The organism is Sphaerisporangium sp. NPDC049457 (genome assembly GCF_055586705.1).
Genome location: NZ_JBVJHR010000010.1, coordinates 55,009 through 170,351, shown reverse-complemented (window position 1 = coordinate 170,351; position 115,343 = coordinate 55,009). Strand labels below are relative to the sequence as shown.

At 70.7% G+C, this 115,343-nt stretch carries 99 protein-coding genes and 1 pseudogene (2 of these 100 only partly in view); 38 read left to right on the top strand and 62 right to left on the bottom strand.

Features of this window, described 5'->3' with window-relative positions:
- Nucleotides 1–334 carry the start of a helix-turn-helix domain-containing protein gene (locus tag ACZ6QO_RS17700; RefSeq protein WP_465851832.1) on the bottom strand. The gene continues 944 nt to the left of window position 1, outside the view, so the window shows 334 of its 1,278 coding nt (coding positions 1–334); the start codon lies at nt 332–334; the stop codon falls past the left edge of the window.
- Between the two features lie 388 nt (nt 335–722).
- Between ACZ6QO_RS17700 and ACZ6QO_RS17695 the strand changes: the two genes are divergently transcribed.
- The 3 genes from ACZ6QO_RS17695 (at nt 723) to ACZ6QO_RS17685 (ending at nt 2,146) form a co-directional block, all read left to right on the top strand.
- Nucleotides 723–986 carry a hypothetical protein gene (locus ACZ6QO_RS17695; protein WP_465851831.1) on the top strand — a complete coding sequence of 88 codons (264 nt, stop codon included), beginning with the start codon at nt 723–725 and terminating at the stop codon, nt 984–986.
- Nucleotides 983–1,654, top strand: a complete 672-nt coding sequence (locus tag ACZ6QO_RS17690; RefSeq protein WP_465851829.1) for a DUF397 domain-containing protein — start codon at nt 983–985, stop codon at nt 1,652–1,654. Before ACZ6QO_RS17695 ends, ACZ6QO_RS17690 begins: the two co-directional genes overlap by 4 nt.
- A 72-nt stretch (nt 1,655–1,726) precedes the next feature.
- The gene (locus tag ACZ6QO_RS17685) at nt 1,727–2,146 is read left to right on the top strand and encodes a hypothetical protein (protein WP_465851828.1); all 420 of its coding nucleotides are present in this window, start codon (nt 1,727–1,729) and stop codon (nt 2,144–2,146) included.
- Nucleotides 2,147–2,640: 494 nt separating this feature from the next.
- On the opposite strand, the gene ACZ6QO_RS17680 is transcribed toward ACZ6QO_RS17685, so the two are convergent.
- The 3 genes from ACZ6QO_RS17680 to ACZ6QO_RS17670 all read right to left on the bottom strand — a co-directional run bounded on the left by ACZ6QO_RS17680 (nt 2,641) and on the right by ACZ6QO_RS17670 (nt 11,915).
- A complete protein-coding gene (locus ACZ6QO_RS17680; protein ID WP_465851826.1) occupies nt 2,641–2,811 on the bottom strand; it encodes a hypothetical protein in 171 nt (56 codons plus the stop codon).
- A 438-nt stretch (nt 2,812–3,249) separates the two neighbouring features.
- Nucleotides 3,250–3,741, bottom strand: coding sequence for a DUF4265 domain-containing protein (locus ACZ6QO_RS17675; RefSeq protein WP_465851825.1), 492 nt, complete (start codon nt 3,739–3,741; stop codon nt 3,250–3,252).
- Between the two features lie 32 nt (nt 3,742–3,773).
- Entirely contained in the window at nt 3,774–11,915 is an 8,142-nt protein-coding gene (locus ACZ6QO_RS17670; RefSeq protein WP_465851823.1) for a LamG-like jellyroll fold domain-containing protein, read from the bottom strand.
- Nucleotides 11,916–12,457: 542 nt separating this feature from the next.
- On the opposite strand from ACZ6QO_RS17670, the gene ACZ6QO_RS17665 reads away from it, so the two are divergent.
- Both ACZ6QO_RS17665 and ACZ6QO_RS17660 read left to right on the top strand, forming a co-directional pair.
- Nucleotides 12,458–13,261, top strand: coding sequence for a purine-nucleoside phosphorylase (locus ACZ6QO_RS17665; RefSeq protein WP_465851821.1), 804 nt, complete (start codon nt 12,458–12,460; stop codon nt 13,259–13,261).
- Between the two features lie 95 nt (nt 13,262–13,356).
- Nucleotides 13,357–15,000 (top strand): phospho-sugar mutase, encoded by a 1,644-nt coding sequence (locus ACZ6QO_RS17660; RefSeq protein WP_465851820.1) that lies wholly within the window; start codon nt 13,357–13,359, stop codon nt 14,998–15,000.
- Nucleotides 15,001–15,016: 16 nt separating this feature from the next.
- On the opposite strand, the gene ACZ6QO_RS17655 is transcribed toward ACZ6QO_RS17660, so the two are convergent.
- The 5 genes from ACZ6QO_RS17655 to ACZ6QO_RS17635 form a co-directional block, all read right to left on the bottom strand.
- Entirely contained in the window at nt 15,017–15,637 is a 621-nt protein-coding gene (locus ACZ6QO_RS17655) for a PH domain-containing protein (RefSeq protein WP_465851819.1), read from the bottom strand.
- Nucleotides 15,638–15,702: 65 nt separating this feature from the next.
- Nucleotides 15,703–16,782 (bottom strand): adenosine deaminase, encoded by a 1,080-nt coding sequence (locus ACZ6QO_RS17650; protein WP_465851817.1) that lies wholly within the window; start codon nt 16,780–16,782, stop codon nt 15,703–15,705.
- A 37-nt stretch (nt 16,783–16,819) separates the two neighbouring features.
- Nucleotides 16,820–17,173: a cupin domain-containing protein gene (locus ACZ6QO_RS17645; RefSeq protein WP_465851816.1), complete on the bottom strand. Its 354-nt coding sequence runs from the start codon at nt 17,171–17,173 to the stop codon at nt 16,820–16,822.
- Between the two features lie 113 nt (nt 17,174–17,286).
- Nucleotides 17,287–17,961, bottom strand: a complete 675-nt coding sequence (locus ACZ6QO_RS17640; RefSeq protein ID WP_465851814.1) for an AMIN-like domain-containing (lipo)protein — start codon at nt 17,959–17,961, stop codon at nt 17,287–17,289.
- A 289-nt stretch (nt 17,962–18,250) separates the two neighbouring features.
- A complete protein-coding gene (locus tag ACZ6QO_RS17635) occupies nt 18,251–19,705 on the bottom strand; it encodes an MFS transporter (RefSeq protein ID WP_465851813.1) in 1,455 nt (484 codons plus the stop codon).
- An 86-nt stretch (nt 19,706–19,791) separates the two neighbouring features.
- Here ACZ6QO_RS17635 and ACZ6QO_RS17630 point away from each other — a divergent pair, with 86 nt between their 5' ends.
- Complete coding sequence (locus tag ACZ6QO_RS17630; RefSeq protein ID WP_465851811.1) at nt 19,792–20,196, top strand: MarR family winged helix-turn-helix transcriptional regulator; 405 nt, start codon at nt 19,792–19,794, stop codon at nt 20,194–20,196.
- Between the two features lie 286 nt (nt 20,197–20,482).
- On the opposite strand, the gene ACZ6QO_RS17625 is transcribed toward ACZ6QO_RS17630, so the two are convergent.
- From ACZ6QO_RS17625 to ACZ6QO_RS17585, 9 genes are all read right to left on the bottom strand, one after another.
- Nucleotides 20,483–21,760 (bottom strand): thymidine phosphorylase, encoded by a 1,278-nt coding sequence (locus ACZ6QO_RS17625; RefSeq protein WP_465851809.1) that lies wholly within the window; start codon nt 21,758–21,760, stop codon nt 20,483–20,485.
- Between the two features lie 5 nt (nt 21,761–21,765).
- On the bottom strand, nt 21,766–22,185 hold the full coding sequence (locus tag ACZ6QO_RS17620; protein ID WP_465851808.1) for a cytidine deaminase: 420 nt from the start codon (nt 22,183–22,185) through the stop codon (nt 21,766–21,768).
- Nucleotides 22,186–22,234: 49 nt separating this feature from the next.
- Nucleotides 22,235–23,506 (bottom strand): ABC transporter permease, encoded by a 1,272-nt coding sequence (locus ACZ6QO_RS17615; protein WP_465851806.1) that lies wholly within the window; start codon nt 23,504–23,506, stop codon nt 22,235–22,237.
- Nucleotides 23,503–24,639 (bottom strand): ABC transporter permease, encoded by a 1,137-nt coding sequence (locus ACZ6QO_RS17610; protein ID WP_465851804.1) that lies wholly within the window; start codon nt 24,637–24,639, stop codon nt 23,503–23,505. Before ACZ6QO_RS17610 ends, ACZ6QO_RS17615 begins: the two co-directional genes overlap by 4 nt.
- Nucleotides 24,636–26,261 (bottom strand): ABC transporter ATP-binding protein, encoded by a 1,626-nt coding sequence (locus ACZ6QO_RS17605; protein WP_465851802.1) that lies wholly within the window; start codon nt 26,259–26,261, stop codon nt 24,636–24,638. The genes ACZ6QO_RS17610 and ACZ6QO_RS17605 overlap by 4 nt, the downstream gene beginning before the upstream one ends.
- A 233-nt stretch (nt 26,262–26,494) precedes the next feature.
- Nucleotides 26,495–27,571 carry a BMP family lipoprotein gene (locus ACZ6QO_RS17600; RefSeq protein WP_465851801.1) on the bottom strand — a complete coding sequence of 359 codons (1,077 nt, stop codon included), beginning with the start codon at nt 27,569–27,571 and terminating at the stop codon, nt 26,495–26,497.
- A 224-nt stretch (nt 27,572–27,795) separates the two neighbouring features.
- Nucleotides 27,796–29,037, bottom strand: coding sequence for an amidohydrolase (locus tag ACZ6QO_RS17595; RefSeq protein WP_465851799.1), 1,242 nt, complete (start codon nt 29,035–29,037; stop codon nt 27,796–27,798).
- Nucleotides 29,024–30,205 carry a glutamate--cysteine ligase gene (locus tag ACZ6QO_RS17590; protein ID WP_465851797.1) on the bottom strand — a complete coding sequence of 394 codons (1,182 nt, stop codon included), beginning with the start codon at nt 30,203–30,205 and terminating at the stop codon, nt 29,024–29,026. The genes ACZ6QO_RS17595 and ACZ6QO_RS17590 overlap by 14 nt, the downstream gene beginning before the upstream one ends.
- Nucleotides 30,206–30,418: 213 nt before the next feature.
- On the bottom strand, nt 30,419–30,628 hold the full coding sequence (locus ACZ6QO_RS17585; protein WP_465852021.1) for an SCO4848 family membrane protein: 210 nt from the start codon (nt 30,626–30,628) through the stop codon (nt 30,419–30,421).
- A gap of 111 nt (nt 30,629–30,739) precedes the next feature.
- On the opposite strand from ACZ6QO_RS17585, the gene ACZ6QO_RS17580 reads away from it, so the two are divergent.
- Nucleotides 30,740–31,867 (top strand): D-alanyl-D-alanine carboxypeptidase family protein, encoded by a 1,128-nt coding sequence (locus ACZ6QO_RS17580; RefSeq protein ID WP_465851796.1) that lies wholly within the window; start codon nt 30,740–30,742, stop codon nt 31,865–31,867.
- Nucleotides 31,868–31,890: 23 nt separating this feature from the next.
- Here ACZ6QO_RS17580 and ACZ6QO_RS17575 read toward each other — a convergent pair whose 3' ends face one another.
- From ACZ6QO_RS17575 to ACZ6QO_RS17565, 3 genes are all read right to left on the bottom strand, one after another.
- Nucleotides 31,891–32,832, bottom strand: coding sequence for a YihY/virulence factor BrkB family protein (locus ACZ6QO_RS17575; RefSeq protein ID WP_465851795.1), 942 nt, complete (start codon nt 32,830–32,832; stop codon nt 31,891–31,893).
- An 85-nt stretch (nt 32,833–32,917) separates the two neighbouring features.
- On the bottom strand, nt 32,918–33,922 hold the full coding sequence (gene trpS, locus ACZ6QO_RS17570; protein WP_465851794.1) for a tryptophan--tRNA ligase: 1,005 nt from the start codon (nt 33,920–33,922) through the stop codon (nt 32,918–32,920).
- A 65-nt stretch (nt 33,923–33,987) separates the two neighbouring features.
- Entirely contained in the window at nt 33,988–35,340 is a 1,353-nt protein-coding gene (locus ACZ6QO_RS17565; RefSeq protein WP_465851792.1) for a hemolysin family protein, read from the bottom strand.
- Between the two features lie 121 nt (nt 35,341–35,461).
- Between ACZ6QO_RS17565 and galE the strand changes: the two genes are divergently transcribed.
- A complete protein-coding gene (gene galE, locus ACZ6QO_RS17560; RefSeq protein ID WP_465851790.1) occupies nt 35,462–36,424 on the top strand; it encodes a UDP-glucose 4-epimerase GalE in 963 nt (320 codons plus the stop codon).
- Between the two features lie 110 nt (nt 36,425–36,534).
- Nucleotides 36,535–36,666, top strand: coding sequence for a hypothetical protein (locus tag ACZ6QO_RS17555; protein ID WP_465851788.1), 132 nt, complete (start codon nt 36,535–36,537; stop codon nt 36,664–36,666).
- A 15-nt stretch (nt 36,667–36,681) separates the two neighbouring features.
- Here the strand turns inward: ACZ6QO_RS17555 and ACZ6QO_RS17550 are convergent, their stop codons facing one another.
- Both ACZ6QO_RS17550 and ACZ6QO_RS17545 read right to left on the bottom strand, forming a co-directional pair.
- Complete coding sequence (locus ACZ6QO_RS17550; protein WP_465851786.1) at nt 36,682–37,530, bottom strand: COG1361 family protein; 849 nt, start codon at nt 37,528–37,530, stop codon at nt 36,682–36,684.
- Nucleotides 37,531–37,694: 164 nt separating this feature from the next.
- The gene (locus ACZ6QO_RS17545) at nt 37,695–39,158 is read right to left on the bottom strand and encodes an MDR family MFS transporter (RefSeq protein WP_465851784.1); all 1,464 of its coding nucleotides are present in this window, start codon (nt 39,156–39,158) and stop codon (nt 37,695–37,697) included.
- Between the two features lie 128 nt (nt 39,159–39,286).
- Between ACZ6QO_RS17545 and ACZ6QO_RS17540 the strand changes: the two genes are divergently transcribed.
- Nucleotides 39,287–39,814, top strand: a complete 528-nt coding sequence (locus ACZ6QO_RS17540) for a PadR family transcriptional regulator (protein ID WP_465851783.1) — start codon at nt 39,287–39,289, stop codon at nt 39,812–39,814.
- Here the strand turns inward: ACZ6QO_RS17540 and ACZ6QO_RS17535 are convergent.
- The 4 genes from ACZ6QO_RS17535 to ACZ6QO_RS17520 all read right to left on the bottom strand — a co-directional run bounded on the left by ACZ6QO_RS17535 (nt 39,811) and on the right by ACZ6QO_RS17520 (nt 44,830).
- The gene (locus ACZ6QO_RS17535) at nt 39,811–41,895 is read right to left on the bottom strand and encodes a serine/threonine-protein kinase (protein ID WP_465851782.1); all 2,085 of its coding nucleotides are present in this window, start codon (nt 41,893–41,895) and stop codon (nt 39,811–39,813) included. The two genes, ACZ6QO_RS17540 and ACZ6QO_RS17535, sit on opposite strands and share 4 nt — an antisense overlap.
- A 224-nt stretch (nt 41,896–42,119) precedes the next feature.
- Entirely contained in the window at nt 42,120–43,337 is a 1,218-nt protein-coding gene (locus ACZ6QO_RS17530) for an NADP-dependent isocitrate dehydrogenase (RefSeq protein WP_465851780.1), read from the bottom strand.
- Between the two features lie 103 nt (nt 43,338–43,440).
- Nucleotides 43,441–43,722, bottom strand: a complete 282-nt coding sequence (locus ACZ6QO_RS17525) for a DUF3017 domain-containing protein (protein ID WP_465851779.1) — start codon at nt 43,720–43,722, stop codon at nt 43,441–43,443.
- On the bottom strand, nt 43,709–44,830 hold the full coding sequence (locus ACZ6QO_RS17520) for a citrate/2-methylcitrate synthase (protein ID WP_465851778.1): 1,122 nt from the start codon (nt 44,828–44,830) through the stop codon (nt 43,709–43,711). The genes ACZ6QO_RS17525 and ACZ6QO_RS17520 overlap by 14 nt, the downstream gene beginning before the upstream one ends.
- Nucleotides 44,831–45,012: 182 nt before the next feature.
- Here ACZ6QO_RS17520 and ACZ6QO_RS17515 point away from each other — a divergent pair, with 182 nt between their 5' ends.
- From ACZ6QO_RS17515 to ACZ6QO_RS17505, 3 genes are all read left to right on the top strand, one after another.
- Nucleotides 45,013–45,663, top strand: coding sequence for an FHA domain-containing protein (locus ACZ6QO_RS17515; RefSeq protein WP_380839982.1), 651 nt, complete (start codon nt 45,013–45,015; stop codon nt 45,661–45,663).
- 201 nt (nt 45,664–45,864) lie between these two features.
- Nucleotides 45,865–46,443 (top strand): Uma2 family endonuclease, encoded by a 579-nt coding sequence (locus ACZ6QO_RS17510; RefSeq protein WP_465852020.1) that lies wholly within the window; start codon nt 45,865–45,867, stop codon nt 46,441–46,443.
- Between the two features lie 143 nt (nt 46,444–46,586).
- Entirely contained in the window at nt 46,587–47,942 is a 1,356-nt protein-coding gene (locus ACZ6QO_RS17505; protein WP_465851776.1) for a mycothione reductase, read from the top strand.
- A gap of 125 nt (nt 47,943–48,067) precedes the next feature.
- Here ACZ6QO_RS17505 and ACZ6QO_RS17500 read toward each other — a convergent pair whose 3' ends face one another.
- The 4 genes from ACZ6QO_RS17500 to purN form a co-directional block, all read right to left on the bottom strand.
- Nucleotides 48,068–48,919: a bifunctional methylenetetrahydrofolate dehydrogenase/methenyltetrahydrofolate cyclohydrolase gene (locus tag ACZ6QO_RS17500; RefSeq protein WP_465851774.1), complete on the bottom strand. Its 852-nt coding sequence runs from the start codon at nt 48,917–48,919 to the stop codon at nt 48,068–48,070.
- A gap of 64 nt (nt 48,920–48,983) precedes the next feature.
- Nucleotides 48,984–49,721: a DUF899 domain-containing protein gene (locus ACZ6QO_RS17495; RefSeq protein WP_465851773.1), complete on the bottom strand. Its 738-nt coding sequence runs from the start codon at nt 49,719–49,721 to the stop codon at nt 48,984–48,986.
- A 138-nt stretch (nt 49,722–49,859) separates the two neighbouring features.
- Complete coding sequence (gene purH / locus ACZ6QO_RS17490) at nt 49,860–51,407, bottom strand: bifunctional phosphoribosylaminoimidazolecarboxamide formyltransferase/IMP cyclohydrolase (RefSeq protein ID WP_465851771.1); 1,548 nt, start codon at nt 51,405–51,407, stop codon at nt 49,860–49,862.
- A complete protein-coding gene (gene purN, locus ACZ6QO_RS17485) occupies nt 51,404–52,084 on the bottom strand; it encodes a phosphoribosylglycinamide formyltransferase (protein ID WP_465852018.1) in 681 nt (226 codons plus the stop codon). The genes purH and purN overlap by 4 nt, the downstream gene beginning before the upstream one ends.
- An 80-nt stretch (nt 52,085–52,164) precedes the next feature.
- On the opposite strand from purN, the gene ACZ6QO_RS17480 reads away from it, so the two are divergent.
- A complete protein-coding gene (locus ACZ6QO_RS17480) occupies nt 52,165–52,572 on the top strand; it encodes a hypothetical protein (RefSeq protein ID WP_465851770.1) in 408 nt (135 codons plus the stop codon).
- Nucleotides 52,573–52,705: 133 nt separating this feature from the next.
- The gene (locus ACZ6QO_RS17475) at nt 52,706–53,017 is read left to right on the top strand and encodes a UBP-type zinc finger domain-containing protein (protein ID WP_465851769.1); all 312 of its coding nucleotides are present in this window, start codon (nt 52,706–52,708) and stop codon (nt 53,015–53,017) included.
- A 39-nt stretch (nt 53,018–53,056) separates the two neighbouring features.
- On the opposite strand, the gene ACZ6QO_RS17470 is transcribed toward ACZ6QO_RS17475, so the two are convergent.
- The 3 genes from ACZ6QO_RS17470 to sucC all read right to left on the bottom strand — a co-directional run bounded on the left by ACZ6QO_RS17470 (nt 53,057) and on the right by sucC (nt 57,236).
- Nucleotides 53,057–54,805, bottom strand: coding sequence for a cell division protein PerM (locus ACZ6QO_RS17470; protein WP_465851768.1), 1,749 nt, complete (start codon nt 54,803–54,805; stop codon nt 53,057–53,059).
- A gap of 365 nt (nt 54,806–55,170) precedes the next feature.
- Nucleotides 55,171–56,058, bottom strand: coding sequence for a succinate--CoA ligase subunit alpha (gene sucD / locus ACZ6QO_RS17465; RefSeq protein WP_465851767.1), 888 nt, complete (start codon nt 56,056–56,058; stop codon nt 55,171–55,173).
- A complete protein-coding gene (sucC, locus tag ACZ6QO_RS17460) occupies nt 56,058–57,236 on the bottom strand; it encodes an ADP-forming succinate--CoA ligase subunit beta (protein ID WP_465851765.1) in 1,179 nt (392 codons plus the stop codon). Before sucC ends, sucD begins: the two co-directional genes overlap by 1 nt.
- 326 nt (nt 57,237–57,562) lie before the next feature.
- Between sucC and ACZ6QO_RS17455 the strand changes: the two genes are divergently transcribed.
- Nucleotides 57,563–58,453, top strand: coding sequence for a hypothetical protein (locus tag ACZ6QO_RS17455; protein ID WP_465851764.1), 891 nt, complete (start codon nt 57,563–57,565; stop codon nt 58,451–58,453).
- A gap of 206 nt (nt 58,454–58,659) precedes the next feature.
- Here ACZ6QO_RS17455 and pcrA read toward each other — a convergent pair whose 3' ends face one another.
- Nucleotides 58,660–60,888 carry a DNA helicase PcrA gene (gene pcrA / locus ACZ6QO_RS17450; RefSeq protein WP_465852016.1) on the bottom strand — a complete coding sequence of 743 codons (2,229 nt, stop codon included), beginning with the start codon at nt 60,886–60,888 and terminating at the stop codon, nt 58,660–58,662.
- A gap of 201 nt (nt 60,889–61,089) precedes the next feature.
- Here pcrA and ACZ6QO_RS17445 point away from each other — a divergent pair, with 201 nt between their 5' ends.
- Nucleotides 61,090–61,818 (top strand): PIG-L deacetylase family protein, encoded by a 729-nt coding sequence (locus ACZ6QO_RS17445; RefSeq protein ID WP_465851762.1) that lies wholly within the window; start codon nt 61,090–61,092, stop codon nt 61,816–61,818.
- A gap of 213 nt (nt 61,819–62,031) precedes the next feature.
- Here ACZ6QO_RS17445 and ACZ6QO_RS17440 read toward each other — a convergent pair whose 3' ends face one another.
- The 5 genes from ACZ6QO_RS17440 to ACZ6QO_RS17420 all read right to left on the bottom strand — a co-directional run bounded on the left by ACZ6QO_RS17440 (nt 62,032) and on the right by ACZ6QO_RS17420 (nt 66,014).
- On the bottom strand, nt 62,032–62,790 hold the full coding sequence (locus ACZ6QO_RS17440) for a lysostaphin resistance A-like protein (RefSeq protein WP_465851760.1): 759 nt from the start codon (nt 62,788–62,790) through the stop codon (nt 62,032–62,034).
- 119 nt (nt 62,791–62,909) lie between these two features.
- Nucleotides 62,910–63,176: a WhiB family transcriptional regulator gene (locus ACZ6QO_RS17435; protein ID WP_465851758.1), complete on the bottom strand. Its 267-nt coding sequence runs from the start codon at nt 63,174–63,176 to the stop codon at nt 62,910–62,912.
- Between the two features lie 116 nt (nt 63,177–63,292).
- On the bottom strand, nt 63,293–63,976 hold the full coding sequence (locus tag ACZ6QO_RS17430) for a neutral zinc metallopeptidase (protein ID WP_465851757.1): 684 nt from the start codon (nt 63,974–63,976) through the stop codon (nt 63,293–63,295).
- Between the two features lie 162 nt (nt 63,977–64,138).
- Nucleotides 64,139–64,771, bottom strand: a complete 633-nt coding sequence (locus tag ACZ6QO_RS17425; protein ID WP_465851756.1) for a response regulator — start codon at nt 64,769–64,771, stop codon at nt 64,139–64,141.
- A gap of 55 nt (nt 64,772–64,826) precedes the next feature.
- Complete coding sequence (locus tag ACZ6QO_RS17420) at nt 64,827–66,014, bottom strand: ATP-binding protein (RefSeq protein WP_465851754.1); 1,188 nt, start codon at nt 66,012–66,014, stop codon at nt 64,827–64,829.
- 185 nt (nt 66,015–66,199) lie between these two features.
- On the opposite strand from ACZ6QO_RS17420, the gene ACZ6QO_RS17415 reads away from it, so the two are divergent.
- The 8 genes from ACZ6QO_RS17415 (at nt 66,200) to ACZ6QO_RS17380 (ending at nt 74,663) form a co-directional block, all read left to right on the top strand.
- Nucleotides 66,200–68,131, top strand: coding sequence for a PspC domain-containing protein (locus tag ACZ6QO_RS17415; RefSeq protein ID WP_465851753.1), 1,932 nt, complete (start codon nt 66,200–66,202; stop codon nt 68,129–68,131).
- A complete protein-coding gene (locus ACZ6QO_RS17410) occupies nt 68,118–68,297 on the top strand; it encodes a hypothetical protein (RefSeq protein ID WP_465851752.1) in 180 nt (59 codons plus the stop codon). Before ACZ6QO_RS17415 ends, ACZ6QO_RS17410 begins: the two co-directional genes overlap by 14 nt.
- A gap of 247 nt (nt 68,298–68,544) precedes the next feature.
- Nucleotides 68,545–68,988: a VOC family protein gene (locus tag ACZ6QO_RS17405; protein ID WP_465851750.1), complete on the top strand. Its 444-nt coding sequence runs from the start codon at nt 68,545–68,547 to the stop codon at nt 68,986–68,988.
- Nucleotides 68,988–69,908: a pyridoxamine 5'-phosphate oxidase family protein gene (locus tag ACZ6QO_RS17400; protein WP_465851749.1), complete on the top strand. Its 921-nt coding sequence runs from the start codon at nt 68,988–68,990 to the stop codon at nt 69,906–69,908. Before ACZ6QO_RS17405 ends, ACZ6QO_RS17400 begins: the two co-directional genes overlap by 1 nt.
- The gene (locus tag ACZ6QO_RS17395) at nt 69,905–70,357 is read left to right on the top strand and encodes a nuclear transport factor 2 family protein (protein ID WP_465851748.1); all 453 of its coding nucleotides are present in this window, start codon (nt 69,905–69,907) and stop codon (nt 70,355–70,357) included. The genes ACZ6QO_RS17400 and ACZ6QO_RS17395 overlap by 4 nt, the downstream gene beginning before the upstream one ends.
- 352 nt (nt 70,358–70,709) lie before the next feature.
- Nucleotides 70,710–71,198 carry a (2Fe-2S)-binding protein gene (locus tag ACZ6QO_RS17390; protein ID WP_465851747.1) on the top strand — a complete coding sequence of 163 codons (489 nt, stop codon included), beginning with the start codon at nt 70,710–70,712 and terminating at the stop codon, nt 71,196–71,198.
- Nucleotides 71,199–71,248: 50 nt separating this feature from the next.
- On the top strand, nt 71,249–73,600 hold the full coding sequence (locus ACZ6QO_RS17385; RefSeq protein WP_465852015.1) for a xanthine dehydrogenase family protein molybdopterin-binding subunit: 2,352 nt from the start codon (nt 71,249–71,251) through the stop codon (nt 73,598–73,600).
- 73 nt (nt 73,601–73,673) lie between these two features.
- Nucleotides 73,674–74,663, top strand: coding sequence for an FAD binding domain-containing protein (locus ACZ6QO_RS17380; protein ID WP_465851745.1), 990 nt, complete (start codon nt 73,674–73,676; stop codon nt 74,661–74,663).
- A 147-nt stretch (nt 74,664–74,810) separates the two neighbouring features.
- On the opposite strand, the gene ACZ6QO_RS17375 is transcribed toward ACZ6QO_RS17380, so the two are convergent.
- Nucleotides 74,811–75,704: an RpnC/YadD family protein gene (locus tag ACZ6QO_RS17375; RefSeq protein ID WP_465851743.1), complete on the bottom strand. Its 894-nt coding sequence runs from the start codon at nt 75,702–75,704 to the stop codon at nt 74,811–74,813.
- A 103-nt stretch (nt 75,705–75,807) separates the two neighbouring features.
- Here ACZ6QO_RS17375 and ACZ6QO_RS17370 point away from each other — a divergent pair.
- The 5 genes and pseudogenes from ACZ6QO_RS17370 to ACZ6QO_RS17350 form a co-directional block, all read left to right on the top strand.
- Nucleotides 75,808–76,164 (top strand): annotated as a pseudogene (locus tag ACZ6QO_RS17370) (NAD(P)-binding protein); the annotation flags it as partial.
- Between the two features lie 52 nt (nt 76,165–76,216).
- On the top strand, nt 76,217–76,762 hold the full coding sequence (locus ACZ6QO_RS17365; RefSeq protein WP_465851742.1) for a sigma factor-like helix-turn-helix DNA-binding protein: 546 nt from the start codon (nt 76,217–76,219) through the stop codon (nt 76,760–76,762).
- A gap of 190 nt (nt 76,763–76,952) precedes the next feature.
- The gene (locus ACZ6QO_RS17360; RefSeq protein ID WP_465851740.1) at nt 76,953–77,900 is read left to right on the top strand and encodes an SRPBCC family protein; all 948 of its coding nucleotides are present in this window, start codon (nt 76,953–76,955) and stop codon (nt 77,898–77,900) included.
- A 508-nt stretch (nt 77,901–78,408) separates the two neighbouring features.
- The gene (locus tag ACZ6QO_RS17355; RefSeq protein WP_465851738.1) at nt 78,409–81,132 is read left to right on the top strand and encodes a bifunctional glycosyltransferase/CDP-glycerol:glycerophosphate glycerophosphotransferase; all 2,724 of its coding nucleotides are present in this window, start codon (nt 78,409–78,411) and stop codon (nt 81,130–81,132) included.
- On the top strand, nt 81,129–82,205 hold the full coding sequence (locus tag ACZ6QO_RS17350; protein WP_465851736.1) for a glycosyltransferase: 1,077 nt from the start codon (nt 81,129–81,131) through the stop codon (nt 82,203–82,205). The genes ACZ6QO_RS17355 and ACZ6QO_RS17350 overlap by 4 nt, the downstream gene beginning before the upstream one ends.
- Nucleotides 82,206–82,307: 102 nt before the next feature.
- On the opposite strand, the gene ACZ6QO_RS17345 is transcribed toward ACZ6QO_RS17350, so the two are convergent.
- Nucleotides 82,308–83,354: a sulfotransferase family protein gene (locus ACZ6QO_RS17345; protein WP_465851734.1), complete on the bottom strand. Its 1,047-nt coding sequence runs from the start codon at nt 83,352–83,354 to the stop codon at nt 82,308–82,310.
- Nucleotides 83,355–83,358: 4 nt separating this feature from the next.
- Entirely contained in the window at nt 83,359–84,687 is a 1,329-nt protein-coding gene (locus tag ACZ6QO_RS17340) for a CDP-alcohol phosphatidyltransferase family protein (RefSeq protein WP_465851733.1), read from the bottom strand.
- A gap of 260 nt (nt 84,688–84,947) precedes the next feature.
- Between ACZ6QO_RS17340 and ACZ6QO_RS17335 the strand changes: the two genes are divergently transcribed.
- Both ACZ6QO_RS17335 and ACZ6QO_RS17330 read left to right on the top strand, forming a co-directional pair.
- Complete coding sequence (locus ACZ6QO_RS17335; protein ID WP_465851731.1) at nt 84,948–85,784, top strand: polysaccharide deacetylase family protein; 837 nt, start codon at nt 84,948–84,950, stop codon at nt 85,782–85,784.
- Nucleotides 85,785–85,850: 66 nt separating this feature from the next.
- Entirely contained in the window at nt 85,851–86,117 is a 267-nt protein-coding gene (locus ACZ6QO_RS17330) for a DUF397 domain-containing protein (RefSeq protein WP_465851729.1), read from the top strand.
- A 394-nt stretch (nt 86,118–86,511) separates the two neighbouring features.
- On the opposite strand, the gene ACZ6QO_RS17325 is transcribed toward ACZ6QO_RS17330, so the two are convergent.
- From ACZ6QO_RS17325 to guaA, 4 genes are all read right to left on the bottom strand, one after another.
- The gene (locus ACZ6QO_RS17325) at nt 86,512–87,063 is read right to left on the bottom strand and encodes a GDYXXLXY domain-containing protein (RefSeq protein WP_465851728.1); all 552 of its coding nucleotides are present in this window, start codon (nt 87,061–87,063) and stop codon (nt 86,512–86,514) included.
- The gene (locus ACZ6QO_RS17320; RefSeq protein ID WP_465851726.1) at nt 87,060–88,340 is read right to left on the bottom strand and encodes a DUF2157 domain-containing protein; all 1,281 of its coding nucleotides are present in this window, start codon (nt 88,338–88,340) and stop codon (nt 87,060–87,062) included. The genes ACZ6QO_RS17325 and ACZ6QO_RS17320 overlap by 4 nt, the downstream gene beginning before the upstream one ends.
- 28 nt (nt 88,341–88,368) lie before the next feature.
- Nucleotides 88,369–89,544 carry an acyltransferase family protein gene (locus ACZ6QO_RS17315; protein ID WP_465851724.1) on the bottom strand — a complete coding sequence of 392 codons (1,176 nt, stop codon included), beginning with the start codon at nt 89,542–89,544 and terminating at the stop codon, nt 88,369–88,371.
- Between the two features lie 168 nt (nt 89,545–89,712).
- Entirely contained in the window at nt 89,713–91,299 is a 1,587-nt protein-coding gene (gene guaA, locus ACZ6QO_RS17310) for a glutamine-hydrolyzing GMP synthase (RefSeq protein ID WP_465851722.1), read from the bottom strand.
- A 186-nt stretch (nt 91,300–91,485) separates the two neighbouring features.
- Here guaA and ACZ6QO_RS17305 point away from each other — a divergent pair, with 186 nt between their 5' ends.
- Nucleotides 91,486–93,663, top strand: coding sequence for a beta-propeller domain-containing protein (locus ACZ6QO_RS17305; protein ID WP_465851720.1), 2,178 nt, complete (start codon nt 91,486–91,488; stop codon nt 93,661–93,663).
- A 50-nt stretch (nt 93,664–93,713) separates the two neighbouring features.
- On the opposite strand, the gene ACZ6QO_RS17300 is transcribed toward ACZ6QO_RS17305, so the two are convergent.
- Nucleotides 93,714–95,450, bottom strand: a complete 1,737-nt coding sequence (locus ACZ6QO_RS17300; RefSeq protein WP_465852013.1) for a glycerol-3-phosphate dehydrogenase/oxidase — start codon at nt 95,448–95,450, stop codon at nt 93,714–93,716.
- A gap of 594 nt (nt 95,451–96,044) precedes the next feature.
- Nucleotides 96,045–96,815 (bottom strand): DeoR/GlpR family DNA-binding transcription regulator, encoded by a 771-nt coding sequence (locus ACZ6QO_RS17295; RefSeq protein ID WP_465851718.1) that lies wholly within the window; start codon nt 96,813–96,815, stop codon nt 96,045–96,047.
- A gap of 118 nt (nt 96,816–96,933) precedes the next feature.
- Between ACZ6QO_RS17295 and ACZ6QO_RS17290 the strand changes: the two genes are divergently transcribed.
- Both ACZ6QO_RS17290 and nagA read left to right on the top strand, forming a co-directional pair.
- Entirely contained in the window at nt 96,934–98,013 is a 1,080-nt protein-coding gene (locus ACZ6QO_RS17290) for an SIS domain-containing protein (RefSeq protein ID WP_465851716.1), read from the top strand.
- Nucleotides 98,010–99,140 carry an N-acetylglucosamine-6-phosphate deacetylase gene (gene nagA, locus ACZ6QO_RS17285; protein ID WP_465851714.1) on the top strand — a complete coding sequence of 377 codons (1,131 nt, stop codon included), beginning with the start codon at nt 98,010–98,012 and terminating at the stop codon, nt 99,138–99,140. The genes ACZ6QO_RS17290 and nagA overlap by 4 nt, the downstream gene beginning before the upstream one ends.
- Before the next feature lie 374 nt (nt 99,141–99,514).
- Here nagA and ACZ6QO_RS17280 read toward each other — a convergent pair whose 3' ends face one another.
- Both ACZ6QO_RS17280 and guaB read right to left on the bottom strand, forming a co-directional pair.
- On the bottom strand, nt 99,515–100,633 hold the full coding sequence (locus ACZ6QO_RS17280; protein WP_465851712.1) for a GuaB3 family IMP dehydrogenase-related protein: 1,119 nt from the start codon (nt 100,631–100,633) through the stop codon (nt 99,515–99,517).
- A gap of 349 nt (nt 100,634–100,982) precedes the next feature.
- Nucleotides 100,983–102,461: an IMP dehydrogenase gene (gene guaB / locus ACZ6QO_RS17275; protein ID WP_465851711.1), complete on the bottom strand. Its 1,479-nt coding sequence runs from the start codon at nt 102,459–102,461 to the stop codon at nt 100,983–100,985.
- A gap of 648 nt (nt 102,462–103,109) precedes the next feature.
- Between guaB and ACZ6QO_RS17270 the strand changes: the two genes are divergently transcribed.
- Nucleotides 103,110–103,487, top strand: coding sequence for a DUF5319 domain-containing protein (locus tag ACZ6QO_RS17270; protein WP_465851709.1), 378 nt, complete (start codon nt 103,110–103,112; stop codon nt 103,485–103,487).
- Here ACZ6QO_RS17270 and ACZ6QO_RS17265 read toward each other — a convergent pair.
- The 4 genes from ACZ6QO_RS17265 to groES all read right to left on the bottom strand — a co-directional run bounded on the left by ACZ6QO_RS17265 (nt 103,448) and on the right by groES (nt 106,628).
- Nucleotides 103,448–103,657 carry a hypothetical protein gene (locus tag ACZ6QO_RS17265; protein WP_465851707.1) on the bottom strand — a complete coding sequence of 70 codons (210 nt, stop codon included), beginning with the start codon at nt 103,655–103,657 and terminating at the stop codon, nt 103,448–103,450. The two genes, ACZ6QO_RS17270 and ACZ6QO_RS17265, sit on opposite strands and share 40 nt — an antisense overlap.
- The gene (locus tag ACZ6QO_RS17260; protein ID WP_465852011.1) at nt 103,654–104,280 is read right to left on the bottom strand and encodes a sigma-70 family RNA polymerase sigma factor; all 627 of its coding nucleotides are present in this window, start codon (nt 104,278–104,280) and stop codon (nt 103,654–103,656) included. Before ACZ6QO_RS17260 ends, ACZ6QO_RS17265 begins: the two co-directional genes overlap by 4 nt.
- Nucleotides 104,281–104,587: 307 nt before the next feature.
- Nucleotides 104,588–106,210 carry a chaperonin GroEL gene (gene groL / locus ACZ6QO_RS17255; RefSeq protein WP_465851706.1) on the bottom strand — a complete coding sequence of 541 codons (1,623 nt, stop codon included), beginning with the start codon at nt 106,208–106,210 and terminating at the stop codon, nt 104,588–104,590.
- Between the two features lie 106 nt (nt 106,211–106,316).
- Nucleotides 106,317–106,628, bottom strand: a complete 312-nt coding sequence (gene groES, locus ACZ6QO_RS17250; RefSeq protein ID WP_055482820.1) for a co-chaperone GroES — start codon at nt 106,626–106,628, stop codon at nt 106,317–106,319.
- A 293-nt stretch (nt 106,629–106,921) separates the two neighbouring features.
- Between groES and ACZ6QO_RS17245 the strand changes: the two genes are divergently transcribed.
- Together ACZ6QO_RS17245 and ACZ6QO_RS17240 are read left to right on the top strand one after the other, a co-directional pair.
- A complete protein-coding gene (locus tag ACZ6QO_RS17245) occupies nt 106,922–108,124 on the top strand; it encodes a class I SAM-dependent methyltransferase (RefSeq protein ID WP_465851703.1) in 1,203 nt (400 codons plus the stop codon).
- 217 nt (nt 108,125–108,341) lie between these two features.
- Nucleotides 108,342–110,081 (top strand): hypothetical protein, encoded by a 1,740-nt coding sequence (locus tag ACZ6QO_RS17240; protein WP_465851701.1) that lies wholly within the window; start codon nt 108,342–108,344, stop codon nt 110,079–110,081.
- 23 nt (nt 110,082–110,104) lie between these two features.
- On the opposite strand, the gene tsaD is transcribed toward ACZ6QO_RS17240, so the two are convergent.
- The 7 genes from tsaD to ACZ6QO_RS17205 form a co-directional block, all read right to left on the bottom strand.
- On the bottom strand, nt 110,105–111,136 hold the full coding sequence (gene tsaD, locus ACZ6QO_RS17235; RefSeq protein ID WP_465851700.1) for a tRNA (adenosine(37)-N6)-threonylcarbamoyltransferase complex transferase subunit TsaD: 1,032 nt from the start codon (nt 111,134–111,136) through the stop codon (nt 110,105–110,107).
- A complete protein-coding gene (gene rimI / locus ACZ6QO_RS17230; RefSeq protein WP_465851698.1) occupies nt 111,129–111,575 on the bottom strand; it encodes a ribosomal protein S18-alanine N-acetyltransferase in 447 nt (148 codons plus the stop codon). The genes tsaD and rimI overlap by 8 nt, the downstream gene beginning before the upstream one ends.
- A gap of 20 nt (nt 111,576–111,595) precedes the next feature.
- The gene (tsaB, locus tag ACZ6QO_RS17225; protein WP_465852009.1) at nt 111,596–112,264 is read right to left on the bottom strand and encodes a tRNA (adenosine(37)-N6)-threonylcarbamoyltransferase complex dimerization subunit type 1 TsaB; all 669 of its coding nucleotides are present in this window, start codon (nt 112,262–112,264) and stop codon (nt 111,596–111,598) included.
- A 169-nt stretch (nt 112,265–112,433) separates the two neighbouring features.
- Entirely contained in the window at nt 112,434–113,045 is a 612-nt protein-coding gene (locus ACZ6QO_RS17220) for a class F sortase (protein WP_465851697.1), read from the bottom strand.
- Between the two features lie 22 nt (nt 113,046–113,067).
- Nucleotides 113,068–113,673: a hypothetical protein gene (locus ACZ6QO_RS17215; RefSeq protein WP_465851695.1), complete on the bottom strand. Its 606-nt coding sequence runs from the start codon at nt 113,671–113,673 to the stop codon at nt 113,068–113,070.
- A 228-nt stretch (nt 113,674–113,901) separates the two neighbouring features.
- Nucleotides 113,902–114,357: a tRNA (adenosine(37)-N6)-threonylcarbamoyltransferase complex ATPase subunit type 1 TsaE gene (tsaE, locus tag ACZ6QO_RS17210; protein ID WP_465851693.1), complete on the bottom strand. Its 456-nt coding sequence runs from the start codon at nt 114,355–114,357 to the stop codon at nt 113,902–113,904.
- A gap of 49 nt (nt 114,358–114,406) precedes the next feature.
- A protein-coding gene (locus ACZ6QO_RS17205; RefSeq protein WP_465851691.1) for an alpha/beta fold hydrolase crosses the window boundary here: on the bottom strand, nt 114,407–115,343 show its 3' portion. The gene runs 233 nt beyond the window's last position; the window shows 937 of its 1,170 coding nt (coding positions 234–1,170); its start codon lies off the right edge, out of view; the stop codon is at nt 114,407–114,409.

Here is a 115,343-nt window from a genome sequence, read left to right as displayed (position 1 = left end):
ATCGCAGAAGCTGTCGGCGTTCCGTGGCGGCCTCCTCGTCGGAATTCCCCTTTGTTGCGAGTGTACGTAGCCGCTCGATTTCCACAACCAACCCATGAAGCGTTACAAGTCGCCCCTCAGCCCCCAGAGCATCATCAATCCCTTTGATGTGATCGGCGTGCGGACGGGCGAGCCCACGCTCCCATCTGGACAGCTCACCTTGATCGACGAAGGCGGCTCTGGCCAGCTCACGCTGCGAAATATTGCGAACTTCCTCCCGCCAATAGCGCATAAAAGCACCCAGTAGATGCCATGGCGACTCGTCGAGGGCGACCGGCTCGCACGCGCGCGGCATGAACAACTCCCCGTGATGGATTGATGGGAATGCGCACCCCATCAACGTTCGTCTTGGACCGCTCCCAAAGCTCTTCCACTATGACATCGACCAGGCAGAAACACCTGCGGAAAAGCGGACCCGCCCGACGCTGCAACGTCCGGGCGGGTCCTTGATCAGGAAGCGAGTCCTGACCCATGCGAAAGATTAAAGCCACCCCGGCAATCGGTGTCGGCTGGAGCCCTCACCGACCCTCCACTCAACCGGACCACACCCCCAGCGGCAGCCCGCCATCCTCTGCCCGAAACCGGCCGTACCGGCTCGGGGCAACGTCATGAATCGGCGACCAGGACGACTCATGAGCCGGAGATCGGGGCGACCGGCGAGCCGGCGACCGGGACGGCACAGAGTGGGCGGCACACGTCCCGGCCCCGTCCTGCCCAGGCGCTGGGACCTGCCCGAACAGGCTGCCGCCGCGCAGCTCGACCAACTCGAACCGGCCTGGTTCATCTCCTACGGCGTAGGCAGCAGGCGGTTCCTCGCCATCGCCTCCTGGCACACCACCCCGCTGATGGTCGAGGCGACCACGGTCCACGAGCTACGAGAACTGATGCGCGACGCCGAACTGGAGGCCGCCCTGTCTCCGGTCCCCTTGCCCGTGGGCGCACGATGACGCCCGTCGAGCCCTCCTCCGACCACGGCCTCAACGACCCATACGGCATGTCCCCGAACGCACGCCTCTCCGTCGGCGGCCACATGCCCACCCCCACCGGCGACGCCCCACCCCGGCCCCTACCGCGGGAGATCCACGACCTGATCAACCGGCAGACCGCAACCCTGGAGCAGACCTACCCCGGCTGGCGGATCCGCCGCGTCTTCCGCGCCGACGGCACGCCGGGCGGCTGGTGCGCCACCCGGCACGCGCAACTGACCCACGCCCAGCGCTGCGCCGGCCTGCTGCCCGGCATCGCCCGTCCCGACGCCCCGTCCCTGGTGATGGCCCTGGCCGTCCAGGACGAGATCGCCCACCAGAACGGCTACTCGGGTGACCGGACACAGACTCCGGCCGTGAATCGTCCGGCGGACCCGCCGGGCAGTCCCACCTCCATCAGAAAGGAAGACCAGCACATGGACAACCTGTACGACCGCGACCTCACCGGCGCCGCATTCACCCGGTTGTGCGGCGGGAACACCGGCGAGGAGGGCGAGGCGTGCGTCGAGTTGGCCCCGATTCCGGGCGTGGACGACGCGTTCGCCCTGCGTGACAGCAAGAACCCGGATGCCGGGACGCTCCGCTTCAGCGGTTCCGAGCTGCGCACCGCCGGCATGACCACCATCTAGCGACACCACCACCCCGGGTGGCTCCCGCCCGCCGCAGACAGGCGGGAGCCACCCTCACCGTACGGGGCGCCCATGCACTTTCACTGCTACTCGTGGACGGGAATCGGCGACGAACAACGCCGAGAAGGCGAACGCCGCCCACCACTACCCCCCAGCGACCTCGCCGCCTTCCGCGCCTCGCCGCTCCCCCCGATGCGCACCTGCGACTGGCTCCTCAAGCCCGCCAACCGGATCGACGCCTCCCCCAAGACCGTCGCCGACGCACTGACCTGGCTGGCCGAACGCTACCGAGCCGCCGAGCCGTCCTTCCTCCACCCATCCGACGAGGCCCGCATCGGCCTGGACACCCGCCTGGCCAACGCCGAGGAATCACTCACCGGCGGCGTAGACGTCCAATGGGGCATCTGGCTCACAGCAGGCAGATTCCTCACCCTCAACGTCACCTGCTGCACCCCCAACCGCCACGCCCCCTACCCCTGCCCCGAAGTTTGATTCGGCCAGCTATGCGCGACAATCACGGCACGACGTCTCGCCAGAAATATGGCAAGAACTGCTCGACAAGTGGCGGCACGGTTGACCGCAACGACTCACCTTGGCCTACGGGAACCATGAATCAGACTCACCTCAAATACTTCCCGAAGCCGTTACAAGCGCACGTACTTCTACCTTAACATTCAGGCCTTGAATGTGTGCCGATATTGCACACATCAACAGGTGACCCGCTTCTCTGAAAACAGGTGCGGACGACTCGATCTCATCGAACCCAGCTCTATCAACCATCAGCAGGCCAGAGGGATATCGACTTACCCTATAATCGCGGATGCCCTCCATCGCCGCTGACGCCAAATTATCTGGCAAGCCTGCACTGCATGGGCGATGCCATATCCTACTTTTGCAATCTCCAGCTATGTCGACCCGATCAGAAGGCAAGAAATCACGACTCGGCGCGGCTTGGCTCGCACACCCATCAACTCTGTACGGCCCACCTACTTCGTGATCTTGAAGACTGTGTCGAGATCTATCCAGGCCGGCACTGGCCCGAGCAGATCCAACGCGCCCTGCGCGGTCTGATCCACGAGGCCAACCTCGCCAGGAAGGCCGGCGCCGCGCAGTTCGACCCGCAGGTCAAGGCCAGCTTGATCAAGGAGTTCCGGCACGGAGTCCTCATCGGCCTGTCAGAAGTCCACCGCATCCCGGCAATAAGAAGGTCAAGCAGTCGATCGGCCGCCTACTGCTGGAACTCCTGCGCACCACGAGAACGACACGTTGCGCTTCGCCCACGATCTGAACGTCCCGCCCACCTCCAACCAGGCAGAACGCGACGTCCGCCCGGCCAAGACCCAACAGATATCTCCGGGCGGCTCCGCTCGGAACGCACCACCGAACATCGGTACGCCATCCGCGGCTACCTGTCCACCGCCGTCAAACACGGCCGCAACGCGGTCACTGTCATCCATGGCCCTCTACCCGGCCGCCCATGGATGCCACCCGGCCCGGCACGCCGTAATCCCGCACACCCACTCGCGATCACACATCGTGATCACTAAACTTCGAAATGCGCTGCGGCTGAATGCGTACGACGGAGATTCTATACCTTAACTCCGCAACTGCGCTCGATGATGGCTAGAAAGACAGCTCTCTTCAAAGTCGAAAACGCTTTCCGCCCTGTTCGATAGCAGCCATCGGCGAACATCCCAATATTCAACGCCGACTGGAACATCGACGGCGATATACGTGGATATATTGCTTCCCTCCCACGTACATCCAAGTCTGCCAATATTTTCCTGTACGACTCCCAAGCTGCACTCATCGGCCAAGGAGATTCGAACCGTTGAATGCCCCGATCCGCTAACGAAACGCGAGAACACCAACTCTCTACGATCATGGTCCGGCACTGCGGCGACAATGTCCCCATAGGCCAAGTTTGGAACATAGAAGGGAATACTACATACCTCCGCAAACCCTTTGACGCTGGTTTTCTTCACCCATAGACGCTCCACCGAGAATGGCGGCCACGTAGCGCTCTCACTTTCAAGGTCGAAAGCAACCTTAAAAAGCCGCTCGGAACCAGGCGCAGGCTCATGCATAAGACCCCGATTCATGCAATGGGACGTTCAGTCTACTCTAACCACTCGCGAAGTTCATCATCCCAATCAGAGAGAGGCTTGGTCGACTTATCTCGATTGCAAGTTCGGCAGGCCACGCAACCATTGTGAGCAGCACCACACCCTCCTTTTGATTTAGGATCGATGTGATCTATCTGCGCATCGTCCGGCGATCCCTGTTGCCCGCGAGGCCGCCGATACACGTCGCGCCCACAGTAGTCACACTTCAGCTTACCACCATTCTTTGCCAGATTATCTTTGTATACACTTTCCCTCCCCGAATCAAGAAAATCCAATCCTCTTCGGTTGCAATTATGCACCAGCAGATAATCGGTGTCTGCGCCCACATAATATGTCGGCGTACCAGCGATTGTCAGGTTGTGGACGCGTTGCCGTGTGGTCCACTTTGCGATGGCAGTGACTTGAACGTGGGTGCCGGCGCTGGCTTGCAGAAGGGTGCCGACGCGGAGTTCGCCGGCGGTTAGCCATTTATGTAGTTCAGGAGCCCAGAAGGGGTGGCGGTCGGTGGCGATCACTACGCCGGTTGCGTTGCCACGTTTGCCATCGGTGTCGGCCGTGATCTCTACGAGACTCTTTTCTCCGTCGCTCCTGATGAGGTCGAGGACCAGGCGTGGCCCCGTTTCACCTGTCACGGGATCGGTTGCCTGAACGAAGTCGCCGACCCGGACCTCTTCGATGGGTTTGTGGGTGCCGTCGGCCATCAGGACCATAGTGCCGGGGACGAAGCTGCTGCGCAGGCATTTCTCGACCGGTTTGAACAGTTTGGGCAGCTTACTGCCGAGCTTGATACCTCCTCCGAGAAGCTTGCCGCCCCCCGGGATGACGCTGACACCCGCCGCTATACAGTCGATCCAGTTGGGATCCGCTATGCAATTGACCGCGTCACCGAGCGTCAGATCACAGATGATGTTGTCGCTGCAGAACTGCGCGAGTTCTTGCAGATTCTGAGGTTCTCCCTCGGATGGGCATGGGGTATACCACGTGCCGAAGAATCCGCCGCTGCCCGAGTTACCGCAGTTGGCCAGAGATCCGCACGTCCCCATGCAAGAAACGAGATCAGGGTTTGGTACAGGACAATCTGCATCGGGGGACCAAAGGTCACAGTTCGAAATCAAGTCCTCATCGGCATAATTATAAGGCTCGTAACCGCATTTCTTTCCACAACCATGAGTCTGGTGGGGGTCGCGCGGAGTGCAGTACCCCTGCTGCTCGCCTTTGCGACAATCAATGACGGGCTCTCGGGGGGCAGGTCTCCTACCACCGCCACCGCCACCGCCACCGCCGTCAAGGTCGCGATAGCCGTCGTCGTCATCAAGGTCGCGATAGCCGTCGCCATCGCCGTTGCCGTTGCCGTTGCCGTTGCCGCCACCATTTGGCGCTTTGCAGTTTTTGTTGCCGAGGTTGCAGTAGTCCTTCTCCTGCGGTTTCTTGTAGAGCTTCGAACTTGGCGGATCGTGGGGGATGAATATATGACACGCATCCATAGGCCCCTGCAGAGGAGTTAAGAAGAGTGGATCGCAAGGGTCAACTGCATGTCCGGTTGTATCGATATGGCTAAGCGGACTCGCGTTCCCGTAGCCGTATCGGTTGGATTGAACCGACGGGTCCGGGCTTAGGGTCCAGGTGTCGCGGCTGGCGAAGGTGCCGGTATCGGGTTGGTACCAGCGGGCGTGCATGTTGACTTTGCCGGTGGTGGGGTCGGTGAGTTCGCCTTGGTAGCCGAGGTCGTGGCGGGTGCCGGTTCTGGCGGTTTCTTCGCCGAAGGGGTTGTAGGCGACCGAGTCGGCCAGTGAGGTGGCGTTGGCCGCGAAGGTGCCGACCACGTCGCCGTGTTGGTCGGCGAAGGCGAAGCGAGGGCCGGTGCCGTCAGAGATGCCGATCGGTTCCCCGTCGAGGCCTCGGCTGTAGCGGCTTTGCACGGTGCCCGCGTCGCTGGTCATCGCGACGATGTCGTTGGCCAGGTCACCGTATACGTAGCGGCTCAGTACCCCGCCCTGGCTGCGGCTGACGACGCGGTCCAGGGCGTCGTAGGCGTAGGTCGCTTCTCCGTCGCTGGTCATCCGGTCGAAGGCGTCGAACTTCAGCAGTTTGGTGACACCGCTCTTGGTCTCGCTGGCGGCGGTGCCGCGGGCGGTGTAGGTGTACGTCGCCCCGTCCCCGGAGGTGAGGCGGTTGCGCTCGTCGTAAGTGAAGCTCTTGGCGCCGGCCTGGATGCGGTTGCCGGAGTCGTCCCAGGCGTAGTCGGTGACGGCGCCGCCGGGGGCGGTCCAGGAGGTCAGCCGGTTGCTGTGGTCGTAGGTGTAGGTGTTGGTGCCCGCGCCGGCGGTTCCCGCAGTGCTCTTGGTGGTGAGGTTGTCGTCGCGGTCGTAGCCGTAGGTGATGGAGGCTATGGCCGCGCCAGTGGAGGTCTTCAGGGTGTCGCCGGTGAGGCGGTCCATCGGGTCGTAGGCGTAGGCCCGCTTGGGGCCGCCGGTGCCGTAGTCGATGCCAATGAGCCGGTCGGCGTTGTCGTAGCCGTAGGTGAGGGTGGTGGCGGTCACCGGGTCGCTGAACGTCTTCAGGCGGTCGGCGTTGTCATAGGTGAACGTCGCCGAGCCGGAGGCGTCGGTGCGCTGGGCGAGCCGATCGTTGGCGTCGTAGCCGAACGACGACAGGTCGCCCGACGTCCCCGTTTTGGCGGTCTTCAGCAGCAGGCCGCGGTCGTTGAAGGTGAAGTTGAGATCGTTCGCGCTGGTACGGCGGCCTGCGAGGTCGTATCCGAATGTGTTGCTCTGGGTGGCTGCCTCCGCCCCGGATCCCGCCTCGGTCACCAGGCGGTTAAGGTTGTCGTAGGTGTCGCTGATCCGGACCCCGCCGGGTTGCAGCACGTCGACCTGGTTGCCCGCCGCGTCGTAGGACATGGTCCAGGTACGGTCGGCCAGGCCGGGGTGGGCCTGGGTCGAGGGTTCGATGCGCGACTCCACCCGGCCGAGGGTGTTGTAGGTCGTCAGGAAGGCGTTGCCCCGCCCGTCGGTGGTGCGGGTCTGTGCTCCCGCCGCGTCGTAACCGAAGCTCGTGGTGATGTTCTTGGTGGCCGAGACGGGTTCGACGAGCTGGGTGAGCTGGTCGGCGGCGTCGTAGGACCGGCGGGTGACGTGGCCTTCGGGGCTGGTCTGGGCGGTCAGGTTGGACGCCTCGTCGTACTCGAAGCCGTAGGTGCGCAGCACAGTGCCGGAGGAGTTCAGGTCCTTGGCTGCGATCTTCCGTCCGGCGAGGTCGTACTCGGCGGTCGTGGCGTTGCCCAGGGCGTCAGTGACCTTGGCGGGACGTCCCATCAGGTCGTAGGCGAACGCGGTGGAATGGCTGAGGGGGTCAGTCTCGGACTCCACCTCGCCGGCGGCGTTGACGACGGCGGTGCTGCGGTTACCGGCCGGCCGCCTGACGGCGACCAGATTGCCCGCGTTGTCGTACTCGCCGACGGTGGTGAGCGCGACGGCGGTGGGCTTGCGCTCGATCTGCGTCAGCGTGACCTGGCGGCCGAGACCGTCGTAGGTGGCCTCGATGCGCGCGCCGGTCGGGTCGGTGGAGGAGAGACGCTCGCCGTTCAGGGTGTAGGTGTAGTCCCAGTTGCCGCGGGCGGCCCCTGTGGTGGCGGGCGGGTCGGTGATGCGCACCGTCCTGCCCAGGACGTCGTAAGTGGCGTTGGAGATGTTGCCGCGCGGGTCGGTGACCGAGGTGACGCGGCCGGCGTTGTCGTAGCCGTAGGACGTCCGAGGTGTCAGGGCCGTCCCGCCGGGCGGGGTGTACGCGGTGCCGGTGACCGATGTGACCCTTCCCGCCTTGTCGTAGCTTGTGACGCTGGTCCGGTCTTCGGGTGCGGTCTCGTGCGTCTGCTCGCCCGCGGTGTTGTAGCCGAACTGCGAGGTCGGGCGCTCGGTGGTCGCGGCGCCGCCGTTCCGTTCGACCTTGACCGGCGGGCCCTCCAGCTTGATCGTCCTGCCGAGCGCGTCGTAGCCGATCGTGGTCGTGTAGTCCGAGCGGGTCGCGCCCGTGACGTTGCCTCGCGGATCGATGACCTCGGTGACCAGGCCGCGGTCGTCCACCGTCCAAGACGTGGTCAGGTCCGTGGCGCCGTTCTCGACGGTCTTCTCGATGAGCCGGTCGGCGACGTCGTAGCGGTAGGACTCCATCTCCGTGCGGGTGGTCCCGGCGGCGGTCCAGCTCATACGGGTGACGTTGGTGTTGGCGTCGTAGACGTAGGCGGACTTCCTGGCCAGTCTCGCCGGGTCGAGCGTGGAGGAGGTCAGCCGTCCGGCCGCGTCGTAGACGTAGTCGACGCGGGTCTTGCCCCCTCCGGCGTCCTGCCGGGTGAGGTTGCCCGCGGCGTCGTAGGTGGAGGAGGTCAGTTCCACGTCGACCGTGGTCGTGGACGCGTTGAGTTTGACGTCGTCCGCGACCTCCGTGGCGAGCAGGTCATCGCCGAAGTAGGTGTACCGGGTGGTCCGCCCCATCGCGTCCGTCTGCGAGGCCAACCGGCCGCCGGGGTCGTACGCGGAGGACTTCATGACCACGTCGCGCGCGGCTTCAGGGCTGGTCGGGCTGCCGGTCCACCCCTTGAGCGTGGTCGTGGCGGGCTCGCCGCGCACGGTGTAGCCGTAGGCGTACGTCGCCCCGGCCGCGTCGGTCGTGCTGACGACCTTGCCCATGTGATCGTAGGCGGTCAGCGCGGTGCCGCCCTCGGGTCCGACGACCTTCTCGACGCGGCCGTAGGTGTCGTACTCGTAGGTCGTCGTACGAGCCGGGTCGCCGCCGGTGAGGTCGGCCAGCGTCTCGGTCAGCTTGTTGCCGTCGTCGTCGTAGGTGTAACGCGTCTCGGCGGTGTGGGTCACACCGCTGACCTCGTTCTTCACACCCGAGCCTGTGACCTTGTCCGTACGGCCGTAAGTGTCGTAGGAGTAGGTGGTGGTGACCGCGGCACGATCGGCGGAGGTCTCCGTACGGGTGACCGTACGTCCGATCGCGTCGTAGCCGTACTTCGTGGTCAAGCCCGTCGGCTCTGTCACCTGGGCGAGGTCACCTGCCGAAGTGAAGGCGTACTCCCGTTTGTTCCCCTTCGGGTCGGTCTGGCTCTTCAGCAGGCCCGCAGGTGTGCTGCCGCCGCCGTTCGCCGTCTCCGTCCCGTCGGTGTAGACGTAGGTGGTCGAGCGGCCGTTGGGGAAGTCGGCGGTGGCCGGCGTGGTCTCCTTAGATTTCTCGCCGAAGGTCGTGTACTCCCACTTGGTGGCGTAGGTCTCGCTGGTGCCGCTGGTCGACCGCGCGTCCCGGTAGGCGATCATCTGGTCGTTGCGCGGGTCGAACTTGTCCGCGGTGTTGAGGTAGTAGTCGGCGTAGGAGGTCTGGCAGGCGTCGGCCGACCGGCATCTGGTGATGCTGAGTTCGTTGCCGCGCTCGTCGTGGGTGACCTCGGCGGTGTTGCCGTTGCGGTCGGTGATCTTGCCGAGGAAGCCGCCGGTGTCGTACTCGTAGCTCGTCGTCTTGCCGAGCTGGTCGGTCTGGCTGGTGGCCCTCAGGACGCGCAGCGGGTCGTGCGCCGACTTCAGCGTGCCGTTGTGCGGGTCGGTGATGGTGACGGTCGCCTGCGGAAACCCTTCGGGATCCTCGCCGTACTGGAGAGCGCTCAGCTTCCACGCACCGCCGTTGGCGTCGGTGTGGGTCTGCAGGCGGCCGCCGTCAGAGCCGTACGCGTTCTGCGCCCATACCCGCCCGGACGGCAGGGTGGACGTGGTCATCTGCGGCACCGCCGCACCGGCCCGGTAGTGGGCCTGGATCTCCGACACCGGCAGCGCCCGGCCGTAGATCGCGACTTCGTCGATATCGCCCGCGAAGGGGAACATCCGCGTGGTGGTGACCGAGGACGGCCAGGTCGGTGCGGCGTAGCCCGAGCCCAGGCGGGTGAGGTACTGGTCGCGGTGGTCGATGGTGCCGCTGCGCGTGCCCACCGCCTGACCGTCCAGGTACAGCGTCTGAGCCGCGCCATCACCGCTCAGCGCCACGTGGTGCCACTGGCCGTTGTTCACCGTGCCCGCGGAGGTGATCGGATTGACTGATCCATTCCAGAACTGGCCGCGTAGCTTGCCATCGGTGCCCACGTACACCGTCGGCGTGAAGTTGGTCGGTGTGGAAGACGATGCGTTGTTGTGGCCGAGCACGACCCCGGAGCCGGTGGTCTTGAACCAGGCCTCCACGGTGAGGTGGGCGCCGCGGTCGCTGATCGCCGACTGCGGAAGCGAGACATAGGAGCTGGAGGTCGATGAGCCGGCGAACCTGACCGCGGTGTTGGCCGATCCGCCCAGCGCTCCGGTCACCCCGACGGTGGCGTCATAGGTGCCGCCGCTGAAATACGCGTCGTCATAGGGCTTCCAGCCCAAGGAACCGACCAGCTTGGAATCCGCGGCGCCGCTGGCCTCGCCCAGTCGCCAATAGCTCTCAGGCATCGAGTTCAGCACGCTGGTGCTGTAGCGCGAGGCGTCGGTGTAGGCGTAGGTGTTGCACGCCGTGTCCGAACCGGGGCCGCACACCTTCACCAGCTTGTCGCCGTCGTAGGTGTAGGACCAGCTCAGCGGGACCCCGTTCACCGGATCGGTGGACACGCCGGTCGCGTGGCCGCCGCTCCAGGTGAAGTACAGCGACCGGCCACCGGTGGCGGTGACCTTGGAGAGTTCGCCGTCGGTGCCGTAGACCATGTCCTGGGTGCGGCCCCGGTTGTCGGACACCTTGGTGACACGCCCTTGCGCGTCGAACGAGTAAGACGTCGAGGACTTGTCCATCAATCGCCAGCCGCCACCGGCCACTGTCGCCAGCGTGGCGTAGGTGCCCAGAGGAGGCACGTAGCTGCCGTCCCCCATCGCCCCGAACCGTGCCTGTCGCCCATCCGGATAGGTGACCAGGACGGTCTTGGTCTGCGGCTCGTCCGTCAGCCGCATGTCCCACCGGGTGCTCCAGCCCGTCCCGAACATCCCGTCGGTGCGCGGATCCAGGCTGTTGTAGGTGCGCGTGGCGGCGAGCGGCGGGCCCACCGTGGCGACCGAGGCGTCGGTCACCGTGGAGGTGTAGTTGCCCACCACCTGGTTGAACTCCCGGCCGCCGATACCGCTGCCGAGCAGGAAGTTGATCGAGGGCTGCTCGGGCTGCGCGGCGAACGTCATCCAATCGGACCGATTGATCAGCCCATTGGAATCGTCCTCGGCACTGACCGACCACCAATACGTCTTGCCCCACTTGAGCTTGCCTCCTGGCACCTCCCAGGTGTTCCGGCTCAGCCACCCGCTGCCCTCACACCAGTCCCAGTCGCCCGTGGGATCCGAACCGGAACAGACCGTGAAGTAGTACGAGACAGGGCTGGCCGTCAGCGAATACGCGTACGCGTCCAAGGTCGGAGACAACGACCCGACCAGCGCGTTATCGCGCGGCCAGAAGTATGCGAGAACGGGAGGCTGCGGCGTCGGCTGCACGTAACACCGGCCCAGGTCCTGCCACGCCGTCGTGCTCATCGGTGGAAGCCCTTGCGGGTCACGCGTCGCCCGGAAGTCGTGCGGCTCGGTCATCCCCTGAGCGGCGTTGAAGTACGACACGGTGACGCCGGCCGAGTAATGGGCCGCCGCCGACCACATCGGGTAATAGCAAGTACCGGCGGCCGTGATGGCGCCGTCCGCGGACGTGGGCGCCGCGGACACCCGTCCAGCAGGATCGGTGGACGGTGACGACCCGGACGAGGCCCGAGCACTGGGGGATGGCGAAGAGGCGGCAGCCTTTCCGTGGGCGCGCTGATACGGGGATGGTGGAAGCTTCAACCCGCCCGTGTCAGGTCGCTCGGAGGGCTTGTGCCGGACTTCAAGCGGTAGAGCGCCCTTCGGCGGCTTGCGATCGGGTGCCCGGTCGCCGGAGGGTTCGACCTTCGCCGTCGTCGCCTCGGCCGGAACGAGATGCGGCAGTCCGGCGGCCGAACCGGCCTGCTGCACCGGACTGTCCACATGGGCCGCCGACAATTCGATCGCCGCTTGCTCAGCGGTATTCGCGGCCGCCCGCGGAGAAAAGTCGTCCGGTACGCCGACGCCTGAGAGGAAAACCATCGCGGCGGACAGAACTATCGTCGTCATGCCCAGCCATCGATGCGACCCAGCTCGCCTCATACACCGGCCCCTTCGTACGTGAGCATGCGGAATAAACCCCTCGTCACGCGACGAACGGCCGTGCTTGCAGGCCTTACCGAACCCCGTTGAGATCGATTGGAACGTATGTAAATATGATTCGCGATGCAATGGTGACGCGTGTCACAATACGTTCCGTTAGTCTGCCGTCGCTTAAGGGCGCCACGCCGGCACATGAATCGGCTAATGCAATACGGGTGATTTCAGGTAGGACCGAAAATGTTCTGCGATAGGCGCCCATGGAGGGCTTAGTGCTCGATTCCATGGCATTGACAGGTTTCCGCAGGGGCTGAATCCCGCGGAGGTGGCACCGGTCGGGCGCGATAGAGAGGGCGGGTTCGACGTAGCCTGGTGCTGGGGGTACGGGTCGGCAGGTGGTCAGCTCCGTTGGGCGGCCATGTCCGCCTGTGGGTAGGTTCGGGCCGTCAGTGGTGGTATGCACGCCCAGGCCATGTGCTGACAGGGGGCGTCCGGCTGTAGCCTCGGGGAGCGTGAGCAATGACGGTTATTCACTGGCCGCGGAGGCCGCGGGGGTGCTGAAGGCCCTCACTGGTGTGGACTCCTTCGATGTCGCGCTGGTCATGGGGTCGGGGTGGGTTCCGGCCGCCGACGCCATCGGGACGACGATCGCCGAGCACGCGGTGACCGAGCTGCCGGGGTTCGCCGCACCGGCCGTGGCCGGGCACTCGGGGAAGATCCGGGCGGTCGAGACAGAGTCGGGCAGGAAGGCCCTCATCTTCCTGGGCCGCACCCACTTGTACGAGGGCCGGGGCGTCGACCCGGTCGTGCACGGGGTGCGGACGGCCGTCGCCGCCGGGGCGAGCACGGTCGTGCTGACCAACGCGGCCGGCGGGCTGCGGCCCGAGGCGCAGAACGTCGGCGACCCGGTGCTGATCAGCGACCACATCAACCTGACCGGCGCCAACCCCATCACGGGCGCGACCTTCATCGACCTCACCGAGGTCTACTCCAGGCGGCTGCGCGCGCTGGCCCGCGAGGCGGACCCGTCGCTGGCCGAGGGGGTCTACGTCGCATTCCGCGGGCCGACGTACGAGACGCCGGCGGAGATCCGCATGCTTCGCACGCTGGGCGGCGACCTGGTGGGCATGTCCACCGTCCTTGAGGCCATCGCCGCCCGGGAGGCGGGGGCCGAGGTGCTGGGCATCTCACTGGTGACCAACCCGGGAGCCGGGCTGGTCGGCGAGCCGCTGAACCACCAGGAGGTCCTGGAGGTGGGCAAGGCCACGGCGGCCCGCATGGGCGTCCTGCTGGCCAAGGTCGTCAACAAGCTTTAGGGCCTGGGGGCCGGCCCAGTGGTGGCGTCATCGCCATGGGTTGAGTACGGCTCCGCGTTGCAGGTATCTAAGCAGGATGCGAACAAAGGGCTGTGATGTCTGATCTCGTGCGGCTGGCGGAAGAGTGGCTGGCCCAAGATCCCGATCCTGAGACCCGGGACGAGCTGGCCAGAATTCTCCACGACGGCGACGTAGCGGCGCTTGAGCACCGGTTCGGGGCCAAGCTGGAGTTCGGCACGGCCGGGCTGCGCGGCGAGCTGGGCGCGGGGCCCAACCGCATGAACCGCGTGACCGTCATGCGGGCGGCGGCAGGGCTGGCCAGGCGGCTCGGGCCCGGTAAGCACGTCGTGATCGGCTACGACGCCCGGCGCAACTCCGACGTGTTCGCCCGCGACTCGGCGGCGGTGCTGAACGGCGCCGGCCTGCGCGTCTCGCTGATGGGGCACCACTGGCCGACGCCGGTGCTGGCCTTCGCCGTACGGCACCTCGGGGCCGACGCGGGGGTCATGGTCACGGCTTCGCACAACCCGCCCCGGGACAACGGCTACAAGGTCTACTGGGGAGATGGCGCGCAGATCGTCCCGCCGCTGGACGTGGAGATCTCGGCGGCGATCGACGCGACCGGGCCGGTGGACCGGCTGCCGCTCGGCGACGAGTGGGAGACGCTGAGCGACGCGGCCATCGTCGAGCCGTACCTGGCGGCCGTGACCGCCCTGCCGACCGGGGACGACCGCGACCTGCGGGTCGTCTACACGCCGATGCACGGTGTGGGCGGGGAGATCCTGCTGCGGGCCTTCGCCGCCGCCGGGTTCGAGCCGCCCGCCGTGGTCGAGGCCCAGTTCGCCCCGGACCCCGATTTTCCGACGGTGGCGTTCCCGAACCCGGAGGAACCGGGCGCGATGGATCTGGCGTTGCGGCTCGCCGAGAAGATCGGCGCCGACCTGGTGATCGCGAACGATCCGGACGCCGACCGCTGCGCCGTGGGCGTCCCCATGCGGGACGGCGGCTTCCGCATGCTGACCGGCGACGAGGTCGGCGGCCTGCTCGGCGAATACATCATCGAGCGCACCTCCGCGCCCGACCGCCTGGTGGCCGAGTCGATCGTGTCCTCGTCCCTGCTCGGCAAGATCGCCAAGGCGCACGGGGTACGGCACGCCGAGACGCTGACCGGCTTCAAGTGGATCGTCAAGGCCGGGAACGGGGACGGGGCCGGGCTGGTCTACGGGTACGAGGAGGCGCTCGGTCACAGCGTCGGCTCCGACCTGGGGCTGCCTGTGCGGGACAAGGACGGCATCGGGGCGGCCCTCGCCGTCGCCGGGATGGCGGCGGCCGCCAAACGGGCAGGCAAGACGCTGCTGGACCTGCTCGACGAGCAGGCGGAGCGTTACGGCCTGCACGCGACCGCGCAACTGTCGTTCCGGGTCGCCGATCTCTCGCTGATCAGCGCCGCGATGGACCGGCTGCGCTCGCGTCCGCCGCAAACGCTCGGCGGTCGCGCCGTCGGGTCGGTGGACGACCTGAGCGCCGGTGTGGACGGCCTGCCGCCGACGGACGGGCTGCGATACCGCCTGGCGGGCGGCGCCCGCGTGGTCGTCCGCCCGTCCGGCACTGAACCGAAGCTCAAGTGCTACCTGGAGGTGGTCATCCCGGTCACCGGCACCGTGACCGACGCCAGGGCGCGGGCCGCGGACGACCTCGACGCCCTCAAAGCCGACCTCACCACCGCCCTCGGCCTCTGAACGGGGTCGGCGAGGGTCAGGAGAGGATCAGGGCGGCTATTACCAGGATCAGGGCGGCGGCCAGGGCGCCTAGGGCTGAGGGGGACCAGGTGGCGGTGAGGGGGTGGTTCTCCGCGGTGGTGCGGGACTTCTTCTCTGCCAGGTCGGTGAGTTGCTGGGCCACCCAGTCGGCGTGCGTGCGGCCCGCCATGGCCTCCGCGGCCGCCTGCTCGGCCTTGGAGACCTGGGGCTGGGTGGTCGGGTAGCGCCCCGCTTTGGCGGGCACGCCGGCGGAGCCGCGCCGTACGGCCTTGGCCCGCTCGCGCGCCGACGCCTGGGGCGTCCAGCAGCGCACGCTGTCGTCGCCCGTCTCGATGATGATCGCGTGGGAGACGTGGATGCCGTCCACGGCCTTCCAGGGCACGAAGTGGTTGCGCAGCGGGTTGCGCACGAGGATGCCGTCCTCACGGGCGAGGACGGCGGGGCGCAGGCAGCCGACGAAGACGGCGGCGGTGAGCACCGCGAGCACCGCGCCCGCGACCAGCGCGGACGGGATCGTGCCGTGGGCGACCAGGTCGATCGTGTTGAGCGCGGCGAAAACCATCCACACCCAGCCGAGCACCCAGGCGATCTTGGACCGGAAGATCTGTGGCTTCACCGCTCGCTCACCGCTACCTCTCCGTTCAGCAGGCGGTCACCACGCTAACGCCTCCCGCGCACTGCTCACGCCTGCCACTTGAGCTGCGCGAAGCCCGGCTTGATGACGCCGTTGATCAGCGCCAGCCGTTCGTCGAACGGGATGAACGCCGACTTCATGGCGTTGACCGTGAACCACTGCAGATCGTCCCACCCGTAGTCGAAGGTTTCGACGAGGTTGGCGAATTCCTGGGACACACTGGTGTCACTCATCAACCGGTTGTCGGTGTTGACGGTGACCCGGAAGTACAGGCGGCGCAGCAGGCCGATGGGGTGCTCGGCGAGCGACGACGCCGCTCCGGTCTGCAGGTTCGACGTCGGGCACATCTCCAGGGGGATGCGCTTGTCGCGCACGTACGCGGCCAGGCGGCCGAGCTTGGCCGTGCCGTCCGAGGCGACCTGGACGTCGTCGATGATGCGCACCCCGTGCCCGAGCCGGTCGGCGCCGCACCACTGGATGGCCTGCCAGATGGACGGCAGCCCGAACGCCTCGCCGGCGTGGATGGTGAAGTGGGCGTTCTCCCGCTGGAGGTACTCGAAGGCGTCCAGGTGGCGGGTGGGCGGGTAGCCGGCCTCGGCGCCCGCGATGTCGAAGCCGGCCACGCCCACGTCGCGGTAGCGCACGGCCAGCTCGGCGATCTCCATGGACCGGGCCTGGTGCCGCATCGCGGTGAGCAGCGTGCCGACGCGGATGCCGCGCCCCTCGGACCCGAGCCGGAACCCCGCAAGGACGGCCTCGACCACCTCGTCCATGCTGAGCCCGTTGGAGGTGTGCTGTTCCGGCGCGAAGCGGACCTCGGCGTAGACGACGCCGTCGTCGGCCAGGTCCTCGGCGCACTCGGCGGCGACCCGCGTCAGCGACTCGCGCGTCTGCATGACGCCGACGGTGTGGTCGAAGGTCTCCAGGTAGCGTTCCAGCGATCCGGAGTCGGACGCCTCGCGGAACCAGGTGCGCAGGTTGTCGGCGTCCGTGCTCGGCAGCCTGTCGTATCCGGTATCGCGGGCCAGGTCGATGATCGTCTGCGGCCGCAGGCCACCGTCGAGGTGGTCGTGGAGGAGGACCTTCGGGGCCTTGCGGATGCCGTCGCGTGTGGGCTGCTGAGTCATCACAACATCCTAGGGATCGGTGCGCCGGAGCCCTGGCTCATTCGTCGCGGTTCACGGTTTCGGGTGAGAAGGCGGGCAGGCAGACGGCGACGTACTCCGCGCCCTCGGGACCCACGGTGTAGCGGATCTTCTCTCCGGGGTGGGTGACGACGGCCTCGCCGGCGTGCACCTCGGTCGCGCCCTCCTCGTGCTCGACGACGACGGTGCCGCGCAGCACGAGGGTGTACTCGGTGAACTCGGGCGTCTGGGCCGGTTCCTCCCAGCCCGCGGGGGCCACCATGTGGGCGATGGACACCTGGTCGTCACCGGTGTTCACCCGCCCGACGTACTCGTCGATGACCTTCCCACCAGGGACAGGGATGCGGGTCGCGCCCGCTATTTTACGTACCACGCCGGCCAGTCTAGGAGCCGGCCGCGCGAGGTATGTCCAGATCCTCCCGAATCCCGCCCGCATCGGAATTCTTCGGACGAGCCGAGGACGCCGTGGCGGAGCCGGCCCGCGGATCAGTGGGCGATGTCGACGATCAGGCGGGTGGGGTTCGACTGCTCGATGACGCGGAAGCCGGCGCGCTCGCGCAGCACCAGGGCCACGGTCACGACGCCCTCGAAGTCGCCGGTGCGCACGACGCCGATGAGGTTCGGCAGCGCCGGCCGCAGCATGGGCGTCCTGGGGAAGGTCGGCTCGCCGTCCTCGGTGTGGGCGTTGGCGGGCTTGAGCATCACCTGCAGGAACGCCCCGCCCTTGACGTCCACGAGCTTGCCCGAGCCGTCTTCGTACAGTTTGCGCACCCAGTCGACGCTGTAGCCGGTCTTTCCGCCCTGCAGGTCGATGACCACGCGGTCGTATCCGGGGTGGGCGGCGAACCGTGCTCCCTTGACGATCGGCGGGCGCTCCGGCGTCCGGGTCACGGTGACCCGCCTGGTGCTCGTCGGCGGGGGCAGGTCGCTGTCGCGGGTGGTCGGCATCGGGCTGACCGGCGGGACGGTGCCCGTCTCGTCCGGCGTGGCGGTGGCGGGGCCGGGAGAGGCCAGGGTGGGGGCGGGGCTGGGCGGCGAGGAAGCCGAGGACGACCCGGTGGGCGTGGCGCTCGCGGAGGTGCCGGGGCCGGGCGCCGCGCCGCAGGCGGCGGTGAACAGGGTCAGGAGGGCGAGGACGGCTGCGACGGCGATTCTTCTCATGGCCTCGGCTCCTCCGCTGGTTCCGCCTACTCCTTTGACCCCGACAATGCCTCACAGGTTCGCCGGGAAACTCCGTAACCCTAAAAGGTGTCCGATGTGCCCCTTGAGCACGCCGGCTGTGCCCCTTGGGCGCACCGGCTGTGCCGCTTGAGCGCACCTGCGGGACGGCCGGCGGTGGTCCCGGCCGCGTCCTCCGCCGTCGCGTGTCTCGTGTTCGAACGCCGAGGACCCCCGGCGCGCGCACGCGCCGGGGGCCTGAACGTCGAAAAGCGGGGATAGGAGGTACCGGTCAGGCGGTCTCCAGGACCGGCAGGTCGTCCTCCTCGCGGGCCGACCCGGCGGCGACCGGGGGTGCGGCGGCGCGGCGGGCGAACAGGCCGGTCACGGCGATGCCCAGCCCGACCAGGGCGATGATGGCGCAGACCACGAACGAGGACCGGATCGCGGGCATGGAGACCGCGCCCCCGCCGGCGGTCACCACGGCGGTCACGATGGCGAGCACGAGGGCCCCGCCGACCTGGCCGGAGGTGTTCAGCAGGCCCGAGGCCAGCCCCTGCTCGTCGTCGGGGACGCCGGCGGTGGCCTGGATGTTCAGCGAGGGGAACATGAGCGCGAACGCGACCCCCAGCAGCAGCATGCCCGGGATGATCATCGTGGCCAGGCTCGGGCGCTCGCCGGCGCCGAGGAAGAGGCCGTATCCGCCGACGAGCGCGACCGACCCGATGGCGATCAGCCGGGCGGTGCCGAACCGGTCGGCGAAGCCGCCCATCTTGGTGGAGGTGAGCGCGACCAGCAGGCCCGCGGGCAGGAAGGCCAGCGCGGTGTGCAGGGCGGACCAGCCCAGCAGGTTCTGGAAGTACTGCATGGCGACGAACTGGAAGCTGACGTAGGAGCCGAACAGGATCACCAGGCCGAGATTGGCCCGCACGAGCGGCGCCGAGCGCAGGATGGACAGCCGGACCAGCGGGTGCCTCACCCGCAGTTCGGTGACGACGAACAGCGCGAGCAGGGCGACGGCTCCGGCGAGGCTGCCCAGCGTCCGCGCCGAGGCCCAGCCGGCCTCGGGGGCCTGGACGACGGCGAACACGAACAGCAGCATGGAGAAGGTGATGGTGGCGGCGCCGAGGAGGTCGTGGCCTCCGGTGGCGCGCTCGGCGCCCGAGGGACGCGGCAGGAGCTTCAGGCCCGCCACGAGCACGATGATCGCGACCGGCACCGGCATCAGGAACGTCCAGCGCCAGCCCAGCTCGGTCAGGAACCCGGACAGGACCAGGCCGAGGGAGAAGCCGCTCGCGCCGCAGGCGGTGAAGATGCTCAGCGCCCTGTTGCGCGCCGGGCCCTCGGCGAAGGTGGTGGTGATGATCGAGAGCGCGGCGGGCGCGGTGAAGGCCGCGCTGATGCCCTTGACGAACCGGGCGACGATGAGCAGGGAGCCGTTGTCCACCACGCCGCCGAGCAGCGAGGCCACGGCGAAGACGGCGAGCGCGATCAGGAAGACCTTGCGGCGGCCGAGCAGGTCGGCGGTGCGCCCGCCGAGCAGCAGCAGTCCGCCGTAGCCGAGGACGTACCCGCTGACGATCCACTGCAGGCTGGAGGTGGACAGGCCGAGGTCGGCCTGGATGGACGGCAGGGCCACTCCCACCATCGAGACATCGAGGGCATCGAGAAAGACGACGGCGCTGAGCACGGCCAGCGCTCCCCAGAGGCGCGCATCCCAACGCTGGTCATGTGAGGTGAGGGACATGAGAGTGGACAGTACATGCACATGCATTCAATGCACAAGCATTTAATTCGCGTGCATATATTGCCGTCGCATGCTATGGTCTGGCCATGGACGACGGCGTCAACGACGATGTCGTGAGCTCATGGCGTGGGCTGCTGGCCTGCCATGCCGCGACATGGTGTGCGCTTGAGCGCGAGCTCGGCGACAAGCACGGGCTGGGCGTCAGCGATTTCGAGGTTCTCGATCGCATGGCGGAGTCCGACCACGGCAAGTACCGCGTCCAGGAGCTCGCCGACGCCGTCCATCTGAGCCAGAGCGCGCTCTCCCGGCTGATCTCCCGCCTGGAGAAGGCCGGTCTCGTCTGCCGCAACATGTGCGAGGACGACCGGCGCGGGGTGTACGTCAAGATCACCGAGGCCGGCGTCGAGCGCCACCGCGAGGCGCTGCCCACCCACCGCGCCGTCCTCAGCCACTCCATCCCTCAGCACACCGAGATCCGCCGAGGCGGCTGACGGCACAGCCCTTCCCCGGCACGCTCCGGGCGGACGAATTCGGCCTGAGCGCCGTACGGCGGCGCCGGATTCGCCGACCACCTTCCCACCGCTTCGGCGCCGTCAAGAAGCCCTCTGTGGGCGAGAGGACCGGGGCACCGTCGCACGAGACGAGTGCCCGCATGCCGGCGGAGGAACACGCCCACCACTTCGGCGCCATCAAGAAAACCACAGGCGCGGGGCACTGTCGCGCGGGGCGGTGCCCCGGGCCGGCGGAGGGACGTGCCGTCTGTGGCGGGGAGGGCGGTCAGGCGGTGATGCGGTCGATGACCAGGGGAAGGAGCGTCTCCGCCGGGGTCTCGGCGATGGTGTAGGCGCCGCTCAGGGCTTCCAGGGCGCGTTCGAAGCGGCCGGGGTCGTCGGCGTGCAGGGTCATCAGAGTCTGGCCCTCGCGGACGGTGTCACCGGGCTTGGCGTGCAGGGTGACACCCGCGCCGAAGGACACCGCGTCCTCCTTGCGCGCCCTGCCCGCGCCCAGCCGCCAGGCCGCGAGCCCGACCCCGTAAGCGTCCAGGGCGGCCAGCACGCCGGACGCCGGCGCCGTCACCCGCAGGGTCTCGGCGGCCGTGGGGAGAGCGGCGTCGGGGTCGCCGCCCTGCGCGCTGATCATGCGCCGCCAGGCGTCCATGGCCGAGCCGTCCTTGAGCGCGTCCGCCGGGTCCTTGCCGGTCACCCCGGCGGCGGCCAGCATCTCGCGGGCCAGGAGCACGGTCAGCTCCACGACGTCGGACGGGCCGCCGCCGCCGAGGACCTCGACGGCCTCCGCCACCTCCAGGGCGTTGCCGACCGTGCGGCCGAGCGGACGGTCCATCGCGGTCAGCAGCGCCACCGTGGTGACGCCGTGGTCGGTGCCGAGGTCGACCATCGTGCGGGCCAGCTCGCGGGCCGTCTCGACGTTCTTCATGAACGCGCCAGAGCCGACCTTGACGTCGAGCACGAGCGCGCCCGTCCCCTCGGCGATCTTCTTCGACATGATCGAGGACGCGATGAGCGGGATGGACTCGACGGTGCCGGTGACGTCGCGCAGCGCGTACAGCTTCTTGTCGGCGGGCGCGAGCCCGTCGCCGGCCGCGCAGACGACCGCGCCGGCCTGCCGCAGGACGGCGAGCATCTCGTCGTTGGACAGGGACGCCCGCCAGCCGGGGATCGACTCCAGCTTGTCCAGGGTGCCGCCGGTGTGGCCCAGCCCGCGCCCCGACAGCTGCGGGACGTACGCCCCGCAGGCGGCCACCAGCGGCGCCAGCGGCAGGGTGATCTTGTCGCCCACGCCGCCCGTCGAGTGCTTGTCCGTGGTGGGCCGGTCGAGACCCGACCAGTCCATGCGCGACCCCGAGCGGATCATCGCCTCGGTCCACCGGCCGATCTCGCGCCGGTTCATCCCGTTGAGCAGGATCGCCATGGCGAGCGCGGACATCTGCTCGTCGGCGACCTCGGCGCGCGTGTAGGCGTCGACCACCCAGGCGATCTGCCCGTCGGAGAGCTCGCGGCCCTCTCGCTTGGTGACGATGACGTCGATCGCGTCCATGAAGGTCAGGCCCCCCGGGACAGGTCGCCGGGGCCGAAGGCGTGCGGCAGCACCTCCGCCATCCGCCATGGCCCGTCGGGGGTCTCCACCAGCAGCTCGGGGCCGCCGTGCTCGAACAGCAGCTGACGGCACCGCCCGCACGGCATCAGCAGCTCGCCGTGGCCGTCCACGCAGGTGAACGCCACGAGCCGGCCGCCGCCCGAGGCGTGCAGCGCGGACACCAGGCCGCACTCGGCGCACAGTCCGAGCCCGTAGGAGGCGTTCTCGACGTTGCACCCGGTGACGACGCGGCCGTCGTCCACGAGCGCGGCGGCGCCCACGGGGAACTTCGAGTAGGGCGCGTACGCGTTGGCCATCGCCTCGGCGGCCGCCTCGCGCAGCGCGTCCCAGTCGACGTGTTCTGTGGTGGTGCCGGTGTCGCTCACTTGCTCGTCCCCCTGTGGTGCTGATTGCGTCGATCGTGGTACGGCCGCCTCACGTGGCCTGGCCCTTGCGGTACGGCAGGCCGTCGGCCGCCGGCATCCGCAGCCGCTGGGAGGCCAGCGACAAGACCAGCAGCGTCGTGAGGTGCGGCGTGAAGGAGGTGAACTGCTCGGGCACGGTGTCGGTGGCGGCGAACACCGCGAACACCAGGACGGCGAACACGCCGCTGATCAGCGCCGCGCGGTTGCGTCGCTGCCGCACGAGCTGGTACACGGCGAAGGCGGCGAGCAGCATCGCGACGACGAGCAGCAGCGCGTGGACGGAGGTCCCGCCCTGGCGGAGCTGGAGGGCGTCGGTGTACCCGAACAGCAGCGCGCCGCCCGCGAGGCCGCCGGGCCGCCAGTTGCCGAAGATCATGGCCGCGAGGCCGATGAAGCCGCGACCGCCGGTCTGGCCCTCGCGGTAGATGCCGGCGGCCACGATCGACAGGAAGGCCCCGCCGAGCCCGGCCAGCGCGCCGGAGATCACGACGGCGAGGTACTTGTACAGGTACACGTTCACGCCGAGCGACTCGGCCGCGACCGGGCTCTCGCCGCACGAGCGCAGGCGCAGCCCGAAGGCCGTGCGCCAGAGCAGGTAGAAGCTGAGCGGCACGAGCAGGATGGCCAGGATGGTGAACAGCGACACGTTCTGCGTGATGCCGTAGAGCACGCCCGCCAGGTCCGACAGCAGGAACACGTGCGTGTTCGCCAGGTCACGCAGCGGCGCGCCGATGCCGGGGACGCTGACGGCCTCGATGGCCGGGATGCGCGGAGACTGGGTCTCGCCGCCGCCCTTCATCCCGACGAACACCAGCTTGGACAGGTACTGGGTGACGCCCTGGCCGAGGAGGGTGATCGCGACACCGGAGATGATGTGGTCGACGCCGAAGGTGACGGTGGCGAGGGCGTGCAGCAGCCCGCCCAGCGCCCCGCCGATGGCCCCGGCGACGACTCCGGCCCACGGCGTGCCGAAGGTGAGCGCGCCCCAGGCGCCGCACCAGGTGCCGAGGATCATCATGCCTTCGAGGCCGATGTTGACCACGCCGGAGCGCTCGGACCACAGTCCGCCGAGCGCGGCGAGGCCGATGGGCACGGCGAGGCCGATGGCCGCGCCGATGGTGCCGCCCGAGGTGATGTCGTTGGCGCCGGTGACGACGCGGGCGAGCGACATCATGACGAGCAGGGCGAGGACGCCCAGCAGGGCCACCTGCCAGTTCAGCGTGAACCGGCGGGCGGCCGGGGGCGCGGGCGGCGCCTTGGCCGACAGGTCGGCGAGCGTCATACGGCCGCTCCTTGGGGCTGCGCGGGGGTTCCCGTGGAGAGCTGCCGGCTCACCCGGCGCTGCTCGGCCACCGCGCGGTACCGGTGGACCAGCTCGTAGGCGATGATCACCGAGAGCACGATGGTGCCCTGCATGATGACGACGATCTCCTTGGGGATGCCGTTGAAGTCGAGGATGTCGTTGGAGTTGTCCAGGAAGCTCCACAGCAGGGCGCCGATGCCGATGCCGATCGGGTTGTTGCGTCCCATGAGGGCGATCGCGATGCCGGTGAAGCCGAGTCCCGCCGGGAAGTCCAGGCTGTAGGAGTACGAGGCGCCGAGCAGCTGCGGCATGCCGACCAGGCCGGCCACCGCGCCGGACAGGATCATCGTGTACAGCACCATCTTCTTGACGTTGACGCCGCTGGCAACGGCCGCCGTCTCCGACCGGCCGGTGGCCCGCAGGTCGAAGCCGAAGCGGGTGCGGTTCAGCACGACGTAGTAGGCCACGCCGAGCAGGGCCGCCACGATGATCGTCCCGAACACCTTGGCCTGGGTGCCGGGGATGAGCGCGATGCCGGGGAACTGCCCGGAGGGGCCGATCGGCTTGGTGCCGATGTTGTTGCCGCTCAGCACGGCGAGCCGCTCGGGGGTGAGCAGCCAGGCGCCGAAGCCGGTGGCGATGGCGTTCAGCATGATCGTGGAGATGACCTCGCTGACGCCGCGCGCGTTCTTCAGCACGGCGGCGATCGAGGCCCACAGGCCGCCGATGAGCACGGCGACGACCATGATGACGGCGATGTGCAGCGGGGCGGGCAGGGTCAGCGCGCCGCCGACCGCCGCCGCGATGAGCGCGGCCAGGCGGTACTGGCCGTCCACGCCGATGTTGAACAGGTTCATCCGGAACCCGATCGCGACGGCGAGCGCGGAGATGTAGTAGGTGGTGGCCCCGTTGAGGATGGTCACCTGCACCTGGGGGGTGGTGCTGAAGTCCAGCAGCAGCCCGAACGTCTGCAGCGGCTGGTTGCCGTTCAGCAGCAGGATGATCGAGGTGACGATGCCGGCGAAAACAATGGCCAGGACGGGGGCGGCGAGCGCGAGCAGGCCGCCGAGCCTGACCCGGCCGAGCAGCCGGTCGGTGAAGGACGAACTCATGCTTCCTCCCCCGCCTCGGCCGCTGCCGAGCCGGGTCGCTCATGGGGCGTGTCGACGGGGCCGGGCTCGCCGGCGGCGGCGCCGGTCATCGCCGAGCCGAGCCGTTCGGGCGTCACGGTGGCCGGGTCCACGTCGGCCACCATGCGGCCGCGCAGGATGACCTTCAGGGAGTCCGACAGGCCGATCAGCTCGTCCAGGTCGGCCGAGATCAGCAGCACGGCCAGGCCCGCCGCGCGCGCGGCGCGCAGGTGGTCCCAGATGGCCGCCTGCGCGCCCACGTCCACGCCGCGCGTGGGGTGGGAGGCGATCAGGACGACCGGGTCGCCGCTCATCTCGCGGCCGACGATGAGTTTCTGCTGGTTGCCGCCGGACAGGGCCAGGGCGTCGACGTCGATGCCGGGCGTGCGCACGTCGTACTCCCTGACGATGCGCTCGGTGTCGGCGCGGGCGCCGGCCCGGTCGATCCACGGCCCCTTGACGTTCGGCCTGCGGGTCTGGTGGCCGAGAATGCGGTTCTCCCAGAGCGGCGCGCCCAGCAGCAGGCCGTGCCGGTGACGGTCCTCGGGGATGTACCCGATGCCGCCCTCGCGCCGGCGCAGGGTCGTCCAGCCGGAGATGTCGGCGCCGCCGAGGGCGATCGCGCCGTCGGCCGGGCGCATGCCCATGATGGCCTCGACGAGCTCGGCCTGCCCGTTGCCCTCGACGCCCGCGATGCCGAGCACCTCGCCCTTGTGGATGTCGAACGAGACGTCCTCCACGACCGCCCGTCCGTCGGCGCTGCGCACCGTCAGGCCGCGCACGGCCAGCGCCACCTCGTCGGTGACCGTCGACTCGCGCGTCTCGGGGCTCGGCAGTTCGCTGCCCACCATGAGTTCCGCCAGCCGCCTGGCCGTGACGTCCTTGGGGTCGACGCCGGCCACGGTGGTGCCGCGCCGGATGACCGTGATGGCGTCGGCGACCCGGAGCACCTCGTCCAGCTTGTGGGAGATGAAGATGATGGTCAGGCCCTCGCGGACCAGCCCGCGCAGGTTGTCGAACAGCTCGTCGACCTCCTGCGGCACCAGCACGGCGGTCGGCTCGTCCAGGATGAGGATGCGCGCGCCCCGGTAGAGCACCTTGAGGATCTCGACGCGCTGCCGCGCGCCCACGCCCAGGTCCTCGACGAGGACGTCGGGCGAGACGCCGAGGCCGTAGGCGTCGGAGATCTCCTTGATCCGGCGGCGGGCGGCGGCGAAGTCGATGCCGATGCCGCCCTTGCGCGGCTCGCTGCCGAGGACGATGTTCTCAAGGACGGTGAGGTTGTCCGCGAGCATGAAGTGCTGGTGGACCATGCCGATGCCGGCGGCGATGGCGTCCGCCGGCGTGCGGAACGAGACGGGCGATCCGTTGACGCGGATCACGCCTTCGTCCGGCCGCTGCATGCCGTATAGGATCTTCATGAGCGTGGACTTGCCCGCGCCGTTCTCGCCGACGACGGCGTGTACGTGCCCACGCAGCACGCTCAGGCGGATGTCACGGTTGGCGACGACGCCGGGGAATCTCTTGGTGATCCCCTCCAGCTCGACGGCGGACTCGGGGGCGGTAGCCGAAGAAGTCGAGGTGCTGATGGCGGCCTCCTCCATGCGGACGGCCTCGGTGGCGCGCCGGCGCGCCCGATGGGCGCGGCGGCTCGCCTTGTCGGCGGATCTGACGGGCTCTCGTACTCGCGGCGCGCCGGGGCGGCGGAGAGCCTGGCCGGCGCGCTGGCCGGCCCCGGGCGGAGCCGTGGTGGGCCTTGCGGGGCGGAGCGGGTGAACCAGACAGTAGCCCAAGGGGCCCGGTGCTATGGCCGCCGGGCCCCTCGCGCTTCAGCGGATCACTCGGAGGGAACCTTGATCTCGCCGTTGATGATCTTCTGCTTGTACTCGTCCAGCTTGTTCTTGATGTCGTCGACCTGGCCACCGGTGGTGGAGAAGTCGACGCCGCCGGCCTTGAGGTCGTAGGTCGTCGGACCGGCCTTGACCGTGCCGTCCACGAAGCTCTTGAGGAAGTCGAACACCGCGACGTCGACCTTCTTGAGCATGGAGGTCATGATGACGCCGCGCACGCTCTCGTCGGCCGTGAGCGCCTGGTCGGAGTCCACGCCGATGGCCATGGCCTTGGACTCCTTGGCCGCCTCGAAGACGCCGCCGCCGGAGCCGCCCGCCGCCTGGTAGACGATGTCGGCGCCGGCGTCGTACATGCCCTGCGCCGCCGTCTTGCCCTTGGCGGGGTCGTTGAACCCGGCGAAGTCCGGCGGCTGGGTGAGGTACTTCACGTCGATCTTGATGTCCGGCTTCACGGACTGCGCGCCCTTGGCGTAGCCGACCTCGAACTTCTTGATGAGGGGCACCTGGACGCCGCCGACGAAGCCGATGTGGTCCTTCTTCGACTTCAGCGCCGCCGCGGCGCCCACGAGGAAGGAGCCTTCGTTCTCGGCGAAGACCAGGTTGGAGATGTTCGGACCCTGGGCGGCGTCGTCGACGATGGCGAACTTGGTGTCGGGGAACTCGCCCGCGACCTTCTTGATCGCCTCGGAGTAGGCGAAGCCGACCGCGATGACCGGGTTGTACCCGCTCTGGGCGAGCAGGCGAAGCCGCTGCTCCTTCTGGGCGCCGGTCTCGCCGGACCCGGCCTCGAGCTCCTTGGTCTCGCCCAGCTTGAGCTCCGACTTGGCCTTCTCCAGGCCGGCGGCGGCGGCGTCGTTGAACGACTGGTCGCCCCGGCCGCCGATGTCGTAGGCCAGGCCGACCTTGGCGCCGCTCGGCGCCGCGGCGGAGGACGCGCTCGACGCCTCGGGCGCCGCCGTGTCCGTGCCGCCGGAGCCGCTGCTGCCCCCACATGCCGCGACCGCCATGAGCATGGCGCTCACCGCGGTCGTGGCGGCCAACTTGCTTGCGTGATTGCGGAGCAAGATGACTCCTTCCGTGTTCTTCGCCGTCCAACATGTGTGCACGCGCGAAGCAGACCGCACGGCAACCCTGCACGGAAGATAGTTGTTTGACCGGTGTTGGCCAAACCGCCGCCCGGCTCCGAAATAGGTCCGTTATGCAGCTCACGCCGCCCTGTGACCTGCGGAACCGCGAGAGAGGGGGACGGCGGGCCGCCTTTCGGACGTCCCCGCCGGGCCTCGCGCCCTCAGGCGGTCACGGGCTGGGCGTCGGATCGCTCGGCCGAGACGGTGCAGCCGTCCCACAGCGCGGTCAGCGCCGTGGCCGCCATGACGCGCACGCCGACGCCGATGCAGCGCTCGTCCACGTCGAAGGTGCCCTGGTGGATGTCCATCTGGCGGGTCTCACCCGGCGCGCGCACGCCGAGCCGGGCGTACGCCCCGGGGACCGACTCCAGGTACCACCCGAAGTCCTCGCCGCCCAGCGACTGCGGCGTGGGGACGGTGGACTCCATGCCGAGCACCTGGTGGGCGGCCTCGCGCAGCATGTGCACGCTCTTGGCCTCGTTGATGGTCGGCGGGACGCCGCGCAGGTAGTTCATCTCGGCCTCGACGCCGTAGGCGATCGCGACCGAGTCCAGCAGCGACTTGAACAGGTCGGGGGCCTCGTGCCAGGCCTGCTCGTCCAGGCAGCGGATCGTGCCCTCGGCCACGCCGTCGTCGGGGATGGCGTTGGCGACCGAGCCCGCCTGGACCCGGCCCCAGACCAGCGACAGCGACGAGCGGGGGTCGACGCGCCTGCTGAGGGCGGCGGGCAGCTCGGTGACGATCTTGGCGAGCGCGAAGACGAGGTCGGCGGTCAGGTGGGGGCGCGCGGTGTGGCCGCCGGGGCCCGCGACGCGGACGCTGACCTTGTCGCAGGCGCCGGTGATCGGGCCGACGCGCAGGCCGAGCTTGCCGACCTCCACGCGGGGGTCGCAGTGCAGGCCGAAGATGCGGTCGACGCCGCTGATGCCGCCGGCCTCCAGGACCTTCAGCGCGCCGCCGGGCATGACCTCCTCGGCGGGCTGGAAGATCAGCCGCACCCGCCCGGGCAGCAGCCCGGCCGCCGCCTGCTCGGCCAGGAACAGCCCGGTGCCGAGGACGATCGCGGTGTGCACGTCGTGGCCGCAGGCGTGGCAGACGCCGGGGACGGTCGAGCGGTAGGGCACGTCCTTCTCGTCGGGCAGCGGCAGAGCGTCGATGTCGGCGCGCAGAGCGACGGTGGTGCCGTCCCCGCTGCCGATGTCGCAGATCAGGCCGGTGCCCCGGGGAAGCGGGATCGGGGCGAGCCCGGCGGCGGCGAGCCGGCCGGCGATGCGCTCGGTCGTCCGGTGCTCGACGAACCCCAGCTCGGGGTTGGCGTGCAGGTCACGCCGGAACCCGATCAGAGAGTCGTTGTGAGCGCCCAGGAACGCGTCGAGCTCGCCCCTTAGATCACTTGCCGGCATGGCCCATCGCCCCGTTCGACGTTCGCAGGTTGGTGGTGACGAAGCGGTCCTCGGCGTGTTCGACGATCGTCGCGTCGACGATGTCGTCGAGGGTGCCGCCTCCGTTGAGGATCGCGCGCTGGCGCTCGCAGGAGTTGCCCTGCTCCACCACGTCGGTGATGGTGGCGAGTTCCTCGGGGCAGCCGAGCCGCTCGGCCACCGGCGCGAGCTCGCGCGTCAGTTCGTACAGCATGTCGCGCATCGGCGCGGTCGATCCGTGGTCGTCGGTGATGACGAAGGCGTCCAGCCCGTAGCGGGTGGCCCGCCACTTGTTGTCGCGCACGACCCACGGCGCCGGGTGCGGGAGGCGGTACCCGCGGTCCAGCTGCTGGTCGAACTGCTGTATGAGGCACTGCGACAACGCCGTCACCATCCCGACCTCCCGAAGGGTCGGTATACCGTCGAACATTCGAATCTCAATCGTGCCGAAGTCGGGGTGCGGCCGGATGTCCCACCACACCTCTTTGATGCTCTTGATGGTCCCCGCGCGCTTGAGGGTGTCCATGTACTCTTCGAATTCGGTCCAGTCCGCCAGCATCTGCGGTGGTCCTGCTGTCGGCAGCGACCCGAAGACGATGGCCCTGCTGGAGGCGAGCCCGGTGTCTTGGCCGCCCCAGTAAGGGCTGGAGGCCGTCAGCGCGAGGAAATGCGGCAGGTAGGCCGCAAGTGCGTTGACGATGGGGATGACTTTATCCCTTTCTCGCACCCCCACGTGGACATGTACGCCAAATGTTTGGATCCGCCATGCCAGCCACTGCATCTCCTCGACCAGCTCGGTGTACCGCTGGACGGGGGCGTAGACGGCGTCACGCCAGTCGCTGATGGCGTGCGTGCCCGTGCAGGCCAGGGCCATCCCTCGCGCGCCGACCACCTGGCGGAGGCGCTCGATGGTGGTCCGCAGGTCGCGCACGGCCTCCGACACCGTGTGGCACACGTCGGTGATCACTTCGAGCTGGGACTGCATCAGCTCGTGCATGACCTTCGGACGAGGGGTCTCGCTCAGCTCGGGGACCGCGTCGAGCACCGTGCGCGCGTCCTGCCGGAGGCGGCGGGTGTGCTTGTCGACAAGCTGGAGTTCCCATTCGACGCCCAGTGTCGGGCCGCGCGAAGGATTGAACTCGATTGGCACAGCGCGCCTCCATAGGCAAAGGTCCCATGGCCGAGTCTCCGCCACGCGACGGAACCGGCCAACCCTACGGTCACCCCAGTACGCCCCGACTTACGGCTTCCCGCGCCCGGCCACCAAAGCGGTGAAGGCACCCACTCATGCATGGTCAACCGCAAAACGGTCGTTAACCGTCTCTGCCCGCGAAGGGGGGTTTATATGCGGGCGCGGACCGGCTCAGCGATCAGCGGGGCGCCAGGCTCGCCAAGCACGCCAGCCGACGAACCCGACCGCCGCGGCGAGGATCAGGTTGACGGCGACCAGGATGCCGTGCACCACGTAGAAGGCCGTGGGATGCCCGTCGGCGAGGTTGAAGCCGAGCATGACCCACTCGAAGACCATGAAAGCGGCCAGGACCAGCAGAAAGCCGGCCGTACGTCGTGTCATCTTCACCGCCTCCATGGTACCTCCACGGTTCCTGACCAGGCACACTCGCGATCTTTGTCGTGTCTTGCCCCACTTGAAAAGCGACAAAGCTACTCTGATTTCCCTATGGGGATGAAGCACGTATCAGCAGTCAGCGCGCTCGCGCTCGCCGGGGGACTCACGCTCGTCACCCCTGCTCAGGCGCGTTCGGCCGCCGACGACACCGTTCCCGTCGGCGGCGGGCTCCTCGGGCGCAGGGGCGTGGTCGTCGACCCGGCGGCCAAGGCCCTGCCCAAGACCGGGGCCTCGTCGTTCGTCGTGGCCGACGCCGACACCGGCGAGGTGCTGGCCGCCAAGGACCCGCACGGGCGCTACCTGCCCGCCAGCACCCTGAAGATGCTCACCGCCGTCACGCTCATCCCCCGGCTCGACAAGACCAAGCTGATCAAGCCGAGCGCCGAGGCGTGCAACGTCGAGGGCAGCGCCGTGGGGCTCACCCCGCACAGGATCTACCGCGTGCGCGACCTGCTCCGCGCGCTGATGATGGTCTCCGGCAACGACGCGGCCGTGGCGCTCGCCGAGGCCAACGGCGGCCTCGCCCGCACCCTCGCCGACATGAACGCCGAGGCCAAGCGGCTCCAGGCGCTGGACACCGTCGCCAAGACCCCGAACGGACTGGACAAGCCGGGCCAGAGCAGCTCGGCCTACGACCTGGCGCTCATCGCCCGGTCCGGCCTGGCCAACGCCGACTTCCGCGAGTACGTCGGCACCAAGGTGGCGAACTTCCCCGCTCCGGGCGGCAAGCACTACGAGATGGCCAACCACAACCGGCTGCTCGGCCGCTACCCCGGCATGATGGGCGTGAAGAACGGCTGGACGACCAAGGCGCTCGGCAGCTTCGCCGGAGCCGCCAGACGCGGCGGCCACACCATCATCGTCACGGTCATGCACCACGAGGGGTCCTTCTGGGAGGAGGTCAAGGAGCTGCTCGACTGGGGGTTCGCCTCCCGGGGCCACGTGGCCGCCGTCGGCACGCTGGTCTCCCCCGTCCCCACGGTCAAGCCCACCAAGCCGGTCGGCGGCCCGCCCTCCGGCGTCCCCGCGGCGCCGCCGAGGCCCGCCGCCGCGGCGCAGGACTCTCCTCTGGTCGGCATCGGCGCCGGGGCCGTGGCCGCCGGCCTGCTCGGCGGCGTCGTGTGGGTGGTCTACGGCGTGCGCCGCCGCTCCCGCGGCCGGCGGGACGAACCCTTCGAGGTCTGACCGGTCACTCGTACCCTTAGCGGTCACTCGTACCCGGCGGCGGGGACGGGGGTCGGCTCGGGAGGCGGGGCGCCGTTGGCGGTGGCGGTCCAGGCGGCGACGTACAGAGCCCAGCGGGCCGACAGGTTGAGCCACAGCAGCAGGCCGACGATCACCGCGAAGGCACCGTAGATCGGGTTGGTCAGGGTGTGCCCGAGCAGCAAGGTCGCGGCCTGCTTGAGCGCGCCGAACCCGACCGCGCCGAGCAGCGCCCCCTTGAGCGTGGTCACGACCGGCTTGCCGACCTTGCCCAGCCAGCCGAGGATCACCCAGAAGACCAGCATGTCCGCGGCGACGCTGATCAGCACGCCGGCCGTCCGGACGAGCGCCGCGGCGACCACCGAGTCGGCCAGCCCGAGCCATTCGACGATCACGCCGGTGGCCTGCACGGCGAACCCGCCGACCAGCACCGACACCACGATCGTGAGGCCCATCAGCAGCAGGGCGACCAGGTCGCGCAGCTTGCCGGCGAACCAGTTCATCGGCGGCTCGCAGCTGACGCAGATCTCGTGCAGCGCGTCACGCAGGGCGTCCACGACCCCGAGACCCGCGTAGAGCAGGCCGAGCAGGCCGATGACGCCCGCGCTGCGGCGGGCGGTGGCGAGGTCCTCGATGCGCAGCCGGTCGGCCAGACCGGGCAACTGCTGGTCGATGGCCCGCACCAGAGTGGTGAGCGCGTCCGGGCGCACCGTGAGGACGTACCCGAACAGGGCGAACGCCAGGGCGAGCAGCGGGAAGAACGACAGGAAGGCGAAGTAGGTCACCGCGCCCGCCAGCCGGTCGCCGCGCTGGCTCTGGTAGCGGTGGAAGGTGCGGATCAGGTGGTCGAGCCACGCCCATCGCACGCGGGACCGTTCGGTCCTGACCCTGCCCCACTGCTTGACGGCCTCGACGGTGCGCAGGATCGAGGCCCACGTGCGTTCCATGCAGGCCATCTACCCCACAGGCGTACCGTATGCGCCACCCGCCGGGCAGGACGATCTTCGCTGCCCGGCCGGCGGGGAGCGGGGGTCAGAGCTTGGGCAGGAAGCCGACGCGCTCGCGGACGAGCTCCATGGTCTCGCGGGCCACGGCCGAGGCCCGCGCGGCGCCCACCGCGAGCAGGCGGTCGAGCTCGGCCTCGTCGGCCAGGAGCTTCTCGGTGCGCTCGCGGATCGGCGCGAAGGCGTCGACGACGACCTCGGCGACGTCCTTCTTGAAGGCGCCGTAGCCGAGCCCGGCGTAGCGGGCCTCCAGCTCGGGGATCGGCGTGCCGCTGAGCACCGACTGGATGCGCAGCAGGTTGGTGACGCCCGGCTTGTTCTCGGGGTCGGCGACGACCTCGGAGCCGGTGTCGGTCACCGCGCGCATGACCTTCTTGCGCAGCGGCCCTGGCTCCTCCAGGACCTCGAGGATGCCCTGGGGGCTGGAGGACGACTTGGACATCTTCGCCAGCGGATCCTGCAGGTCGGCGATCTTCTCGACCTCCTTCAGGATGTACGGCGCGGGGACGTTGAAGGTCTCGCCGTACCTGCCGTTGAAGCGCTGGGCGAGGTCGCGGGTGAGCTCCAGGTGCTGCTTCTGGTCGCCGCCGACCGGCACGAAGTCGGCCTGGTACATCAGGATGTCGGCCGCCTGCAGGATCGGGTAGGTGAACAGGCCCACCCCGGCCGAGCTCTCGCCGTACTTGGCCGACTTGTCCTTGAACTGGGTCATGCGGGCGGCCTCGCCCATGCCGGTGTTGCACATGAGGATCCAGGCGAGCTCGCTGTGCTCGCGGACCTGGCTCTGCACGAACAGCGTGCTGCGCTCGGGGTCGATGCCGGCGCCGAACAGCTGGGCGGCGGAGACGCGTGTGCGGCGGCGCAGGTCGGCGGCCGAGGGGTTCACCGTGATCGCGTGCAGGTCGGCGATGAAGTAGAACGCGTCGTGGGTCTCCTGCATGTCGACCCACTGGCGCACGGCGCCGAGGAAGTTGCCGAGGTGGAAGGACTCGGCGGTGGGCTGGATGCCGGAGAGCACGCGAGGTCTGGCCATAGCACTCAATTGTGTCAGGCGCCGGGGACCGTCCGCGACTGACACGGGGGTAGGGCGCGGTGGGATCAGCCGGGACCTGGGGCCGCGTCCGGGTCCTCCGGCGCCACCGCGACGACCTTCCTGATGACGCGGACGCGGGCGACGCGGCGGCCGTCCATCTCGGTGACGACCAGGGTGCAGGCGGGCCGGTCCACCCGCTCGCCGACCTCGGGCAGGTGGCCGAGCGCGGCCATGACATAGCCGCCGAGGGTCTCGTACGGCCCCTCCTCCAGCGGGATGCCGGTCTCCGCGGCGAAGTCCTCCAGGTTGACCAGTCCGTCGATCTCCATCTCGCCCGCGACCAGGCGCACGGACTCGCCGTCGGCGTCGTACTCGTCGCGGATGTCGCCGGTGAGCTGCTCGACCAGGTCCTCCAGGGTGACGATGCCCGCCGTGCCCCCGTACTCGTCGACGACGATGGCCAGGTGGTGGCCGTCGTCGCGCATCTCGCTCAGCGTGGGCAGCACCCGCTTGGTCGCCGGCAGCAGCTTGACCGGCCTGATCGGCACCAGCTCGCCGATCGGCTCGATGCGCCCGGTGAGCACCGGGTCGAGCAGGTCGCGGACGTGGACGAACCCCACGATGTCGTCATAGGAGTCGCGGTAGACCGGGAACCGGGAGTGCGGCATCGCCGCCGCCAGGATCGCCGCCTCGGCCAGCGGGGTGTCCAGCGCCATGAACTCCACCTCGGTGCGCGGCAGCATCACCTCCCGCAGGTGGCGCTTGCCCGCGGTGAAGACCTCGTCGATCAGGTCGCGCTCGTCCTGGGTGAGCTCCTGGTGGCCGACGACCATGTCGCGCAGTTCCTCGGTCGTCATCTCGGCGCGGTCGGCCCGCGGGTTGCCGCCGAGCAGCTTCACCACGCCGTCGGTGGACTTCGACAGCAGCCAGATCACCGGGCGCGACAGCGCGGCCAGCCGGTCCAGGAACGGCGCGACCACCATGGACAGCCCCTCGGCGCGCTGCAGCGCGAGGCGTTTGGGCGCCAGCTCGCCGAGGACGAGCGTCACGTAGGAGATCGCGAGGGTGACCACGACCAGCGACAGCGGCCTGGCCGCGCCGGCCGGCAGGCCCGTCCGTACGATGAGCGGCTGCAGCTGGCCGGCCAGCGTGTCGGCGCCGACGGCGGCCGACAGCACGGTGGCCACGGTGACCCCGATCTGCACCGCGGACAGGAAGCGGTTGGGGTCGCGGGCGAGCCGGGCGACGCGCGCGCCCCGCCGGCCGTCCTCGGCCAGCCGCCGGATCTGGCTCTCGCGCAGGGAGACCATGGCCATCTCCGCCGCGGCGAAGAAGCCGCCGATCAGGACGAAGATGAGGACCAGGACGATGTTCGCCGCGACGTTGTGCACGTCGATGTCCGTTCGGGTGAGGCTCACACGATGATCTGGTCAGCGTACCCGTTGCCACTTCCCCCCAGAGCGCCCGGAGGCGCGTAAGCTGGACCTCAGACCTACAAAATCAAACACGATCGCACACGATCGAACGGAGGCAGGGCAAGTGAAGCTGCTGGTAACCGGAGGCGCCGGCTACGTCGGGAGCGCCGTGGCCGCACAGCTCGTCGAGGCGGGCCACGAGGTCACCGTGCTGGACGACCTTTCCACGGGTCACGCCGACGCGGTGCCCGCCGGCGCTTCGTTCGCCGAGACGTCCATCACCGAGGCGGCCGGCGTCCTTGACCCCTCCTTCGACGGCGTGCTGCACTTCGCGGCCCGCTCGCTCGTCGGCGAGTCGGTGGAGAAGCCCTCCTTGTACTGGTCCAACAACCTCGGCGGCACCCTCGCGCTGCTGGAGGCCATGCGGCTGCACGGTGTGCGGCGCGTCGTCTTCTCCTCCACCGCGGCGACCTATGGCGAGCCCGAGCGCACCCCGATCACCGAGACCGACCCGACGCGCCCGACCAACCCCTACGGCGCCTCCAAGCTCGCGGTGGACACGGCGCTGACCGCCTTCGCCGGCCTGCACGGCCTCGGGGCCGTCAGCCTGCGGTACTTCAACGTCGCCGGGGCCTACACCGCGGTGGACGGACGCGTGTACGCCGAGCGCCACGCGGTGGAGACCCACCTGATCCCGAACGTGCTCGCCGTCGCGCTCGGCCGGCGCGACGCGGTGAGCGTCTTCGGCACCGACTACCCCACTCCGGACGGCACGTGCGTGCGCGACTACATCCACATCGCCGACCTCGCCCGCGCCCACCTGCTCGCGCTGGACGCCTGCCGCCCCGGCGACCACACGATCTACAACCTGGGCAGCGGCACGGGCTTCTCGGTCCAGGAGGTCATCTCCGTGTGCCGGGAGGTCACCGGCCATCCCATCCCCACGGTGGTCGGCGAGCGCCGTCCCGGCGACCCGGCGGTGCTGGTGGCCTCCTCCGAGCGCATCCAGCGCGAGCTCGGCTGGAAGGCCGAGCACGCCGGCCTGCGCGCCATCGTCGCCGACGCCTGGGCCGCCCTGACCCGCTGAACGCCCGGCCGTCCGGCCACGACTGGAATCACGTTCTGCGAAAACGGCGTCTCACTCCGTCATCTTGTGGTGAGATCCTTCATGTGAGGAAAGACGGAAGCTTTTCACCTTTGACGCTGAAGGTGGCGCTTGCCGGTCTCATCCTGGTCTGCGCCACGGCCGCCGCGGCGGGCGCCGTCTTCGCGACGACCTATCCGGCGCAGCGGCCGGCCGCCGCCACCTGCCCCGCGCAGGCGCGGTGAGGGATGCCCGGACGGTCAGCCGCGACGCGGCGAGACGCGCACGCGCGCCTGGTTGTTGGCCGGGCGCCGGTCGCCGACCCGCGTGGAGTAGACCGTGGCCCGCGTCCCGGCACCGCGTGCGCGGCCGCGGGGCATCTGGAAGACCAGGTCGAACGTCCCGTGCGCCCCTGACCTGATCGGGCCGAGCGAGCAGCCCACCTGCCCGTGCCGCTCCGCGCACCGCGCGCCCTTGGCCGACAGGAACCGGGCGCCGTCGTCGGTGAAGTCGACCCGCGCGTCGCGCACCCCCCTCGGCCCGCCGTTGCGCACCGTCGCCCTGACGGGGAACCGCTCCCCCGGCCCGGCGCTCACGGTGGCGGGCGAGAGCCGCACGGCCAGGTCGGCCCCCTCGTCGACCCGCGTGAGGAGTTCGGCGCGGTTGTCGGCCTCGTTGTCGTCGACCACCTCCGACGACAGGCCGGCCGACGCGCGCAGCGGGCCGCGGGCGCCGGCCCGGACCAGTCCGAGGACGGTCACCGCCCCCGAGTCTCCGGCCTGGATGTCCGTCGGAGACGGGCACACCACCTCGTTCTTGGACGTGCCGGGGCGGCAGGAAGTCACGTTGACGGCGGCGATGTCGACCTCGTCCGGCAGGCGGATCGTCAGCACGGGCAGCACCGCCTCGCCCGGCCCGGCGTTGCGCACCTTCACCTCGTACGTCAGCCACTGGCCGGGCTGCGCGACCCGCGGCGAGGCGGCGACGCGCACCGACAGGTCCGCCCCTCCCCATCGCCCGGCCGGGCGCCCGGAGGCGGCGTTCACCACCGGAGCGGCGACGAGCAAGAAGACCAGACCGGCGGCGACTCCAGCCGTGAACAGACCCATAAACGTGCGACCCCCATGCGTTCGGCATCAATTGAACGTCGCGGGGGGCGCCGCGCGCTCGCCCGACACGCGCCCCCCTGTACAGGCGAATCTCACGGAACCGCAAAGCCTTGTCACGACGTCCTTCACCGGCCGCACATGCCGCCTGAACTACGCGAACGTCGCTATTCCGCGACGGCGGGAGCCCCGGGCGCCGCGCCGTCCGCGATCGTGCGCCGCGGGAGGAAGACGAGGGCCGCGAACGCGACCGCCGCGCCCGCCACGGCCAGCCAGGGGATGACGGTGGCGGCGGCCGCCGCGTGCGCCTGGGCGGGCACGTGGGCCGGCGCCTGGTCGCGCACCACCGAGGCGTAGGCCGTGCCGGCGACCGCCAGGGCCACCGACCCGCCGATCTGGCGGAAGAAGGTGAGCTTGGCGGTGGCCGTGCCGATGTAGCCGGCCGGGACGGCGTACTGGACGGCCACCGTCAGGCCCGAGAGCATCGGCCCCACGCCGAGGCCCATGAGCGCCATCCACGCCACCAGGCTCCAGTCCGGGGTGTCCACGGCGAGGCCGGAGCTCAGCAGCCCGCCGGCGGCGATCAGGAACGGCGCCGCCACCAGCCAGGGCTTGTAGCGGCGCGTCCTGCCGATCAGGGCGCCGGTCAGCACGCTGCCGGCCAGCATGCCGAGCATGAACGGGTAGATGCGCAGGCCGGAGTCGGTGGCGCTCAGGCCCTTCGCCTCCTGGAAGTAACGCGGCAGGAACACCGCCCCGGCGTACAGGCACGCCGCGGTGAAGAACGAGGCGAGGTTGGCGATCGTGTAGGTGCGGTTGCGGAACAGGTGCATGGGCACGATCGGCTGCTCGGCGCGCAGTTCCACCGGCACGAACGCCGCGAGCAGGACGGCGGCGGCGAGCAGCGGACCGGCGACCGGCGGGCTCGTCCAGGAGTGGCCGTCCAGGCCCTTCTCGGTGAGGCCGACCAGCAGCGCGCTGATCGCCACCGTGAAGACCCCCATGCCGAGGTAGTCGGGCCTGGCCCGACCCGCGCCGGCCGCGCGGGGCAGGCGCAGGGCGATGATGGCCAGCAGCACCGCGCCGACCGGCAGGTTGACGAAGAAGGCCCAGCGCCAGCTCGCGTGGTCGGTGAAGAAACCGCCGAGGAAGGGCCCCGCGATGTAGCTCGCGGCCATGACGCCGCCGAGCGCGCCCTGCACCCTGCCGCTCTCGCCGGGCGGGAACAGGTCGGCCACCAGTGCCAGCGACAGCGGGATGAGCGCGCCCGCACCGAGCCCCTGCAGGCCGCGGAAGGCGATGAGCTGGCCCATGTCCTGGGCGAGGCCGCACGACGCCGACCCGAGCAGGAAGACCGTGACGCCGATCAGCAGCAGGGGCCGGCGCCCGTAGGCGTCGGAGAGCCGGCCGTACAGCGGGACCGTGACCGTGGAGGTCAGCAGGTAGGCCGTCACGACCCACGTGTACAGGCCCGCGCCGCCGAGTTCGGCGGTGATGCGGGGAAGGGCCGTGCCGACGATGGTCTGGTCGAGCATCGCCAGGAACATCCCGCCGAGCACGCCGGCCAGCAGCAGCCCGTTCCCCTTGGACGTGGGCTCCGCGCGCTCGGGAGCCGTGGTGGTGACCGCCATCTGTCGTCCTCTCGCCCTGCGTGGCATGGCCGGACCGGGGCACACCAGAGCGCCTCTACCTGTCCGACCGAACATGTAGAAGATGACATGTAAGTACTGACATGTCAATGGTTGAGTATCATGACGCCATGTCCCTGCGCATCGCCCTCCTCGGCCTGCTGTCGTCCTCCGGCCCCGCGAGCGGGTACGACCTCACCAAGAAGTTCGAGGTGACGATCAACCACGTGTGGCAGGCCGGGCACAGCCAGATCTATCCCGAGCTGGCCAAACTGGCCGCCGACGGCCTGATCACCGTGGCGGCCGAGGGGGCGCGCGGCCGCAAGACCTACGCGATCACGCCCGAGGGCAGAGCCGAGGTGCGCCGCTGGATGGTCGAGCACGAACCCGCCGGCCCCACGCGAAGCGAGAGCGCCCTCCAGGCGTTCCTGCTGCCCATCCTCGACGTCCCCGAGGCCATCGCCGTGCTCGAACGGATGGCGGCCGCCTCCCAGGCCAACCTCGACCACCTCCACGAGCTGAAAGCGGCCACCTTCGGCGCGGCGCCCCTCCCGTCCGGCCGCCTCGGCTCCCACGCCCTCAACCTCGGCATCGCCCAGACCGAAAGCTTCCTCACCTGGGCCCACCACACCATCGACGAACTGCGTGCAGGGCGCTAGTCGCAGGGGGCGGGGGACGGTCTGGTGGCCTCGGGGGTGAAGTCGACCTTGGAGAAGTACTTTTTCAGCAGCGCCTGCGCCGTGCGGTCGGCGTACATCTGGGAGATCGCGCCGCGCACCGCCTGACACCCCCGCACGTCGCCCTTCTTCACCCCCACGGCGTAGCGCTCGTCGGTCAGCCGCGCGCCCAGCACCTTGTAGCGGATGCTCTCGCGGTCGGCGAACCCCGCGAGGAGCAGGTCGTCGCCGGGGACGGCGTCCACCTTGCCCTCGCGCAGCAGGTCCATGCAGGCGGCGTAGGTCGGGGCCGCCTGGAGCTGGACGCGGACGGCGTCCTGGACGAGCCCGGTGGTCACGCTGGCCCCCGGGGCGCACATCTTGTGCCCCGCGAGATCGGACAGCTTCTCGAACGGGTCTCCGTCCCGCACGAGCACGTCGACGTGGCCGGTGTAGTACGGCCCGGCGAACGTCACCGCGTCCTTCCGGCCGGCCGCGATGGAGTAGCTGGCGATGACCAGGTCGGCCTCGCCGGACGCCAGCACCGACGCCCGCTCGCTCAGCGCCACGGCCCGGAAGGAGACCCCGCTCGCCGGCACCCCGAGCTGCTTGGCGATGTAGGTGCCGACCTCCACCTCGAACCCGTGCCACCCGTCCTGGCCGTGCAGGGCGATGCCGGGCACCAGGTCGCGTACGGCGATGGTGAGCTTGCCGGTCATGGCCGCCTTGTCGGCGACCGAGGAGAAGATCGCCGGGGCGGAGGACGGGCTCGGCGACGCGCCATCGGTGGGCGTGGGAGTGGCGGTCGTCGGCGGCGCGGTGCCGAGGGTGGACGACGGCCGCGGGCCGGGGCCGCCGAGCCCGAGGCCCAGGCCGGGCCCCCACTGGCGTACGGCCAGCGCGCCGCCACCGGCCAGCACCAGGACCGCCGCCGCGGCCGCCACCCATCGTCCCTTGCGCGGACGCCCGGGTGCCGGTGCGGGCACGCCGCCGGTGGGGACGGCCTCAGGTGACCCGGGCCGCCCGCCGCCCGCGAGGTCCGGGCCCACCATTCCGAACTGGGCGTTCTGACCAGCCTGTCCACTGCCGTGGGCGGTGGACCAGGCCGTAGGCGCACCACCAGGACCGGTGGGCCAGGCCGTGGGCGGGCCGCCGTGGGCGGTGGGCCAGGCCGTTGGCGCGCCGCCGGGACCGGCGGCCCAGGCGGTGTCGGCGGTCTCCCGTCCGGCCAGTTCGGCGCCCTCGCTCAGCACGGCGGTGGACGCGTCCTCCGCGTCGGCGTGGCCGAGCAGCCGCAGCAGCACCCGGTCGGCCGTCGGGCGGGAGCGCGGGTCTTTGCCGAGGCACGCGCGGACCACGCCGCGCAGCGGCTCGGGCAGCGCGCTCAGGTCGGGCTCGTGGTTGAGCACGCGGTTGAGCACCACGGCGATGGAGGTGCCGCCGAAGGGCGCCCAGCCGGTGGCGGCGAACGCCATGGTCGAGCCCCACGCGAACACGTCGGCGGCCGGCCCCACCTCTTCCCCGGAGATCTGCTCGGGGGCCATGTACGCGGGCGTGCCGACGGCTCTGCTGGTGATCGTGCCGGTCGAGTCGAGGATGCGCGCGATGCCGAAGTCGACCACGCGCGGCCCGTCGACGGCGATGAGGACGTTGTCGGGCTTGAAGTCGCGGTGCACGATGCCGGCGCGGTGGATGGCGGTGAGCGCGGTGGCGGTGCCGACCGCGAGGCGTTCGAGCGCGCCGGCCTTGAGCGGCCCGCCGGCTTCGACGGACTCGCGCAGGGACCTGCCCTCGATGTACTCGCTGGCGATGTACGGGGTGTCTCCGTCGAGGTCGGCCGCGATCACGCGGGCCGTGCAGAACGAGGCGACGCGCTGGGCGGCCTTCAACTCACGGGCGAAGCGCGACCTGGCCACGAGGTCGCCGCTGAACTTCACGTGCAGCAGCTTGACCGCCGCGCGCTCGCCGGTGCCGTCCTGGCCGAGGTAGACCACACCCTGGCCGCCCTCCCCGAGGCGGCCGGTCAGTCTGAAAGGGCCTATCTGCTCGGGGTCTCCCCGTCCGAGCGGCCCGAGCTCCGGCATTCCCGTCCTTGTGGTCGCGTCATGTCCCGACCATGAGAACTTTACGGCCCCTTGGGGGCCGCACCGGCAGCCGATACCACGCCGTGACCTCCGGTGAACGGCGTGAGGACCGCCCCCGCCGTTCCGGCGAACGGCGTGCGGGCCGCCCACCGCCATGCCGGCGAACGGCGCGAGGGCCGCCCACCGGCGTTCCGGCGGGCGGCCCTCGCGTCAGGCCCGCCGGGTCAGCCGGCCATCTTCTTCTTGAGGTTCTCGTCCAGCGCCGCAAGGAAGTCCTGCGTGGTCAGCCACTTGGCGTCGGCTCCCACGATCAGGGCCAGGTCCTTGGTCATCTGGCCGCCCTCGACGGTCTCGATGCAGACCTGCTCCAGCGCCTCGGCGAACGCGGTCACCTCGGGGGTGTTGTCGAGCTTGCCGCGGTGGGCGAGGCCCCGCGTCCAGGCGAAGATCGAGGCGATCGGGTTGGTGGAGGTGGGGTTGCCCTTCTGGTGCTCGCGGTAGTGGCGCGTGACCGTGCCGTGCGCGGCCTCGGCCTCCACGGTGCGGCCGTCGGGGGTCATCAGCACCGAGGTCATCAGGCCGAGCGAGCCGAACCCCTGGGCGACCGTGTCGGACTGCACGTCGCCGTCGTAGTTCTTGGCCGCCCAGACGTAGCCGCCCTCCCACTTCATCGCGGCGGCGACCATGTCGTCGATCAGCCGGTGCTCGTAGGTGATGCCGGCGGCCTCGAAGTCGGCCTTGAACTCGGTCTCGTAGACCTCGGCGAAGATGTCCTTGAACCGGCCGTCGTAGGCCTTGAGGATCGTGTTCTTCGTCGACAGGTAGACCGGGTAGTTGCGGGTCAGGCCGTAGCGCATGGAGGCGCGGGCGAAGTCGCGGATCGACTCGTCCAGGTTGTACATGGCCAGCGCGACGCCGGGGCCGGGGAAGTCGTAGACGTCCAGCTCGATGGGCGCCGAGCCGTCCTTGGGGGTGAACGTCAGGGTCAGCGAGCCCTCGCCCGGCACCTTCAGGTCGGTGGCGCGGTACTGGTCGCCGAACGCGTGACGGCCGACGACGATCGGCTTGGTCCAGCCCGGGACGAGCCTCGGCACGTTGGACATGATGATCGGCTCGCGGAAGATGACGCCGCCGAGGATGTTGCGGATGGTGCCGTTCGGCGACTTCCACATCTTCTTCAGGCCGAACTCCTCGACCCTCGCCTCGTCGGGGGTGATGGTGGCGCACTTCACGCCGACGCCGTACTGCTTGATGGCGTTGGCGGCGTCGACCGTCACCTGGTCGTCCGTCGCGTCGCGGTGCTCGATCCCCAGGTCGTAGTACTTGAGGTCGACGTCGAGGTAGGGCAGGATCAGCTGGTCCTTGATGAACTTCCAGATGATCCGGGTCATCTCGTCGCCGTCGAGTTCGACGACGGGACCCGCTACCTTGATCTTGGGCATGCTTGGGGTTCCCCTTCTCACACTTCTTACGACTAGGCTGACCAAACCGGTCTTTCTACGCACGCAATCGTCGTGAGGCTACCCGACCGGGTGTGCCGGGCCGTTATCTGCCCGCCATCCACTGCACGGCGACGCTGACGGCGACCACGGTGAGCATGCAGCCGAGGACGCCATAGGTGACGGCGTCGGTGCGCCGCCTGCGCACCGCGAGAAGGCTCTCGTCGCCGCCGGGGACGACCAGTCGCAGCGCCGCGCCGAGGAACACCGACGCGGCCACGACCAATGAGCCCGCCCATGCGGGCAGGCCCATCGCGATCGTCCCGAGACCGACGGCCGCACCCGCCAGGACCAGCAGGTACGACCCCCAGCCCTTACCTTTCGTCAATCGGTGTCCACTTCTGGTCACGCTGCCCGATGTACTCGCTGTCGGGGCGGATCAACCGGTTGTCGGCGTGCTGTTCGATCACGTGGGCGGTCCAGCCGGACATCCTGCTCACCGAGAAGACCGGGGTGAACAGATCGGTCGGAATACCCAAATAGTGATAGACCGTCGCGGCGTAGAAGTCGACATTGGGATACAGCCCCTTCTCGGCGAAGACGACCTCCTCCATCTCCTTCGACATCCGATAGTAGGTGTCGTCGCCGCCGGCCTCGCCCAACTCGCGCGACATCTTGCGCAGGTGCGTCGCGCGCGGATCCTCGGTCTTGTACACGCGGTGGCCGAAGCCCATGATCTTCTCGCCGCGGGCCAGTTTGTCGCGCACGGCCTGCGCCACCCCGTCGGACGGGATGCTCTCCAGCGTGCGCATCACCTGCTCGTTGGCGCCGCCGTGCAGAGGGCCCTTGAGGGTGCCGATGGCCGCCACGACCGCCGAGTGCATGTCCGACAGCGTCGCCGCGCACACGCGGGCGGCGAAGGTCGAGGCGTTCATGGTGTGGTCGGCGTGCAGGACCAGGCAGGTGTCGAAGATGTCGACCGCGCGCTGGTCGGGGACGCGGCCGGTGATCTGCAGCAGGAAGTTCGCCGCGACGCTCAGCTCCGGATCGGGCTCGCGCAGCGGGGCGCCGGTGCGGGCCGCGTGGTAGCGGGCGACGAGGATGGGTTGCTGCGCCGTCAGGCGCGCCGCCTTGCGGCAGTTGGCGTCGGACTCGTTGGAGTCCTTGTCGGGGTCCTCGGCGCTGGCGAGGGACACCAGCGTCCGCAGCGCCTCCATGGGCGCCTGTTTCTCTGCGATCTCGGCGACGTTGGCTTCGACGAGCGCGCCGAGCGCGCGACCTCGGACGAGTTCGGCTCCGTAGTCGGCCAGCTGCTGACGCGTGGGGAGCGTGCCATGCTGCAGCAGGTGCGCGGTCTCTTCGAAGGTCGTGCGGCCGGCCAGCTCGTGAATGTCGTAGCCGCGGTAGAAGAGGCGACCGGCTTTGCCGTCGATGTCGCTCAGCGCTGTAGACGCGGCGACGACATCGGCGAGGCCTTTGGTGGGGTTGTCCGCCATGTGTTGTTTCCTCCGCTTATCTTCGTCCGAAGTCTACCTGTGAGCTGGTAAAACCGGCCGCGGAGGTCCAGACCAATTTCTGCATTCATTCTCGTTACGGCAAAGGCGATTCCCCAACCCCTCGTTTGGGTAAGCCGGAGCTGTAGCGGAAGTAACGGCGGGCTACCTGGGGAGGAACTGCCGTGGAGGGGCCGTTCATACGCGTCGAGGACACCGGTGAGGTCGTCCCGTTGCGCCCCGAGATCACGACGATCGGCCGAGGCCGAGGCGTCGACGTCAGGCTGGCCGATCCGAGCGTGTCACGGTTGCACGCCGAGTTCGTCCGCCGCGGACCTTACCTGTATGTCGTTGATCTGGGCCTGTCCCGCAACGGCACCCGGGTGAACGGCAGGCCGATCGCCCGGAGGGTGCTCGACGACGGCGACGTCGTCTCCTTCGGCGCGGCGCGCTGCCGGGTCGGCGGCATCCCGAGGGAGGACTTCGCGCCGGAGGTCGAGCTGCGCCGCGCGGCCGCGCCCGAGCTGACCAGGCGGGAGGTCGACGTGCTGACCTCCCTGTGCAGGCCCGCGCTGTCGGACGAGGCGTTCGTCGCACCGGCGACCGCCCGCGAGATCGCCGACGACCTGGTCGTCACCGAGGCCGCGGTCAAGCAGCACCTGCTGCGCCTGTACCAGAAGTTCCGCATCCCCGAGGGCATCAACCGGCGCACGAGGCTGGCGAACGAGGTCGTCGCCCTCGGCCTGGTACGCCCCACACCCGTGGTGCCGCCGCAGCGCACCTCGGGCCCCGGCGAGTCCCCGCCCCCACAGACGGCCAACCGCCGAGCCTCATGACAACAGGGCCCTGCCGAGCTCCGGCCTTCCCGGAGACTCGGCGGCCCACCCCCGCCGGGCTCCGGTACTCCTAGCAGAAGACGGCCTCAGCACGCCTCCGGTGCGTGGTGGTTCCGGCACAGGGAGTACGGGAAAACCAGTGGAGAGAACGAGTGCGGTTGTTAGCGTGAGAGCATGACAGTCCAGGTCCGGAGCGAAATCATGACAGACCGCCAACTTCCCGACTGGCTGGTGCCACCAGCAGAGGGCTTCAAGGCGGAAGATCTCGATCACATTCCGGATTTGCCTGCGCACACAGAGTTGATCGATGGAAGCTTGGTCTTCGTGAGCCCCCAAGCTTCCTTTCACGGGTTGACGATCACCGTGCTGGAGAACGGCCTCCGCCGGCACCTGCCCGCCGAACTCCGGGTCCGCCGCGAGATGAGCGTGACCCTCGGCCTTCGCCAGCGGCCGGAACCGGACATCGTCGTGATCAACGAAGCCGCCGATCTCGGACTCGACGTAACCGCCTATCAGGCAGCCGATGTCGTGCTCGCGGCCGAGGTGGTGAGCCCGGACTCCGACACGCGCGATCGAGAGCGTAAGCCCCAGCTGTACGCGGCGGCCGGCATCCGGCATTTCTGGCGGGTGGAGCAGAACGACGGCCGGGCCACCGTTTACGTCTACGAACTCGACCCGGCCGCCAAGGCGTACGCGCTGATGGGCATCCACCACGACAAGCTGCAGGTCAGCGTACCGTTTGAGATCGACATCGACCTGACCGAGATCGAGCGGCTCTGACGGCGGGGCCCGGCGGAAATTCGACGCCGGGTCCGGCATACCGCCCCCTGTCCGCCCCCTTCGCCGACCTGCCCGGCGTGGCCGCCGTATGGTAAGGATCGCGGCGAAACGGTCGGCGGCATCCAGCGGAAACGGAGACGGGCGTGCGGCACTACGACCTTCTGATCCTCGGGGCGGGCAGCGGCAACATGCTGCTGAACGACGAAGTCGCGCACCTGCGCACCGCCATCGTCGAGCCCGACCGGTTCGGCGGCACCTGCCTCAACCGCGGGTGCATCCCGACCAAGATGCTGGTCGCCGCCGCCGACGCGGCCTCCGGTGCCCGCGCGGCGGCTCGGCTCGGCGTCATGGCCACGGTCGAGAAGGTCGACTGGAAGGCCATCCGCGACCGGGTGTTCAACCGCATCGATCCGCTGCACGACAGCGCGCTGCGCTACCGCCGCCGGCACGGCGTCGACGTGTACACCGAGGAGGCCCGGTTCGTCGCGCCGAAGGTGCTCCAGGTCGGCTCCGAGCGGATCAGCGCCGACACGATATTGGTCTCGGTCGGGTCCCGGCCGGCCGTCCCGGACATCGCCGGGCTCGACGCCGTCCCGTACCACACCTCCGACACGATCATGCGGATCGACGAGGTGCCGGCCTCGTTGGTCATCATCGGCGGCGGGTTCATCGCCGCCGAGTTCGGTCACATCTTCGGCGCCCTCGGTTCGGAGGTCACGATCGTGCAGCGCGGTCCGCGGCTGCTGACGGGCGAGGACGAGCAGGTGTCGGCGCGGTTCACCGAGCTCGCCGCGCAGCGGCACCGCGTCCTGCTGAACGCCCACGCCACCTCGGTGGCGCGGGACGGCGACGGCGTCGAGGCCCGCGTGGCCGGGCCCGACGGCGAGCAGGTCGTGCGCGCCGCGATGATGCTGGTGGCCATCGGCCGGCTGCCCAACACCGACCGGCTCGACTGCGCCGCCGGCGGGCTCGACCTCGATGAGCACGGCCACATCCGGATCGACGCCGCCTGCCGCAGCTCGGTGCCCGGCGTCTGGGCGATCGGCGACGCGGCCAACCACTTCCAGCTCAAGCACATGGCCAACGCCGAGGTGCGGCTCATGCGGCACAACATGCTGCATCCGCAGGACGTGCGCGACCTGCCCACCTCGGTCGCGCCGCACGCGGTCTTCAGCGACCCGCAGGTCGCCTCCATCGGGCTGACCGAGCAGGACGCCCGTGCTCGCGGCATCCCCTACCTGATCAGCGTCCGCGACTACGCCGACACCGCGTACGGGTGGGCGCTGGAGGACACCACCAGCTTCGTCAAGATCTTGGCGAACCCGGCCGACCGCACGCTCCTCGGTGCGCACATCATCGGTCCCCAGGCGGCCACGCTCATCCAGCCGCTGATCCAGGCGATGGCGCTCGGTCAGACCGCGGACCGCATCGCGCGAGACGTGCTGTACATCCACCCCGCCCCGACCGAGGTCGTCGAGCAGGCGCTGCTGGCCCTCTGACCCGCCGCCGGCCCAAGACGCGGTCCCGGGCGCCGCACGACGAACGCGAAGAGCCCGGTGGGCAGGTGCGGGTCATGGGACCCGGTGTTCCGGCCGGCCTCGGCGAGCCCGGTGCTCCGGCAGGGTCAGCGGGCTTGGCGTTCGGCGGACTCGACGACGTTGGTGATGAGCATCGCGCGGGTCATCGGGCCGACGCCGCCCGGGTTGGGGGCCACGAACCCGGCGACCTCCCGCACCTCCGGCGCGACGTCCCCCGCGAGCTTGCCGTCGACGCGCGAGACGCCCACGTCCAGCACGGCGGCGCCGGGCTTGACCATGTCCGGCGTGATCAGGCCGGGGACGCCGGCCGCGGCCACGACGATGTCGGCCTCGCGCACCCGCGCAGGGAGGTTCTGGGTGCCGGTGTGGCACAGGGTCACGGTGGCGTTCTCGGTGCGGCGGGTCAGCAGCAGTCCCAGCGGGCGGCCCACGGTGATGCCGCGGCCGATGACCGTGACGTCGGCGCCCTTGACGGCCACGCCGTACTCCTGCAGGAGCACCACGATGCCCCGGGGCGTGCACGGCAGCGGGGCGTCGACCATGTGCACGAGCCGGCCGAGGTTGACCGGGTGCAGGCCGTCGGCGTCCTTGCCGGGGTCCATGCGCTCGATCAGCGACTGGGCGTCGAGGTGGCGGGGCAGCGGGAGCTGGATGATGTAGCCCGTGCAGGCCGGGTCGGCGTTCAGCTCGTCGATCGCGGCCTCCACCTCGGCCTGCGAGGCGGTCTCGGGGAGGTCCTTGCGGATGGAGGCGATGCCGACCTCGGCGCAGTCGCGGTGCTTGCCCGCGACGTAGATCTGACTGCCCGGGTCGTCGCCGACGAGGATCGTGCCGAGGCCGGGGGTGACGCCCTGCGCGGCGAGCCTGCTCACCCGCTGGGCCAGGTCTGCCTTGATCTTCGCCGCGGTGGCCTTGCCGTCGAGAATCTGCGCGCTCACAGCTCGCCATCCTCCCATGCCGGGCGCCGGGAGGCCGCCCCGAGGGTACGGCCTGCCGGAGCGGTCAGTGATGGGAGCAGCAGGCGCCGGGCTCGCCGTCGTAACGGTCGTGGTGGGGGAACTCGCTGACGTGCCTCTGCCGGCCGAGGGGGGTGAAGTCGAGGTAGTTGTAGGTGTTCAGCAGCACCTCAGGGCCCCGGCCGTAGGTCGAGTAGGTGTGGAACACCCGCTCGCCGTCACGCAGGAACACGCTGAGGCCGTGCCCGTCCTGTCCGTTCTGGGCGAAGAAGTGCAGGCCCTTGCGCTCCAGGTTCGCCTTGTCCATGTAGTTGTACTCGACGGGGGCGACGGCCTCGTCGTTGCTGGCGTGGAAGTCGTAGTTGAAGTCGCCGCCGTAGGAGGAGTACCACGGCAGGGTCCAGCCCATGCGGTGCCTGAACCGCTCGATCGAGGCCAGCGGCGCGCGGGACACCAGGGCCAGCGTGGTGTCGCACCCGTGCAGGTGCCGCGGGTCTCCGACGTGGTCGACCAGGAACGAGCAGCTCGTGCACCCCTCGTCCGCGTCGGGCACCCACATGAAGTGGTAGACGATGAGCTGGCGGCGCCCCTCGAACAGGTCGAGCAGGCTCGCCTCCCCGTGCGGGCCCTGGAAGGCGTACGGCTTGCCGATCTCGACCATGGGCAGCGCCCGGCGCTCGGCGTTGAGCGCGTCCCGCGCCCGGGTCAGCTCCTTCTCCTTCACCAGAAGCTCTTCGCGGGCCTTCAACCACTCCTCGCGCGACACGATCGGAGGTGACTCCACCGGTCCTCCCAGAGATGCGACGGCTGCCGCTGTCCACGGTAGACCGGGGGCTCCCGCCCGTCCCGCCGCCCGGCGAATCTCAGGGGTGGCGGCGCCGCGCTCCGGGGCCTTGACGGGACCCCGGAGCGGCCGCGGTGATCAGTGGAAGAAGTGGCGGGTGCCGGTGAAGTACAGCGTGATGCCGGCCTTGGCGGCGGCCTCGATGACCTCCTCGTCCCGGACGGACCCGCCGGGCTCGACGACGGCCTTCACCCCGGCGTCGATGAGCACCTGCAGCCCGTCAGCGAACGGGAAGAAGGCGTCGGAGGCCGCCACGGAACCCTCCGCCCGGTCACCGGCCCGCGACACCGCCAGACGAGCGGAGTCGACCCGGTTGACCTGGCCCATCCCGACGCCCACGGTCGCCCCGCCGGAGGCGAGCAGGATGGCGTTGGACTTGACCGACCGGCACGCCTTCCAGGCGAACGCCAGGTCGGCCAGCACCTCGGGCGAGGCCACCGGACCGGCCTTGAGCTCCCAGGCGGCCGGGTCGTCGCCGGGCGCGTCCACCCGGTCGACGGTCTGGGCCAGCAGGCCGCCGTCGATGCGGCGGAACTCGGCGGGGTTGGCCGGGCCCGCGGGGCAGCGCAGCAGCCGGAGGTTCTTCTTCTTGGTCAGCACGGCCAGCGCCGCGTCGGTGAACGACGGCGCGACGACGACCTCGGTGAAGATCGGCGCGATCTGCTCGGCGAGCGCCTCGGTCACCTCGCCGTTGACCGCGATGACCCCGCCGTAGGCGGACACCGGGTCGCACTCGTGCGCCTTGCGGTGCGCCTCGGCCACGTCGGCGCCGACGGCCACGCCGCACGGGTTGGCGTGCTTGATGATCGCGACGGCCGGCTCGGCGAAGTCCCACGCGGCGCGCCAGGCGGCGTCGGCGTCCACGTAGTTGTTGTACGACATCTCCTTGCCGTGCAGCTGCTCGGCGTTGGCCAGGCCGTCCTGCCCTGCGGAGTAGAGCGCCGCCCCCTGGTGGGGGTTCTCGCCGTACCGGAGCACGGCCCGGCGCTCCCACGTCGCGCCCATGAAGGACGGCCAGGCGGCGTCGTCCTCCGGGGCGTAGACGTTGGCGAACCACGAGGCCACCATCGTGTCGTACGCGGCGGTGTGGGCGTAGGCGTCGGCGGCGAGGCGTCGGCGCTCGGGCTCGGTGAAACCGCCGCCCTCGACCGCCCTGAGGACGTCGCCGTAGCGGGCGGGGTCGGTCACCACCGCGACCGTGCCGTGGTTCTTCGCCGCCGCGCGGATCATCGCCGGGCCGCCGATGTCGATCTGCTCGACGCACTCCTCCTCGGAGGCGCCCGAGGCGACCGTCTGCTGGAAGGGGTACAGGTTGACCACGACGAGCTGGAACGGCTCGATCTCCAGCTCTTCGAGCTGCTTGACGTGGGAGGGGTTGGACCCGTCGGCCAGCAGGCCGGCGTGCACGCGCGGGTGCAGGGTCTTGACCCGCCCGCCCAGGCACTCGGGGAAGCCGGTCAGCGACTCCACCGGGGTCACCGGGACGCCGAACGAGGCGATCTTCGACGCCGTGCCCCCCGTGGACACGATCTCGACGCCGGCGGCGTCCAAGGCGCGGGCCAGGTCCTCCAGCCCGGACTTGTCATATACCGTGATCAGCGCGCGCCGGATGGCGATGCGGGTCACTTCGTGCTCCTCCCTGTGTCCAGGCGGCCCGGAGCTCCCGGACGGCCCGGAGGTTGCGACTGGCTCAGGTGGTCTGCGTCGCCCAGGCGGACGTGGCGGCCGCTCACCGTCCAGCCGTCCCGGGCCATGCGGCCCACGACCTCGACGAGCAGGCGACGCTCGACGGTCTTGATGCGTTCGTGCAGCGAGCTCTCGTCGTCCCCGTCGTGGACGGCCACCGCCTCCTGGGCGATCACCGGGCCGGTGTCCACGCCGGCGTCGACCAGGTGGACGGTGCAGCCGGTCACCCGCACGCCGTAGGCGAGGGCGTCGGGGACGGCGTGCGCGCCCGGGAAGGACGGCAGCAGGGCGGGATGGGTGTTGACCACCGGGAACGCGCCGAGGACCTCCGGGCCGAGGATCTTCATGAAACCCGCGGACACCACCAGGTCGGGCTCGTGCGCGGCGATCGCCGCGCGCAGGGCCTGGTCCCACTCCGTTCGGGTGGGGTGACCGGCCAGTTTGACGACGAAGGTGGGCAGGCCGGCGCGCCGGGCGCGGGCGAGGCCCTCGATGCCTTCGCGGTCGGCGCCGACGGCGACGATACGGGCTCCGTATGCGTCATCAGCGGCGGCGTCCATGAGGGCCTGTAGGTTGGTCCCGGAACCGGAGACGAGGACCACGAGCCGAGCCGACAGGGCTGCACTCCTTCGAGGTGACGTTGTCGATATGGCGTCAGCGTATCGGCCCGTCCGCTCCACGACGCAGAGGAGGTCAGGTGCAACCACCCGTGGAGACATCGGGCAGTGAGATCGGGCGCCGGGCGCTGCTGCTCTCCATCGGCGCGCTGGCGCTCACCTTCCTGGTGCCGGTGTTCGGCCTGGCCCTCGGCGTCTTCTCGGCCGTCGTGTGCTTCCGGGCGTGGCGTGCGCTGTCCGGCCGTCAGCGGCCCGTCGTGCTCGCCGTCCTCGGGATGCTGCTGTCGCTGGCGTCGCTGTGCCTGGCCACCCTGGTGATGTGGGTGCAGATGTACTTCAGCGGCGAGCTGACGGCGTACACCGAGTGCATGAAGGGCGCGGGCACGGCGACCTCGCAGCAGGTCTGCGTCGGCGACCTGGAGCGGGCCGTGGAGCACCGGCTGCCGTTCATGCCGAAGGGCAGCGTGCGGCTGCCCTTCCCACCATGACGCCGCTCACCCGACCTGGTGTGTCGCCACTTATCGTGACTTATGTAGACAGCATGCCCGGCCTGCTCTCCTGGAGCGGCCGGGGAACGGGAACGGTCGCGTGATCGCGCCGTCCGCTCACCAGAGGAGAACAGTGAAGGACTGTAACCACCTCGGCTCCGTGAAGGACGTCGAGCCGAACACACCGCAGGGCTGCGAGGAGTGTCTGGCCATGGGCGGGCGCTGGGTCCACCTGCGCACCTGCCTGGCCTGCGGGCACGTCGGCTGCTGCGACTCCTCCCCGAACCGCCACGCCAGCAAGCACTACGCGACCGACGGGCACCCGATCGCCGAGTCGTTCGAGCCCGGCGAAGACTGGGCGTGGTGCTACGCCGACGAGGTGTTGTTCGAGCCCTCCCCGAGCGGCCAGGGCGAACGCTCGCACGCCACGCGCTTCCACCTCTGACGACCGAGCGCCCCGCCTTGGACGAGGGCGCTCAAGAGGTCAGGAGTCGCGGTCCCAGGCGTAGGGGTCGACGTAGATGATGTGGCCGCCGCGGTCGTCGGACTCGTCCACGATGTCGCGGCGCGGCGGGCGCGGTTCCTCGCGCCTGACGCCGCGCGCCTTGCCCGCGGCGGTCCTCGCTCCGGACGAGCCCTTGCCGGCGGATCCCTTGCCGGCGGGCCCATTGCGTGCGGGCCCCTTGCCGTCGCGCTGGGCGTTCGCCGGGGGCTCGTCCCCGAGAGCGGGGCCGAGAGCCTCGGCGGCGGCCGAGGCGTGCTCGTCGGACCAGTCGGCCCTGATCACCGGGATCGGCTGGGTGTCGGCCTCTGTGGCGTCCATCCAGTGGCCGGGCAGCTCGCGGCCGGGCGCCGGCGCGGTCAGCTTGGCCCTGCCGGCCACCTTCGCGATGGCGTCGCCCGCCCTGCGGACCGGCGCGGCCTCCAGCCTGGCGCCGTGGAACACCAGCCACCAGTTGGTCAGCCCCGCGGAGATGCCCGCGGCCACGCCGACCTCCAGCGTCACCGACAGCGCGACCTCCCACGCGGAGGGGCCGACGGCGGAGAGGCGGGCGCCGCCGAGCGGGCCGCCCGCGAGCGCGGCCAGCAGCCCCGCCGACAGTCCGGCGCCCACGCCGCAGACGAAACCCCACAGCGGCGCCGACTCGAAGTGCGGGGTCGGCGAGATGCGCGCCACCATGACCCCGGCGACCGCGCCGGCGATGAACGGGACCGCGAGAACCCCCATGATCCACGGCGACATGACGCCGGAGTCGGGCAGCGCGCCGAGGATCGGCAGGGCGGGGACGGCCCCCAGCTGCACGCCCGTGGGCGCGACGAGCGTGCCCGTACCCAGGGCGAACCCCGGCCCGCTGATGTAGGCCAGGCCCCAGATGACGAAGTTGAACAGGTAGAGGGCCTCGACGAGCAGTAGGAGCGCCCCGCCGACGAACCCGGGCGCCAGCAGCTCCGACAGCCGCCGGATCTGCCCGAAGTCGGCCACGACCGCGGCGAGCACGAGCACGAGCCCCGCCGCCAGCATGATCGACAGGGCGACGGCCGTGCCGACGACGACCGACCGCGCGCGCTCGGGCAGCAGGCGGAGCATCGAGCGCCACGGGCCGATCGTGCGGGCGGTCGCCAGGGACCCGGCGACGAAGGCCAGGACGAGATGGCTCAGCAGCGCCTCGCCGACGAACGGCTGGGTGAGGTTGTTCTGGGCGGCCAGCGCGATCACCCCGGCCAGCAGGGCGTACGGGGCGGCCAGCGAGATGCCGGCCTGGGCGATCAGCACGAGCTGGGCGCGGCGGCGGGCGTTGGACAGATCCTTGGTGCTGCCCTTGGGCAGCCGGGCGGGCAGCCGCAGCCGCAGGTCGGCGTCCCTGGCCATCCACATCGCGGCCCGGTACAGCAGCGCGGCGGGCAGCACCGTCAGGCCGAGCGGCAGCAGCCCGACGCGCCCGCCCGGGATGGCGAAGCCCGCGTGGTGGGCGGCCAGCCAGACCTGGCAGGCGGCCCGGAACACTCCCGGCAGCCCCTGCCCGAACGCGCCGCGCGGCGCGGCGATCCACCCGATCAGGGTCAGCGTGGTCAGGACGGCGAGGCCGACGCCGAGCGTCCAGGCCGCGGCGAGCATCCCGGAGACGGGCAGCGGACGGCGCGCCTCGTCGTCGTCGCCGCCGCTCCCCGCCAGGGGGATGCGGCTGAGGACGGTGCGGGGGGCCGCCCGGAGCTGGTCGAAAAGGGCCGTCACAGTATTCGATGGTCTCAGCATGTCCGGCCCGGGCGGGCCTACCGCGACCGCGTGTCGCCCCCTTTGTCCCCGAGACGATCAGCGGACCGGTGCGCGTCCGGTCCATGTGCGCGTCCGGGCCATAGGCCGGCCGGAGTCCGCGGGCCGGGGCCGCCGGTGCGGCCGGCCAAGGTCCGCAGGCCAGAGCCGTTGGTGCCGCCGGCCAAGGTCCGCCTTCCAGGGCCGCCGATCGGTCGGCCGAGATCAGCGGGCCGGCAACCGCCGGTGCGGCCGGCCGCGTCCATCTGCCGGGGTGATCCCGGACATGACAGAGACGCCCGGCCGGTGACCGGGCGTCTCTGTGGTCTCTCGCTGCGGCGGCCGCGTCAGCGGGAGCGCATGATCTCGCGCATGAGGCGGGCGGTCTCGCTGGGGGTCTTGCCGACCCGCACGCCGACCTTCTCCAGCGCTTCCTTCTTGGCCTGCGCCGTACCCGCCGAACCCGACACGATCGCGCCGGCGTGCCCCATCGTCTTGCCCTCGGGCGCGGTGAAACCGGCCACGTAGGCCACGACGGGCTTGGTCACGTGCTGCTCGATGTAGGCCGCCGCGCGCTCCTCGGCGTCGCCGCCGATCTCGCCGATCATCACGATCGCCTCGGTCTCCGGGTCGGCCTGGAAGGCCTCCAGCGCGTCGATGTGCGTCGTGCCGATCACCGGGTCGCCGCCGATGCCCACCGCCGTGGAGAAGCCGATGTCGCGAAGCTCGTACATCAGCTGGTAGGTCAGCGTCCCGGACTTGCTCACCAGGCCGATGCGGCCGGAAGAGGTGATGTCGGCCGGGATGATGCCTGCGTTGGAGGCGCCGGGCGAGGCGATGCCGGGGCAGTTCGGGCCGATGATGCGGGTCTTGCCGCCCTTGGCGATGGCGTACGCCCAGAACTCGGTGGAGTCATGGACCGGCACGCCCTCGGTGATGACGACGGCGAGCGGGATCTCGGCGTCGATGGCCTCCTTGACGGCGGCCTTGGTGCCCGCGGGCGGCACGAAGATGACGGTGACGTCGGCGCCGGTGGCGGCCATGGCCTCGGCCACGGTCGCGAAGACCGGAAGCTCCACTCCGTCGAAGTCGACGGTGGTGCCCGCCTTACGGGGGTTGGTACCGCCGACGACCTTCGCACCGGACTTGAGCATGCGCCGGGTGTGCTTGGAGCCCTCGGAACCCGTGATGCCCTGGACGATGATCTTGCTGTTCTCGGTCAGCCAGATTGCCATTACGCACCTACCGCAGCGAGCTCGGCGGCGCGCTTGGCCGCTTCGTCCATAGTGTCCACGAGTTCGACGCGGGGCAGACCCGCGTCGTTGAGAATCTGCCGCCCGAGGGTGGCGTTGTTGCCGTCCAGGCGGACGACCAGCGGGTGGCTGACCGCCTCGCCGCGGTCGGAGAGCAGCTTGAACGCCGACACGATGCCGTTGGCGACGGCGTCGCAGGCGGTGATGCCGCCGAAGACGTTCACGAAGACCGACTTGACGCTCGGGTCGGACAGCACGATCTCAAGGCCGTTGGCCATGACCTCGGCCGAGGCGCCGCCGCCGATGTCGAGGAAGTTGGCCGGACGCTGGCCGCCGAACTGCTCGCCGGCGTAGGCGACGACGTCCAGGGTCGACATGACCAGGCCCGCGCCGTTGCCGATGATCCCCACGGAACCTTCGAGCTTGACGTAGTTGAGGTCCTTCTCCTTGGCCCGCGCTTCCAGCGGGTCCTCGGCGGCCTTGTCGGCGTAGGACTCGTGCTCGGCCTGGCGGAAGGTGGCGTTGTCGTCGAGGGTCACCTTGCCGTCGAGCGCCTTGACCTGGCCGTCGGCGGTCAGGATCATCGGGTTGACCTCGACCAGCGTGGCGTCCTCGTCCACGAAGACGGCCCAGAGCTTCTCGATGATCTCGGCGGCGCCGTCCAGCGCGGCCTCGGGGAGGCCGCCTGCCTGGGCGATCTCACGGGCGCGCGCGCGGTCGACGCCGGTCAGCGGGGAGACCGGGATCTGGGCGACCTTCTCCGGCGAAGTGTGCGCGACCTCCTCGATCTCCATGCCGCCCGCGGCGGAGCAGATGGCGAGGAAGGTGCGGTTGGCGCGGTCGAGCAGGAACGAGAAGTAGTACTCCTCGGCGATCGCGCTGGCCTCTTCGACGAGGACCTTGTGGACCGTGTGTCCCTTGATGTCCATGCCGAGGATGTCGGCGGCCTTGCCCTCGGCGTCGGCGGCGTCGGCGGCGACCTTGACGCCTCCGGCCTTGCCGCGGCCTCCGGTCTTGACCTGGGCCTTGACGACCACGCGGCCGCTCAGCCTTTCGGCTGCCGCGCGCGCCTCCTCCACGGTGTGCGCGACGACGCCGCGCGGCACCGGGATGCCATACTCCGCGAAGAGCTCCTTCGCCTGATGTTCGAACAGGTCCACGAGGGTCCGTCCTTGCTTGTCCGGCTGTCTTCTTCTCTACGTTGAGGCCAGACCTCAAGGCACCCGCGATCCGCCGGAAGCCTGGCCTGAGAAGCCTAGCCGCCACCAGGACGTGGAACGCTCGCCGGGGGGTCATTACCTCGACGCTAGGGGTAATGAGATACGCCACCTTTTCCCAAGATTGCCGCAAATCCGATGTCGGCGCCGCCCTGGCCACTTACCTCCCATTTCGCGGCATGTCGTGATTTCACCGTGATCTTGACTTACGAGAATGCCGAAGCCCCTCGACGACGGGGCGAGGGCATATAACGGGAGGAACCCCCCAAATGAGGCGATTGATCGCCCTGGCAGCGACCGCCGCGGTCGCACCCGCGCTCACGCTGGCCGCGACCCCGGCCACCGCGCGGACGGCGCCCGCCACCGTGAAAGCGGCGCCCACCATCGCGAAGCCCGTCCCGGCCGACCCCGTGGACGCCCTGCGCCTGCAGTTCGCGAAGAGGAACGGCGTACGACTCGACGAGACCACGCGGATGGGCCTCGGCGACGAGGACCTGTTCAAGTACCGCCAGACGGGCAAACTGCGCTTCGGCCGGTCGGGCGTCGACGCGTACGACACCAAGATCACGCTCAAGGGCGACGCCACCGACGGCGACACCACCGTCCGCTCCATCGTGATCAACGGCAAGATGTACCTGAAGAGCACCATGTACGACGAGCTGCTGCCCGCCGGTCGCGACTGGGTGCGCGTCGCGCAGGCCGCCCCCTACAGCAGCTCGATCGACATCCTCCAGCCGCGGACCCTCAAGGCCATCCTGGCGACCGTCAAGGCGAAGAGCCCCGGCGGCACGGTCGGCGGCGCCAGGACCACGCTGCTGCGCGGGTCGATCAAAATGTCCGCGCTCGCCAAGGTCAGTCCGATGCTGGCGTCCATCGCCAAGTCGAAGGACGGCAAGAAGATCACCGTGCCGTGGAAGCTGTGGGTCGGCGCCGACCGGCTCCCCCGCCGGTTCCAGACGAAGGTCACGGTGCCGTCCCGCGGCGCCCTCGGCGACCTGTACATCGCCGACGACAGCCGCTTCACCTCGTGGGGCGGCAAGGTCGTCATCGTGGCGCCCCCGGCCGATTCGGTCATCGACGAGAACAGCCTCAGTGAGGACCTTCCAGTGGTCCCTGACCTCACCACCAAGGTCACCGGCATGGCCACCCGCGAGAACTGACGCGCGGGCAAGGCGTACGCACGGACCCGCGGGACCAGGCCCGGTGAGCACGCTCACCGGGCCGCACGCGTCACAGGGCCGCGCCCCAACGGCGGACGGCACTGCCGGTTCGGCCCGCGGGCGCACGGTGCGCTCAGGCGGCGGCCGAGCCCACGGCCGACCGGCTCAGACGAGACCGAGCGCCCGGCCCCCGCCGGCCGGGCGGGTCAGAGTTTCTCGAGCGGGGCGTAGGCGAGCAGGAGGGTCTTCTCGCCGCCGGAACCGAAGTCGACCTTCACCTTGGTCTTCTCGGCGAGGCCGTCCACGGAGACCACGGTGCCGAGCCCGAACTGGTCGTGCGTCACGCGGTCGCCCGGGCTGAGGCTGGGCATCACCCGGCCGCCCTTGCGCGGCGCCGCGGGCGTGCGGCTCTCGGCACGGCTCTCGCGCTTGGTGGCCGCGCCCCAGGCGCTCTTGGCCGGATCGCCGCGCCAGTCGACGAGGTCGCCCGGCACCTCGGCCAGGAATCGCGACGCCGGGTTGAACGCCGGAGAACCCCATGAGCTGCGGACGGCGGCACGCGAGACGTACAGCCGCTGCTGGGCCCGGGTGATGCCGACATAGGCCAGGCGGCGCTCCTCTTCGAGCTCCCGGGGCTCGCCCAGCGAGCGCATGTGCGGGAAGACGCCGTCCTCAAGGCCGGTGAGGAACACCACGGGAAACTCCAGCCCCTTGGCGGTGTGCAGGGTCATCAGCGTGACGACGCCCTGGTGGTCCTCCCCCTCGGGGATCTGGTCGGCGTCGGCCACCAGGGAGACCTGCTCCAGGAAGTCGACCAGGGTGCCGTCGGGATTGGCCTCCTCGAACTCCTGCGCCACGGAGATGAGCTCGTTGAGGTTCTCCAGCCGGCTCTCATCTTGCGGGTCGCCCGAGGTCTCGAGCTCGGTGCGGTAGCCGGTGGCGCTCAGGACCTCCTCGGCCAGCTCGGAGATCGGCAACTCCTTGCCGCGGAGATCCTCCAGCAGGGCGACGAACTCCTTGATGGCGTTCAGCGAACGGGTGGCCAGCCCCGGCGCCTCGTCGGCCCGGCGCAGCGCCTCGTAGAAGGGGACGCGCTCGCGGACGGAGAAGGCCTCGACCATCGCCTCGGCGCGGTCGCCGATGCCGCGCTTGGGGACGTTCAGGACGCGGCGCAGCGAGACGGTGTCGCTCGGGTTCGCGAGCACCCGCAGGTAGGCCAGCAGGTCGCGGACCTCCTTGCGCTCGTAGAACCGCACGCCGCCGACGACCTTGTACGGCAGGCCGGTGCGGATGAAGATCTCTTCGAACACGCGGGAGGCGGCGTTGGTGCGGTAGAAGACCGCCACCTGGCCGGGCGTCACGCTCTCTTCGTCGGCGAGGCGGTCGACCTCCTGGGCGACGAACATGGCCTCGTCGTGCTCGTTGTCGGCCACATAACCGACGATCTTGGGCCCGGCGCCCTGGTCGGACCAGAGGTTCTTCGGCTTGCGGCTCTCGTTGCGCGAGATGACGGCGTTGGCGGCCGACAGGATGGTCTGCGTGGAACGGTAGTTCTGCTCCAGCAGGATCGTGCGGGCGTTGGGATAGTCGCGCTCGAACTCGAGAATGTTGCGGATGGTCGCGCCCCGGAAGGCGTAGATCGACTGGTCGGCGTCGCCCACGACGCACAGCTCGGCCGGCTCGACCGAGCCCTCGCGCACCAGATCGCCGTCGGCGGTGCGCAGCTCGGGGTGGCCGACCAGCTCTTTGATCAGCACGTACTGCGCGTGGTTGGTGTCCTGGTACTCGTCGACCATCACATGGCGGAAGCGGCGCCTGTAGTGCTCGGCCACATCGGGGAAGAGCTGCAGCAGGGTGACCGTCAGCATGATGATGTCGTCGAAATCCATCGCGCCGGCCTCGGTGAGCCTGCGCTGGTAGCCGGCGTAGGCCTCGGCGAGCGTGCGTTCGAGGTGCGTCTGGGCCTTGCCCGCCGCCGTCTCGTAGTCGATCAGCTCGTTCTTGAGGTTGCTCACCTGTGCGGAGAACGAGCGCGGCGGGTAGCGCTTGGGGTCGAGATCGAGCTCGCGGCACACCATCGCCATCAGCCGCTGGGAGTCGGCCTGGTCGTAGATCGAGAAGCTGGAGGTGAAGCCCAGCCGCTTGGCCTCCCGGCGCAGGATGCGGACGCAGGCGCTGTGGAAGGTCATCACCCACATGGCCTTGGACCTCGGGCCGATGAGCCGGTCGACCCGCTCTTTCATCTCTTTGGCGGCCTTGTTGGTGAAGGTGATCGCCAGGATCTCCTGAGGCTGCGCGCCCCGCTCGGACAGCAGGTAGGCGATGCGGTGGGTGAGCACGCGCGTCTTCCCCGACCCCGCCCCGGCGACGATCAGAAGCGGGCTGCCCTCATGGACGACGGCGTCCCGCTGCTGCGGGTTGAGCCCGTCGAGCAATGGATGATCAACAGTGGGGTTCACGGCTCGGGTCGACACGCCCCTAGATTATGGCCGCCCACCGACAATGGGCGCCGCTTCGGCTCCACCGCGGCCGCCGGATAGGCTTCCCGCCGCACGGGACTCGCGTCGACGCGCGGCGTCCGGAAATATCACGGCCGTGCCGCTTGTTCAGCGCCCAGTGGACCAAGGAGGACGATCGTGACCGTACTTGACGACGCCGAGATCGGCACGGTCTTGGTGGTGACCGCACACCCCGACGATGTCGACTTCGGCGCGGCGGGCACCATCGCCGGCTTCACCGACAAGGGTATTCGCGTCGCATACTGCATCGTCACCGACGGCGACGCAGGAGGCTTCGACCGCGCGCTCGACAACGGCGGCATGGCCGCGCTGCGGCGCACCGAGCAGACCGAGGCCGCCAAGATCGTGGGCGTCGAGGACGTGCGCTTCCTCGGCTACAAGGACGGCACCGTCGAGCCGACCCTGGCCCTGCGCCGCGACATCGCCCGGGTGATCCGCCAGGTGCGCCCCGACCGGGTCATCACGTCCCACCCTGACCGCAACTACCTGCGCGTGGGGCCGACCCACCCCGACCACCGGGCCGTCGGCGGCGCGACGCTCGACGCCGTCTACCCCGACGCGCGCAACCCGTACGCCTTCCCCGAGCTGCTCGCCGAGGAAGGCTTGGAGGCCTGGACCGCGCGCGAGGTGTGGCTGACCGGCGGCCAGGCCAACAACCACTACGTCGACATCACCGCCACCCTCGACCGCAAGTTCGCGGCCCTGCGGGCGCACGTCAGCCAGACCTCCCACATGGACGACAGTCTCGAAGACTTCGTGAAGGGCTGGCTGGCGACGAACGCCCAGGCCGCAGGCCAACCCGAAGGCACCTACGCCGAAGCCTTCCAAGTAGTCCCCACCGCCTGAGCCCTCCACCACCCCCGTAACCCCGAACACCCCCACCCCCTCAGCCGCCCCCACCGCACCCAGCCACCCCCACCCGGACAATCCCGCCACGCCGCCGACGAACCGTCACCGACGGGCGGGCCGGCGGAGCGGCACTGTGGACGCCAAGGCGGCCGGGCCGACCCGAGGGACACCTACGGCGAAGAGGCGGGCGGCCGGAGCGACGAGGGCGCCTCAGGGGCGGCGGTCGAGGCGGCGGGTGGCGCGGGCGGCGAGGAACCCGAGCGTGTTGGTGGCCAGGTGCAGCAACCCGGGTGCCGTCAGCCCGCCACGCCGCCGCAACTCCAGGAAGAACGCCCCCGCCACCCCGGTGAACACCACCGACCCCACCACCAACGGCACAACACTCCCACCGGCCGCCCCCACCGGCTCATCCCGCGTCCCGACCCCACCCACTGTGCCCGTCGGCGCGCCGGCCGGCTGGACGAGGTGGCCGAGGGCGGGGTTGGCGGCGGCCATGTCGAGGGACGGCAGGACGTGCCATAGGCCGAACAGGGCCGAGGAGCCCGCGACGGCGGCGAACGGCCCGTACGAGCGGCCCAGCGCGGCGGGCAGCACGCCTCTGAACGCGACCTCCTCCAGCAGCACGGTGCCGAACGGCACCTGGAGCAGGATCTCCTCGGCCAGGCGGGCGCGGGACAGGCCGAGCGCCCGCTGGTCGCGGAAGTACCGCCGCGTCGGCGGCAGCAGGACGCCCGCCGTGTACACCGCCGCCACGGCCGCCGCCAGGGAACCGCCGATGCGCGCGCCCGCGCGCACGTCCGCGAAGCCCATCTCGGACCAGGACAGCCCGCCGCGCCGGCCGAGGAGCACGAGCACGCCGGACGCGACGGCCGAGGTCAGGGGCGCCAGCCGCCGGGCGGCACGGTTGTTGAGCACGTTCGCGGCCACCAGCACGCCGACCGCGGGCACCAGGACACGGCTGGTCGGCACGGCGGGAACAGGCGCCGCGCGAGGGATGGGCACGGCCAGATCGAACGCGGCGCGGCGGACCGACATGGCCAGATCTAGCACCGCGCGGCGAGCCGATGCGGGGGTGTGCCGGGAGTGGTTCATGAGGCTGCTCGCTGTCTCCAGCCAGGTGAGAACCGCAGGCGACGCCGCTCGGCCGTGGTGAGGCCGCCCCAGATGCCCTCGGACTCGCCGGCGCGCACGGCGTAGGCCAGGCATTCGGCGATCACCGGGCAGGCGGCGCAGACGGCCTTCGCTCGCGCTTCGACGTCGGGGAAGAGGCCGTCGGGAAAGAACAGCTCGGGGTCGGACGTACGGCAGGCCCCTTGGGACGCCCAGTTCATCGCCTGGACGGCTTCCCTGTCCATGACCACCACCTCACTGGCCGGCGTTGACGTCGCCACGCTACGGGCTCCGCCGGGGCCGGCACATCCACCTGACGCCGTAGGCCGCGCTCGCGTCGCTCCGCATCACGGCGTAGGCGTCAGCAGGCGTTGACGCCGTCGTTGAACCCCGTGGCGAAGGACTGCTGGCGCCGGGCCGGACTGCCGTGCGCGTCCTCGCGCCACCACGCGTCGGTGGGGTCTCCGGCGGCGGCGAGGTTGGCGAGCAGTTCTTCGTCGTCGCCGCTCTCGGCCTCCAGCTGCCCCGCGTCGATCAGGCCCTTCAGCGCGCCCCCCGCGTAGCAGTCGGCCTGCAGCTCGCGATTGACGTTGAGACTGAAGTCGCTCATGAGCTGCGCCTGCACGGCGTGGCCGATCTCATGCGGGATGATCACGTACACAGAACCATCGCCCAGCTTGTCGTACAGGGACTTCATCCACTGCGCGTCGTAGGCGACGAAGTGCCCGACAGGGCAGTAGAAGGCGTTCTCGGGCACCGCCGGTTGGCCGCCGCAGTCGGGCCCGTCCTGGCCGGAGTACGCCTCGAACCTGGTCAGCGGGCGGTAGGTGCGGCCGGCGGCCTGGAAGGTCTGCTGCCAGTAGCGCTCGGTGAGGGTGTGCGCGAGATCGACGTCCTCGTCGAAGGTCTGGCCGAGCGCGGACGGGCTGGCGGACCCGGTGGCGGGATCGGGCGCGGAGTGCTGATCTTTCTGCGACGCCGGGAAGGAGCAGCTCGCCGCCAGCACGGCCGCGAGCACGAGCGTCAGGGATGCGCGAGGGGTCACACGCCCATCCTGGCCGACCCGTACCGCCATCGCGAACGCTTCCCGGGCGGGCCGGGGGCCGGGCCAGGACGGAAGGGAGGGCGGGACGGGACGGCGGGCACGGCGAGGCCGGCGGCGAACGGGTCAATGGGCGGGACGGGATCGGTGGTGATCGGTGGGCGGTCAGACGAGGCGGCGGGCGGTGGCCCAGCGCGACAGCTCGTGGCGGTTGGAGAGCTGTAGCTTGCGCAGGACGGAGGAGACGTGGGTCTCGACCGTCTTCACCGAGATGAACAGCTCTTTCGCGATCTCCTTGTAGGCGTACCCGCGCGCGATGAGCCTGAGCACCTCGCGCTCGCGCGTCGTCAGCGAGTCCAGCTCCGGGTCGATGGAGGGAGCCTCCGTCGAGGCGAAGGCGTCCAGGACGAAGCCGGCCAGGCGCGGCGAGAACACGGCGTCCCCCTCCGACACCCGGACGATCGCGTCCGTCAGCTCCCTGCCGCTGATCGTCTTGGTGACGTACCCCCGGGCGCCGCCGCGGATGACGCCGATGACGTCCTCGGCCGCGTCCGACACCGACAGCGCCAGGAAGCGGACCGCCGCCCCCGAACCGAGGACCCTGCGCAGGACCTCCTGGCCGCCGCCGCCGGGCATGTGCACGTCGAGCAGGACGACGTCGGGCTTGAGCGCCTCGATGGCGGCGACGGCGGACTCGACGTCCTCGGCCTCGCCGATCACCTCGATCTGGGGGCCCAGTTCGGCCCGCACCCCCGACCGGAAGAGCCGGTGATCGTCAACGATCAGTACCTTGACCATATTCGCGGCATTCACGGCATTCACGGCTTCCTCACCCCTGGGGGCAGATGGCGGATCACGACTGCTCCCGTTTCATCGTCAGCATCACCTCGGTGCCCTCGCCCGGCTCGGTCTTGACCCGGGCGGCGCCGCCGTGACGCTCCATCCGTCCGATGATCGACTGGCGGATGCCCATGCGATCGTCGGGCACTTCGTCCATATTGAAGCCCTTACCGCGGTCTCTGACGAACACGGTGACCTCCCCGGGCTCCACCTCGGCGTAGACGGAGATCACCGGCGCCTCGGAGTACTTGGCCGCGTTCACCATCGACTGCCGCACGGCCTGCAGCATCGCGCGCAGCCCGGCGTCCAGGTCGCAGTCGCCCACGCAGACGATCTCGATCGGCACGCCGTGCTCGTCCTCGATCTCGGCCGCCACCCGGCGCACGGCGGCGGCCATGGTGGCGTCCGCGTCGGCCTTGGGCTGGTACAGCCAGTTGCGCAGCTCGCGTTCCTGGGAGCGGGCCAGGCGGGTCACCTCGAACGGGTCCTGCGCGTTGCGCTGGATGAGCGTCAGCGTGTGCAGCACCGAGTCGTGGACGTGCGCGGCCATCTCGGCGCGCTCTTCCTGCCGGATGCGCTCGCGCCGCTCTTTCTGCAGTTCCTTCCACAGAGCGGTCAGCCACGGGGCCGTGATCAGGGCGAGGCCGCCGACGACGACGAGGGTGAAGACCAGGCCGGGACGCGCCTCGGCGAGCTTGCCCTGGGCGGCGAGGAACCCGATCGCGCCGGTGACCACGAGAGCCAGCCCGATGCCGGTGCGGATCCACGAGCGCCGGACCTGACGGACCGCGTCGGTCATCCAGCGCTGGCGGCGGCCCGGTTCGGCCTGTTGGAAGAGGATCAGCGTGCCGATGCCGCCGATCGCGATCGACCAGGTGCCGACGCCGCCGGTGGACGCGCCGGTGAGCCAGCCGAAGGCCGTCAGCGCCATGCCCAGCACGGCGTACGCGGCGACCTGGCCCCAGTCGCGGCTCGGCGCCTCGCCCTCGTGCGGTTCCTGCGGGGTGAACATCCACAGCGCGGCGTACGCCAGGACACCCAGCCCGTCCAGGACACTGAGCAGCACGAAGGCGAGCCTCAGCACGACCGGGTCGAGCTTCAGCTGGGCGGCGGCACCCTGGGCGACGCCCGCGACGAGCCGCCCGTTGAGCGGACGGACCAGGCGGGGGTAGGCCTCGGGGATGGTGGGGGTCTCAGACATCTCCCGAGCATCGTCACACGTCGGAGGCGTGAACGCATCAGGGCGCTCCCTGATCCGTGCCCTGAGTGCTCGGGGACGAGTCAGGGGTCTCCCGGATGGTGGGCGATGTCGCGCGCGGCCACGATGGAGCCATGAACGACCCACGCAGTCCCGGCGCGACGATGGAGCCAGGTAGCTTCGCACCTGTGAACGAAGAGCGCGTGCTCATGCGCAGCGACGAAGGTCGCATGCTCACGGGCGTCTGCGCCGGGCTGGGCCGGTACACGGGAATGGACCCGGTGATCTTCCGCGTGGGGTTCGCCGCGCTGGTCATCGGATCCGGCATCGGCATCATGCTGTACCTCGCGGCGTTCCTGTTGATGAGGAACAAGAACGGCGGGCCCGGGTACGTCGAGCAGTGGAGCCGCCGGGTCTTCGACACCGAGACCGTGATGGCGCTGCTCGCGGCCATCTTCGCGCTCGGACTGATCATCAACCTGGCCGCGGACGGCATCAGCACCGCGACGGTCGTGGTCGGCACGCTGCTCGCCATCGCACTGCTCGCGGCGCACGCCCGGGGGGTCGACCTGCTGGCGCTGGCACGGAGCCTGCCCGAGCGGGCGCGGGGCAGGCGCGGCACCAGGCCCGCGCCAGAGAGCTGGCTCGGCCACCCGTTCGGCGGCGCCCACCCCTTCCCCCCGGCCTCCGGCGTGCCGCCCTTCCCTGGGGCTCCCACCACGGCCGCGCCGCACGACCCCGCCTCGTTCGCCGGCGCTCCAACCGCACCGCCCGGCAGCGCCGGCCCGCCCCCGGACGCGGACGCCGCGTTCTCCGGAGCGCCGTACGAGGGCACGCCCTCGGACGCGGCGCGCTTCGAGACGGCCCCCGCGGACGGGACGCGCGTCCAGGCATCCCCGGCGGGCGGGACGCACGTCCAGGCGTCCCCCGTGGACGCGCCCCCTACCGCCCCGGTCGCCCCCGTGGCCCCGACCGCCCCTGTCGCCCCGGCCGCTCCCGTAGCCCCGGCCGCTCCCGTAGCCCCGGCCGCTCCGGCGCCCCCGGTGGCGCCGGCTTCCGGCTCGGCGCCGGGCTCGGGCCCGGACTCGGACGTCGAGTCGGGCTTGCGTGTCGAGTCGGGCCCGGGCGTCGAAACGGGCTCGGGTGTCGGATCGGGCGCGGGCGTCGCAACGGGCGCGGGCGTCGGATCGGGTTTCGCGGCGGAGACCCCGTACCGGCGCCTCGCCGACCTGGCCGAGGAGGCACGCGCCGCCTCCGGCCTCGCCGATCGCACCCCCACCGGCCCCGGCTCCCCGGCCGCGCACCGGTCGTCCGCTTACGGGCCGCCGCCCACCCCCACGGTCAGCTCTCGTTACGGCAGTGGGCTGACCGGCGCCGGCTTCGACTCCTCTGGAGAGCCGTTCGCGCCGCGCGGCCCCTACCGCCCGTACGACTCCCAGCGGCAGTACGAGCCGCCCGCCTGGGTCTACGGCGGACGCTCGCGCACCGGCACGGCGAGGCGCGACCGGCCGAAGTCCTTCATCGGCGGGATCACGGTGTTCCTCGCCTTCATGGTCGGAGGGATCATGGTCGCCGCGCAGTCGTCCTCCAGCACGGTCAACCTGCCGGTGATCGGCGGGGCGGTGCTCATCACCATCGGCGCGGGTCTGCTCATCGCGACCTGGTTCGGCCGGGGCGCGGGCTTGGTGGCGACCGGGACGGTCGTCTCTCTTCTTCTCGTGGCGGGATCGACGATGAACGGAATTCCGAGGAAGATCGGCAGCTACACCTGGGAGCCGGTGGACAGTTCTCAGGCCGCGCAGTCGTACGCGGTGGGCATCGGCGACGGCACGCTCGACCTGAGCGGCACCAAGCTGGCACCCGGCTCGCACACCCGCTTCGACGCCTCGGTGTCCGTCGGCGAGCTCAAGGTCATCGTGCCTCGCACGGCACGGGTGAAGGTCTTCGGATACGCCCGGCTCGGTGACGTCCAGATCGATCACGTGGTGCAGGGCGGCGCCGACGTCCACCACAACAAGGTGCTCGAACCGGACGTCAAGCCCTCGGGTGCCGTGCCGGTCATCGAGCTGCACGTCAAGGCCGGCATCGGCGATGTGGAGGTCAACCGTGCGGCCGCATAGGACCGACTGGCTGTCGTTGCTCGCCGGGCTGCTCTTCATCGGCATCGGCATCCGCTTCGTGACCCCTCCCATGCCCGACGTGATGGTCATGGCGCCGATCCTCATCTTCGGCCTGGGCCTGGCCGGCTTCATCGGCGTCATCACCAAGGCCTTCCGCAAGCGCTGAACGCTCGCCGCCGTCTCCTCCCGACCGTGTCCGGCGCCTGTCCACTGCGGCACCGCCCACCTTCACCGGGCGCCGTTCTCCATCGATGTGCGCTGATCGTGGATCGATGTGCGCTGGATGCGGTCGGCGACTCCGCCCACCTAACGGTTGAAGCGTCATTTTCCGTTAGGTAGGCTCCACCATGACTTCTAACGGATGCATGTCACTTTGCCGTTAGCCAGTGGGTGTGAACGAAAGGCGGAGGCGCATGACCTTCCAAATCGGCCATGTAGGGCTCAACGTGACCGACCTCGACCGGAGCAAGCGGTTCTACCTGCGCCTCCTCGGCTTCGACCTGCTCAAGGAGTCGACCGAGGGCGACCGGCGGTACGCGACCCTGGGATACGACGGCCGGACGGCGCTGACGCTCTGGCAGCAGAGCGAGGGCAGCTTCCAGACGGCCTCGCCGGGGCTGCACCACCTGGCCTTCCAGGTCCCGGACATGGACGCGGTGCGCCGGGCGGAGGCCACGCTCAAGGAGATCGGCGTGCGGTTCGCCTACGACGGGCCGGTGGCCCACGGCGCGGGCAGGAGCTCCGGCGGCGTGTTCTTCGAAGACCCTGACGGCATCCGCGTGGAGATCTCCTCCCCCACCGGCGCCGAGAACCTCCACGCCCCGGTGGCCGACGCCCCTACCTGCGGCTTCTTCTGATGGACCACCCCGGCGAGCTGCTGCTCCAACGCCGGGCCGGCGTCGTCAGACCTCTGGGCTCGGCACGGGCCCGGCCCGAGATCCCGGCCGTGGCCGCCGACTTCCTGCGCGCGCAGCGCATGCTGGTGATCGCGACCCCGGACCGCCGCGGGCGGGTCTGGGCAAGCGCCCTCACCGGGCCGCGGGGGTTCGCCGACCCGCTGGACGAGCGGCACATCGCGATCGACGCCCTGCCCACCGGCCCCCTGGCCGGACTGTACGACGCCGGCGAGGACGAGGCCGGCCGCGACATCGGGATCATCGCCATCGAGCCCGCCACGCGCCGCCGTATGCGCGTGAACGGCCGAGCACGGCGCGAGGGGAACCGGCTGCTGGTCCGCACCGAGCAGGTGTACTCCAACTGCCAGAAGTACATCCAGCGGCGCGACCCCGCGTTCGATCCCCCTGAGCCGTCCGCGGCCGCCCAGCCGTCCGTGCTCTCCCCGCCGCGCCACCTCGGCACCGGCCGGGCGCTCACGCCCGCGCAGCGACGCTGGATCGGCGCGGCGGACACGTTCTTCGTCGCCACCCACGTGGACGGCATCGGCTCCGACGCCTCCCACCGCGGCGGCGCCCCGGGGTTCGTCCGCGTGCTGGACGAGCGGCGGCTGAGCTGGCCGGAGTATCCCGGCAACTTCATGTTCATGACGCTCGGCAACCTGCGGCTCAACCCTGCCTGCGGCCTGCTGTTCCCCGACTGGGAGAGTGGAGGTGGACTGCGCCTCACCGGACGCGCCACGGTCGAGGACGGCGAGGTGGCCTTCGAGGTGGAGGAGGTCGTGGAGATGGCCGGCGAGGTGCCCGCGCCGTGGCGGCTCGTCGAACCCTCTCCCTTCAACCCTCCGCTCCACGTACGGTACGAGGAAGGATCGGTGCGATGAAACCTCCCCTGCCGCCCTTCGACGAAGAGAGCGCGCGCATCAAGGTGCAGGCCGCGGAGGACGCCTGGAACACCCGTGACCCACGGCGGGTCTCCCTCGCGTACACCGAGGACTCGGTCTGGCGCAACCGGTCGGAGTTCGTGACCGGCCGCGAAGAGATCGTCGCGCTCCTCACCCGCAAGTGGGACAGAGAGCAGGACTACACGCTGCGCAAGGAGCTGTGGTCCTTCACCGGCGATCGCATCGCCGTGCGCTTCCAGTACGAGTGGCACGACGCCGACGGGCAGTGGTGGCGCAGCTACGGCAACGAACTGTGGGAGTTCGACGCCGCGGGCCTGATGCGCCGCCGCGAGGCCAGCATCAACGACCTGCCGATCGACGAGGGCGAGCGCCGCATCTTCGGCCCCCGGCCCGAGGAGGAGCACGGCGTCCCGTTCCCCCTCGCCTGAGAAGAAGTCCCGAGAAGAAGCAGGGCGGCCCCTTCCTCCTCGCCTGCGCGGAGGAAGCGGCCGCCCTTTTCGCCGTTTTCGAGGGGACGCGCCGGCAGGCGGCGGGCTAGCGGAGCGGTGTTCTGCCGCTGTGGGGGTTGACCGGCCACTTCAGGGGCGTACTTTCGCATTTGTCGGTTCTCACTCCATCCACTTCCCTCACCGTTAGTGCGCTCGCCCCCTCACCGCCTCCCCGCCCGGGGGGCGCTCCGGCCCCGCGCCGGAGACGGCTCCTCCAGCGAGGTCGAAGCGAGGTTCGCACCGGCCTGCGCACGGCAATAGTTCAACCAGCCAGCGCGCGCTTGGAGGACCAATGACCCGTATCCGCGTCACCGTCGACGGCGTCACATACGAGGAGGACGTCGAGCCACGCCTGCTCCTGGTCCACCTCCTGCGCGATCGGCTGGGCAAGACCGGCACACCGATCGGCTGCGACACCAGCAACTGCGGCGCCTGCACGGTCATGCTCGACGGCAGGAGCGTGAAGAGCTGCTCGGTGCTCGCCGTACAGGCCGACGGGTGCGACGTCCTCACCATCGAAGGGCTGTCGGACGGCGAGCGGTGGCACCCCATGCAGCAGGCCTTCCACGAGGAGCACGCCCTCCAGTGCGGCTACTGTACGCCCGGCATGATCCTGGCGGCCATCGACCTGCTGAAGGACGACCCGGACCCCTCCGATGAGGCGATTCGCCACGGCCTGGAGGGCAACCTGTGCCGCTGCACCGGCTACTGCAACATCGTCCGCGCCGTGCGGCGGGGCGCGCAGAGCATGAGCAACCCGGAAGTGGTGAGCGGCATATGACCGAGGAGATCGACGCCGGACTCGTCGCCCGGCAGATCGCCGAAAGCGACATGCTCAGCGAGCCGGCTCCCGGCAGGCACGAGGTCGGCGCCGCCCGTAAGCGCAAGGAGGACGCGCGGCTGGTCACCGGGCGCACCCAGTGGACCGACAACATCCAGCTCCCCGGCATGCTGCACGTGGCGTTCCTGCGCAGCCCGATGGCGCACGCGCGCATCACCGGCGTGGACACCTCCGCGGCCCGGAGCATGCCCGGAGTGATCGCCGCGTTCAGCGGACGCGACTTCGCCACCGAGCAGGGCAGTCTGCCGTGCGCCTGGCCCGTCACCGAGGACATCGTCATCCCCGACCACCCGCCGATGGCCGTCGACGAGGTGCGGTACGCGGGCGAGGCGGTGGCCTGCGTCGTCGCCACCGACCGGTACAAGGCGAACGACGCGCTCGAGGCCATCGAGATCGACTACGAGCCGCTGCCCCCGGTGCTCGACATGACCGAGGCGCTCAAGGAAGGCGCCCCGAAGGTCCACGAGGCCGGCAACCGCGCGTACACCTGGAAGTACGCCGAGGGCGACATCGACGCGGCGTTCCGCGACGCGCCCGTGGTGATCGAGCGCACGTTCGTCCAGCAACGGCTCATCCCGGCCGCCATGGAGCCCAGGGCCGTCGTCGCCCAGAGCGACGGCGACCACTTCACCCTCCACTCGGCCACGCAGATCCCGCACATCCTGCGGATCATGCTGGCGCAGGTGACGGGCATCCCCGAGCACAAGCTGCGCGTGGTCGCCCCGGACGTGGGCGGCGGGTTCGGGTCCAAGCTGCAGGTCACCGCCGAGGAGGTGCTGGTGCTGCTGCTCGCCAGGCGCCTCGGCAAGCCCGTCAAGTGGACCGAGTCGCGTTCGGAGGGCAACCTGACCGTGCACCACGGCCGCGACCAGCTCCAGCGGCTCTCACTGGCCGCCGACGCCGACGGGCGGCTGCGCGGCCTGCGGGTGGACCTGCTGGCCGATATGGGCGCGTACCTGATGCTGGTGACGCCGGGCATCCCGATCCTGGGCGCGTTCATGTTCAACGGCATCTACAAGATGGACGCCTACGACTTCACGTGCACGGGCGTGTTCACCACCAAGATGCCGACCGACGCCTACCGCGGCGCGGGCCGGCCGGAGGCGACGTTCGGCATCGAGCGGCTCATGGACGAGCTGGCCGCCGAACTGTCCCTCGACCCGATCGAGGTGCGGCGGCGCAACTGGATCGCCCACGAGGAGTTCCCCTATACGACGATCGCCGGCCTCACCTACGACTCGGGCAACTACGAGGCGGCCACCGACAAGGCCCTCGCCCTGTTCGGCTACGACAAGCTGCGCGCAGAACAGGCCGACCGGCGCGACCGCGGCGACCCTGTACAGCTCGGCATCGGCGTCTCCACCTTCACCGAGATGTGCGGGCTGGCCCCGAGCCGTGTGCTCGGCTCGCTCAGCTACGGCGCCGGTGGATGGGAGCACGCCTCCGTTCGCATGCTGCCGACCGGCAAGGTGGAGGTCATCACGGGCGTCAGCCCGCACGGGCAGGGGCACGAGACGGCCTGGAGCCAGATCATCGCCGACGCGCTCGGCGTCCCGTTCGAGGACGTGTCGGTGCTGCACGGGGACACCGCGATCTCCCACAAGGGCATGGACACCTACGGCTCGCGCTCGCTGGCCGTCGGCGGCGTCGCCGTGGTGCGGGCCTGCGACAAGGTCAAGGACAAGGCCAGGCACATCGCCGCCCACATGCTGGAGGCCTCCGCCGACGACGTCGAGTTCGACGGCGGGACGTTCAAGGTGCGCGGCACCGAGTCGGGCAAGACCATCCAGGAGGTGGCGCTGGCGGCGTTCGCCGCGCACGACCTGCCCGACGGGGTCGAGCCCAGCCTCGACTCCGACGCGACCTTCGACCCGGAGAACTTCTCCTTCCCGCACGGGACGCACCTGTGCGCGATCGAGGTCGACACCGAGACGGGCGCGACGAAGATCCGCTCGTACGTCGCGGTCGACGACATCGGCAAGGTCGTCAACCCGCTGATCGTCGAAGGACAGGTCCACGGCGGCCTGGCCCAGGGCATCGCGCAGGCCCTGTTCGAGGAGGCCGTCTACGACGCCGAGGGCAACCTGCTCACGACGACGTTGGCGGACTACCTGCTGCCGTCGGCGGCCGACCTGCCCGACTTCGTCACCGACCGCACCGAGACGCCGGCCACGACCAACCCGCTCGGCGTCAAGGGCGTCGGCGAGGCCGGGACGATCGCCTCGACACCGGCCGTGGTCAACGCGATCGTCGACGCGCTGCGGCCTTACGGCGTGAACGACGTGCCGATGCCGTGCACCCCTCAGCGGGTGTGGCGAGCAGTACAGGAAGGCGTCTCATGATCATGAACCTCACCGGCCGTACGACCGTCCCCGCCCGCCTCGGGACCTCCGCTCATCACGAGGGAGGCGCCCGGTGATCCCCGCATCCTTCGACTACGTCCGCCCGTCCTCGCTCGGCGAGGCCGTCTCGGCGCTCGCGGACGCCGGGGAGGACGCCAAGGTGCTGTCCGGAGGGCAGTCGCTGCTGCCGCTGCTGCGACTGCGACTGGCCTACCCGAGCATGCTCGTCGACGTCGGCCGGCTCGGCGAACTGCACGGCGTCCGCGACGAGGACGGCGACGTGCTGATCGGCGCGGCCACGACCCACGACGAGGTGGTCCGCTCGCCGATCGTGAACGCCGAGTGCCCGCTGCTGGCGCTCGCGGCGGCCACCGTGGCCGACCCCGCCGTGCGGCACCGCGGCACGTTCGGCGGCTCCCTCGCCCACGGGGACCCGGCCGGCGACCTGCCCGCGGTGGCGCTGGCCCTCGACATGGAGTTCCTGATCCACTCGACGTCAGGCGAGCGGGTGGTGGCGGCCCGCGACTTCTTCCTCGACTACCTGGAGACCGCCCTCGAACCCGGCGACATCCTGACGGCCGTCCGGGTGCCCAAGCTTGGCCCGGGATGGGGTTTCCACTACGAGAAGTTCCACCGCACCGCCCAGTCGTGGGCCATCGTCGGCGTCGCGGCGGCCGTACGGGTCTCCGGCGGCACCGGCGGCGAACCCCGCCGCATCGAGGAGGCACGGGTCGGCCTGACCAACATGGGCCCCACCCCCGTCCGCGCCACCCAGGTGGAGTCGGCGGTCCGGGGCGTCGAGCTGAACGGCTCGGCCGCCTCGTACGGCTCTGCGGCCAACGGCACCGCCAACGGTTCCGGCCTCGCCCCCGGCGGTCCCGGGACCCCCAACGGCTCCGCCCGCAACGGCGCCCACGTCCCCGACGCGCTCCGCGACGCCACCGCCACGGCGGCCGACGACACCTCTCCCCCGACCGACCTCCACGCCACCCCGGACTACCGCCGGCACCTGGCCGCAGTCCTCACCCGCCGCGCCCTCCTCACAGCCGCAGCAGCCGTCTGACCCACCACCCCAGGCGCCGCGTCCCCACCACCCGGGACGCGGCGCCCCGTCCGCGGTTCAGGCACCGCAACGACACACAGCGGTCACCGAGAACATCCAGCAGAAGAGCAAGGAACGGTAAGAACAACAGGCCCGTACAGAAGCCCCTCAGCAGAACAGGTCGTCGATGGCATCGGCGGTGGCGGCCCGCTGAATCCACTCATCGAGCTGCGCCACGTCCGCACAGCCCAGGATGCGCCCCCGAACCTCATCGGAAACCGCAATCCCCCGCACCCCGAGCAGAATCAGAACCGCCTCGGCCTTCCCCTCCACCCGACCTTCAGCCTTGCCCTCGGCCTTGCCTTCGGCCCTGCCTTCGGCGACGTATTTCTTTGCGAAGTCGCTTTGGTACTCGTAAGTCCCGGTAGCCATCAATACCTCCATATGCTTTCGAGCCGCCTCAGGGAGCATCATCAGCACGAAATCAGCGTACAACCGTGCCTGACCTTCGTCGATTACCGCCAGGGCGGCGAGCAGCGCCTCCATGATCGGTTGCGCCTCGATGTCACCCCCATGAGCGATCGCCGACAGCACCGCCAACTCCGGTGCGCGAACCGCGGCGGATGGATCGGTCACCACCGGAACGTTCGCCGGACCGGCCACCATGGGGACGAGCCGCCAGCCCGGGTGTCCCATCTCGATCGGCCTCGCGCACCACCGCGCGATCGCGGCCTCGGAGCAGACCACCAGCAGGATCGCAGGGCAGCGCGTCCGCGCTCGCACCGATGCGAGATACACCGGCCAGCTCCATCGCTTGTGCGGATCACGGCCGCGCTGGACCTCCACCACCACCGCCAGCACCGGCGACGCGCCCGACGAGAGCACCACGACCGCGTCCGCCTGGTACTCCACCGGCGGACACTCGGTCAGATCCCCCGATTCGATTTTCATTTGGTTGTACTCCGGTAGCGCCACACCGAATGCCTCACCCAGCAGCTCAGCGGCCAAAGCGGGACGATTCCGGAAAAGCAGGATCAGCGCCTCATGTTCTTGAGTTGGCATGGCGGCGATATTACATCGAGGCGAAAGCCTGACCAAAACTTTGCAGTATTGACGACATAAATCGCGTTCGACGCATTCTGTGTTCCACAATTAAACGAGAAATATGCGAATATGTCTCTGCGGAACTGGCCGAGCTGTCCGCGATCGAGCGGGCGGCCGGGGCCAGGCGGCGGGTGCCGTGCCCGTGAGTGGGCGGACGGCCGGACATCGGGCCGTCGACAGGGGGAGTGTCTCTACTGCGTCCGATGTGCGCTACGTCTCATCCGTGGGGTGTTACGGCGGATGCGCGGCCGGTGTCTCAATGCCGAGTGCACAACACGAGGGAGACATGATGAACGGCAACGTCGAGGTGGTCGTGGTCGGCGGCGGGTACGGGGGCGTGATGGCGGCCAATCGCCTGGCCCGGCGCGATGGCGTGTCGGTGACCCTGGTCAATCGGCGTCCCGACTTCGTCGAGCGGATCCGCCTGCACCAGCTCGTGACCGGCTCCGATGACGCGATCGAGGACTTCGGTGAGGTTCTGCGAACGCGCCGTCTTCGTGCTGCACGAGGTCTTCGACGTGGGCTACGACGACATCGCGGCCGCGATCGGCAAGAGTCCCGCCGCCGCACGCCAGATCGCCTACCGCGCTCGCCGGCACGTCGACGCCCGCCGGCCGCGCACACCGGCCTCCCCGGACGAGACCCGGGCGGCGCTGAACTCGTTCCAGACCGCGCTCATGACCGGGGACCTGCAGGGACTGCTCGACGTTCTCGCCCCGGACGTCGTCTTCGTCAGCGACGGCGGCGGCCTCAGGCAGGCGGCCCTGCGGCCGCTCGCCAGCGCCGGCAACGTGCTCCGTTACATGGCCGGCAGTGTCGACAAGGCAGGTGGCACCCTCAGCAGTGAGCCCACGACGGTCAACGGCAATCCAGGACTCATCCTGCGCCTGGACGGCGTGATCGACGGCGTGCTGGCCGTCCGCGTGGAAGACGCCCGCGTCACCGGCCTGTACTACGTCCGCAACCCCGAGAAGCTCACCCGTGTCGAGTCCGAAACCCCCCTTACCTCCCGCTGACCGTTACCCGGACCCCGAGCGGAGCCGCACAGATGGTGTGACGCGGCGGAAGGCGTATGGGGTGGGGGCGGGTGATGCGTGACGATTCCCTGGGGTAGCAAGGTAGATGTGGATGGTCATAATGTCGCAAGAGCGACAAGGGCCGTCGACTGTGCACCGGCTGGGCGGCACCTGGATGAGGAGCGGGTCGATGACGATGCGGTTCGAGCACGAGTTCACGGTCCCGGTGCCCCTTGAGCAGGCGTGGGCAGTGCTCCTCGATGTCGAGCGGGTGGCTCCGTGCCTGCCGGGCGCGGCGCTGGACAGCGCGGAGGGCGACGTCTTCGCCGGGCGGATGAAGGTGAAGGTGGGCCCGATCACGGTGACCTACCGGGGCGAGGCGAGCTTCGAGTCGGTCGACAAGGACGCCCACGCGCTCACCCTCAAGGCGTCGGGCAAGGAGGCGCGCGGCACCGGCACGGCGAACGCGACGGTGAGCGCGGCGCTGTCCGGGGAGGGCACCCAGACACGGGTCAAGGTCGAGACCTCGTTCAACGTGACCGGCCGTCCCGCGCAGTTCGGGCGTGGCGTGATGGCCGAGGTCGGAGCCAAGCTGCTCGACCGTTTCGCGGCCAATCTGGCGGCGCTGCTGCACGAGGCCCCCGCCGAGGCCGCGGGTCCGGCGGCAGGCCCGGCGACGCCGGAGACGACCGCCCCGCCGCTGTCCGACGAGCCCGCCACCACCCCGTTCAACCAGCCAGAACCCGCCCTGCTGAGCGCCGAAGGGGAAGAGGCGGCCGAGGTGGTCCCCCTGGTCGGGCAGGAGCCACCCGCCTTCGAGCAGCCGGCCGTCTCCGAACAACCGGGCATCGCCGAGCGACCGGGCATCGCCGAGCACCCGCCGGTGGCCGAGCAGCCCGCGCGGCACCTCACCGCGGTGCCGGACGCCTATGAGCCGGCCTTCGCCGAGGAGGCCGCGGGCCGCGAGGTGCACCCGGCCGGGACCGCCCGCACGTCCCGCACCGCCGAGGAGGAGGCACTGGACCTGCTGGAGATCGCCGGCGTGCCGGTGCTCAAGCGCGTCGCTCCCGCGGTCGCGGGCCTGACCCTGGTGGTTCTTCTGGCCTGGCTGGTACGCCGCCTGCTCGCCCGCCGCTAGCAGGAGCACCCCGAAGCCACCGGCCGGGTGAGCGCCGTACGAGGGCGCCGGCTTCGCCGTACCCCGACCCGCCGACCCGGCGCCGAAGAACACCACACTGACCCGGGAGTACACAAGCCGCGCCGCCCACGGTGGCCGCCCGCCCGCCCGACCATCCGACCAGCCGTCGAGCCGGCCATGCCTGGCCACCCATCCGGCCAAGCGCTCGGCGCTGGCCGGGTACGCACCGTTGCCGCCGGTGGGGGTGGACGTGGCGACCAGTTCGGAGCCGGATCGCCCCTGAACGGCAGTCGTCATGAAGAGGGCGACATATCAACTTAGACCACCGGATCCTTGACGAAGGCGATATCGCGCTACGCCAGCACTCCACCGACACGGCCCGCGCCACGCGCCCCGGTGGCGACAAAGGTCACGGCAAGCCCCGGTCAGCACTCCGCCGAGGCGGACAGCACGGGCATCCGCCCGGGAATACCCCGGTCAGGGTCAATGCCGACTCGGGAGACCAGCCATGCAGCCGGACGTCAGCGTTGTGCTCATCACCTTCAACGACTCGGCCCGTCTGCCGCGCGCCATCGCCTCCGTGCTGGGCCAGTCGCTGCGCAACCTCGAACTCGTCATCGTCGACGACGCGAGCACCGACGACACCCCCGCCGTGGTGGCCCGGCTGGACGACCCGCGGGTCAGGTACATCCGCAGGCAGGCCAACAGCGGGCACTGCGGGGCTCCGCGCAACACCGGCCTGGACGCCGCGCGCGCGCCGTACGTCATGTTCCTCGACGGCGGCGACGAACTGACCCGGCACGCGTGCAAGAGCCTGCTGCTGGAGGTGGAGCGCACCGGCGCCGACTTCGCGGCCGGGCAGATCTCGCGGCCGGGTGAGTCCACCGGCCGCACGCAGCGGTACCACCCCGACCTCTTCCGGCCGCGCCGGGTGGTGGACGGCATCCGCGCCGAGCCGCGTCTGTTCCTGGACGGCTTCGCCACCAACAAGCTCTACCGCACCGCGTTCCTGCGCGAGCACGCACTGCGCTTCGCCGAGAACATCCACTACGAGGACCATGTCTTCACCGCCGCGCTGTTCTGCGCGGCCCGCCGCTTCGCGATCGTGCCGTGGACGGTCTACGTCTGGCACCGGGCCACCGAGCGGACCTCCCTCTCGGCGTCCGGCGGCGACATGGACGACGTCCGCCATCGGGTGCGCGCCGCGCAGATCAGTGACGCGATCTTGAGGGACAACGGCTGCTCCGACCTCGTCGTACACCGCCAGCAGCGCTTCCTCGCCCATGACCTGCGTGTTCACCTCAACAGGCTGCCGCGTCACGACAAGGTGCGGGTCAAGGAGTTCGCCGCGGTGGTGCGCCCCTACCTCGACGAGCTGGAACCGGGCGCGCTCCAGCGGGCCGAGCCGATGACCAGGGTGTGCTGCCACCTGGTCGGCGCGGACCGCGCCGAGGACCTGCTGGTGGCCGCCCGATCCCTGACCGGCCCCAAGGCCGGCCCCCGCCACGCCCTGCGCGTGGACGGCCGCACGTACTGGGGCACGCGCGCCGATCCCGGGATGGACATCACGCCGCTGCGCCTGGCCGAGCTGCCGTTCACCGCGTCCCGGATCAGGCACGAGGTGGGCGAGATCTCCTGCCGGGGGACGGTCGTGTCGATGACCGTCCGCACCTACGACCCCTTCGCCGTGCTGCGCCGCTGGAAGACCGACGCCGAGCTGACCGTCAAGGGGCTGCGGGTGCCGCTGTCACCGCGGCGGCAGCCGGACGGCAGCTACCTCACGCAGGTGGAGATGGACCTGGCCGGCGCCAGGCTCGGCCGCCTCGGGTTCGACGGCGGACGGGACGTGCGCATCGCCTACGTCCGCCAGGACGGCCACCGCACGAGCGACCGCCTGCTGGTCGACCCCGCCACGCCTCCGCTGACGCTCATGGTGGGCAGGCACGAGGTGACGTTCGCCCCGCGCGGCGACAGCGCCATCCTGCGCGTGTCCTGGCGTCCCTCGCAGGGGCTGCGCCGTGCCGCGCGGCTGCGCTCGCTGCGCACCCTCGCCGGGGACGCCGGGCTGAAGCTGTGGGTGTACCGGCGGCTGATCCAGGTGGTGCCGCGCCGCCACGACCTGGCGCTGTTCGAGTCCGACCTCGGCGCGGCGTACACCGGCAACCCCCGGTACATCTACGAGGAGGTGCGCCGCCGCGGCCTGCCGCTGCGGGTGCTCTGGTCGGCGCGCGCGGACACCCCGGGCCACACGGCGGGCTTCCCCGGCGACGTGCCGCTCGTACGGCGGATGAGCTGGCGGTACGTCTGGATCATGGCCCGCGCGGGCTACTGGGTGGACAGCCACGGGTTCCCGCTGGACTTCCCCAAGCCCAAGGGCACCCGATACCTGCAGACCTGGCACGGCCAGGCGCTGAAGACGGTCGGGTTCGAGTCACCCGGCCTGCGCGGGGACTTCCCCGGCCCCCGCGAGCGGTGGCGGGCGGCCGTGGCCCGCTGGGACGCGCTGGTCTCCCCCGGCCCGGAGTTCGAGCGCGTCTTCGTCCCGTCGAACGAGTACACCGGCGCCGTCCTCGGCTTCGGCTCACCACGCTGCGACGTGCTGGTCAATGGCGATCCCACCGCCGGGCCACGGGTGCGCGAGGCGCTGGAGATCCCCGGCGACCGCCGCGTGCTGCTCTACGCGCCGACCTACCGCGACCTGGCCGGGCGGAGCGGCACGTCGGTGCGGGTGGACCTCGACGCGCTGGCCGACGCGCTCGCCGACCAGTGGGTGCTGGTGCTGCGCACGCATCCGGCCGACCGCTTCACAGTGCCCGAGCGGGTGCGGCGCTTCGTCCGCCCGGCCGGGTCGTATCCGGAGGTCAACGACCTCATCCTGGCCTCCGACGCGCTGGTCAGCGACTATTCCTCGATCATCTGCGACTACGCGTGCACCGGCCGGCCGATCCTGCTGTACGCCGACGACCACGACGACTACGTGCGAGTGGAGCGCGGCCTCAACTACGACCTGCGCGAGATCGCCCCCGGGCCCGTCCTGACCACCACCTCCGAGCTGATCGCCGCGCTGCGCGACCTTCCGGCCGTGAGCGCGGAGTACGCCAAGCGGTACGCCGACTTCGCCGCCATGTTCTGCTCCGAGGAGACGGGCAAGGCGACCGCGCGCGTGGTGGACGCCTTCTTCTCCGGCCTGCCCGGGGACGCCGGGGAGAGTCCCGGGGAAAGAGGCGCATGAACGCGGTCGTGTTCGCCTGCATGGACGCCGACGCCCTCGGCGGCGTCCAGCAGGCGACCCACACGGTCGCCCAGGGACTGGCCATGCGAGGGCACGAGGTGCACGTGATCGGCCTGCACCGGACGCCCGACCCGTTCCGGTACGTCGAACGACCGCTGTACGAGCGGCACGTCGTGCAGCGGCGGCCGCTGGGCCAGGGAGCGCGATGGGTGGCGCGCGGCCGGGTGGCACGGCTGCTGACCTCGATCGGCCCCGGGTACGCGGTGCTGACCTCCCCGGGCGCGGTGTCCTGGCTGGCCGACCTGTTGCCGCCGCGGCTGCGCGCCATCGGGCAGTACCACGGCTCGTTCGAGCACGCCCGCGGCAGCGCGCACTTCGCCGCGGTGCGCCGGGACTACGGCGCCCTGGACCAGGCCGTGTTCCTCAGTCCCGAGGACGCCCGCCGGTTCGCCGAGGAGGCGCTGCTGCCGAACGCCGCCCACCTGCCCAGCCCGCTGCGCGCCTGGCCGGACACGACGTCCTTCCTGGACGTGCCGCGGGTGCTTGGCGTGGGCCGCCTGACCCCGGTCAAGCGTTTCGACCGGCTCATCACGGCCTTCGCGCGCGCCGGCCGCACGCGCGGCCGGTGGGAGCTGCACCTGCTCGGCGACGGGCCCGAGCTGCCCCGGCTGCGCAGGCACGCCGCCTCGCTCGGGATCGCCGACCGCGTGGTCTTCCGGGGACGGGTGCCGGCTTCGGAGATCGGCCGGGAGTTCCTCAACGGGGCGATTCTCGGGCTCTCCAGCGAGCATGAGGGGTTTCCGCTGGTCGTGGGGGAGGCGGCCTCGTACGGCATGCCTTCGGTGGCCTTCGATGTCTCGGGAGGGGTGCGCTCGCTGGTGCGCGACGGCATGACCGGGGTGCTGGTGCCGCCCGCGGACGTCGACGCGTTCACCGCCGCGCTGAGCGCGCTCATGGCCGACCCGGCCCGGCGGCGCCGTCTGGGCGCCGCGGCGCGGGCGCACGCCGCGGCGTTCCGTCCGGAGAACGTCCTGGACCGCTGGGAGGCCCTGTTCGCCCACGTCCGCCGCTGAACGACCGGCACTGAACGGCCGGCGCCGAACGATCGACGCTGAACGCCCGACGCTGAACGCCGGGCGCGGAGCGGTCACCGTTCAGCGGTCGACCGTTGACGGTCAGCGGTCGACGAGGGTCTGAGCCGGGTGACGGGGCGCGGGGACGGTCACCGCGGTCAGCTGCCCCGAGGTGAGCATGGCCGCCACCGGACCGGGTTCGCGGCGGCGGTTCACCTGGTCACGGGCGAGCTGGTCGCACCGGGACAGCCACCTCCGGGCCGCCGTCTTGCGGTAGGCCAGCAGGTGCGCCGGGGACGGCCGCGGGCCGCCCGCCGGCTCATAACCCCTGGCGCGCAGGCGCCCGCCCAGTACGCGGTCGCACAGTGCGATCTCCCAGGGCTCCAGCCGGGCGGCCCAGGTGCCCACCCTGGCCTGGGTGACCTCCCGGTGGGTGTTGCTGTGCCAGACCTTGTGGACGGGCACGGCCGTGGTCGCCATCCGCCGGGGCTCGCACATCGCGGGGTCGAACTCCTCGCCGAGGAAGCGGCACAGCTTGGCCAGCTCCTCCTGCGGGTCGGCGGTCAGGTCCTCGTACCGCAGCTCGTAGTACGAGCCGGCCGGCAGCCGCTCGGCGCACCGGCGCCCGAGGTCGACCGCCTCGGCCCAGGTGGCGATCGCGTGGAAGACGTCGAGGTTGTACCACGGCATCTCCTTGAGCGAGGCGACGCAGTCGCGCCCGTCCCTGACCAGGTGGACGAACTGGGCGTCGGGGAAAAGCCGCAGCAGCACGTCCACGTGCCTGATGTAGCTCGGCCGCTTGTCCCCCCAGCGCGGCTTGCCGAACCGCTCGGCGTACGCGCGGAACGCCTCGCCGATCACCGAGCCAAGCGACGCGGGTCCCTCGACGGCCCTGCGGACGTAGACCGCGCGGTCGAGTCCCAGCTCGCGGAACTTGGTGCTCTTGTCGGTGACGATCCATTCGGCCAGCCTGCGGCGGTTCTCCTCGTCGCGCATGTCCCCGTGCAGGCGCCGGTGGAAGTAGGCCGGAAGCAGGAAGCGGGTCTCCGGCGGCACCGCGATCCGCTCGTGGGCGTGCAGCATGAGCTGCAGCATCGTGGTGCCGGAGCGCGGGCAGCCGATGACGAAGATGGGCCGGTCAGGTCGCATGGATCTACACCCCCGTGAAGAACGGATCGGTCCGCACGTGCCGCTCGTCGTCCGGGCCGGGAGCGGCGTGCGCGGCTCCCGCCGCGAGGGCCCGGGTGGACTGCCACATGCGGTAGACCAGGAAGATTTCGTTGAGGACGAGCAGGGCACCGGCGCCGGTGGTGACCGGCAGCAACGCCCAGGGCCCGAGCACAGGGCCCAGGACGAACACGGCCGCGTGGAACTCGATGCCGCTCATCAGGTGCGTGCGCACGCGGTGGCGGGCGAGGTGGCGGCCGAGACGCCGGCGCAGGCCGACCGGCGGCTCGTCGCCCTCCGGCGGCTGCGGCACCTGGTGGTACGGCCCCGCCAGTGGCCGGTGGGCCGCCCCGTCGGCGGGCGCGCCGTGGCCGGACGCGGCGGCGTGGCCGTGCGGGCCGGGCCGCTCGTACGGAAATGCCTGGTCGAACGGCGCCGCGCGGTCGTAGGGGTAGGCCTTGTCGTACTCGCTGGACGGGGAGGCCTGGCGTGGGATGACCGGCCCGCTGTAGGTCTCCGCGGGCTGGTCGCCGGAACCGGGCGGCTGCTCCTGGTGCCCCGCGCGCGGGTACGGCGTGGGCGGGGCGTCCTCGAACCGGTACGACCGGTCGGCGAACTGGTCGTACGGCTCGTACGCGTCGTAGGGGTCGTAGAGGTCGCAGGAGGACGGGCCGGACGGGTGGAGCGGGGCGGACGGATGGGGCGGATCGGACGGCTCTCCGACGGAGGCCGCGGCGGCGTAGGGCATGTCGTATTCGGGGTCCTGTGCCAGCGACTCCACGGCCATGGCGTCGCGGACGGCGGCCAGCTCCTCGCGGCGGGCGGCGCGCCTGCGGGCCTTTATCGTCTGGCGCACCCGCTTCATCTGCGGGGCGTTGACGTAGCGGAACAGGTCAAGGATGGCGATGCCCGCGCCGAGCAGCACGTAGGCGAGCCGGCCGGTCGCGGCGTACTGGCCGTAGGCCAGGCCGGCGGCGCAGCAGACCACCCGGATGCGGTCGCCCACGTAGTCCAGCCAGAGTCCGAACGGGGTCCCGGTGCCCTTGAGCCGAGCGATCTTGCCGTCGACGCAGTCGATCATGAAGCTCACGTAGAACAGCGCCGCGCCGAGCACCAGGCGGTTCGCGGCGAAGCAGGCCGCGGAGACCATGCCGAGGACCAGTGAGAAACGCGTCAGGGCGTTCGGGGTGATCTCGGTGCGATTCGCTACGAACAGTGCCACCCGGCAGGCCACCGGGTCGACCATGAACACCGTCCACCATGAGTCTCTGCGTTTGCGCGTCGCGAGGACGTCATCGAGCGAATAGGACCTCATGACTGCCAGCATGGCCACGCGAAGTCACCGAAAACTCACCGTCTGTAACTAACATGAGATCTCTAGATGCTTTCTTGACCGCTACCGGCGACTGCCTCCGAGGCCTTGACCCCGGGTCGCACGAAGCCGTGTCGCGCCTCGCCCGGCCCGTTCTCAGCGCTTCATCCCTGCTGCCGGACCCATACCGTTATTGACCGCCTTATCCGGTTATTAGTGCGGCTGGGATAAAGTGACGCGGCGCTGAGCAAGGAGGAGATTCGATGCGGCGTTGGACACCGATCGTGATCGCGACCACCATCGCGCTGGCGGCCGCCCCCGCCGCCATGGCCACCGCCGACAGCACCACCACCGGCGGCACGACCGGCGGCACCGCGACCGGCACGACGGCAACTCGCTCGACGGCTCGCGCCACGACGGCGAACGGCACGGCCTCGCCCGCGGCGGCCCACGGCGCCGCCTCGTCCGCGGCGGCCAAGGTGAACTGCGCCAAGGTGAAGTGCATCGCGCTGACCTTCGACGACGGCCCCGGACCCTACACCGCCAAACTGCTGGACCTGCTCCGGCGGCATCGCACGAAGGTCACCTTCTTCCTCGTCGGCACCCATGTCGGCAAGTACCGGTCCATCGTGCGCAGGATGGCCCGCGAGGGGCACCAGATCGGCGACCACACCTTCGACCATCCGCACCTGACGTCCCTGCCCGACGACGACATCAGGGACGAGCTGACCCGCACCCAGGACGCCATCGAGAAGGCCACCGGCAAGCGGCCCGGCCTCATGCGCCCGCCGTACGGCGACACCGACGAGCGGGTGGGCGGCATCGCGGCCGAGCTGGGCCTGTCGCAGGTCCTGTGGAACGCCAGCAGCCGCGACTGGGAACTGCGCGACACCGCCGCCATCACCAAGAAGGTCATCGGCCTGGCCAAGCGCGACCGCGTCGTCCTCATGCACGACGTCTGGCCCGAGACGGTGAAGGCCATGCCGAAGATCTTGACGACGCTGGAGAAGAAGGGCTACCACGTCGTCCCGGTCACGTCACTGCTCCGCGGCAGGTCGCTCGCCGCCGGGGAGGTCTACCCTGTGGGCGGCTGGAACTGAAATGCCGCCCGCCGGGTGGCGCCGATGCCCGCTTGCCGTGGCCGGGTGGCTGCTAACGTTGCGTGCGTGACCCAACCCGCAGCGACGGAGGCAGGTCGGACGATGAGCGACGGGCGCGAGAAGGCCGAGCTGTACGCGATGGACATCTCGGACGCCACCTGGCTCAGTGCTCCCGGCAGCACGTCCGACGACCGCATCGAGATCGCGTACCTTCCCGGTGGCGCGGTCGCGCTCCGCAACCCAGCCGACCCCAACGGCACGGTGCTCAGGTTTACACCAGCCGAGTGGAACGCCTTCGTCCTAGGCGTCCGCGACGGCGAATTCGACGACTGATCACACCCCCGGCCGCACGACCACCGCACTTCGCCGGCCACTGCCTTCCGCATTCCTCCGCCAGCCCGCGACCGCGCCACGCTCCACACCAGACCAGGCCCCATCCCACCGACCGTGACGGTGCCGCACTCCACACCAGCCCGCATTCCCACCCAACAAGCCGTGACGGCGCCAGACTTCACACCAGTCCAGGCGCCATCCCACCAGCCGTGACGGTGCCGCACTCCGCACCGGCCCGGATTCTCATCCCGCTGACCGTGACGGCGCCACGCTCTACACCACCAGACCAGACGCCATCCCACCAGCCGTGACGGTTTCGGGTTCGGCGCCGGGGCGGCGGGAAGTGGTGCGGCGAAGCCGGCGCCGCCGTGCGGCGGGCAACCTGGTGGCGGCGCTAACGGGGCACCACGTCGACGAGGGCGGCGTTTCCGGCGTCATCGATCTTCAGTACGGCCGCCGCGCGGTCGGCCATGAGCTCCGACTGGACGCGGCGCGCCTTGTCCTCGGGCAGAAACAGGCTGTCGATGCCGCACGTCAGCCGCCCATACCCGTTGGTGTCGCACGTCAGGTACGGCGAGGCCGCCGGGCGCCGCCTCTCGATGCCGGCGCCCTTCCACAGGGCGCCGTCACGGACGAGCGGCACGTACACCTGCCCCGCCGCCTGGCCCTCCGCGGACGGCAGCCCCGGGTAGGTGAGCATCACGTACGCGCCTCTGAACGGGTCGACCGGATCCACCGGGCCGGCGGCCATGCGGTACTCGTCCCCCGCGACCCTGGCCGAGAGCTGCGGTCGCAGCACCGCGGCCAGCAGCACCGCCTGGACCAGCAGCGCGACGGCCACCAGGATCAAGGCGCGGCGGGAGGCACGCGACGGCGAGGCGTTCGCATGCTCGCCTCGTGACGACGATGCGTTCGCGTGCTCGTCTCGTGAGGGTGAGGGGCTCATCTGGTCGCCTCCATCAGACGGCGGCGCCCGTACTCCACCAGTATCCCGGAGACGATGAAGATCACCCCGAGCGCCAGGAACAGCGCGGCGCCCGACAGCAAGGGCTGGAACACCGCGAAGCTCTGTGCCGTGACGAAGATCACCAGGGCCACGGTAGCCAGCAGCACGAGATGTGAGGCGTCACGCCGGGCGGCGACGACGGCGAGCCAGCTCGCCGCGAGGATGTACACCAGCGTGCCGGCCACGGCACGGGCCGTCTGCGCCGCGGTGAACCCGCCGAACCGTGTCTGCGTTTCGGCGGGAGCCCAGGCGACCAGTCCCAGCACGGCGACGATCATGACGAGCGCCGCCAGAACCTCCCGGCGGCCGTCGGGGCCACCGAAGACCAGCGCGGCGCCGGCGGCCACGACTGCGGCGGCGAGCCCCGACCACAAAGCGGGCGAGCCGTACATGTCGTCCTGCCTGACGCCGGGGAAGGCCGCGACGAACAGCCCGGTCAAGGCCAGCACGAACCCCCCGAGCCGCCACACCTCCGCGAACCGCGCCGCCCACGCCCGCGGCGCTCCTCCGGCGCCCGTCCCGGCCCACCCGGCCCCGGCTTCAGCATCGGCCCCTTGATGAGCGGCGCCCTCACCGGCACTCCCCTCACCGGCGGCGGGTGAGACCGGGCGGCGCTCGTGCAGGACGGCCAGGCAGACGGCGGCCGCGCCCGCGGCCATCAGGGACGCCGCGACGCCCCCCGCCGCGCCCGTCTGCTCGCCGGTCCACCAGCCGTACCAGACCGACCCGATGGCGACCGCCGCGACCAGCGGCCCGGCGGCGCGGGTCGCGTACGCGTAGGCCAGCGCCCCGCCCGCCCAGACGCCCAGCAGGCTGGAGCTGTACGCCGGGACCTGCAGGCTCTGCGCCGCCTGGAAGATCACTCCCCCGGCGGCCAGCACCGTGACCAGCCGGGCCGCCGACCTGACCGCCGGCCCGGCGAGCACCTCACCGAGGACGGCCGCGGCCAGCCAGACCAGCGTGATGCCAGCGAACCGCGTCAGCGGCGAGAGCCGGTCCAGGTTGGCGGCGACGACCCAGATCAGCCCGATGCCGAGGAAGCCGCCACCGAGCAGCAGGACGATGCGTTCGAGGCTCAGCCGCCGGCCGGCGACGTAGCGGCCGGAGATCCGCTGCGCGGCGTCCGCGTCGATGACGCCCTCCGCCTGCCATCGGGCCAGCTCACCGTGCAGCCATGCCAGCCGTCTGGCCGGGACGCGCACCCGCGTCGGTTCCATGCCGCGTTCCTCCTTCGCCCATGTTCCGTCATGCCCCGGAACCGGGCGCCTCGCGCGGGCACAGGCGCGGGGACGCCCATGCCTTGGCCAGCCGCCGCCCGGCGCGCTGCATGGGCCGCTCGACGAAGAGGTAGGTCAGCCGGCTCACGGCCAGCACGACGGTCAGGAAGGCGACGGCCAGCAGCGCCTGTACCCCGGACGGCAGCCGGCGCGGGTCGCCGAACACGGCGAGGAAGAGCTTCAGCAGCGGATGGTGCACAAGATACACCGAGTAGCTGATCACCCCGAGCCAGACCAGCGGGCGCGGCACCGTACGGCGCCGCAGCGCCATGCCGCCCGCGAAGGTGGCCGCGACCAGCGCCAGCGTGCTGATCCACATCCGGGGGGACGCCCACACGCCGGAGGGGAAGGCGAAGAACGGTATGACCGCGAGCAGAAACGCCACGCCGGCGACCGCGCCCAGGCCGGTGACCTGCCCGCGCTCCCAGCGGTGGATCACGGTGCCGGTGAACATCACGGCGAGGATCGCCGGGCCGAGCCAGGGCGTGCGGCTGCCGAGCAGCACCAGCGTCACGGCGAGGCCGCCGAGGATCAGCGCGCCCGCCGGCCGCGCCCTGCCCGCCCCGATGACGACGCATGCCAGCCCGCCCGCGAAGGCGGCCAGCGCGACGAGAGCCGCCGGACCGCGGTCAAGGACGGGAGCCGCCAGCAGCAGGCCGACGACCATCGCCGCGAGCGCGAACGCCACGGCCCACACGCCGCTGCGGCGATGCAGCCCGGTCACGAACAGCACGGTCACCAGCAGGTAGAAGACCATCTCGTACGACAGCGTCCACATGGTGTCGGCGACGCCCGCCGAGCCGACCACGTCCAGGAGCATGGTGGCGTGCGCGGCCGCCGTGGGCGCGTCGGGCACGACCGCAGGCCGCAGCGGCACCAGCGGGAGCGACACGAGCACCAGCCCGATGACCAGCAGGTACAGCGGGTAGAGCCGGAAGAACCTGCCGGTCCAGAACGCCCGGACGTCACCCCTGTGCTCCAGCGAGGCGGGGATGATGTAGCCGCTGACCAGGAAGAACACCAGCACGCCGTACATGCCGAGGTTGAACCAGCCCGGCCGCAGCCCCGGCAGGAAGCGGTAGAACATGTGCTCCAGCAGCACGGCCGTGGCCCCGACACCCCTGATCGCGTCCAGCCACGCCAACCTCGGCCCGGAAAGACCCGGACCGTCAGCGGGGGGCGACGCGGTGCGCGGCCGAGCCGGAAGCATCAGCCAGAATTTACTCGGTCAGCGCCCGTCCAAACCGCCGACCGCGATATCCGTTCCGCTTTGCCCCAATATGCCGCTTGTGCGCCACAGTGCCGGTCCGGGTCACTCCCACTCGATGGTGCCCGGGGGCTTGCTGGTGACGTCGAGGACGACGCGGTTGATCTCGCGCACCTCGTTGGTGATGCGGGTGGAGATGCGGGCCAGCACGTCGTACGGCACGCGGGACCAGTCGGCCGTCATGGCGTCCTCGCTGGTCACCGGCCTGAGCACGACCGGGTGCCCGTACGTGCGGCCGTCGCCCTGGACGCCGACCGAGCGCACGTCGGCGAGCAGCACCACCGGGCACTGCCAGATCTCGCGGTCGAGACCCGCCCGGGAGAGCTCTTCGCGGGCGATGGAGTCGGCCTCGCGCAGGATCGCCAGCCGGTCGTGGGTCACCTCGCCGACGATGCGGATGCCGAGCCCGGGGCCGGGGAACGGCTGGCGCCACACCATCGCCGGCGGCAGCCCGAGCTCTTCGCCGGCGCGGCGCACCTCGTCCTTGAACAGCGTGCGCAGCGGCTCGACCAGGGTGAACTGCAGATCGTCGGGCAGGCCGCCGACGTTGTGGTGGGACTTGATGTTGGCCGTGCCCGTGCCGCCGCCGGACTCGACCACGTCGGGGTAGAGCGTGCCCTGGACCAGGAAGTCGACCGGCCCGTCGGCCATGATGGCGCGCTGCTCGTCCTCGAAGACGCGGATGAACTCGCGGCCGATGATCTTGCGCTTCTCTTCGGGGTCGGACACCCCGGACAGAGCCTTGAGGAACCGCTCGGCGGCGTCCACCACCCGCAGTTTCACCCCGGTGGCGGCGACGAAGTCGCGCTCGACCTGCTCGGCCTCACCCTTGCGCAGCAGCCCGTGGTCGACGAACACGCAGGTCAGGCGGTCACCGATGGCCCGCTGGACGATCGCGGCGGCCACCGCGGAATCGACACCGCCCGACAATCCGCAGATCGCCCGCCCCTCGGGGCCGACCTGCGCGCGGACGGCCTCGACGGCGTCCTCGACGATGTTGAGCATCGTCCAGGACGGGCGGCAGCCCGCCGCGTCGAGGAAGTGCTTCATCACCGTCTGGCCGTGCTCGGAGTGCAGCACCTCGGGGTGGAACTGGACGCCGTACAGGCCCCGCTCGGGGTGCTCCATCGCCGCGACCGGGGTGTCGGGCGTCCACGCCGTGACCCGGAAGCCGTCGGGGGCGGCGGCGACGCTGTCGCCGTGCGACATCCACACCGACTGGACGGCGGGCAGACCGGCGAACAGCACGCCCTCGCTGCCCACGGTCAGCGGCGTGCCGCCGTACTCGGCGACGCCCGTCTGCGCCACCTTGCCGCCGAGGACCCGCGCCATCTCCTGGAAGCCGTAGCAGATGCCGAACGTCGGCACGCCGGTGTCGAACAGCCCCTCGGGCGCGGCGGGCGCGCCCTCGGCGTACACCGACGCGGGGCCGCCGGACAGGATGATCGCCTTCGGGTTCTTCGCGAGCATTTCGCTCACCGGCATCGTCGAGGGCACGATCTCGGAGTACACGTGGCACTCGCGGACCCGGCGCGCGATCAGCTGCGCGTACTGCGCGCCGAAGTCGACGACAAGGACCGTGTCGAACTCAGACAACGGAAAACCCCCAAGAAAAGACGCCGCGGTGCACACAGTCTATCGGCGCTCATCGGCGCTCATCCCTGCCGGGACACCGGCCCCGATCCGCCCACGGGTCCGCCGGCGCGCACTGAGCGCGCACCGCTGTGGACACCGTTGTGGGCGCCGCTGTGGACGCCGCTGTGGACGCCGGCCACCGGCCGTCCTGAACCGCGCCCCGTCCGGAATCGTCATAGGGGCATGAGGACTTCGATCGGTACGGCCGCCGCCGTCGCGCTCGCCACGGGGCTCCTGGTCGCGGCGTGCACGGACGGCGGCACCGGTACGGCCCCGCAGGGCGCGCCGGTGGTGACGCTGGGCGACATCCGCCTCGTCGCCTACACCGGCTGCGACGACATGCTCGCCTCGCTGCGCGAGGCGACGGCGAAGAACGTCGGCCCCTGGGGCATCGGCCCCGGCCGGATCTTCACCGCCACCGGCAGGTCGATGGACGCGCGGGCGACCGCCGACGCGAAGTCCGCCGTCCCCAGCCACTCCACCACCAACGTGCACGAGGCGGGCGTCGACGAGCCCGACCTGGTGAAGACCGACGGCGAGCGGATCGTCACCTACGCGCGCGGCGTGCTGCGCGTCGTGGACGCCGCCACCAAGAAGGTCACCGGCACCCTGCGGCTGGCCACCGCCGACAAGGGCTGGGTCCCCGCGGAACTGCTCATCCACGGCGACCGGGCGCTCGTCCTGTTCTCCGGCGGCGGGATGGTCACGTTCGGGGCCATGGAGAAGCGCGCCGCCGGCCTCATGGGACCGGAGTACATGCTGGTCGACCTCAAGGCCATGAAGATCCTCGGATCGATCACCACCTCGGGGTCCCACGTGGACGCCCGCATGGTCGGCTCCACCGTGCGCGTCGTCGTCCGGTCCCAGCCGGACATCACCTTCGACCCCAACCCCCGCCCCGGCGATACCGAAGCCGAGCTGACCGAGCGCAACCAGAAGATCATCCGGGACGCGCCGGTCGACGCGTGGCGGCCGGCGTACGAGATCACCGGAGCCGACGGCTCGACCCGCGAGGAGAAGGTGGCCTGCGAGCGGATCAGCCATCCCCGGCAGTACACCGGGACGTCGATGCTGACCCTGCACACCATCGACCTGGAGGCCACCGGGTTCGACGGCGACGAGCCGATCAGCGTGGCCGCCGATGGCGACACCGTGTACGGCACCTCCACCAGCCTGTACGTCACCAGCAACCCCCGCTGGTGGTTCCGCGACGCGATGATCGACGACACGCCCCTCCCGCCCCCGGCGACGGCCACGCCGGCCGAGACCGGCGCGACGGTCGCTCCGGGCGGCGCCGGCGCGACCGTCGCGCCCAGGGACCCGGCGAGCACGCCGCCCGCGGAGAAGGTCGAGCCGAGCAACGACCCGTCGATGCCCTCTCTGCTGCCCGAGCCCACGGTGACGCCGACCGAGGCGGTGACGCCGACCGCGACCGTGACGCCGAGCGCGGGCCCGACCGGCTCCCCGAGCGGGACGTCCGCGCAGCAGCCGCCCGAGCGGACCGAGGTGCACCGGTTCGACATCAGCGGAGCGGGAGCCCCCGAGTACGTCGCCTCCGCCGCGGTGCCCGGACGGCTGCTCAACCAGTACGCGATGTCGGAGTACGAGGGGAACCTGCGGATCGCCACCACCTCGTCCGGCGGCCAGGGCGCGGCCGCGGAGAAGAGTTCCAGCGCGGTGTACGTGCTCGACGCCGGCACGCTCGCCAAGACCGGCGAGGTCACCGGCCTGGGCAACGGCGAGCGCATCTACTCGGTGCGCTTCATCGGCCCAGTCGGGTACGTCGTGACCTTCCGCCAGGTCGACCCGCTGTACACCCTGGACCTGCGCGACCCGGCGCGCCCGAAGGTCACGGGAGAACTGAAGATCACCGGCTACTCGGCCTACCTGCACCCGGCCGGCGACGGACGGCTGCTCGGCATCGGCCAGGAGGCGAACGAGCAGGGCAGGACGCTGGGCAACCAGATCTCCCTGTTCGACGTCGCCGACCCGGCCAAGCCGGTCAGGCTGGCCCAGTTCCACCAGAAGAACGCCCGCTCGGCGGCCGAGTGGGACCCTCACGCGTTCCTGTACTGGCCCGCGACCGGGCTCGCCATGCTGCCGCTGAGCAACTGGGGCGAGCGGAGCGACGACTACAGCACCTCCGCCCTGGTGCTGAAGGTCGGCGACGACTCGATCTCCAGCCGCGGCACGATCACCCACCCGAAGGAGCAGAGCCCGAAGGGCTTCGCGCCCGCCACGCCGACGATCCAGCGCTGCATGGTCATCGGCGACACCCTGTGGACGGTGTCGGACGCAGGGCTCAAGGCCAGCGACGCCACCACCCTGGCCGACCAGACCTGGATCCCCTTCACCGGCTGACCCACACCACCGGCCGCTGACCCGAGTCACACTCGAACGCAGGCTCAGGCTCAGACGGGCTTGGTGTCCGGCTCCGAGACCGGAACGATGTCGGGGGCGCCCAGGCGGATGGCGTCGGCCTCCTGGTCGGTGTCCTGTTCCTGCGAGGCGCGCTCGGCCTCCACGCGCTTGGCGTAGTACTCGACCTCGCGCTTGACCTGGTCGGCGTCCCACCCGAGCGGCCCGGCGAGCAGCTCGGCCGCCTCCTGGGCGACGGCGGTGCCCCGATGGAAGGTCTCGATCGAGATGCGCGTGCGGCGCGCGAGCACGTCGTTCAGGTGGCGGGCGCCCTCGTGCGTCGCCGCGTACACGACCTCGGCGCGGAGGTAGTCGTCGGCCCCGGAGAGCGGCCGCGCCAGCGACGGGTCCTGCTCGATCAGGGCGAGCACCTCGTCGATCATCGAGCCGTACCGCTGCAGCAGGTGCTCGATGCGCGCGACGTGCAGCCGGGAGGCCCGCGCCAGCCGGTGGCGCGAGTTCCACAGAGCCTGGTAGCCCTCGGCCCCGACGAGCGGGATCTTGTCGGTGCAGGAAGGCGGAACCCGCTGGTCGAGCCCGTGGACCACGGCGTCCACCGCGTCCTTGGCCATGACCCGGTACGTCGTGTACTTGCCGCCGGCGATCATCACCAGGCCGGGGACCGGGTGGGTCACCACGTGCTCGCGCGACAGCTTGGAGGTCTCCTCCGACTCCCCCGCGAGCAGCGGCCGCAGCCCCGCGTACACGCCTTCGACGTCATCGCGGGTGAGCGGCACCGAGAGCACCTCGTTGACGTGGTCGAGCACGTAGTCGATGTCCTGCCGGGACGCGGCCGGGTGGACCCTGTCCAGGGACCACTGGGTGTCGGTGGTGCCCACGATCCAGTGGCGTCCCCACGGGATCACGAACAGCACGGACTTCTCGGTGCGCAGGATGATGCCGGTCAGCGCGTGGATGCGGTCGCGCGGGACCACCAGGTGCACGCCCTTGGACGCGCGGACGTGGATCTGCCCGCGCCCGCCCACCATCTCCTGGATCTCGTCGGTCCACACGCCGGTCGCGTTGACCACCTGGCGGGCGCGGATGCTCAGCTCCGCGCCGGACTCCAGGTCGCGCACCCGGACCCCGGTGACCCGCTCGCCCTCGCGCAGGAAGCCGATCACCTTCGTGCGCGAGGCCACGTGCGCCCCGTACGAGGCGGCCGTGCGCAGCATCGTCGTGACGTACCGCGCGTCGTCCACCTGGGCGTCCCAATATTGCACCGCGCCGGTGAGCGCGGTCTTGCGCAGCGCCGGCGCGAGCCGTAGCGCCCGGCGCCGCGACAGGTGACGGTGCCCCGGCATGCCCCGGGTCAGCCCGGTCGAGAACCCGAGCGTGTCGTACAGGGTCAGGCCGGCGGCGACGTAGGGCCGTTCCCAGACGTGGTGGGTGAGGGGGAACAGGAACGGCACCGGACGGACCAGGTGGGGCGCGATGCGCTGGAGGAGCAGCGCACGCTCCTGCAACGCCTCGCGAACCAGGTCGAAGTTGAGCTGCTCCAGGTAGCGCACACCGCCGTGGATGAGCTTCGAGGAACGGGAGGAGGTGCCCGAGGAGAAGTCACGCGCCTCCGCCAGGCCGACCGTGAGCCCGCGGGTCACGGCGTCGAGCGCCACTCCCGAGCCGACCACGCCGCCGCCCACCACGAACACGTCCAACTCGTGGTCGGGTTCGGCCATCCAGGTCAGCGCCGCCGCCCGCTCGGCCGGTCCCATGCGCGCCGAATGCATGCCGCCGCCGCGGACCTCCACCTGAGCCCCCTCCCGCCTGATCCGCGTATCGGCCCGCTCCACACCCACGCCTGCCCCGATCCCTTCGACCACACCTGCCCCAGCCCTGTCGACCACGCCCGCGCCGCCCTTGCCCGTCACGCCCGCGCCGCCCTTGCCCGTCACGTCGGCGCCGGCCTTCGCTGTCACGTCCGCGCCGGTCTCCCCGGCCACGTCTGGTACGGCACTCACCTCGGCGCCGGCGTCGGAGGCGTCGGCCGTGTGCGCTGTCATCTGCGACCCCCTGGGGTGCGGCTTGTCGCGTCGTGTCGAATTCCTACCCGTGAGTAGATACCAGCATGCGATAGGCGTGTCCCACCGGTGCCGGTGCGGGTCATGCCTGGGACGGCTCACACGTGCCCTGCTCCACCAACGGCCACATCCGGCCTCGCCCGCACCACCGCCCGACCGGTAGATCTTTTCGCGGAAGCCCGCCGGCCCATGTCCGACCCCTGCAGCCTCGCGCCCCATCCGCATACCCGTAGAGACCCACGTCATCCGACCTGCGACCACCTGGGGCCGACTGAGTTTGCGGCGGGTCGAGGCGTGTCGCGCTCAGACGCGCATCACCTGCACGCCGGCGTCCATGAACGCCGACGCGTCGGCGTCGCTCATGCTCGCGTCGGTGACGAGCGTGTCGATTCGGCTGATGTCGCAGATCTTCGCGAAGACCCGCCGGCCCACCTTGGAGGCGTCCGCCACGGCGACGACGCGGGACGCCCTGCCGATGAGCAGGTTGTTCACGCTCGCCTCCCCCTCGTGGTGGGCCGAGGCCCCCGCCTTGGCGTCGATGCCGTCGACGCCAAGGAAGGCGATGTCCAAGGTGACCTGCTGCAGCACTCCGGTGGCGAGCGGACCGATGAGCTCGTAGGACTGCGGGCGGGCGACCCCGCCGGTGACAACGAGCTTGACGTTCTGCCGGACGGTCAACTCGGCGGCGATGTTGAGTGCGTTGGTCACCACGGTGATCCGCGCGTCCGGAGCGGTGTGGACGGCGAGCGTCCTTGCGACCTCCGACGTCGTCGTCCCGCCGTTCATCCCGACCACGGCCCCCGGCTGGACCAGGGCGGCCGCCGCCTCGGCGATGCGCTGTTTCTCGCCGGCGTGCCTGGCCGTCTTGTAGCGGAGCGGCAGGTCGTAGCTGACGCTTTGGGCCACGGCGCCGCCGCGCGTGCGCATGAGCATCTGCTGCTGGGACAGTTCGTCGAAATCCCGCCGGATCGTCGCGGTCGACACCCGCAGGGTGCCGGCGGCCTGCTCGACCGTCAGACGACCCTGCTCGGCCAGGAGCTCCAGCAGGGCGTTCCAGCGTTCATACCGGCTCATGGTCCCAAAGCGTCGCACACCACCCGGTCATTCTCACCTCTTCAGTCATCCCTTACTGCACAATTCTGCTCATTACTGCGACCATAGCTGCATAATCGATAAGCATGAGGAGCGGCCCGTGTCAACGCACACCGAGATCGAGATCGCCTCTCAACCGGCCTGCTGGCGCCGCGGAGCCGAGATGGCCGGGACCGCCACCGTCACCGCCGCCCTGCCCCGGCCCGGCGAGCGCGTGGCCGTCGTCGGCTGCGGCACCTCCTGGTACATCGCTCAGGCGTACGCCGTCCTGCGAGAGCGCGCCGGCCACGGCGAGACCGACGCCTTCGCCGCCTCCGAGGCCCCCCTCACCACAGGTCCGGCCGCCTCTGAGACCCCCCGGCCCACAGGTCCGGCCGCCTCCGGAGCGCCCCTCACCACAGGTTCCGCCGTCCCCGAGCAGACCGGCTCCTCCACGCACCACCAGCCCAGACCCACCCCCCATGACCAGACCCGCGCCCCCGCACACCACCAGACCTGCGGCTCCGTCGAGGCCGTGGCCGGGCGGGCCTATGACCGGGTCCTCGCGCTGACGCGGTCCGGCACCACGACCGAGGTGCTCGACCTGCTGCGCCGCCTCGACGGCACCCCGGCCACCGTCATCACCGCCGACCCCCGCACCCCTGTCATGACGCTCGCGGACGAGGTCGTCGTGCTCGACTTCGCCGACGAACGCTCGGTCGTCCAGACGCGCTTCGCCACCACGCAGCTCGCCCTGCTCCGCGCCCACCTCGGCGAGGAACTCACCCAGGCGATCGCCGACGCCGAACGCGCGCTCACCGAGCCCGTCCCCGACGCGTTCGTGGCCGCCGAGCAGTTCACCTTCCTCGGCCAGGGCTGGACCTACGGGCTCGCACAGGAGGCCGCGCTCAAGATGCGTGAGGCGTCCCGCTCCTGGACCGAGGCGTACCCGGCGATGGAGTACCGCCACGGCCCGATCAGCATCGCCGGCCCCGGCCGCATCACCTGGATGCTCGGCGCCGCGCCCGAGGGGCTCGCCGAGGACGTGCGCAGGGCGGGCGGCGTCTTCGTCAGCGGCGACGCCGACCCGATGGCCGAGCTGGTCCGCGTCCAGCGCGTCGCGGTGGCCCGCGCCAAGGCCCTCGGCCTGGACCCCGACCAGCCGCTTCACCTCACCCGATCTGTGATCCTGTCCTCATGAGCATCACACTCGCCGACGCCCGCGTGGTGACCCCCGCAGGTGTGCACGACGGCTGGATCACCATCGAGGACGGGCGCATCACCCATATCGGCCGTGGACGCGCGCCTCGCGGTGACGGGCACGGCCTCGACGGACGGTACGTCGTCCCGGGGTTCGTCGACATCCACACTCACGGCGGTGCAGGCGGATCGTTCCCGTCCGGCGACCAGGAGGAGGCGCGGCGCATCGCCGCCTTCCACACCGCGCACGGCACCACCACGATCATGGCGAGCCTGGTGACCGCCTCACTCGCCGACATCGCGCGCGCCACGGCCGCCCTGGCCGACCTGTGCGACGACGGGCTGCTGGCGGGCATCCACTTCGAGGGCCCCTACATCGCCCGGTCCCGCTGCGGCGCGCACGACCCCGCGCTGCTGCGCGAGCCGTCCCCCGGCGAGCTCGCCGGCCTGCTCAAGGCCGGGCGGGGGCACGTCCGCATGCTCACCATCGCCCCCGAGCTCCCCGGCGGGCTCGACACCATCCGCGCGGCGGCCTCGGACGGCGTGATCGTCGCCCTCGGGCACAGCGACGCCACCTACGGCCAGGCGATCGCCGGCATCACGGCCGGCTGCACGGTCGCCACTCACCTGTACAACGCCCTGCCGTCACTGCACCACCGCGAGCCCGGCCCGATCGCCGCGCTGCTGGAGGACGAGCGCGTGACGGTCGAGCTGATCAACGACGGCCTGCACGTCCACCCGGCGATGCTGCGGCTGGCCGCCCGGGCGGCGGGCACCGGTCGCGCGGTGCTGATCACCGACGCGATGGCGGCCGCCGGCATGGGCGACGGCACCTATCGGCTCGGCTCGATGGAGGTCGAGGTCGCGGGCGGCGCCGCCCGGCTGGCCGAGGGCGGCTCCATCGCCGGCAGCACGCTGACCATGGACGTCGCCTTCCGCCGCACGGTGCAGGAGGTCGGGCTGCCGGTGTCGGACGCCGCCGTGATGGCCTCGCTCACACCGGCCCGGGTGCTCGGCCTGGACGACCGCGTCGGCTCCATCGCCGTCGGCAAGGACGCCGACCTGGTCGTACTCGACGACGACCTCACCGTCCACCGCGTCATGAAACACGGCACCTGGATCAGCTAGAATCCCGCGCCAGAAGCTCGTCCTCTAACTCGATGGCCCACGTGACCAAGTCGGCGAGCGGTCCTCATGCATCCCGCCTGCTGGGGACCGACATGACTCACCCGCCGGACCTCGGCGCGGGACACCAGCGCCGTGACCGCTTACCTTCACCGGTGTGATACCTCCCGGAGGTTCTTACGACGGCGCCGCGTCGGCGGGACGGTGGACGGCGAATACCGGCGCCGCCCTACGGCGGGCACCCGGCGAACCGACCGGCCGGGAGTGCCCGCCGGTCCGGGAACGGAGCGCCGGAACCGGCGTCCGCCGCGGGGAGACCCGCGGCGGCCGCCCGAAACGGATCCCGGCCAGTCCGGAGGGCCGGGTGTCGGGGTGGGTCAGGGGACGTGGGGGGCTACTACTACCTCTACGCGTTGGAATTCTTTGAGGTCGGAGTAGCCGGCGGTGGCCATGGTGCGGCGGAGGGCGCCCATGAGGTTCATGGAGCCGTCGGCGACGGTGGACGGGCCGTGCAGGATCTGTGCCAGGGTGCCGATGGTGCCGACCTCGACGCGGGCGCCGCGCGGCAGTTCGCCGTGGTGGGCCTCCGAGCCCCAGTGGTGGCCGCGTCCGGGGGCCTCGGCGGCTCGGGCCAGAGGCGAGCCGACCATGACGGCGTCGGAGCCGCAGGCGATGGCCTTGGCGATGTCACCGGAGCTGGTCATGCCGCCGTCGGCGATGACGTGGACGTACCGGCCGCCGGACTCGTCGAGGTAGTCGCGGCGGGCCGCCGCGACGTCGCCGATGGCGGTGGCCATCGGCACCGCCACGCCGAGCACGGTGCGGGTGGTGTGGCCGGAGCCGCCGCCGAAGCCGACCAGCACGCCGGCGGCGCCGGTGCGCATCAGGTGGAGGGCCGCGGTGTAGGTGGCGCAGCCGCCGACGATGACGGGCACGTCGAGCTCGTAGATGAACTGCTTGAGGTTGAGCGGCTCGGCCCGGCCCGAGACGTGCTCGGCGGAGACCGTGGTGCCGCGGATGACGAAGATGTCGGCCCCGGCGTCGACCACCGCCTTGTAGTGCTGGGCGGTCCGCTGAGGCGACAGCCGCGCGGCGGTGGTGACGCCGGCGGACCTGATCTCCTCGATGCGGCGGCCGATCAGCTCGTCGCTGATCGGAGCGGAGTAGATGTCCTGCAGACGCTTGGTCGCGGCCTCACCGCGCAGCTCGGCCACCTCGGAGAGCAGCGACGCCGGATCTTCGTACCGCGTCCACAGGCCTTCGAGGTCGAGGACGGCGAGACCGCCGAGTCGCCCGATCTCGATGGCGGTCTTGGGCGAGACGACGCTGTCCATGGGGCTCACCACGACGGGCAGGTCGAAGCGGTAGGCGTCGATCTGCCAGGCGATGGAGACCTCTTCGGGGTCGCGGGTGCGCCGCGACGGCACGATGCCGATCTCGTCCAGCGCGTAACCGCGGCGGCCGCTCTTGCCACGCCCGATCTCTACCTGACTCATGCTGTTGTCGTTCCCGTCCCTCGGTGAAGCCGCTGTACTCGATTACGTCATTACCCTCGCGCGCCGCCTTACCCCCGCGCGCCCGCCCCCCGAACGGCCCGGCATGGCCAGCCATGGCCAGACATGGCCCGGCCGGCCCGGCCGGCGGACCGCCGACCGAGGCCGGTGACCAATGGCCGCTGGCCGGGGCCAATGGCCGGTGGCCAATCGCCGGTGCCAACGGTCGTTGGCCGGTAGCCAATGGCCGGTGGCCGGTGCCAATGGCCGGTGGCCGGTGCCAATGGCCGGTGGCCGGTGCCAATGGCCGGTGGCCGGTGCCAATGGCCGGTGGCCGATCGTCGGTGGCCGGTCAGCGGCCGTGGTAGTTGGGGGCTTCGACGGTCATCTGGATGTCGTGCGGGTGGCTCTCGGAGAGCCCGGCCGCGGTGATGGGCATCAGCTGGCCGTTCTCGCGCAGGTCGTCGATGGTGCGGGACCCGGTGTACCACATGCCCTGGCGCAGGCCGCCGACGAGCTGGTGGGCCACCGCCGCCACCGGGCCGCGATAGGGCACCTGGCCCTCGATGCCCTCGGGGATGAACCTGTCTTCGCTGGACACGCTCTCCTGGGAGTAGCGGTCTTTGCTGTAGGAGCCGCCGCGCTCGCGGTTGCGGACGGCGCCGAGCGAGCCCATGCCGCGGTAGGACTTGAACTGCTTGCCGTTGATGAAGATGAGCTCACCGGGAGACTCTTCGCAGCCGGCGAGCAGCGAGCCGAGCATGACGGTGGTGGCTCCCGCGGCCAGGGCCTTGACGATGTCGCCGGAATACTGCAGGCCGCCGTCGCCGATCACCGGCACGCCGGCGGGGCCGCAGGCGAGCGACGCCTCGTAGATGGCCGTGACCTGCGGGGCGCCCACCCCGGCCACGACGCGGGTGGTGCAGATGGAACCCGGGCCCACGCCGACCTTGACGGCGTCGGCGCCGGCGTCGATGAGCGCCTGGGCGCCGGCGCGGGTGGCGACGTTGCCGCCCACGACGTCGACCCGCCCGTTGGCCTTGATCTTGGCGACCATGTCGCACACCCCGTGGGAGTGGCCGTGGGCGGTGTCGACGATGATCACATCGACGCCCGCGTCGATCAGCGCCATGGCGCGCTGCTCGGCGTCGCCGGCGACGCCCACCGCCGCGCCGACGACCAGACGGCCGTCGGCGTCTTTGGTGGCGAGAGGATATTGCTCGCTCTTGGTGAAGTCTTTGACCGTGATGAGACCGCGCAGCCTGCCGTCGGCGTCGACCAGGGGGAGCTTCTCCACCTTGTTCTGGCGCAGCAGGCGGAACGCCTCGTCACGGGACACGCCGACCGGCGCGGTGACCAGGGGCATCGGTGTCATGACCTCGCGCACGGCGCGGCTCTGGTCGGTCTCGAACCGCATGTCGCGGTTGGTGACGATGCCGAGCAGGACGCCGCCCCGGTCGGTGACCGGCACACCGGAGATGCGGTAGCGGGCGCAGAGCTGCTCGACGTCGGCGAGGGTGGCGTCGGGCGAACAGGTCACCGGGTTGGTGACCATGCCCGCCTCGGAGCGCTTGACGAGGTCGGCCTGCTGGGCCTGCTCTTCGATGGAGAGGTTGCGGTGCAGGATGCCGATGCCGCCCTGACGCGCCATCGCCACCGCCATGCGCGCCTCGGTGACGGTGTCCATCGCGGCGGACACCAGAGGGATGCGCAGAGTGATCGAGCGCGACAGGCGGGTGGTGGTATCGGCGTCGCCCGGCTGCAGATCGGAATACGCGGGCACCAAGAGCACGTCGTCGAACGTGAGCCCCGGCTCGGTGAACTTGGCCATCTGCAACCCTCCTGCCATGGCGCTCTCAAGATGGGGAAAGGCGCCGGCCCCCTGCGGTCAGTTTAGTGGCCCGCTCATCACCTGCTCCGCAGTCCTGTGGACAACCAGAACGGGAAACGCTGACGGCCGGTCGTGCCTGTGGACGACCGGGCGGGCCCACCCCACACTCCATCACTCCTGTGGCACGGACCCCGCCGCTTCTCCACATCTCTGTGGAGATCTCCGGCCGGCTCCCCCACTTCTCCTGTGGATCATCGACGGCCTCGAAGCGATCCGGCGACGGGAATCCGCGGAGATGTCCGACCTCTGCCGGCTTCGGCCGCGGCGGCGGAAACGGCGGAATCCGGCTCTCTGCCGCCTCTCGCGGATGAATGTGGTCAAAATTTCCGGTCCGCTGACCGCTGTGGACAACGGGCCACGCGCCGCGGCGCTTCCCGGCGGCCCGCGACGCCGTCCCCCGCGCACAAATCGCCCTGTCCCTGGACGAACGGGGCTTCCGGTCGGCACGGCCGGCGCCCTCACCGTCCGCGCCGCCGGGTGACGCCAGGGACGAACGAGCCCTGAGAGGTGTGCGGAGGTCCACCGGCGCGCTCGGCATCCCCGCCACTTGCCCTCATCAGGGTAGGTGGGGGTCATAAGGTGGAATGCGTGCTGGAAGACGTCCCCCGCGACCCCTTCGCGGAAGACCCCAACGACCCTGCCGCGGTTCTCGGCGATCTCGACGACTCCGCGCCGCTGACCATGGCCGAGCGCGACGAGGCGCTCACCGACCTCGCCGATGTAGAGGTCTTCCGCTCGCTTCTCGAGCCACAGGGGGTGCTGGGGCTGGTCCTCGACTGCCCGGAGTGCGGTGAACGGCACTACTTCGACTGGGATCTGCTGCGCGGCAACCTGCGGCAGATGATCGACCACGGCCGTCCGCAGGTGCACGAGCCGGCCTTCGCCCCCGACCCTGCCGACTACGTGAGCTGGGAGTACGCCAGGGGCTACGTCGACGGGGTGATCGACACCGAGGAGAGCCGCTGATCGACGTCGCGGGTGAGCGCCCGCAACAGGCTCACCACGGGGTCGGCGTACTCGCCGAGGGGCCGCCGCCCGGCGAGCGCGTCGATGACGGCGTCCGTCTTGAGCACTTCCGGGTCGGTGTCGTCGGACTCGCGTTTTCGGAGGGAACGGGCCGGGTGGAGGGCGGTCAAGCTATCGACTCCATGTCGGCCATCGCTCGCAACCTGGCCAGCGCCCGATGCTGGGCGACGCGAACCGCACCTGGTGACATACCCAGTACGTTACCGGTCTCCTCGGCGGAGAGTCCTGACACCACCCGCAGAATGATCAGCTCGCGCTGGTTGTCCGGCAGGCGCGAGAGCAGCGCGCGGGCGTGCTCGGCCTCGATGTAGCGCACCACGGTCTCCTCCGGCCCCGGCCCCTGGTCAGGACCGTCCGGAAGGTCCTGGGTGGGCACGGCGGAGCGCACCGAACTGCGAAGCGCGTCCGCGACCTTGTGCGACGCGATGCCGAACACGAACGAGGCGAACGGGCGCCCCATGTCGCGGTAGCGCGGCAGCGCGGCCAGCACCGCGATGCACACTTCCTGGGCCACGTCGTCGGCTATGTGATAGTGGCCGGACACCCGGCCCAGACGAGCACGGCAATAGCGCACCACCATCGGGCGAAGTTGCCCGAGCAGTGATTCGATCGCGGTGCGATCTCCCTGCACGGCAAGGCTCGTCAGATCCCTGAGGTCGGACTCGTCCGATCTCGTCGCAAGCCTTACCCCAGTTTTGGCGTCGGCGACGCATCCCTCGGTCACGTTAGGCATGATGCCCGCCACGATCGCGCATGTCGTCATAGTGAACGGATACGGATTGGTCACATTGACGCGACGATAACCGAGGGTAATCGAGTGAACACAGTAGTGTTTGCATATTTCACTCGCGACCCGAATTCGTCGGATATTCGTTAGATGTCGCACCAGCTTGCAGGCCGCACGGCGCGGCGCATCCGACGCTTCGCCGCACCGGTCGGTTTACCTTCCCGGTCAAATCCGAGGCGGCAAAATCGTTTCGATACAAAAAAGCACGGCCCCCGCACTGCGGCGGGAGCCGTGCTTCGGCCGATTGATCGGATCAGTGGCCGTGACCGTGGCCGTGACCCTGGCCCGCGGCGGCCGGAGCCTCCTCCTCGGGCTTGTCGACCACGAGGACCTCGGTCGTGAGCAGCATGCCGGCGATGGACGCGGCGTTCTGCACGGCCGAGCGGGTGACCTTGACCGGGTCGATGACGCCGTCGGCGATCAGGTCGCCGTACGAGCCGGTCGCGGCGTTGAGGCCGTGACCGACCGGCAGCTCGCCGGTCTTGGCGGTGACGACGTACCCCTCGAGGCCGGCATTCTCGGCGATCCAGCGGGCGGGCTCGACGAGCGCGCGGCGGACGATGGAGACGCCGGTCGCCTCGTCGCCGGTCAGGCCGAGGTCGTCGAGGTCCTTGGCGAGGTGCACGAGCGCGGAGCCACCGCCGGAGACGATGCCCTCCTCGATCGCGGCGCGGGTCGCGGAGATGGCGTCCTCAAGGCGGTGCTTCTTCTCCTTGAGCTCCACCTCGGTGGCCGCGCCGACGCGCAGGATGCAGATGCCGCCGGACAGCTTGGCGAGGCGCTCCTGGAGCTTCTCGCGGTCCCAGTCGGAGTCGGTCTGCTCGATGGCGTGCTGAATCTCGCGGACGCGGTCCTGGATCGCCTGCGGGTCGCCGGCGCCGTCGACGATGGTCGCGCTGTCCTTGGTGACCACGATGCGGCGGGCCGTGCCGAGCACCTCGGTGCCGGCGTTGGCGAGCGTGAGGCCGAGCTCCTCGGAGATCAGCTGGCCGCCGGTCAGGATCGCGATGTCCTGCAGCATGGCCTTGCGGCGGTCGCCGAAGCCGGGCGCCTTGACGGCGACCGAGGTGAACGTGCCACGGATCTTGTTGGTGACCAGGACGGCCAGGGCCTCGCCCTCGACGTCCTCGGCGACCACGAACAGCGGCTTCTTGGTCTGGGCGACCTTCTCGAGCAGCGGCAGGAACTCGGCGATCGAGCCGACCTTGCCCTGGTTGAGCAGGACATAAGCGTCCTCGAGGACCGCTTCCATGCGCTCGGGGTCGGTCACCATGTACGGCGACAGGTAACCCTTGTCGAACTGGAGGCCTTCGGTGAACTCCAGCTCCAGGCCCATGGTGTTGGACTCTTCGACGGTGATCACACCGTCCTTGCCCACCTTGTCGAACGCCTCGGCGATCAGCTCGCCGATCTTGGCGTCCTGCGCGGAGATCGTCGCGACATTGGCGATCTCCTTCTTGTCCTCGACCGGGCGGGAAAGCTCGAGGAGGCGGTCGCTGACCGCGCGGGCGGCCAGGTCGATGCCGCGCTTGAGCGACAGCGGCGAGGCGCCGGCGGCGACGTTGCGCAGACCTTCGCGGACCATCGCCTGGGCGAGCACGGTGGCGGTCGTGGTGCCGTCACCGGCGATGTCGTTGGTCTTGGTGGCGACTTCCTTGGCGAGCTGAGCGCCGAGGTTCTCGTACGGCTTCTCGAGCTCGACCTCACGGGCGATGGTGACGCCGTCGTTGGTGATGGTCGGCGCACCGAACTTCTTGTCGATGACGACGTTGCGGCCGCGCGGCCCGAGGGTCACCTTCACGGCGTCCGCGAGGGCGTTCACGCCGCGCTCCAGAGCGCGGCGCGCGTCCTCCTCGAACTCCAAGATCTTGGGCATTTAAGTCCTCCCAGCATCAAGGCCCCGGGCCTTGCGATAAGGGCCCGGGGCTTGACACGCGTTTTTGTAAGGCTCCGTACAGGTGGTCGCTTACGCGCCCGGGGCTTTACTTCTCGATGATCGCGAGAACGTCACGGGCGGAGAGCACGAGGTACTCCTCGCCGCCGTACTTGACCTCGGTACCGCCGTACTTGCTGTAGAGGACGACGTCCCCTTCCTTGACGTCGAGCGGGATGCGCTTCTCGCCGTCCTCGTCCCAGTTGCCGGGGCCCACCGCGAGGACCTTGCCCTCTTGCGGCTTCTCCTTGGCGGTGTCCGGGATGACCAGACCGGAAGCGGTCGTCTGCTCGGCCTCAAGCGGCTGGACCACAATGCGGTCGCCGAGCGGCTTAACGGGAACCTTGGTGGCGGTCGTCACGATCGGACCTCCCCTTCAGATTGTGATGATGAGCTGAAGAGGCGACCAGCGGCCTGCCGTCGCGGGTGTCAGACCTGCCTCGTCGCATTTTTAGTTGGCACTCTCACTAGGTGAGTGCCAACACTGAACAGTATGCAAGGCCGCCGACGCAGTCAACACGGACAGGCCGCCCCAGGTCAGCCGGGCCTTCGCCCACCGTACGACTCGCCCGCTTTGTCCATGTATGGGGGTGCGCTCGCGTGGCGGCGGAGTGGTGCCGCACCGCCACGGCGCGCGCGATAGCGTCGGGAGGCGTGGACCTCTACGCCTTCCGCGAATTGCTGACCCCTCACGGGCAGAAGGCCCTCGGCGAGGCCGTGGGCGCTGTGACGGACGGCACAGACCCGGTGGCGGCGGCGAGCCGGCTCAGGAAGACCTTCGACGCGCCGCTCGCCGCGGCCGCGCTCACCCAGGCCCGGCTCCGGGCACGCGGCGCCGTCAAGTTCGGCGAGGACGCCGCACGCATGTACTTCACCCCCGACGGGCTGGAGCAGGCCACCCGCGCCGAGGTGGCGGCCCACCGCGCCCGCCGGTTCTCCCCGGGCACGCGGGTGGTGGACGCCTGCTGCGGCATCGGCGGCGACCTGATCGCCCTGGCCCGCGCCGGGTGCGAGGTCGACGCCCTGGACCTCGACCCGCTCACCGTGGAGGTCGCGCGGGCGAACGTCGTCGCCCTGGACCTCGGCGGCCGGGTCACCGTCCGCGCCGCCGACGCGGCCGAGGCCGACCCGGCCGCGTACGACGTGCTGTTCGCCGACCCGGCCCGGCGGTCCACCGGCAGGCGGGTATTCGACCCGATGGCCTACTCGCCGCCGTGGCCGGCGGTGCTCGACATGGTGTCGCGGGCTCGCGCCGCCTGCCTGAAGGTCGCGCCGGGCATCCCGTACGAGTTCATCCCCGCCGGCGCCGAGGCCGAATGGGTCTCCTACCGCGGCGAGGTCAAGGAGGCCGTGCTGTGGACCGGCGCCCTTGCGACGGCCGCCCTTGCGGCGGGCGCCGACGAGCCGCGGACGCTGCGGCGCGCGACGTTGCTGCCCTCTGGGCACACGATGGCCGCCGACCCGTCCCTCGGGCCGCCCGACCACGGACCGGTCGGGCGATATCTGTACGAACCGGACGGCGCCGCGATCAGGGCGCACCTCGTGGCCGAGGTGGCCGCCCAGGTGTCCGGTCGCCTGCTCGACCCCCAGATCGCCTACATCACCGGAGACGTCCCCGCGAGCACGCCCTGGGCGTCGCGGTACGAGGTCCTGGACACGCTGCCTTTCTCGCTGAAACGCCTGCGCGCCGCGCTCCGCGAACGCCGCATCGGCGCGGTGACGCTGAAGAAACGCGGCTCGGCACTGGATTTGGAACGCTTGCGGCGAGATTTGCACCTTTCCGGGGATAATTCGTGTGTCGTGGTGCTGACCCGCATCGGCGAGCGCCCTTTCGCGTACATCTGCGACCCATCCTGACCTGGGACGACTCCTGTCCCGCCGTCAAATCAGGGCAATATAGCGATAATCACGATGTTTTAAAGTCGGCCCCGAAAGTCTCCAGCCGAAGCACTACAGTTGGCCAGCGCGCGGGATTCCGCCTGATCGATGGCCGACCCGCCTGATTCGCCACGCAAGACGACCGGACCGACCCCACCGCCGTGCGGCCGACCGCCCGCGAGTGAAGGAGCTTTCGGTGGATCACTCCAACCACACCCTCCTCCAGGCTGGAAGCCAGACCGCCATCTCCGACCGCATGCGAGAGCTGCTCGCCAGGGCGGCGCAGGACCACGTCTACGAGCAGCGCACCCAGGGCGCGGTGCTGGACGAGATCCGCCAGCGCCTGGAAGGCATGGAGTGGCTGCTGCGCGAGGTCCGCGAACGCGAGCTTGGCGGGTTGAACGGCGCGCTCGAAGGGGTCAGCGGCAGGCTCGGCGAGCTGGTCAACCGTCCCCCCGCCTGGGCCGAGGGGCTGGCGCAGCACGTCGAGATCGTGCGCGACCGCGTCGACGGTGTGGGCAACCGCGTCGCCGGGCTCGGCGACCGCGTCGAGGCCGTCGGCGACCGCGTCAAGCCGATCGCCGAGCTTCCCGGCCTGTGGACCGACCTCGGCACGGTGCGCGAGGGCGTCGCCGAGTCCCTCAAGCGCATCCAGGCCGTCCTCGACGGCACCAAGGGCGTGCCCGAGGGCATGGCCGAGCTCACCAGGCGGCTCGCCCAGCTCTGCGCCGGCGTGGAGGCCGCGGGAGGCCGGTTCACCCGCGTCGACAAGGCGCTGCTCGACCTCACGCAGCGCACCGAGCGGGTCGAGGGCAGTGTCCTGGACCTCAGCGAGGGCCTGGAGGAGACTCTGTCGTCGGCCGTCCAGCGCCTCAGCGGGTCCATCGAGCAGCTCGCCGGCAAGGTCGACGGCATGACGGCCAAGCTGGCCGAGACCGAGACCCTGCTGACCAACCGGCTGGACGGGGTCGAGAGCCGGCTGGAGGGCGCCGGCGACGGCCTGGAAGCCCTCGGCGGCCGGCTGGAAAGCCTCGACGGACGGCTCGGCTCCATCGACGGACGGCTGGAGTCCGCGGACGGACGTCTAGCGACCGTGGACGGGCGACTGGAGGCCGTGGACGGGCGGCTGGAGACGGTGGACGGCGGGCTGGGGGCGGTGAACGACCGGCTGGCCGGCTTCGACGGGCGCATGGACGGCGCCGAGGTCCGCCTCACGAGCCTCGCGGCGCGCTTCGACGGGTTCGACGCCCGGCTGGACGAGGCCGCCGAACGCCTGGACGGTTCCGTGACCGGCCTCGCAGGGCGTTTCGACGGAGTCGACAGCCACATCGGCGCGGTCGAAGGACGGCTGGAGACCGTCGACGTCCGGCTGCAGAGCATCGACGGCCGCATTGAGACGGCCCAGTCGGGCCTCACCGGCCTGGAGGGGCAGGTCACCGGCATCCAGCGGCAGCTCACCGACACCGACGGCCGCCTGTCGGCCCTGGACGAGCACCTGACCGGCGTGGACGGACGCCTGTCCAAGCAGGACGAACGCCTTGGCGCCATCGACGCCAACTTCGAGGACGTCAACGAGCGGCTGGAGATGGTGGACGACCGCGTCGAGGCCGTCAACCAGCGCGTCGGCCAGCTGCCCGCGCTCCTGGAGGTCGGCGAGGTCCACAAGCGCGTCGGCGAGCTGATCAGCGCCCAGACCGACGACCAGGGCAAGCGGTTCGACACGCTCGACGAGCGGCTGTCGGAGGCCGCGGCGGCCCTGCCGCCCCTCGCCGAGCTCGTACGCGCCCGCCCCGACCGTGACGGGCTCGCGGAGACCGTCGACCAGATCGTCCAGCCCACCCACAGCGACCTCACCCGCAGGCTGGGAGCCCTGGAGGAGACCATGCTCGCCCTCGCGGAAGCGCTCCTACGCCCCGCCCGCACCCCCAAGGACTGAACGCCGCCTGCCCGGCGGTGTCGTCAGAGGTGGATGGCGGTTACGGGAAGGGAGGAGTCGGCGGGGATGTCCAGTGGTGACGGGGCCACGCCGGCGGCCAGCAGTTCGGACCCGAGGGCCGCGATCATCGCGCCGTTGTCGGTGCACAACCCCGGGCGCGGCACGCGCAGGCGCACCCCCGCGGCGTCGCACCGCTCCTGCGCCAGGGCGCGCAGCCGCGAGTTGGCCGCCACGCCGCCCCCGATGAGCAGGTCTTTCACGTCGTAGCGCTGGCACGCCTGCAACGCCTTGCGCGTGAGCACGTCCACCACGGCCTCCTGGAACGACGCCGCCACGTCGGCCACGGGCACCGGCTCGCCCGCGCGCTCCTTGGCCTCCACCCAGCGCGCGACCGCCGTCTTCAGCCCGGAGAACGAGAAGTCGAGCGTGCCGTCGTCGTACTTGCCGCGCGGGAACGCGACGGCCGTGCCCGACCCCTGGGTGGCGGCACGGTCGATGTGCGGGCCTCCCGGGAAGGGCAGGCCGAGCACCCGGGCCACCTTGTCGAACGCCTCGCCCGCCGCGTCGTCCACCGTGGAGCCGAGAGAGATCACGTCCCTGGCGACGTCCGGCACCAGCAGCAGCGACGAGTGGCCGCCCGACACCAGCATCGCGATCGACGGCTTGGGCAGCGGACCGTGCTCAAGCTGGTCGACCGCCACGTGCGCGGCCAGGTGGTTCACCCCGTACAACGGGACGCCGAGGCCCAGCGCGTACGCCTTGGCCGCCGCGACCCCCACGAGCAGCGCCCCGGCCAGCCCGGGACCGGCGGTGACGGCGATGGCGTCGATGTCGGAGAACCGCAGGCCCGCCCGCTCAAGGGCGCGCTCGACGGTCGGCGTCATGGCCTCCAGGTGGGCGCGCGAGGCCACCTCGGGCACGACACCGCCGAACCGCGCGTGCTCTTCGACGCTCGACGCGACGGTGTCGGCCAGCAACGTGTTCCCCCGGACGAGGCCGACGCCCGTCTCGTCGCAGGAGGTCTCGATGCCGAGGACCAGAGGTTCGTCAGCCATCAGCGCCCACCTCGTCCATCTTTCTCATCATCATGATCGCGTCGGTTCCGTCGTCGTAGTACTCACGCCGCAGACCGATGCGCTCGAAGCCGAAACGCTCGTACATGGCCTGTGCGGGCGGGTTGTCGGCCCGCACCTCAAGGAACACCGCCGTCGCGCCGCGGCGCACGGCCTCGTCGAGCAGCGCACGCAACATCGCGCTGCCGATGCCGGCCCGCTGGCGGTCGGCGCTCACGGCGATCGTCTGCACGTCCGCCTGGTCGCCCGCCGCGGCCAGCCCGGCGTATCCGACGACCACGCCGTCGGCCTCGGCGACGATGTAGTGCCTGGTGCGCGGCTGGTCGGCCAGCTCGCCCCGCAGCATGCCCTCGCTCCAGGCGTCGAACGGGAACGTCGAACGCTCGATCGCCAGGACCGCCGGCAGGTCTGTCTCGGACATCTGGCGCAGCGTCGCGCCTGTCATACGGTGACCTTCTTCGGCGGGCCGGGCACCCGCGCGTCCGGCCTGCGCAAGTAGATGGGACGCGGCGCCGTCAGCACCCCGTCGCCGGCCGCGTCGCCCGCGGCCAGGCGCTCGGCGGCCAGCGCGGCCAGCGCGCCCGCCGCCGGATATTCGGGAACGCCCGGCACCAGCCGTCCCTCTCCGAGGATCTCGGCGTACATCGTCGCGCCCGCACCCACCACCGGAAGCTCACCCGGCACGTCGCCGGGACGGTCGACCGAGGGCTCGGTCACGCGCGTGCGCATATCGGCGTAACGGGCCCAGAAGACTTCCTTGCGGCGGGCGTCGGTGGCGACGACGAACGGCTCGCTCAGACCGCTCGCATAGGCGAGCGCGTCCAGCGTGCACACCCCGTACGCCGGGGCCCCGCTCGTCGAGGCGAACGCCTGCGCCGTCATCAGCCCGACCCGCAGGCCCGTGTACGGCCCAGGGCCCGCCCCGGCGACGATCGCCGTCACCTCGCGCAACGACACCCCCGCCTCGCGCAGGACCTCACGGACGGAGGGGACCAGCAGTTCGCCATGACGGCGCGCGTCGATCGTCGTCGATTCGGCGAGCACCCGCTCGCCATCGTGAATCGCCGCCGTGACGGCCGGAGTCGCGGTATCGAAGGCCAAGACCAGCACGAACATCAAGCCTAGCCGTGTTTCCCTGCGCTCGCTCCGCTCGCGCGGTGCCCGGGCGCCCTTGAGCCGGCGTCCTTCCTCGTCGTTCACGAGCGCTCGTTCCTCGCACTCGCTCTCTCCTCGTCAGGACACCGGCGCGCCCGAGCACGTGTGGGCTGGGGGATGTCGGTCAGGAAGCAGGTGCGGAGGAGGAGGCGCTCGGGCTGGTCAGGGCCTTGAGGTTGGTGTCGCGGGGGGACACGCGGGAGGCGTAGACGATGATGTTGTCGAGGTACTCGTGGGTTCTGCGGTCGAAGACGCCGCCGCAGGTGATGAGGCGCAGGCCGTCTTCGACGTAGACCCGCTGGGCGGGGAAGCGCTCCTTGGACACCTGTTCGATGGAGTCGACCTTGTAGGTGGCGGTCCTGCCGTCGCTGCGCAGGACCTTGACGACCGCGCCCTTCTTGACCTCGCGCAGGCGGTAGAAGACGGCCGGAGCCGTCTTGGTGTCCACGTGCCCGATGATCACGGAGGCGCCCGAGTCGCCCGGTACGACGCTCTGGTCGAACCAACCGGCCGTCGTGGGCTTCTCGAACGGGGGCAGCTCGACCTCGCCGTCGTCGTCGAGCCCGAGCTTCATGAGGGGCGCCTTGATGGCGAGCGAGGGGATGTCGAGCCGCTTGGGGACGGCGGCGGCCCGCTGGGGCGCGGCGTCCTTGTCACGGTTCGTCAGCGCGAACATGATCGTGCCGGTGACGAAACCGATCGCCACGACCTTCAGCCACTTGGGGGAATCAGCCATCGGTGGAACGCCGCTTTCGAGCTCAGCGGACCTTCGACCTGCGACGCGCCACGGCGATGCCGCCGGCCAGGGCCACGGCGAGACCGGCCGCGATCACGCCGCCGGGGACGCCGGACGGCTCCTCGGCGGGCCCGCCGGCCGCCGTGCCGCCGCCGCCCGCCCGCGGCGCCCTGGTGGGCACGGCGCGGGTGCGGGTGGGGGTCGCGGTGGCCTTCGGCCGGGCGACCACGGTGAGGTTGGCCTTGCCGATGTCGTTGGTGCCCTCGCACTTGACCTCGACCTGGTAGCGCCCGGGGTCGGAATCCTCGTCGACGAGCGCGAACCCGTGTACCTCCGGCGGCGGCGCGGCCGCGGTGACCGGGGTGGACGACGTGGCGGGGGTGGCCGGCGGCGGCTGGGTCAGGGTGACCAGGCCGGTGAACGCGTCCGACCGCGCGGTGGCCCGGTAGGCGGTGCCGCCCTGCGGCAGCGGGCAGAACGCCCGCACGCGGATCGACCGCGTCGCCCCGCCCTGCACCCGGTCCGGGATGAGCTGGACGCGGATGTCCTGCCGGCTCACCGATGGCGACGGGGTGGGCGCCGACTCACCGCCGCTCTGCGCTTCCGCCGTGCAGGCGACGCCACCCAAGAGTAGGAATGCTCCAGCAACCGCGACCTGCCCGACCCTGTGCACCGTCGCACTCCACTTCGCCTGCGATACGACCCCGCCGACATGACCACGCTTAGGCGTTACCCCACCTGCATACCCAGAAAAATCAGGGCAATCCATTGGAACGATCTTCATTCCGATGATCCGGAGCAAGTGGGGCCCGCGTCAAGGCTGGCTAGATTACCGGTCTAGATCGCGGAAAGGCGGTCAATCGAAAGAGCCGGGCATGTCATGCCAGCGCGGGCCGACGCCGCGGAGCCGCACCAGCCGCTCGTCGCCCGCGTCGCCGCGCTCGATGGAGATTTCGAGCCGGTCGTCCGCCAGCCCCTCCACCAGGCCCTCTCCCCACTCGACCACGGTCACCGAGTCGTCCAGGGAGGCGTCGAGGTCCAGGTCGTCGACCTCCAGCGCGCCGCCGAGGCGGTAGGCGTCCGCGTGGACGAGCGCGGGCCCGCCGGTCAGGGACGGGTGGACCCTGGCGATGACGAACGTCGGCGAGGTGATCGGGCCGCGGACCTTCAGGCCCTCGGCGACGCCCTGCACCAGGGTGGTCTTGCCGGCGCCGAGCGGGCCGGACAGCACCACGAGGTCACCGGGCCGCAGCAGGCGCGCGATCTCCTCACCCAGCGCCCACATGTCCTCGGTCGTCGCCGCGCGCCTCATCTGGCTCCCTCCCCGCGTCCGTCGCCCTTCAAGGGTCTCATGGCGCCCGTCACGAGGCCTCCTCGTCCGCGCCGCCGTTCTCGTCCGCGCCGCCGTCCTCGCCAGCGCCCTCGGACTTCCCGGAGCCGGCCGAGGCCACGGCGGGCGGGGCCTCCTCGGCCTGCGCGAGCTCCTGGACCTCGGCGACCCTTTCGAGCAGCTCGCCGATCATCTCGTTGACGATCGCCGGCTTCTCCATGAGCACCAGGTGGGAGGTGCCCGGGACCTCGGTGAGCCGGGCGGAGGCCACGGTGGCGCTGATCGCCCTGCTGTGGTCCGGCGGGGTCAGCCAGTCCTTGTCCCCCACGATGACCTCGACCGGCACCTTGCCGACCACGTCGAGGGCGGCCAGCTTGTCGTGCGACATCAGCGCGGGGTAGAAGTCGGCGATGACGTCGGTCGGCGTGGAGCGGATCATCGACTCGGCGAAGTCGACCACCGTGGGGCTGACGTTGGAGGGGTCGCCGAACGCCAGGTAGCGCAGGGCGAGGAACGACACGTCGTTGCCGGCCTGCCTGCCCCGGTCGATCAGCGCCGCGCGGCGGCCGAGCACCGACACCGCGGGCGGCGCCACCCAGTGGACGACCTTGGAGATCAGCGCGGGGAGACCGAGGGTGAGCTCGGCCAGCTTGCCGGCCGAGGTGGAGATCAGCGCGACCCCGCGCACCTTGTCGCCGAACAGCTCGGGACGGCTGTCGGCCAGCGCCATGACCGTCATGCCGCCCATGGAGTGGCCGACCAGCACGCACGGCCCAGGCACCAGTTGCCTGAGGATCTCGGCCAGGTCGTCCCCGAGGCGGTCGACGGTGCAGTCCTCGGCCGGGGTGCGGGCCGAACGCCCGTGGCACCGCTGGTCCCAGAAGACCATCCGGTAGCGGTCGCGCAGGTCACGCCGCTGGTAGTGCCAGGAGTCGAGGTTGAGCGTGTACCCGTGGCAGAACACGACG

Excerpts from the sequence above, each read along its gene's own strand:
- ACZ6QO_RS17325 (WP_465851728.1), bottom strand. The coding sequence starts at position 87,063 with ATGAGCCCCTCACCCTCACGAGACGAGCACGCGAACGCATCGTCGTCA.
- ACZ6QO_RS17335 (WP_465851731.1), top strand. The coding sequence starts at position 84,948 with ATGCGGCGTTGGACACCGATCGTGATCGCGACCACCATCGCGCTGGCG.
- ACZ6QO_RS17405 (WP_465851750.1), top strand. The coding sequence starts at position 68,545 with ATGACCTTCCAAATCGGCCATGTAGGGCTCAACGTGACCGACCTCGAC.
- ACZ6QO_RS17550 (WP_465851786.1), bottom strand. The coding sequence starts at position 37,530 with ATGGGTCTGTTCACGGCTGGAGTCGCCGCCGGTCTGGTCTTCTTGCTC.
- tsaE (WP_465851693.1), bottom strand. The coding sequence starts at position 114,357 with ATGAGGCGCGCGGCGACGACCGAGGACATGTGGGCGCTGGGTGAGGAG.
- ACZ6QO_RS17350 (WP_465851736.1), top strand. The coding sequence starts at position 81,129 with ATGAACGCGGTCGTGTTCGCCTGCATGGACGCCGACGCCCTCGGCGGC.
- ACZ6QO_RS17385 (WP_465852015.1), top strand. The coding sequence starts at position 71,249 with ATGCTCAGCGAGCCGGCTCCCGGCAGGCACGAGGTCGGCGCCGCCCGT.
- ACZ6QO_RS17280 (WP_465851712.1), bottom strand. The coding sequence starts at position 100,633 with ATGAGTCAGGTAGAGATCGGGCGTGGCAAGAGCGGCCGCCGCGGTTAC.
- ACZ6QO_RS17580 (WP_465851796.1), top strand. The coding sequence starts at position 30,740 with ATGAAGCACGTATCAGCAGTCAGCGCGCTCGCGCTCGCCGGGGGACTC.
- ACZ6QO_RS17630 (WP_465851811.1), top strand. The coding sequence starts at position 19,792 with ATGGACGACGGCGTCAACGACGATGTCGTGAGCTCATGGCGTGGGCTG.
- ACZ6QO_RS17420 (WP_465851754.1), bottom strand. The coding sequence starts at position 66,014 with ATGTCTGAGACCCCCACCATCCCCGAGGCCTACCCCCGCCTGGTCCGT.
- ACZ6QO_RS17635 (WP_465851813.1), bottom strand. The coding sequence starts at position 19,705 with ATGTCCCTCACCTCACATGACCAGCGTTGGGATGCGCGCCTCTGGGGA.
- ACZ6QO_RS17625 (WP_465851809.1), bottom strand. The coding sequence starts at position 21,760 with ATGGACGCGATCGACGTCATCGTCACCAAGCGAGAGGGCCGCGAGCTC.
- ACZ6QO_RS17610 (WP_465851804.1), bottom strand. The coding sequence starts at position 24,639 with ATGAGTTCGTCCTTCACCGACCGGCTGCTCGGCCGGGTCAGGCTCGGC.
- ACZ6QO_RS17400 (WP_465851749.1), top strand. The coding sequence starts at position 68,988 with ATGGACCACCCCGGCGAGCTGCTGCTCCAACGCCGGGCCGGCGTCGTC.
- nagA (WP_465851714.1), top strand. The coding sequence starts at position 98,010 with ATGAGCATCACACTCGCCGACGCCCGCGTGGTGACCCCCGCAGGTGTG.
- ACZ6QO_RS17320 (WP_465851726.1), bottom strand. The coding sequence starts at position 88,340 with ATGGAACCGACGCGGGTGCGCGTCCCGGCCAGACGGCTGGCATGGCTG.
- ACZ6QO_RS17670 (WP_465851823.1), bottom strand. The coding sequence starts at position 11,915 with ATGACGACGATAGTTCTGTCCGCCGCGATGGTTTTCCTCTCAGGCGTC.
- ACZ6QO_RS17295 (WP_465851718.1), bottom strand. The coding sequence starts at position 96,815 with ATGAGCCGGTATGAACGCTGGAACGCCCTGCTGGAGCTCCTGGCCGAG.
- tsaD (WP_465851700.1), bottom strand. The coding sequence starts at position 111,136 with ATGGCTGACGAACCTCTGGTCCTCGGCATCGAGACCTCCTGCGACGAG.
- ACZ6QO_RS17650 (WP_465851817.1), bottom strand. The coding sequence starts at position 16,782 with ATGACTCAGCAGCCCACACGCGACGGCATCCGCAAGGCCCCGAAGGTC.
- ACZ6QO_RS17340 (WP_465851733.1), bottom strand. The coding sequence starts at position 84,687 with ATGAGGTCCTATTCGCTCGATGACGTCCTCGCGACGCGCAAACGCAGA.
- ACZ6QO_RS17520 (WP_465851778.1), bottom strand. The coding sequence starts at position 44,830 with ATGGCGGACAACCCCACCAAAGGCCTCGCCGATGTCGTCGCCGCGTCT.
- ACZ6QO_RS17535 (WP_465851782.1), bottom strand. The coding sequence starts at position 41,895 with ATGCCGGAGCTCGGGCCGCTCGGACGGGGAGACCCCGAGCAGATAGGC.
- rimI (WP_465851698.1), bottom strand. The coding sequence starts at position 111,575 with ATGTCCGAGACAGACCTGCCGGCGGTCCTGGCGATCGAGCGTTCGACG.
- ACZ6QO_RS17435 (WP_465851758.1), bottom strand. The coding sequence starts at position 63,176 with ATGGACAGGGAAGCCGTCCAGGCGATGAACTGGGCGTCCCAAGGGGCC.
- ACZ6QO_RS17640 (WP_465851814.1), bottom strand. The coding sequence starts at position 17,961 with ATGAGAAGAATCGCCGTCGCAGCCGTCCTCGCCCTCCTGACCCTGTTC.
- ACZ6QO_RS17390 (WP_465851747.1), top strand. The coding sequence starts at position 70,710 with ATGACCCGTATCCGCGTCACCGTCGACGGCGTCACATACGAGGAGGAC.
- guaB (WP_465851711.1), bottom strand. The coding sequence starts at position 102,461 with ATGGCCAAGTTCACCGAGCCGGGGCTCACGTTCGACGACGTGCTCTTG.
- ACZ6QO_RS17375 (WP_465851743.1), bottom strand. The coding sequence starts at position 75,704 with ATGCCAACTCAAGAACATGAGGCGCTGATCCTGCTTTTCCGGAATCGT.
- ACZ6QO_RS17345 (WP_465851734.1), bottom strand. The coding sequence starts at position 83,354 with ATGCGACCTGACCGGCCCATCTTCGTCATCGGCTGCCCGCGCTCCGGC.
- ACZ6QO_RS17605 (WP_465851802.1), bottom strand. The coding sequence starts at position 26,261 with ATGGAGGAGGCCGCCATCAGCACCTCGACTTCTTCGGCTACCGCCCCC.
- trpS (WP_465851794.1), bottom strand. The coding sequence starts at position 33,922 with ATGGCCAGACCTCGCGTGCTCTCCGGCATCCAGCCCACCGCCGAGTCC.
- ACZ6QO_RS17300 (WP_465852013.1), bottom strand. The coding sequence starts at position 95,450 with ATGCATTCGGCGCGCATGGGACCGGCCGAGCGGGCGGCGGCGCTGACC.
- ACZ6QO_RS17660 (WP_465851820.1), top strand. The coding sequence starts at position 13,357 with ATGTCTGATCTCGTGCGGCTGGCGGAAGAGTGGCTGGCCCAAGATCCC.
- sucD (WP_465851767.1), bottom strand. The coding sequence starts at position 56,058 with ATGGCAATCTGGCTGACCGAGAACAGCAAGATCATCGTCCAGGGCATC.
- ACZ6QO_RS17510 (WP_465852020.1), top strand. The coding sequence starts at position 45,865 with ATGACAGACCGCCAACTTCCCGACTGGCTGGTGCCACCAGCAGAGGGC.
- ACZ6QO_RS17690 (WP_465851829.1), top strand. The coding sequence starts at position 983 with ATGACGCCCGTCGAGCCCTCCTCCGACCACGGCCTCAACGACCCATAC.
- ACZ6QO_RS17260 (WP_465852011.1), bottom strand. The coding sequence starts at position 104,280 with ATGCCTAACGTGACCGAGGGATGCGTCGCCGACGCCAAAACTGGGGTA.
- ACZ6QO_RS17615 (WP_465851806.1), bottom strand. The coding sequence starts at position 23,506 with ATGACGCTCGCCGACCTGTCGGCCAAGGCGCCGCCCGCGCCCCCGGCC.
- ACZ6QO_RS17545 (WP_465851784.1), bottom strand. The coding sequence starts at position 39,158 with ATGGCGGTCACCACCACGGCTCCCGAGCGCGCGGAGCCCACGTCCAAG.
- ACZ6QO_RS17685 (WP_465851828.1), top strand. The coding sequence starts at position 1,727 with ATGCACTTTCACTGCTACTCGTGGACGGGAATCGGCGACGAACAACGC.
- ACZ6QO_RS17585 (WP_465852021.1), bottom strand. The coding sequence starts at position 30,628 with ATGACACGACGTACGGCCGGCTTTCTGCTGGTCCTGGCCGCTTTCATG.
- ACZ6QO_RS17355 (WP_465851738.1), top strand. The coding sequence starts at position 78,409 with ATGCAGCCGGACGTCAGCGTTGTGCTCATCACCTTCAACGACTCGGCC.
- ACZ6QO_RS17360 (WP_465851740.1), top strand. The coding sequence starts at position 76,953 with ATGACGATGCGGTTCGAGCACGAGTTCACGGTCCCGGTGCCCCTTGAG.
- ACZ6QO_RS17395 (WP_465851748.1), top strand. The coding sequence starts at position 69,905 with ATGAAACCTCCCCTGCCGCCCTTCGACGAAGAGAGCGCGCGCATCAAG.
- ACZ6QO_RS17305 (WP_465851720.1), top strand. The coding sequence starts at position 91,486 with ATGAGGACTTCGATCGGTACGGCCGCCGCCGTCGCGCTCGCCACGGGG.
- ACZ6QO_RS17540 (WP_465851783.1), top strand. The coding sequence starts at position 39,287 with ATGTCCCTGCGCATCGCCCTCCTCGGCCTGCTGTCGTCCTCCGGCCCC.
- groL (WP_465851706.1), bottom strand. The coding sequence starts at position 106,210 with ATGCCCAAGATCTTGGAGTTCGAGGAGGACGCGCGCCGCGCTCTGGAG.
- ACZ6QO_RS17425 (WP_465851756.1), bottom strand. The coding sequence starts at position 64,771 with ATGGTCAAGGTACTGATCGTTGACGATCACCGGCTCTTCCGGTCGGGG.
- ACZ6QO_RS17530 (WP_465851780.1), bottom strand. The coding sequence starts at position 43,337 with ATGCCCAAGATCAAGGTAGCGGGTCCCGTCGTCGAACTCGACGGCGAC.
- ACZ6QO_RS17675 (WP_465851825.1), bottom strand. The coding sequence starts at position 3,741 with ATGCATGAGCCTGCGCCTGGTTCCGAGCGGCTTTTTAAGGTTGCTTTC.
- ACZ6QO_RS17575 (WP_465851795.1), bottom strand. The coding sequence starts at position 32,832 with ATGGAACGCACGTGGGCCTCGATCCTGCGCACCGTCGAGGCCGTCAAG.
- ACZ6QO_RS17595 (WP_465851799.1), bottom strand. The coding sequence starts at position 29,037 with ATGCCGGCAAGTGATCTAAGGGGCGAGCTCGACGCGTTCCTGGGCGCT.
- ACZ6QO_RS17455 (WP_465851764.1), top strand. The coding sequence starts at position 57,563 with ATGAGGCGATTGATCGCCCTGGCAGCGACCGCCGCGGTCGCACCCGCG.
- ACZ6QO_RS17220 (WP_465851697.1), bottom strand. The coding sequence starts at position 113,045 with ATGGCTGATTCCCCCAAGTGGCTGAAGGTCGTGGCGATCGGTTTCGTC.